Annotated in this window: 107 protein-coding genes (1 of these 107 cut by a window edge); 61 read left to right on the top strand and 46 right to left on the bottom strand. The window is 64.7% G+C overall.

Annotated features, from left to right (window positions below; translation table 11 throughout):
* Window positions 1-271 precede the first annotated feature (271 nt).
* Complete coding sequence (locus ABIB95_RS38060) at window positions 272-1117, bottom strand: SDR family NAD(P)-dependent oxidoreductase (protein WP_354247540.1); 846 nt, start codon at window positions 1115-1117, stop codon at window positions 272-274.
* Window positions 1118-1300: 183 nt separating this feature from the next.
* Between ABIB95_RS38060 and ABIB95_RS38065 the strand changes: the two genes are divergently transcribed.
* The 4 genes from ABIB95_RS38065 to ABIB95_RS38080 all read left to right on the top strand — a co-directional run bounded on the left by ABIB95_RS38065 (window position 1301) and on the right by ABIB95_RS38080 (window position 5753).
* The gene (locus tag ABIB95_RS38065; protein WP_247315642.1) at window positions 1301-2797 is read left to right on the top strand and encodes an aldehyde dehydrogenase family protein; all 1497 of its coding nucleotides are present in this window, start codon (window positions 1301-1303) and stop codon (window positions 2795-2797) included.
* A gap of 208 nt (window positions 2798-3005) precedes the next feature.
* Entirely contained in the window at window positions 3006-3869 is an 864-nt protein-coding gene (locus ABIB95_RS38070) for an outer membrane protein (protein ID WP_247315641.1), read from the top strand.
* 157 nt (window positions 3870-4026) lie between these two features.
* Window positions 4027-5154: an alkene reductase gene (locus ABIB95_RS38075; RefSeq protein WP_354247544.1), complete on the top strand. Its 1128-nt coding sequence runs from the start codon at window positions 4027-4029 to the stop codon at window positions 5152-5154.
* Window positions 5155-5246: 92 nt separating this feature from the next.
* On the top strand, window positions 5247-5753 hold the full coding sequence (locus ABIB95_RS38080) for a GFA family protein (protein ID WP_354176563.1): 507 nt from the start codon (window positions 5247-5249) through the stop codon (window positions 5751-5753).
* Here ABIB95_RS38080 and ABIB95_RS38085 read toward each other — a convergent pair.
* Window positions 5707-6138 carry a TfoX/Sxy family protein gene (locus ABIB95_RS38085; protein WP_354247547.1) on the bottom strand — a complete coding sequence of 144 codons (432 nt, stop codon included), beginning with the start codon at window positions 6136-6138 and terminating at the stop codon, window positions 5707-5709. The genes ABIB95_RS38080 and ABIB95_RS38085 overlap by 47 nt on opposite strands.
* A 151-nt stretch (window positions 6139-6289) precedes the next feature.
* Between ABIB95_RS38085 and ABIB95_RS38090 the strand changes: the two genes are divergently transcribed.
* A complete protein-coding gene (locus tag ABIB95_RS38090; protein WP_354247550.1) occupies window positions 6290-7951 on the top strand; it encodes a thiamine pyrophosphate-binding protein in 1662 nt (553 codons plus the stop codon).
* 226 nt (window positions 7952-8177) lie between these two features.
* Here the strand turns inward: ABIB95_RS38090 and ABIB95_RS38095 are convergent, their stop codons facing one another.
* A complete protein-coding gene (locus tag ABIB95_RS38095) occupies window positions 8178-9557 on the bottom strand; it encodes an LLM class flavin-dependent oxidoreductase (protein WP_354247553.1) in 1380 nt (459 codons plus the stop codon).
* Window positions 9558-9841: 284 nt separating this feature from the next.
* On the opposite strand from ABIB95_RS38095, the gene ABIB95_RS38100 reads away from it, so the two are divergent.
* The 6 genes from ABIB95_RS38100 (at window position 9842) to ABIB95_RS38125 (ending at window position 15597) form a co-directional block, all read left to right on the top strand.
* The gene (locus ABIB95_RS38100) at window positions 9842-11227 is read left to right on the top strand and encodes a M20 family metallopeptidase (protein ID WP_354247556.1); all 1386 of its coding nucleotides are present in this window, start codon (window positions 9842-9844) and stop codon (window positions 11225-11227) included.
* A 100-nt stretch (window positions 11228-11327) separates the two neighbouring features.
* Window positions 11328-12239: an amino acid ABC transporter substrate-binding protein gene (locus tag ABIB95_RS38105; RefSeq protein WP_063985668.1), complete on the top strand. Its 912-nt coding sequence runs from the start codon at window positions 11328-11330 to the stop codon at window positions 12237-12239.
* Between the two features lie 117 nt (window positions 12240-12356).
* Window positions 12357-13088: an amino acid ABC transporter permease gene (locus ABIB95_RS38110; protein ID WP_063985667.1), complete on the top strand. Its 732-nt coding sequence runs from the start codon at window positions 12357-12359 to the stop codon at window positions 13086-13088.
* Window positions 13089-13092: 4 nt separating this feature from the next.
* Entirely contained in the window at window positions 13093-13785 is a 693-nt protein-coding gene (locus ABIB95_RS38115; protein WP_063985666.1) for an amino acid ABC transporter permease, read from the top strand.
* A gap of 12 nt (window positions 13786-13797) precedes the next feature.
* The gene (locus ABIB95_RS38120) at window positions 13798-14529 is read left to right on the top strand and encodes an amino acid ABC transporter ATP-binding protein (protein WP_014491857.1); all 732 of its coding nucleotides are present in this window, start codon (window positions 13798-13800) and stop codon (window positions 14527-14529) included.
* A gap of 207 nt (window positions 14530-14736) precedes the next feature.
* Window positions 14737-15597: a D-amino-acid transaminase gene (locus ABIB95_RS38125; RefSeq protein WP_063985665.1), complete on the top strand. Its 861-nt coding sequence runs from the start codon at window positions 14737-14739 to the stop codon at window positions 15595-15597.
* 140 nt (window positions 15598-15737) lie between these two features.
* Here the strand turns inward: ABIB95_RS38125 and ABIB95_RS38130 are convergent, their stop codons facing one another.
* The 3 genes from ABIB95_RS38130 to ABIB95_RS38140 form a co-directional block, all read right to left on the bottom strand.
* Window positions 15738-16199: a carboxymuconolactone decarboxylase family protein gene (locus ABIB95_RS38130; protein ID WP_007615070.1), complete on the bottom strand. Its 462-nt coding sequence runs from the start codon at window positions 16197-16199 to the stop codon at window positions 15738-15740.
* Window positions 16200-16239: 40 nt separating this feature from the next.
* On the bottom strand, window positions 16240-17856 hold the full coding sequence (locus tag ABIB95_RS38135) for an MDR family MFS transporter (protein ID WP_354247559.1): 1617 nt from the start codon (window positions 17854-17856) through the stop codon (window positions 16240-16242).
* 116 nt (window positions 17857-17972) lie between these two features.
* Window positions 17973-19124, bottom strand: coding sequence for an HlyD family secretion protein (locus ABIB95_RS38140; RefSeq protein ID WP_354247561.1), 1152 nt, complete (start codon window positions 19122-19124; stop codon window positions 17973-17975).
* A gap of 141 nt (window positions 19125-19265) precedes the next feature.
* Here ABIB95_RS38140 and ABIB95_RS38145 point away from each other — a divergent pair, with 141 nt between their 5' ends.
* The gene (locus ABIB95_RS38145) at window positions 19266-20174 is read left to right on the top strand and encodes a LysR family transcriptional regulator (protein ID WP_166344818.1); all 909 of its coding nucleotides are present in this window, start codon (window positions 19266-19268) and stop codon (window positions 20172-20174) included.
* A 243-nt stretch (window positions 20175-20417) separates the two neighbouring features.
* Here the strand turns inward: ABIB95_RS38145 and iaaH are convergent, their stop codons facing one another.
* On the bottom strand, window positions 20418-21836 hold the full coding sequence (gene iaaH, locus ABIB95_RS38150; RefSeq protein WP_354247565.1) for an indoleacetamide hydrolase: 1419 nt from the start codon (window positions 21834-21836) through the stop codon (window positions 20418-20420).
* Window positions 21837-21912: 76 nt separating this feature from the next.
* The gene (locus ABIB95_RS38155) at window positions 21913-25362 is read right to left on the bottom strand and encodes an indolepyruvate ferredoxin oxidoreductase family protein (RefSeq protein ID WP_354247568.1); all 3450 of its coding nucleotides are present in this window, start codon (window positions 25360-25362) and stop codon (window positions 21913-21915) included.
* Window positions 25363-25514: 152 nt separating this feature from the next.
* Between ABIB95_RS38155 and ABIB95_RS38160 the strand changes: the two genes are divergently transcribed.
* Complete coding sequence (locus ABIB95_RS38160) at window positions 25515-25970, top strand: Lrp/AsnC family transcriptional regulator (protein WP_247315615.1); 456 nt, start codon at window positions 25515-25517, stop codon at window positions 25968-25970.
* A 123-nt stretch (window positions 25971-26093) separates the two neighbouring features.
* Here ABIB95_RS38160 and ABIB95_RS38165 read toward each other — a convergent pair whose 3' ends face one another.
* Genes ABIB95_RS38165 through ABIB95_RS38175 form a run of 3 tightly spaced genes read right to left on the bottom strand, consistent with a single transcriptional unit; the run spans window position 26094 to window position 29334 of the window.
* A complete protein-coding gene (locus tag ABIB95_RS38165) occupies window positions 26094-26879 on the bottom strand; it encodes a fumarylacetoacetate hydrolase family protein (RefSeq protein WP_354247571.1) in 786 nt (261 codons plus the stop codon).
* A gap of 15 nt (window positions 26880-26894) precedes the next feature.
* Window positions 26895-28262, bottom strand: coding sequence for an LLM class flavin-dependent oxidoreductase (locus tag ABIB95_RS38170; protein ID WP_354247574.1), 1368 nt, complete (start codon window positions 28260-28262; stop codon window positions 26895-26897).
* 19 nt (window positions 28263-28281) lie between these two features.
* Window positions 28282-29334, bottom strand: coding sequence for an Ldh family oxidoreductase (locus tag ABIB95_RS38175; RefSeq protein ID WP_354247577.1), 1053 nt, complete (start codon window positions 29332-29334; stop codon window positions 28282-28284).
* A 295-nt stretch (window positions 29335-29629) separates the two neighbouring features.
* Between ABIB95_RS38175 and ABIB95_RS38180 the strand changes: the two genes are divergently transcribed.
* Window positions 29630-33745: a bifunctional diguanylate cyclase/phosphodiesterase gene (locus tag ABIB95_RS38180; protein ID WP_354247580.1), complete on the top strand. Its 4116-nt coding sequence runs from the start codon at window positions 29630-29632 to the stop codon at window positions 33743-33745.
* Here the strand turns inward: ABIB95_RS38180 and ABIB95_RS38185 are convergent.
* From ABIB95_RS38185 to ABIB95_RS38205, 5 genes are all read right to left on the bottom strand, one after another.
* Complete coding sequence (locus tag ABIB95_RS38185) at window positions 33719-34060, bottom strand: hypothetical protein (protein WP_063985656.1); 342 nt, start codon at window positions 34058-34060, stop codon at window positions 33719-33721. The two genes, ABIB95_RS38180 and ABIB95_RS38185, sit on opposite strands and share 27 nt — an antisense overlap.
* A 223-nt stretch (window positions 34061-34283) precedes the next feature.
* Entirely contained in the window at window positions 34284-35276 is a 993-nt protein-coding gene (gene galE / locus ABIB95_RS38190) for a UDP-glucose 4-epimerase GalE (RefSeq protein WP_354247583.1), read from the bottom strand.
* Between the two features lie 19 nt (window positions 35277-35295).
* Window positions 35296-36102, bottom strand: coding sequence for a WecB/TagA/CpsF family glycosyltransferase (locus ABIB95_RS38195; RefSeq protein ID WP_071909478.1), 807 nt, complete (start codon window positions 36100-36102; stop codon window positions 35296-35298).
* Window positions 36095-38473 (bottom strand): exopolysaccharide transport family protein, encoded by a 2379-nt coding sequence (locus tag ABIB95_RS38200; protein ID WP_354247585.1) that lies wholly within the window; start codon window positions 38471-38473, stop codon window positions 36095-36097. The genes ABIB95_RS38195 and ABIB95_RS38200 overlap by 8 nt, the downstream gene beginning before the upstream one ends.
* Before the next feature lie 282 nt (window positions 38474-38755).
* The gene (locus ABIB95_RS38205) at window positions 38756-39556 is read right to left on the bottom strand and encodes a class I SAM-dependent methyltransferase (RefSeq protein WP_354247588.1); all 801 of its coding nucleotides are present in this window, start codon (window positions 39554-39556) and stop codon (window positions 38756-38758) included.
* A gap of 395 nt (window positions 39557-39951) precedes the next feature.
* Between ABIB95_RS38205 and ABIB95_RS38210 the strand changes: the two genes are divergently transcribed.
* Complete coding sequence (locus tag ABIB95_RS38210) at window positions 39952-40980, top strand: glycosyltransferase family 2 protein (RefSeq protein ID WP_354247591.1); 1029 nt, start codon at window positions 39952-39954, stop codon at window positions 40978-40980.
* Window positions 40981-40986: 6 nt separating this feature from the next.
* On the opposite strand, the gene ABIB95_RS38215 is transcribed toward ABIB95_RS38210, so the two are convergent.
* Window positions 40987-41973 carry a glycosyltransferase gene (locus ABIB95_RS38215; RefSeq protein WP_354247747.1) on the bottom strand — a complete coding sequence of 329 codons (987 nt, stop codon included), beginning with the start codon at window positions 41971-41973 and terminating at the stop codon, window positions 40987-40989.
* Between the two features lie 248 nt (window positions 41974-42221).
* Here ABIB95_RS38215 and ABIB95_RS38220 point away from each other — a divergent pair, with 248 nt between their 5' ends.
* The 3 genes from ABIB95_RS38220 (at window position 42222) to ABIB95_RS38230 (ending at window position 45952) form a co-directional block, all read left to right on the top strand.
* Entirely contained in the window at window positions 42222-43289 is a 1068-nt protein-coding gene (locus ABIB95_RS38220) for a glycosyltransferase (protein WP_247315594.1), read from the top strand.
* A gap of 50 nt (window positions 43290-43339) precedes the next feature.
* Window positions 43340-44692, top strand: coding sequence for an O-antigen ligase family protein (locus ABIB95_RS38225; protein WP_354247595.1), 1353 nt, complete (start codon window positions 43340-43342; stop codon window positions 44690-44692).
* 117 nt (window positions 44693-44809) lie between these two features.
* Window positions 44810-45952: a GNAT family N-acetyltransferase gene (locus ABIB95_RS38230; protein ID WP_354247597.1), complete on the top strand. Its 1143-nt coding sequence runs from the start codon at window positions 44810-44812 to the stop codon at window positions 45950-45952.
* A gap of 21 nt (window positions 45953-45973) precedes the next feature.
* On the opposite strand, the gene ABIB95_RS38235 is transcribed toward ABIB95_RS38230, so the two are convergent.
* Complete coding sequence (locus ABIB95_RS38235; RefSeq protein ID WP_063985649.1) at window positions 45974-46513, bottom strand: RBBP9/YdeN family alpha/beta hydrolase; 540 nt, start codon at window positions 46511-46513, stop codon at window positions 45974-45976.
* A gap of 122 nt (window positions 46514-46635) precedes the next feature.
* Here ABIB95_RS38235 and ABIB95_RS38240 point away from each other — a divergent pair, with 122 nt between their 5' ends.
* Entirely contained in the window at window positions 46636-47112 is a 477-nt protein-coding gene (locus tag ABIB95_RS38240) for an Lrp/AsnC family transcriptional regulator (protein WP_014491880.1), read from the top strand.
* A 113-nt stretch (window positions 47113-47225) separates the two neighbouring features.
* Window positions 47226-48110 (top strand): protein-L-isoaspartate O-methyltransferase family protein, encoded by an 885-nt coding sequence (locus ABIB95_RS38245; protein WP_354247602.1) that lies wholly within the window; start codon window positions 47226-47228, stop codon window positions 48108-48110.
* A 279-nt stretch (window positions 48111-48389) separates the two neighbouring features.
* On the opposite strand, the gene wrbA is transcribed toward ABIB95_RS38245, so the two are convergent.
* From wrbA to ABIB95_RS38260, 3 genes are all read right to left on the bottom strand, one after another.
* Window positions 48390-48989: an NAD(P)H:quinone oxidoreductase gene (wrbA, locus tag ABIB95_RS38250; protein ID WP_208084459.1), complete on the bottom strand. Its 600-nt coding sequence runs from the start codon at window positions 48987-48989 to the stop codon at window positions 48390-48392.
* 163 nt (window positions 48990-49152) lie between these two features.
* Window positions 49153-49851 carry a pirin family protein gene (locus ABIB95_RS38255; protein ID WP_354247605.1) on the bottom strand — a complete coding sequence of 233 codons (699 nt, stop codon included), beginning with the start codon at window positions 49849-49851 and terminating at the stop codon, window positions 49153-49155.
* A 50-nt stretch (window positions 49852-49901) separates the two neighbouring features.
* Complete coding sequence (locus tag ABIB95_RS38260; protein WP_028147961.1) at window positions 49902-50654, bottom strand: SDR family NAD(P)-dependent oxidoreductase; 753 nt, start codon at window positions 50652-50654, stop codon at window positions 49902-49904.
* Window positions 50655-50771: 117 nt separating this feature from the next.
* Here ABIB95_RS38260 and ABIB95_RS38265 point away from each other — a divergent pair, with 117 nt between their 5' ends.
* Window positions 50772-51707, top strand: a complete 936-nt coding sequence (locus ABIB95_RS38265) for a LysR family transcriptional regulator (protein WP_208084461.1) — start codon at window positions 50772-50774, stop codon at window positions 51705-51707.
* Between the two features lie 51 nt (window positions 51708-51758).
* Here the strand turns inward: ABIB95_RS38265 and ABIB95_RS38270 are convergent, their stop codons facing one another.
* A complete protein-coding gene (locus ABIB95_RS38270; protein ID WP_354247610.1) occupies window positions 51759-52016 on the bottom strand; it encodes a hypothetical protein in 258 nt (85 codons plus the stop codon).
* Between the two features lie 150 nt (window positions 52017-52166).
* On the opposite strand from ABIB95_RS38270, the gene ABIB95_RS38275 reads away from it, so the two are divergent.
* A complete protein-coding gene (locus tag ABIB95_RS38275; RefSeq protein WP_354247750.1) occupies window positions 52167-53153 on the top strand; it encodes a tripartite tricarboxylate transporter substrate binding protein in 987 nt (328 codons plus the stop codon).
* A 95-nt stretch (window positions 53154-53248) separates the two neighbouring features.
* The gene (locus ABIB95_RS38280) at window positions 53249-53602 is read left to right on the top strand and encodes a hypothetical protein (RefSeq protein WP_166083594.1); all 354 of its coding nucleotides are present in this window, start codon (window positions 53249-53251) and stop codon (window positions 53600-53602) included.
* A 137-nt stretch (window positions 53603-53739) separates the two neighbouring features.
* Here the strand turns inward: ABIB95_RS38280 and ABIB95_RS38285 are convergent, their stop codons facing one another.
* From ABIB95_RS38285 to ABIB95_RS38295, 3 genes are all read right to left on the bottom strand, one after another.
* A complete protein-coding gene (locus ABIB95_RS38285) occupies window positions 53740-54606 on the bottom strand; it encodes an adenylate/guanylate cyclase domain-containing protein (RefSeq protein ID WP_166344770.1) in 867 nt (288 codons plus the stop codon).
* Window positions 54607-54794: 188 nt separating this feature from the next.
* Window positions 54795-55262, bottom strand: a complete 468-nt coding sequence (locus tag ABIB95_RS38290) for a YbaK/EbsC family protein (protein ID WP_014491890.1) — start codon at window positions 55260-55262, stop codon at window positions 54795-54797.
* 41 nt (window positions 55263-55303) lie between these two features.
* The gene (locus ABIB95_RS38295; protein ID WP_354247614.1) at window positions 55304-56035 is read right to left on the bottom strand and encodes a haloacid dehalogenase type II; all 732 of its coding nucleotides are present in this window, start codon (window positions 56033-56035) and stop codon (window positions 55304-55306) included.
* Window positions 56036-56568: 533 nt separating this feature from the next.
* Here ABIB95_RS38295 and ABIB95_RS38300 point away from each other — a divergent pair.
* The 3 genes from ABIB95_RS38300 to ABIB95_RS38310 are packed head-to-tail and all read left to right on the top strand — an operon-like array spanning window position 56569 to window position 58364.
* Complete coding sequence (locus tag ABIB95_RS38300) at window positions 56569-57165, top strand: superoxide dismutase (RefSeq protein ID WP_028147969.1); 597 nt, start codon at window positions 56569-56571, stop codon at window positions 57163-57165.
* Window positions 57166-57169: 4 nt separating this feature from the next.
* Window positions 57170-57829, top strand: coding sequence for a 3-keto-alpha-glucoside-1,2-lyase-like domain-containing protein (locus tag ABIB95_RS38305; RefSeq protein ID WP_354247617.1), 660 nt, complete (start codon window positions 57170-57172; stop codon window positions 57827-57829).
* Window positions 57830-57866: 37 nt separating this feature from the next.
* Window positions 57867-58364 carry a GlcG/HbpS family heme-binding protein gene (locus ABIB95_RS38310; protein WP_354120833.1) on the top strand — a complete coding sequence of 166 codons (498 nt, stop codon included), beginning with the start codon at window positions 57867-57869 and terminating at the stop codon, window positions 58362-58364.
* 98 nt (window positions 58365-58462) lie between these two features.
* Here ABIB95_RS38310 and ABIB95_RS38315 read toward each other — a convergent pair whose 3' ends face one another.
* Window positions 58463-59347 carry an amidohydrolase family protein gene (locus ABIB95_RS38315; RefSeq protein WP_028147972.1) on the bottom strand — a complete coding sequence of 295 codons (885 nt, stop codon included), beginning with the start codon at window positions 59345-59347 and terminating at the stop codon, window positions 58463-58465.
* Window positions 59348-59676: 329 nt separating this feature from the next.
* Here ABIB95_RS38315 and ykgO point away from each other — a divergent pair, with 329 nt between their 5' ends.
* From ykgO to ABIB95_RS38330, 3 genes are all read left to right on the top strand, one after another.
* The gene (gene ykgO, locus ABIB95_RS38320; protein WP_006611362.1) at window positions 59677-59802 is read left to right on the top strand and encodes a type B 50S ribosomal protein L36; all 126 of its coding nucleotides are present in this window, start codon (window positions 59677-59679) and stop codon (window positions 59800-59802) included.
* A 107-nt stretch (window positions 59803-59909) separates the two neighbouring features.
* Window positions 59910-60566, top strand: a complete 657-nt coding sequence (locus ABIB95_RS38325) for a tetratricopeptide repeat protein (protein WP_094184308.1) — start codon at window positions 59910-59912, stop codon at window positions 60564-60566.
* 124 nt (window positions 60567-60690) lie between these two features.
* Entirely contained in the window at window positions 60691-60951 is a 261-nt protein-coding gene (locus ABIB95_RS38330; RefSeq protein ID WP_354120834.1) for a hypothetical protein, read from the top strand.
* Window positions 60952-60958: 7 nt separating this feature from the next.
* On the opposite strand, the gene ABIB95_RS38335 is transcribed toward ABIB95_RS38330, so the two are convergent.
* The gene (locus tag ABIB95_RS38335) at window positions 60959-61141 is read right to left on the bottom strand and encodes a hypothetical protein (RefSeq protein WP_063986707.1); all 183 of its coding nucleotides are present in this window, start codon (window positions 61139-61141) and stop codon (window positions 60959-60961) included.
* A 329-nt stretch (window positions 61142-61470) separates the two neighbouring features.
* Here ABIB95_RS38335 and ABIB95_RS38340 point away from each other — a divergent pair, with 329 nt between their 5' ends.
* Window positions 61471-62427 carry an alpha/beta fold hydrolase gene (locus ABIB95_RS38340; RefSeq protein ID WP_354247621.1) on the top strand — a complete coding sequence of 319 codons (957 nt, stop codon included), beginning with the start codon at window positions 61471-61473 and terminating at the stop codon, window positions 62425-62427.
* 118 nt (window positions 62428-62545) lie between these two features.
* Here the strand turns inward: ABIB95_RS38340 and cycA are convergent, their stop codons facing one another.
* Complete coding sequence (gene cycA, locus ABIB95_RS38345) at window positions 62546-62941, bottom strand: cytochrome c-550 CycA (RefSeq protein ID WP_014491900.1); 396 nt, start codon at window positions 62939-62941, stop codon at window positions 62546-62548.
* A 264-nt stretch (window positions 62942-63205) separates the two neighbouring features.
* Between cycA and ABIB95_RS38350 the strand changes: the two genes are divergently transcribed.
* Both ABIB95_RS38350 and ABIB95_RS38355 read left to right on the top strand, forming a co-directional pair.
* Entirely contained in the window at window positions 63206-64699 is a 1494-nt protein-coding gene (locus ABIB95_RS38350) for an FAD-linked oxidase C-terminal domain-containing protein (RefSeq protein WP_063985637.1), read from the top strand.
* A 26-nt stretch (window positions 64700-64725) separates the two neighbouring features.
* On the top strand, window positions 64726-65889 hold the full coding sequence (locus ABIB95_RS38355; protein ID WP_354247624.1) for an acyltransferase family protein: 1164 nt from the start codon (window positions 64726-64728) through the stop codon (window positions 65887-65889).
* A gap of 45 nt (window positions 65890-65934) precedes the next feature.
* Here the strand turns inward: ABIB95_RS38355 and ABIB95_RS38360 are convergent, their stop codons facing one another.
* A complete protein-coding gene (locus ABIB95_RS38360; RefSeq protein WP_354247627.1) occupies window positions 65935-66420 on the bottom strand; it encodes a putative quinol monooxygenase in 486 nt (161 codons plus the stop codon).
* Between the two features lie 221 nt (window positions 66421-66641).
* Between ABIB95_RS38360 and ABIB95_RS38365 the strand changes: the two genes are divergently transcribed.
* The 4 genes from ABIB95_RS38365 (at window position 66642) to ABIB95_RS38380 (ending at window position 71127) form a co-directional block, all read left to right on the top strand.
* Window positions 66642-67880 (top strand): FAD-binding protein, encoded by a 1239-nt coding sequence (locus tag ABIB95_RS38365; protein ID WP_354247629.1) that lies wholly within the window; start codon window positions 66642-66644, stop codon window positions 67878-67880.
* Window positions 67877-69199, top strand: a complete 1323-nt coding sequence (gene glcF / locus ABIB95_RS38370; protein WP_085403380.1) for a glycolate oxidase subunit GlcF — start codon at window positions 67877-67879, stop codon at window positions 69197-69199. The genes ABIB95_RS38365 and glcF overlap by 4 nt, the downstream gene beginning before the upstream one ends.
* A 68-nt stretch (window positions 69200-69267) precedes the next feature.
* Window positions 69268-69642: a histone gene (locus ABIB95_RS38375; protein WP_354247632.1), complete on the top strand. Its 375-nt coding sequence runs from the start codon at window positions 69268-69270 to the stop codon at window positions 69640-69642.
* 453 nt (window positions 69643-70095) lie between these two features.
* Window positions 70096-71127, top strand: a complete 1032-nt coding sequence (locus ABIB95_RS38380; protein WP_071909500.1) for a TorF family putative porin — start codon at window positions 70096-70098, stop codon at window positions 71125-71127.
* Window positions 71128-71383: 256 nt separating this feature from the next.
* Here the strand turns inward: ABIB95_RS38380 and ABIB95_RS38385 are convergent, their stop codons facing one another.
* A complete protein-coding gene (locus ABIB95_RS38385; protein ID WP_354176506.1) occupies window positions 71384-73147 on the bottom strand; it encodes an ABC transporter ATP-binding protein/permease in 1764 nt (587 codons plus the stop codon).
* A gap of 307 nt (window positions 73148-73454) precedes the next feature.
* Between ABIB95_RS38385 and ABIB95_RS38390 the strand changes: the two genes are divergently transcribed.
* Window positions 73455-75119, top strand: coding sequence for an L-lactate permease (locus ABIB95_RS38390; RefSeq protein ID WP_071909502.1), 1665 nt, complete (start codon window positions 73455-73457; stop codon window positions 75117-75119).
* A gap of 242 nt (window positions 75120-75361) precedes the next feature.
* The gene (locus tag ABIB95_RS38395; protein WP_247315545.1) at window positions 75362-75760 is read left to right on the top strand and encodes an META domain-containing protein; all 399 of its coding nucleotides are present in this window, start codon (window positions 75362-75364) and stop codon (window positions 75758-75760) included.
* A 147-nt stretch (window positions 75761-75907) separates the two neighbouring features.
* Here ABIB95_RS38395 and ABIB95_RS38400 read toward each other — a convergent pair whose 3' ends face one another.
* From ABIB95_RS38400 to ABIB95_RS38410, 3 genes are all read right to left on the bottom strand, one after another.
* On the bottom strand, window positions 75908-77119 hold the full coding sequence (locus tag ABIB95_RS38400) for a hypothetical protein (RefSeq protein ID WP_354247637.1): 1212 nt from the start codon (window positions 77117-77119) through the stop codon (window positions 75908-75910).
* A gap of 143 nt (window positions 77120-77262) precedes the next feature.
* On the bottom strand, window positions 77263-78894 hold the full coding sequence (gene groL, locus ABIB95_RS38405; RefSeq protein WP_354247640.1) for a chaperonin GroEL: 1632 nt from the start codon (window positions 78892-78894) through the stop codon (window positions 77263-77265).
* A gap of 108 nt (window positions 78895-79002) precedes the next feature.
* Complete coding sequence (locus tag ABIB95_RS38410) at window positions 79003-79299, bottom strand: co-chaperone GroES (RefSeq protein WP_014491914.1); 297 nt, start codon at window positions 79297-79299, stop codon at window positions 79003-79005.
* A gap of 329 nt (window positions 79300-79628) precedes the next feature.
* Here ABIB95_RS38410 and ABIB95_RS38415 point away from each other — a divergent pair, with 329 nt between their 5' ends.
* Window positions 79629-80150, top strand: coding sequence for a hypothetical protein (locus ABIB95_RS38415; protein ID WP_063985626.1), 522 nt, complete (start codon window positions 79629-79631; stop codon window positions 80148-80150).
* Window positions 80151-80340: 190 nt separating this feature from the next.
* On the opposite strand, the gene ABIB95_RS38420 is transcribed toward ABIB95_RS38415, so the two are convergent.
* Complete coding sequence (locus ABIB95_RS38420) at window positions 80341-81120, bottom strand: protein phosphatase CheZ (protein ID WP_354120843.1); 780 nt, start codon at window positions 81118-81120, stop codon at window positions 80341-80343.
* Between the two features lie 314 nt (window positions 81121-81434).
* Here ABIB95_RS38420 and ABIB95_RS38425 point away from each other — a divergent pair, with 314 nt between their 5' ends.
* Window positions 81435-82250 (top strand): L,D-transpeptidase, encoded by an 816-nt coding sequence (locus ABIB95_RS38425; RefSeq protein WP_085403376.1) that lies wholly within the window; start codon window positions 81435-81437, stop codon window positions 82248-82250.
* A gap of 73 nt (window positions 82251-82323) precedes the next feature.
* Here the strand turns inward: ABIB95_RS38425 and ABIB95_RS38430 are convergent, their stop codons facing one another.
* From ABIB95_RS38430 to ABIB95_RS38455, 6 genes are all read right to left on the bottom strand, one after another.
* Window positions 82324-83199 (bottom strand): DUF2076 domain-containing protein, encoded by an 876-nt coding sequence (locus tag ABIB95_RS38430; protein WP_063985623.1) that lies wholly within the window; start codon window positions 83197-83199, stop codon window positions 82324-82326.
* Between the two features lie 125 nt (window positions 83200-83324).
* Window positions 83325-84170 (bottom strand): ChbG/HpnK family deacetylase, encoded by an 846-nt coding sequence (locus ABIB95_RS38435; protein WP_354247644.1) that lies wholly within the window; start codon window positions 84168-84170, stop codon window positions 83325-83327.
* A complete protein-coding gene (locus ABIB95_RS38440) occupies window positions 84167-85213 on the bottom strand; it encodes a glycosyltransferase family 2 protein (RefSeq protein WP_354247647.1) in 1047 nt (348 codons plus the stop codon). Before ABIB95_RS38440 ends, ABIB95_RS38435 begins: the two co-directional genes overlap by 4 nt.
* Window positions 85214-85298: 85 nt before the next feature.
* Entirely contained in the window at window positions 85299-86276 is a 978-nt protein-coding gene (gene hisG, locus ABIB95_RS38445; protein ID WP_028153072.1) for an ATP phosphoribosyltransferase, read from the bottom strand.
* Window positions 86277-86279: 3 nt separating this feature from the next.
* Window positions 86280-87431 carry an ATP phosphoribosyltransferase regulatory subunit gene (locus tag ABIB95_RS38450; protein ID WP_354247650.1) on the bottom strand — a complete coding sequence of 384 codons (1152 nt, stop codon included), beginning with the start codon at window positions 87429-87431 and terminating at the stop codon, window positions 86280-86282.
* 185 nt (window positions 87432-87616) lie between these two features.
* On the bottom strand, window positions 87617-87835 hold the full coding sequence (locus ABIB95_RS38455) for a hypothetical protein (RefSeq protein WP_225048619.1): 219 nt from the start codon (window positions 87833-87835) through the stop codon (window positions 87617-87619).
* A 254-nt stretch (window positions 87836-88089) separates the two neighbouring features.
* Here ABIB95_RS38455 and ABIB95_RS38460 point away from each other — a divergent pair, with 254 nt between their 5' ends.
* Complete coding sequence (locus ABIB95_RS38460; protein WP_223153845.1) at window positions 88090-88542, top strand: hypothetical protein; 453 nt, start codon at window positions 88090-88092, stop codon at window positions 88540-88542.
* A 10-nt stretch (window positions 88543-88552) separates the two neighbouring features.
* The gene (locus ABIB95_RS38465; RefSeq protein WP_354247654.1) at window positions 88553-89563 is read left to right on the top strand and encodes a helix-turn-helix domain-containing protein; all 1011 of its coding nucleotides are present in this window, start codon (window positions 88553-88555) and stop codon (window positions 89561-89563) included.
* Between the two features lie 56 nt (window positions 89564-89619).
* Here the strand turns inward: ABIB95_RS38465 and ABIB95_RS38470 are convergent, their stop codons facing one another.
* The gene (locus ABIB95_RS38470; protein WP_354247657.1) at window positions 89620-90384 is read right to left on the bottom strand and encodes a 16S rRNA (uracil(1498)-N(3))-methyltransferase; all 765 of its coding nucleotides are present in this window, start codon (window positions 90382-90384) and stop codon (window positions 89620-89622) included.
* A 211-nt stretch (window positions 90385-90595) separates the two neighbouring features.
* Here ABIB95_RS38470 and ABIB95_RS38475 point away from each other — a divergent pair, with 211 nt between their 5' ends.
* A complete protein-coding gene (locus ABIB95_RS38475) occupies window positions 90596-91255 on the top strand; it encodes a hypothetical protein (RefSeq protein ID WP_063985617.1) in 660 nt (219 codons plus the stop codon).
* A complete protein-coding gene (gene ubiA, locus ABIB95_RS38480) occupies window positions 91252-92184 on the top strand; it encodes a 4-hydroxybenzoate octaprenyltransferase (protein ID WP_063985616.1) in 933 nt (310 codons plus the stop codon). The genes ABIB95_RS38475 and ubiA overlap by 4 nt, the downstream gene beginning before the upstream one ends.
* Before the next feature lie 113 nt (window positions 92185-92297).
* Here the strand turns inward: ubiA and ABIB95_RS38485 are convergent, their stop codons facing one another.
* The gene (locus ABIB95_RS38485; protein ID WP_063985615.1) at window positions 92298-92816 is read right to left on the bottom strand and encodes a DUF6101 family protein; all 519 of its coding nucleotides are present in this window, start codon (window positions 92814-92816) and stop codon (window positions 92298-92300) included.
* Between the two features lie 276 nt (window positions 92817-93092).
* On the opposite strand from ABIB95_RS38485, the gene ABIB95_RS38490 reads away from it, so the two are divergent.
* The 7 genes from ABIB95_RS38490 (at window position 93093) to ABIB95_RS38520 (ending at window position 99242) form a co-directional block, all read left to right on the top strand.
* Window positions 93093-94496 (top strand): TldD/PmbA family protein, encoded by a 1404-nt coding sequence (locus tag ABIB95_RS38490; RefSeq protein ID WP_354247660.1) that lies wholly within the window; start codon window positions 93093-93095, stop codon window positions 94494-94496.
* Window positions 94483-95301 carry a 3'(2'),5'-bisphosphate nucleotidase CysQ gene (locus ABIB95_RS38495; RefSeq protein ID WP_166344725.1) on the top strand — a complete coding sequence of 273 codons (819 nt, stop codon included), beginning with the start codon at window positions 94483-94485 and terminating at the stop codon, window positions 95299-95301. Before ABIB95_RS38490 ends, ABIB95_RS38495 begins: the two co-directional genes overlap by 14 nt.
* Before the next feature lie 60 nt (window positions 95302-95361).
* Window positions 95362-95604 (top strand): DUF4170 domain-containing protein, encoded by a 243-nt coding sequence (locus tag ABIB95_RS38500; RefSeq protein ID WP_014491932.1) that lies wholly within the window; start codon window positions 95362-95364, stop codon window positions 95602-95604.
* Entirely contained in the window at window positions 95601-96314 is a 714-nt protein-coding gene (locus ABIB95_RS38505; protein WP_166344723.1) for a lysophospholipid acyltransferase family protein, read from the top strand. The genes ABIB95_RS38500 and ABIB95_RS38505 overlap by 4 nt, the downstream gene beginning before the upstream one ends.
* Window positions 96277-97611, top strand: a complete 1335-nt coding sequence (locus tag ABIB95_RS38510) for a 3-deoxy-D-manno-octulosonic acid transferase (protein WP_354247665.1) — start codon at window positions 96277-96279, stop codon at window positions 97609-97611. The genes ABIB95_RS38505 and ABIB95_RS38510 overlap by 38 nt, the downstream gene beginning before the upstream one ends.
* On the top strand, window positions 97604-98620 hold the full coding sequence (gene lpxK / locus ABIB95_RS38515) for a tetraacyldisaccharide 4'-kinase (protein ID WP_354247668.1): 1017 nt from the start codon (window positions 97604-97606) through the stop codon (window positions 98618-98620). The genes ABIB95_RS38510 and lpxK overlap by 8 nt, the downstream gene beginning before the upstream one ends.
* A gap of 286 nt (window positions 98621-98906) precedes the next feature.
* Window positions 98907-99242, top strand: coding sequence for a GYD domain-containing protein (locus ABIB95_RS38520; protein ID WP_063985608.1), 336 nt, complete (start codon window positions 98907-98909; stop codon window positions 99240-99242).
* A gap of 383 nt (window positions 99243-99625) precedes the next feature.
* On the opposite strand, the gene ABIB95_RS38525 is transcribed toward ABIB95_RS38520, so the two are convergent.
* Window positions 99626-99823 carry a hypothetical protein gene (locus ABIB95_RS38525; RefSeq protein WP_223153847.1) on the bottom strand — a complete coding sequence of 66 codons (198 nt, stop codon included), beginning with the start codon at window positions 99821-99823 and terminating at the stop codon, window positions 99626-99628.
* A gap of 510 nt (window positions 99824-100333) precedes the next feature.
* Here ABIB95_RS38525 and ABIB95_RS38530 point away from each other — a divergent pair.
* Complete coding sequence (locus ABIB95_RS38530; RefSeq protein ID WP_354247671.1) at window positions 100334-100648, top strand: hypothetical protein; 315 nt, start codon at window positions 100334-100336, stop codon at window positions 100646-100648.
* Window positions 100649-100802: 154 nt separating this feature from the next.
* Here the strand turns inward: ABIB95_RS38530 and ABIB95_RS38535 are convergent, their stop codons facing one another.
* On the bottom strand, window positions 100803-101030 hold the full coding sequence (locus ABIB95_RS38535) for a DUF2093 domain-containing protein (RefSeq protein ID WP_014491939.1): 228 nt from the start codon (window positions 101028-101030) through the stop codon (window positions 100803-100805).
* A 194-nt stretch (window positions 101031-101224) separates the two neighbouring features.
* Between ABIB95_RS38535 and ABIB95_RS38540 the strand changes: the two genes are divergently transcribed.
* Window positions 101225-102049 (top strand): dienelactone hydrolase family protein, encoded by an 825-nt coding sequence (locus ABIB95_RS38540; RefSeq protein WP_354247674.1) that lies wholly within the window; start codon window positions 101225-101227, stop codon window positions 102047-102049.
* A gap of 225 nt (window positions 102050-102274) precedes the next feature.
* Window positions 102275-102424 carry a hypothetical protein gene (locus ABIB95_RS38545; RefSeq protein ID WP_008130160.1) on the top strand — a complete coding sequence of 50 codons (150 nt, stop codon included), beginning with the start codon at window positions 102275-102277 and terminating at the stop codon, window positions 102422-102424.
* A gap of 159 nt (window positions 102425-102583) precedes the next feature.
* On the opposite strand, the gene xseA is transcribed toward ABIB95_RS38545, so the two are convergent.
* Complete coding sequence (gene xseA, locus ABIB95_RS38550) at window positions 102584-104206, bottom strand: exodeoxyribonuclease VII large subunit (protein ID WP_354247753.1); 1623 nt, start codon at window positions 104204-104206, stop codon at window positions 102584-102586.
* A gap of 136 nt (window positions 104207-104342) precedes the next feature.
* Here xseA and ABIB95_RS38555 point away from each other — a divergent pair, with 136 nt between their 5' ends.
* From ABIB95_RS38555 to ABIB95_RS38580, 6 genes are all read left to right on the top strand, one after another.
* Window positions 104343-105353, top strand: a complete 1011-nt coding sequence (locus ABIB95_RS38555; RefSeq protein ID WP_354247676.1) for an alpha/beta hydrolase — start codon at window positions 104343-104345, stop codon at window positions 105351-105353.
* 256 nt (window positions 105354-105609) lie between these two features.
* Entirely contained in the window at window positions 105610-106203 is a 594-nt protein-coding gene (locus tag ABIB95_RS38560; protein WP_354247679.1) for an inner membrane-spanning protein YciB, read from the top strand.
* Window positions 106204-106214: 11 nt separating this feature from the next.
* Complete coding sequence (locus tag ABIB95_RS38565; RefSeq protein ID WP_354247682.1) at window positions 106215-106772, top strand: hypothetical protein; 558 nt, start codon at window positions 106215-106217, stop codon at window positions 106770-106772.
* A 4-nt stretch (window positions 106773-106776) separates the two neighbouring features.
* Window positions 106777-107079: a winged helix-turn-helix domain-containing protein gene (locus ABIB95_RS38570; RefSeq protein ID WP_028157942.1), complete on the top strand. Its 303-nt coding sequence runs from the start codon at window positions 106777-106779 to the stop codon at window positions 107077-107079.
* 285 nt (window positions 107080-107364) lie between these two features.
* Entirely contained in the window at window positions 107365-108648 is a 1284-nt protein-coding gene (gene purD / locus ABIB95_RS38575) for a phosphoribosylamine--glycine ligase (RefSeq protein ID WP_354247686.1), read from the top strand.
* Between the two features lie 215 nt (window positions 108649-108863).
* Complete coding sequence (locus tag ABIB95_RS38580; RefSeq protein ID WP_354247689.1) at window positions 108864-109769, top strand: alpha/beta fold hydrolase; 906 nt, start codon at window positions 108864-108866, stop codon at window positions 109767-109769.
* On the opposite strand, the gene ABIB95_RS38585 is transcribed toward ABIB95_RS38580, so the two are convergent.
* Entirely contained in the window at window positions 109766-110224 is a 459-nt protein-coding gene (locus tag ABIB95_RS38585) for a nucleoside deaminase (RefSeq protein WP_071909524.1), read from the bottom strand. The genes ABIB95_RS38580 and ABIB95_RS38585 overlap by 4 nt on opposite strands.
* Before the next feature lie 119 nt (window positions 110225-110343).
* Here ABIB95_RS38585 and ABIB95_RS38590 point away from each other — a divergent pair, with 119 nt between their 5' ends.
* Window positions 110344-111517, top strand: partial view of a pseudouridine synthase gene (locus tag ABIB95_RS38590; RefSeq protein WP_354247692.1) — the 5' portion only. It continues 953 nt past the right edge of the window; only the first 1174 of its 2127 coding nucleotides appear in the window; it begins with the start codon at window positions 110344-110346; its stop codon lies beyond the right edge, outside the window.

Genomic DNA, 111517 nt, shown 5'->3' on the forward strand with positions numbered 1-111517 from the left:
CGTCCGCTTGACCGCCATCGCTACCCTCCAAGGCTTTGCCCTAGGGAATCACAATTGACGAATTACGCAACAGGCCCCTTGCGGGAGAAGGTGGCTTCGCGCAGCGAAGCCGGGTGAGGGGTCTCTCTCCGCGAGTCTCGCTGACAGTTATACTCGGGGATAGATACCCCTCATCCGGCGCCATAGCCGATGCAAAGCATCGGCGTTCTTAAGAACGGCGGCCGAAGGCCGCCTACGCCACCTTCTCCCACAAGGGGAGAAGGGAAGGCGGTCACTCCCCCTTCACGAACTTCGCGAACGCGTCGGCATAGTCCGGGTGCCAGCGCGACAGCGGCGGGCGGTTCTCGACGATGTCTCCCGCCGCCCACAGCATCCGCTTCTCGTCGAGCGCGCGCGGCACGTCGTTGTCCGGGCAGAGGATGTAGAAGTCGCCGGCTTCCAGCCGCGCCAGCATGAAATCCACGGTCTGCTCAGCCGTCCAGGCCCCGGCCGGCTTCTCGGTGCGGCCCTTCGCGGTCAGGCCGGTGAAGACGAAGCCGGGGATCAGCAGATGCGCGGTGATGCGGCAGTCCTTCGTGTTGCGCAGCTCGTGTTGGAGCGCTTCCGTAAAAGCCTTCACGCCGGCCTTGGAGACGTTGTAGGCGGGATCGCCGGGCGGCGTGGTGATGCCCTGCTTCGAGCCGGTGTTGATGATCAGCCCGGCCTTGCCGCGCGCGATCATGCCGGGTGCGAAGATGCGCGAGCCGCTGATGATGCCCCACATGTTGACGCCGATGATCCGCTGCCAGTTGTCGGGCTCGCCGAACAGCGTGCTGCCGGGCTGGATGCCGGCATTGTTCATGAGGATGTCGGTGCCGCCGAAGCGCTCGCGCACGCCGCGTTCCAGTTCCGTCACGCTCTCGGCCTTGCTGACATCGACCGCGAACGTCATCACATGTGTGGCAGGCGTGACGGATGACAGTTTTGTTGCAGCTTCCGCCAGCCGCGCCTGATCCACATCTGCGATGCACACCTTCATGCCGGCGCGCGCGAAGGCCAGCGCGGTGGCCAATCCGATACCGGATGCGCCGCCCGTGATCACGGCGACATTGTCTTTGACGATGGCGGAATGTGGCATGGTTGGTCTCCGGGGAAGGGCTCGGTCGAGCTATAACATGGCACTCGCGCGACCCTGCACAAGTCGGCATGGGAGGTCTTCGTTCCACGCCGCCTTTACGCCTTTCCGGCGGCGCTGTATTCTATTCGACCTAACGATCCCGCCCAGATCGAACCAATCAATCATTTGACAGGGAGTGCAGCCATGGCTGTGTCGCAGGCTATTCCGATCACGCGCCATCCGTTCGCCAACGGGTCCTACAAGCAGATGCTGATCGACGGGAAGTGGGTCGATGCTGCCTCAGGCAAGCGCTTCGAGACCCACAACCCGGCCACCGGCGAATTGCTGGCGACGGTCGCCGAGGGCGACAAGGAAGACATCGACCGTGCAGTCGCCGCGGCTCGCCGTGCCTTCGAAGGCCCCTGGAGCAAAGTCAAACCGTTCGAGCGGCAGAACCTGCTGCTCAAGCTCGCCGACCTCGTCGAGAAGAATTTCGACGAATTGTCGCAGCTCGACACGCTCGACATGGGCGCGCCGCTCAGCCGCACCCGCGCCTATCGTCTGCGCGCCGTGGGCATGCTGCGCTATTACGCCGGCCAGACCACCGCGATCCACGGCGAGACCATCGAGAACTCGCTGCCCGGTGAAATCTTCTCCTACACCCTGAAGGAGCCGATCGGCGTCGTCGGCGCCATCATTCCCTGGAACGGCCCGCTGACCGCGACCATCTGGAAGATCGGCCCGGCCATCGCGACCGGCTGCACCGTGGTGCTGAAGCCCGCCGAAGAGGCGCCGCTCACCTCGCTGCGCATCGCCGAGCTCGCGATGGAGGCCGGCGTGCCGCCGGGCGTCATCAACGTCGTGCCCGGCTATGGCGAGACCGCGGGCGCTGCGCTTGCCTCGCATCATGATGTCGACAAGGTCGCCTTCACCGGCTCGCATGTCACGGGACAATCGATCATCCGCGCCTCGGCCGGCAACCTCAAGCGCGTCTCGCTCGAGCTCGGCGGCAAGTCGCCGGACATCGTGTTTGCCGATGCCGATCTCGATGCCGCCGTCCCCGGCGCCGCGATGGCGGTGTTCGCCAATTCCGGCCAGATCTGCAGCGCCGGCACGCGCCTGTTCGTCGAGCAGTCGGTCTACGAAGAGTTCGTCGGCCGCGTCGCCGAGTTCGGCAAGAAGCTGCAGGTCGGCAACGGCCTTGATCCCAATGTGCAGATCGGCCCGCTCGTGTCCGAGGAGCAACTCAAGCGCGTCACCGGCTATCTCGACATCGGCCAGAAGGAAGGCGCGCGTGCGCTCGCCGGCGGTGGCCGTGTCACCGAAGGCGCGCTGTCGAAGGGCTTCTTCGTCTCGCCGACGGTGTTCGCGGGCGTGCAGGACAACATGCGCATCGCGCAGGAGGAGATTTTTGGTCCCGTCATCTCCGCGATCGCGTTCAAGGACATGGACGAGCTGGTCAAGCGCGCCAACAACACCACCTTCGGCCTCGGCTCCGGCCTGTGGACGCGCGACGTCAGCAAGGCCCATGCGGTCGCGAAGAGCTTGCGCGCCGGCTCGGTGTGGGTGAATTGCTACCAGGCGATGGACCCGGCCGTGCCCTTCGGCGGCTACAAGATGAGCGGCTACGGCCGCGAATCCGGCAAGCAGCATGTCGAGGAATATCTCAACGTGAAGGCCGTCTGGATCAAGACGGCGTAGGGCGTTTCTGCTGCCGCGTCCGGGTTTCAGCGGCTGATCTTGCTTGCGGCGACGAGAGGCTGCTTGCGACGACCAGAAGTTGTTGCCCGGACGCTACAAGCGTTTCTGAAACGGCTGTTGTCCGCGATCTCGCAAGGATTGTTATCCCATTTCGAACGTCGGCCCGTTACTGCTGGTCAACGTCAATGCTCGGGTTGGGATATCGAGAATGCTTCGCTTCACTTCGATCATGCTTGTGGCTTTGGGCGTCGCCTCGGCGCAGCCCGCGGTTGCAGCCGATATCGCCGCGCGTGCGCCGCTCTACAAGGCGCCGCAATTGCCCGTCGCCTACAACTGGTCGGGCTTCTACGCCGGCGTGAATGTCGGATATGGCTGGAGCGATGATGCGATCAAGCTCGCGCCGCACGACCCGGTTTTCACCGCGGGTGTGCTCGACGTGGCCCTCGCGGGTGGCCTTGTCCCGCCGTCATTGGCAACAAGCCCGCGTGGTGTGCTGGGCGGCGTGCAGGCCGGCTACAATGTGCAGACGGGCTCCCTGGTATGGGGCGTCGAAGCCGATATCGCGGCCGCCGGCATCAAGGGCAGTGCGACGGTCTCCCGAACCCTGCCGGTCTTTCCGGACATCATGACCAGGCAAGAGCAGAAGGTCGACTGGTTGGGGACCGTGCGCGGCCGGATCGGTGCCACCGTTACACCCGACCTGATGCTCTACGCGACCGGCGGTCTTGCCTATGGACATGTCAAGGCGTCGACGTCGATCGTGGATCCCACGCTTGCGGCCGGCACGCCCTGCCTCAACGTGATCTGTGGCGCGGGGGCGTCGGAAAGCTGGCGCGCGGGCTGGGCCGTCGGCGGTGGCGGCGAGTACCGCTTTGCGTCGAACTGGAGCGTCAAGCTCGAATATCTCTATTATGATCTCGGCAGCGAGAAATACACTTTCTTCAATCCGCTGTTCCCGTTCACTCCGGGCCCTGCGCGTGGCTTTGACGCAACCGCGGATTTCACCGGCCACATCGCGCGGGTCGGCTTGAACTACAAGTTCGGCTCGGGCCCGGTCGTCGCGAAATACTGATCCGCCGTTCTGGACGGACAGCAAGCCCCGGGCCCGGCCCGGGGCTTTTTGCTTCTGCCGCATCTTTCGGCTGGCCAGCCATCCACCCAAGCGGCTTCCGGGCTGCCACGCTTTCTCATATGATCCCCGTCCTCTCATCGATCATTCCGGGGATCACATGAAATTCGAGGCGTTGTTCAAACCGTTGCAGGTTGGTCCGTACAAGCTGGCGCATCGCGTCGCGTTGGCGCCGCTGACGCGCATGCGCGCCGAGCGCGAGAGCTTCTCGCCGCGGCCGCTCAACGCCGAATATTACGGCCAGCGCGCCACACAAGGCGGCTTGATCATCGCTGAAGCGTCCCCCGTGCTCTCGCATGGCCGCGGCAACCCCGCGACGCCCGGCATCTATTCGGAGGCGCAGATCGCCGGCTGGCGCAAGGTGACGGATGCCGTGCACGCCAAGGGCGGCATCATTTTCCTCCAGCTCTGGCATGTCGGCCGCGTCTCGCATTCGTCCTTCCACGGCGGTGAGCCGCCGGTCTCGGCTTCGGCGATTGCGATCAAGGCCGAAGGCATGAAGGCGATGACCGCCGGCGGCAAGATTTCTGATTACGAGACCCCGCGCGCGCTGGAGACCGGCGAGGTCAAGGGCATCGTCGAGGCCTTCCGGCAGGGCGCCAAGAACGCGCTCGCCGCCGGCTTCGACGGCGTCGAGATCCACGGCGCCAACGGCTATCTGCTCGAGCAGTTCCTGCAGTCGCGCAGCAACCAGCGCACCGATCAATATGGTGGCGGAATCGAGAACCGCGCGCGGCTTCTGCTCGAAGTCACGCAGGCGGCGATCGACGTCTGGGGCGCGAACCGCGTCGGCGTGCGGCTGTCGCCCCACGGCATCGCCAATGATTCCGGTGAGCCCGATCCGATGCCGCTTTACACGCACGTTGTGAAAGCGATCGACAAGCTCGGCCTTGCCTATCTTCACTTCATCGAGCCGCGCTCCAGCGGCGCCGGCCGTGCCGACGTCCACTGGGAGAACGTGCCGTCGGCGATGGTACTGTTCCGCCCGCTCTACAGCGGCGTGCTGATGACAGCCGGCGGCTTCACCGGCGAGACCGCGAATGCGGCGATCGCCGACGGCCACGCCGACATCATCGCCTTCGGCCGCATCTTCATCTCCAACCCCGATTTGCCGCGCCGCCTTCGGCACGACTATCCGATCACGCCGTATAACCGTGCGACGTTCTACGGCGGCGAGGAGAAGGGGTATACGGATTACCCGGTGTATGACGAGCTCGCGACGGCGTAGTCTCCCTCAGTCATTCCGGGGCTCGCGACTTTGTCGCGCCCCGGAATGACGATCGTGTATTGTCGTCTTTGCGACGACGACGGAGAGAGACCATGGCCAAAGCTGCAGTCGCCGCAGGAACCGCCACCGGCCAATGCCTCTGCGGCAAGGTCACCTTCGAGATCGACGTCCCCGCGCGTTGGGCCTGGCATGATCATTCGGCCGCCAGCCGCCGCGCGCACGGCGCGGCCTATGCGACCTATGTCGGGAGCTGGAAGAAGCGCTTTCGCATCACCTCAGGGAAAACCGCGCTGGCCCGCTACGAGGACAAGGCCACCAGCACTGCGCGCAGCTTCTGCGCCCATTGCGGCACGCCGATCGCCTATGAGCGTCCGCGTGGGCCGCATATGGTCAACATCCCTCGCGCGCTGTTCAAGGAGCGTACCGGCCGCCAGCCGCTCTATCACATCGCGATCGAAGAGCTTCAGGAATGGGCCTATACCGGCGAGCCGCTGGTGCCGCTGAAGGGCTTTCCCGGCGTGGTCTGGCAGCGCTCGAAAAAGAAGAAGCGCGCTAGCGGCGAAGACCCTTTCGAGCTCGGTCGCGAGGAGGTGCTTTAGCCTTGGCGGCGACCTTGGTCTTGGCCGCAACAGCCTTCCGCGGCGCCGCTTTGCGTCCCGCGGTAGTCGCCGCCACGAAGTCGAGCCCGCGCTTGACCCAATTTTTCAGATCGGCATCGCTCTGATAGCCGTCCGGCGCGACGCGCACGAAGCCGGTCATGATGCGCCCGCGCATTTCCATCGGGCTGGTGTGCGGCTCCTGCAGCATGCGGGCATGCGCGTCCGGGCCGACACGGATCAGCATGCCGCCGCGCCCGCTTACGGTGCAGCACATGGTGTTGTTCACCATGAAGCAGAGGCCGCCCATCATCTTCTTTTCCGCGACGTCTCGCTGACCCGCCAGCAATTTGCGCACCCGCGCCGCGGTGTTCTCGTCATAGGCCATCGCGTCTCCCCGTGCAGGCTTACGCGCGAGCATGTTCCCAGCTTGCCCGCGCCGACGCAAGTCTGCCATGACGGCGCTTCCTTGCGTGCCTCGGCCAAGTTCGGCCATCATGCCTCACCTTGCGGCAGCGCCCGCGGGGCCTGGAGGAAACATGAAGAACAAGATTACCGGCCGCTCCGCTTTTCTCGCGCTGCTCAAGGACGAGGGCATCACCCATCTGTTCGGCAATCCCGGCACCACCGAGCTGCCGATCATGCATGCGCTGAAGGACCATCCTGATCTCACTTATGTGATGGCAATGCAGGAGAGCCTGGTGGTCGCGATCGCGGATGGCTACAGCCGCGCCTCCGGCAAGCTCGTCGCCTGCAACGTCCATGTCGCGCCGGGGCTCGGCAACGCGATGGGCTCGCTCTACAACGCCCAGTTCACGGGCACGCCGATGATCCTGACCGCCGGCCAGCAGGAGCAGGGCCACGGCCTGATGGAGCCGGTGCTCTATGGCCCGCTGGTGCGGATGGCTGAGCCGCTGGTGAAATGGGCGGTCGAGGTGACGCGGCTGGAAGATCTGCCGCGCATCGTCCGCCGCGCCGCCAAGGTCGCGATGACGCCGCCGACCGGGCCGGTGTTCATCTCGCTGCCGGGCGACATCCTCAACAGCGAGGCCGGCATCGATCTCGGCCGCTCCACCCGCATCGATGCTCGCGTAAAGCCGTCGGACGAGGCACTGAAGGCGTTTGCCGCGCGGCTGCTCAAGGCCGAACGTCCCGTCATCGTCACCATGGACGAGGTGGTCAAGAGCGATGCGCTGAAGGAGGCTGCCGAACTCGCCGAGCTGCTTGGTGCGGCCGCCTATCAGTCCTCGACGCCTTATGGCTCGCATTTCCTCTCGGAAAGCCCGAGCTTCGTCGGCACGCTGGCGCGCGTGCAGAAGGCCGCGCGCGACACGCTTGCGCCGTATGACCTTCTGATCGCACTCGGCGGCGATCCCCTGCGGATGTCAGTCTATAGCGAGGTCGATGCGCTGCCTGACGGACTCGGCATCGTGCAGATCGGCCTCGTCGATTGGGAGATCGCCAAGAACTACGGGGCTGAAATCGCGCTGAAGGCGGATCTGAAGGAAACGCTGCGGGCGCTGATCCCGGTGCTGAAGGAGATGGGCGGCGCTGCGCTGGCAAGCCGTGCAAAGCAGCGCCTCGCCGAACTCGCGCCCAAGAACTGGACCGCGCGGCGTGCCGCGCTGGTCGAGCAGATCGGCAAGAGCGCCGGCCGCAGCCCGATCGATCCGGATTTCCTGGTGCTGCAAATGGTCGAGGCCATGCCCGATCATGCGATCCTCGTCGACGAAGGGCTCACATCGAGCCGCCAGATCACGGCGCTGCGTCCGCACCGCGACCGCTTCGGCTATCATGGGCTTGCCTCCGGTGGCATCGGCTGGGGCCTGCCGGCCTCCGTCGGCGCCAGCATCGCCAATCCGGATCGCCCGGTGGTGTGCTTCTCCGGCGACGGCAGCGCGATGTATTCGATCCAGTCGCTGTGGACGGCGGCGCATCACAAGCTGCCGCTCAACGTCGTCATCGCCAACAATGGCGGCTACCGCATCATCAAGCAGCGCCTGCTCGCCTTCCATGGTGATGACAACTACGTCGGCATGGATTTTGTCGATCCGCCGGTGGATTTCGCAGGGATCGCGAAGGCGCTCGGCTGCGAGGCGATCAAGGTGAGTGATCCCCGTGAGCTGAAGGCGACGCTGTCGTCGGCGTTCAACCGCCCCGGAACGAAGCTGATCGAGGTGACGGTGGACGGGAAGGTGTAGGGGGTCGCTATCGCACTGGCACTTGCCGCGTTCTCAGCTGTCATCGCCCGACTTGATCGGGCGATCCAGTATTCCAGAGACGGCTGTGATTCCTCGATAGGCCGCGGCGTACTGGATGCCCCGGTCCCGGCTCCGCCAAGGCTACGCCGGGGCCACAAGGGTGCTCGGCCGCCGAAGCCATTTGGCGAAGGCGGCAAGCCGGGGCATGACAGCGTGGGTGTGGCAACTACCCCTTCTTCCCCACCCGATACCCCGCCGCCGGATGCGGTGCGTCGAGCCGCGCACGGCCGTCGCCGAACAGCTTCTCCCGCAGGGTGCCCTTTGCGTATTCCGGCTTGTAGCGGCCGCGCTTGGTCAGCTCCGGCACCAGCATGTCGGCGATGTCCTCGAAATCGCCGGGCGAGATCGCAAAGGCGACGTTGAGGCCGTCGACGTCAGTCTTCTCGAACCAATCCTCGATCTTGTCGGCGACGCTCTCGGGCGTGCCGACCACGACCGGGCCGGCGCCACCGATGCCGACATGCTCGATGACGTCGCGGACGGTCCAGACGCGGTCGGGGTCGCCGCGGGTGACGTTATCGAGTGCGCTGCGGCCGGCGTCGTTCTGGACGTGACGCACCTGCTGGTCGAGCTCGTAGCCGGAGAAGTCGATGCCGGTCCATCCCGACATCAGGGCCAGCGCGCCTTCCGGACTGATATGCGACCGGTAGTCGGCATACTTGGCCGTCGCTTCGGCTTCCGTGTTGCCGAGGATGATCGTCATCATGTTGAACATCAGGATCTCCGCCGGATTGCGGCCGAGCGCGGCGGCTTCCTGGCGGATCGCGGAGACGCGCGGCCCGATGATCTTGGCCGACGGTCCCGACATGAACACGCATTCGGCATGCTTCGCCGCGAACTGCCGGCCGCGCGGCGAGGTGCCGGCCTGATACAGCACCGGCGTCCGCTGCGGCGACGGCTCGCTGAGGTGGATGGTGTTGTTGATGCGGTAATTCGCGCTCTCATGATTGATGCGATGAACCTTGCTCGGATCGGTGAAGATGCCGCGCTTGCGGTCACGCAGCACCGCGTCGTCCTCCCAGCTCCCTTCCCAGAGCTTGTAGACCACCTCCATATATTCGTCGGCGATGTCGTAGCGATCGTCGTGTCCGGTCTGCTTGTCCTTGCCGGCGCCGCGCGCGGCGCTGTCGAGATAGCCGGTGACGACGTTCCAGCCGATCCGTCCCTCGGTGAGATGGTCGAGCGTCGACATCCGCCGCGCGAACGGGTAGGGCGGCTCGAAGGACAGATTGCTGGTGACGCCGAAGCCGAGATTCTGCGTCACCGCTGCCATCGCCGAGAGCAGCAGCAGCGGCTCGTTCGACGGCGTCTGCGCTGCGTTGCGCAAGGCCGCGTCAGGGCTGCTGCCATAGACGTCATAGACCCCGAGCACGTCGGCCAGGAACAACCCGTCGAAGCGGCCGCGTTCCAGCGTTTTGGCAAGGTCGATCCAGTAAGGCAGGCGGTTATATTCGGCGGTGCGATCGCGCGGATGGGTCCACAGCCCGGGTGATTGATGCGCGACGCAATTCATCGCAAAGGCGTTGAGCCTGATCTGCTTGGCCATGATGATCCCCCGGCGCCCTGTACCGAGCGCTCTTCGAATGATAAACGTGCGCCTCAACTTGGCGAAGTTCTTGCATATTCTTGGCCCTTGGCAAGGGCCAAGAATAGAAAGGCTTGCGCTTGGCAAGGCCAAAATCAGCGGCGCTCCCGCTCTTGGCAAGCCAATCTCAAGAGAGCAAGAACGAAATCGCAAGAGAACTACAAGAACTGTCCAAGTCCCCGCCACTTTCGAAGGCCAGCCTGTCTCGGGTAGGGTCCTTCGCCTCGAAGTCCGAAAAGCAAATCATGACCAGAGCCGACGCCATCTCCCGCGCCCGTGAGGATTTCAAATCCGGCGCGTTCCTCGCTGAACTCGACCGCCGTGTGGCCTTCAAGACCGAAAGCCAGAACCCGTCGCGCGGCGCCGAGCTGCGTTCCTATCTGGAACAGGAGATGATGCCCTCCTTTGCTGCGCTAGACTTTACCAGCCGCATCGTCGAATCCCCGAGCGGCAAGGCGCCGTTCCTGTTCGCCGAGCATCACGAGAGCGCGTCAGCGCCGACCGTGCTGATCTACGGCCATGGTGACGTCGTCGACGGCATGGAGGGGGAGTGGCGCGACGGCCGCGATCCCTGGCGCACAACGGTTGCGGGCACGCGGCTCTATGGCCGTGGCACCGCCGACAACAAGGGCCAGCACAGCATCAACATGGCGGCACTCCGCGCGGTGCGCGAGGCCCGCGGCGGCAAGCTCGGCTTCAACGCAAAATTCATCGTCGAAATGGGCGAGGAGATCGGCTCGCCCGATCTCGGCAAGGTCTGCGACCTCAATCGCGATACGCTCAAGGCCGATTTGTTCATGGCCTCCGACGGACCGCGCCTGTCGGCCGACCGGCCGACCTTGTTCCTGGGCTGTCGTGGCGGCATCCGCATTCATCTCGACGTCAATCTGCGCGATGGCGGCCATCATTCCGGCAATTGGGGCGGCGTGCTCGCCAACCCCGCGACCATTCTCGTCAACGCGATCTCGACGCTGGTCGACGGCCATGGCCGGCTTCAACTCGACGCGCTGAAGCCGCCGCGGCTCACCAACCAGATCCGCAGCTATCTCGCCGACGTGCAGGTGGTGCCGACCGAGGACGAGCCGGCGCTCGCGGAGAACTGGGGCGAGGAAGGGCTGTCGGCCGCCGAGCGGCTCTATGCCTGGAACACGCTCGAAGTGCTGGCGATGTCGTCCGGAAATATCGAGAAGCCCGCGAATGCCATCCCCGGCCACGCCAATGCCGTGCTGCAACTGCGTTTCGTGGTCGGCACCAAGGTCGACGGCCTGATCGATGCGGTCCGCGCGCATCTGGTGCAAAAGGGCTTTCCGATGGTCGAGGTGCGGGCCGCCCAGAGCTTTGCGGCGTCGCGCACCGATTTCGACAGCCCCTGGATCACGTGGGCGGCGGATTCGGTGAAGGAGACCACCGGCAAGGCGCCGGCCGTTTTGCCGAATTTCGGCGGCTCGCTGCCCAACGACGTGTTTTCCGAGATCCTGGGCCTGCCGACGATCTGGGTCCCGCACTCCTATCCCGGCTGCTCCCAGCATGCGCCCAATGAGCACATCCTGCTGCCATTGACCGAAGAGGCCTTGACGGTGATGGCCGGGCTGTTCTGGGATCTCGGGGAATTGCCCAAGCCACTCGGCTGAGCCATTAACCTGAGCCGCAATCCAGCCGAAAGTCACATTCTAATCCGGCCCAATCTGTGCTTGCATCCGGGCCGCATCATCCTGAAAGGGGAATAAAAAAGTGAGACATTTCCGTAGCATCGGCCTCGCGCTCGCCGCGACCTTCGCCGTCAGCCAGGCCGGGGCCCAGGAGCTGACCGGCACGCTGAAGAACATCAAGGACACCGGCGCCATCACGCTCGGCTTCCGCGATTCCTCGATCCCGTTCTCCTATCTCGACGACAACCAGAAGCCCGTCGGGTTCGCGATGGACATCTGCTACAAGATCGTCGACGCCGTGAAGAAGGAGCTCAAGCTCGACAAGCTCGAGGTCAAGCTCAATCCGGTGACCTCGGCGACCCGTATTCCGCTGATGGCCAACGGCACGATCGACCTCGAATGCGGCTCGACCACCAACAATGCCGACCGCCAGAAGCAGGTGGCCTTCACCAACACGCACTATCTGACTGCCAGCCGCTACGTCTTCAAGAAGTCGAGCGGCCTGAAGTCGATCGACGATCTCAAGGGCAAGACGGTGGTCTCCACCGCCGGCACCACCAACATCAAGCAGCTCACGGAGGCCAATGTCGCGAAGAGCCTGGGTGCCAATATCATCCCGGCCAAAGACCATGCCGAGGCCTTCCTGATGGTCGAGACCGACCGCGCGGTCGCCTTCGTGATGGACGACGTTCTGCTCGCGAGCCTCGTTGCCGGCTCGAAGACGCCGGACGACTATGTCATCTCCAAGGACGCGTTCTCCAAGCCTGAGCCCTACGGCATCATGCTGCGCAAGGACGACGCGCCGTTCAAGAAGGTGGTCGATGCAGCAACCGCTGCGCTCTACACCTCCGGCGAGGGCCTGAAAATCTACGATAAGTGGTTCACGGCCAAGATCCCGCCGAAGGGCCTCAACCTCAACACCCCGATCTCGGCCGAGCTGAAGAACGAGTTCGCGAAACCTTCGGACTCGCCGAACCCGGACGACTACAAGTAAGATATAACCTCGGTCTCCGGATCGGGATCATGTCCGGCCACTCTTGACACCAGGGTGGCCGGACATTTGCATAGGCGCCTGCGACTTCCATGATTGGCGCGTTCGCGCGGGGGACACGTGAACTACCACTGGAACTGGGGAATCTTCTTCGAGCCGAACCCGATGGGGACCGGCACCTATCTCGATATGCTGCTGTCGGGACTGGTGTTGACCCTCAAGACGGCGGCGCTCGCCTGGATCATCGCGCTGATCTTCGGCTCGCTCGTCGGCGTCATGCGCACGCTGCCGTCCAAGGGCGCCTACTGGTTCGGCTTCTGCTGGGTCGAGTTCTTCCGCAACATGCCGCTGCTGGTGCAGCTGTTTCTGTGGTTCTTCGTGCTGCCGGAATTGCTGCCGAAGGCCGCCGGCCTCTGGCTGAAGCAGCTGCCGAACGCGCCGTTCTGGACGGCCGCGATCGGCATCGGCTTCTTCATGTCGGCCCGCGTCGCGATACAATTGCAGGCCGGTATCGGCTCGCTGCCGCGCGGCCAAAAAATGGCGGCGACCGCGCTCGGGCTGACCACCGTGCAAGGCTATCGCTACGTGCTGCTGCCGATGGCGTTCCGCATCATCCTGCCGCCGCTGACCTCCGAGTTCCTCAACACCATCAAGAACACGGCTGTCGCCATCACGATCGGCCTGATCGAGTTGACTGGTCAGGCGCGCTCGATGCAGGAATTCTCGTTCCAGGTGTTCGAGGCTTTCACGGCCGCGACCTTGCTCTATCTCCTTGTCAACGCCATTGTCGTGACGGCGATGCGCTTCCTCGAGCGCTGGGTCGCGATCCCCGGCTACATCACGGGGAAATAGCACCATGTTCAGCAATCTCGATTTCGAGGTCATCCGCCGCTCGCTGCCCTATCTGTTCTACGAGGGCATGACCTTCACGGTGACGCTGACGGCGCTCGCCGCCTTCGGCGGCCTGATCTTCGGCACGGCGATCGCCCTGATGCGGCTGTCCGGCTACAAGACACTCGGGCGCATCGCGGGTGTCTATGTCGACTTCATGCGCTCGCTGCCGCTGGTGCTGGTGATCTTCTGGTTCTATTTCCTGGTGCCCTATATCGGGCAGTGGGTGACCGGCGCCTCGCGTCCGATCAGCGTCGGCGCGTTCGCATCCTCGCTCATCACCTTCATCATGTTCGAGGCGGCGTACTTCTCCGAGATCATGCGCGCCGGGATCCAGTCGATCTCGCGCGGCCAGCCGGCCGCCGCCAACGCGCTCGGCCTGACTTACGCGCAGACCATGCGCTACGTCGTGCTGCCGCAGGCGTTCCGCAACATGCTGCCGGTGTTGCTGACGCAGACCATCGTGCTGTTCCAGGACACCTCGCTGGTCTATGTGCTGTCGATCCCGGACTTCCTCGGCGCGGCCAGCAAGGTCGCGCAGCGCGATGGCCGTCTGGTCGAGATGTATCTGTTTGCCGCCGTCGTCTACTTCACCATTTCCTGCATCGCGTCTTTCGGCGTTCGCCGCCTCCAGTCGCGCATCGCCATCATTCGATAGAGCGCATCGGTCATGATCGAAATCAGCCACGTCAACAAATGGTACACCCCGACCTTCCAGGTGCTGACCGACTGCACCACCAGCGTGACCAAGGGCGAGGTCGTCGTGGTCTGCGGCCCCTCGGGCTCGGGCAAGTCGACGCTGATCAAATGCGTCAATGCGCTGGAGCCGTTCCAGGAGGGCGACATCAGCGTGGACGGCACCAAGGTCAATGACCCCAAGACCAATCTGCCGAAACTGCGTTCGCGCGTCGGCATGGTGTTCCAGCACTTCGAGCTGTTCCCGCATCTGAAGATCATCGACAATCTCTGCCTCGCGCAGCAGAAGGTGCTAGGACGGTCGTCCGACACGGCTGTGGCAAAGGGTATGCAGCTCCTGGACCGCGTCGGCTTGAAGGAGCAGGCGCAGAAATTTCCGGCGCAGCTCTCCGGCGGCCAGCAGCAGCGCGTCGCGATCGCCCGCGCGCTTGCCATGGACCCGATCGTCATGCTGTTCGATGAGCCGACCTCGGCGCTCGACCCCGAGATGGTGAGCGAGGTGCTCGACGTCATGGTCGATCTCGCCCGCGAAGGCATGACCATGATGGTCGTCACCCACGAGATGGGCTTTGCCCGCAAGGTCGCCAACCGCGTCATCTTCATGGACCGCGGCGAGATCGTCGAGGACGCGGCGAAGGAGGACTTCTTCGGCAAGCCGCGCAGCGACCGCGCGCAGAAGTTCCTGTCGAAGATTTTGTCGCATTAACCTCTGCTGTCATTCCGGGGCGCGCCTCTTGGCGCGGGCCCGGAATCCATAACCACCGGCCGGGGTTATGGATTCTCTGATGCGCAATTGCGCATCAAAGCTCGTCGCTTCGCGCCGCCCCGGAATGACGGGTTGAGGGTTTCGTGGCCCCAACAAATCCCGTATACGGGCAGGCAAATCCCCCTTTCCCTCCCCAGGAGACCTGCCTTGGACTCGATCGCCTACGTCAACGGCTCATTCGTCCCGCTCTCGGACGCCAAAATCTCGGTGCTTGATCGCGGCTTCCTGTTCGCCGACGGCATCTACGAGGTCTCGGCGGTGCTCGACGGCAAGCTGGTCGACAACGCTTCGCACCTGACGCGCCTGGAGCGCTCGGTCGGCGAGATCAAGCTGAAGTTGCCGGAGACGGTCGAGCGCATCACCGAGCTCCAGAAGGAGCTGATCGCGCGCAACAAGGTCGAGAACGGCCTCGTCTATCTGCAGGTCACGCGCGGCGCCGACAAGGGCCGCGACTTCGCCTTCCCAAAGGGCGACGTCAAGTCGAGCCTGGTGATGTTCACCTCCGAGAAGGACATCATCAACGCCGCCTCGGCCAAGACCGGCATCAACGTGATCACGGTGCCCGACATCCGCTGGGAGCGGCGCGATATTAAGAGCGTGGCACTGCTCGCGCAGGTTCTGGCGAAGCAGGCTGCGGCCGAAGCCGGCGCCGGCGAGGCCTGGATGCTGGAAGACGGCTACGTCACCGAGGGCGGTTCGTCCTCGGCGTTCATCCTGACCAAGGACGACGTCATCGTGACCCGCAAGAACTCCAACGCGATCCTGCCGGGCTGCACCCGCAAGGCCGTGGTGGCGCTCGCCGAAGAGCGTCAGCTCCGCGTCGAGGAACGTTCCTTCACGGTCGCCGAGGCGCTCGCCGCCAAGGAAGCCTTCGCCACCTCGGCGTCGCTGTTCGTCCAGCCGGTGGTTGCGATCGACGGCAAGAAGGTCGCCGACGGCAAGCCCGGCCCGATGGCCACGCGGCTGCGGGAGATTTATATCGAGTTCGCCAAGGCGACGGCGGTCTGAGCCACACGCTCAGCTATCGTAGGGTGGGCAAAGCGAAGCGTGCCCACCATTCCTTCAGCGGAGGCGTCAGAAGACGTGGGCACGGCGCAAGTGCGCCTTTGCCCACCCTACGAGATTTGCGCGCGAGGCGGCGTTGCGGCCTACGCCACCGACGCCTTCACCTTCACCGGATGCACCGCGCGGAACGCGATCGCGATCCGGTTCCAGGCATTGATGGCCCCGATAAGCATCGTCAGGTTCACCGTCTCCGCGTCGGAGAATTGCGCGCGGACCTGCTCGTAGACGTCGTCCGGCGCGTGGGTCTCGGAGATCAGCGTCACTGATTCCGTCCAGGCCAGCGCGGCACGCTCGCGATCGGTATAGAGCGGGGATTCGCGCCAGGCGTTGAGCAGATAGATGCGCTGTTCGGTCTCGCCGCGCTTGCGGGCGTCCTCGGTGTGCATGTTGATGCAGAAAGCGCAGCCGTTGATCTGCGACGCCCGGATCTTGACGAGCTCGATCAGCGATTTCTCGAGTCCCGTCGATTGGATCTGCTCCTCTAGCGCCATCAGCGCCTTCATCGTGTCGGGGGCGGCCTGGTAGAAGTTCATGCGGGGCTTCATGGTCGTTCTCCTTTGCTTGAGTTAGTCTCTTGGGTTGATCTCAGTGAGCTCCACCGGCCGAGGTCTGGCCGGGTTTCTTCAGGAAGAATACGGCGATCAGGGCCACGATCAGTGCCATGCCGAGCAGATAGAAGGTGTCGCTGAAGGCGAAGATGTAAGCCTGCTTCTGCACGGTATGGCCGATCGCGACATAGGCGCGATGCGCGGCGTCGGCGCGGTCGAGCACGCCGTGATTGATGAAATACTGGGTGAGCTGCTCCAGCCGCGTCCGCGTCGCCTGCTCGAACACCGAGACCGACTGCGTCAGCACGTTGGAGTGATATTGCTCGCGCTTGGTCAGCAACGTCTGAAGCAGCGCGATGCCGACGGCGCCGCCGAGATTACGCATCATGTTGAACAGGCCCGAGGCCGAGCCCGCATTCTCCGCTTCGATGCCGGCGGTCGCCACAGCCGACAACGGGGCCATCACGAGCGCCTGGCCGATCGCACGGACGACATTGGGCCACAACAGCTGGTCGGCAGCGTAATCGTTGGTCATATAAATGTTCAGGAAGTTCGAGGCCGCGAACAGGACGAAGCCGGCGCCGATGATGATCCGCGCGTCGAACTTCTTCATCAGGCGCGGCACCAGCGGGATCAGCACGAGTTGCGGCAGTCCGGTCCAGGCCAGCACCATGCCGATCTGCTCGGCATTGTAGCCCTGGATGCGCGCCAGATACTGCGGCAGGATGAACACCGAACCGTAGAGCGCGACACCGAGCAGGAAGTTCGCGAGCATGCCGAAGCCGAAATTGCGGCGCACCAGCAGGCGCAGATTGAGCAGCGGCTTCTTCGCCGTGAGCTCGATGATCAGGAAGGCGGTCAGCGCGGTGGCGGCGATGACCGACAGCTTGACGATGAAGGGTGAGCCGAACCAATCGTCCTTGTTGCCCTCTTCCAGCACGGTCTGAAGCGCCGACAGGCCGATCGCCATGGTGATGATGCCGGCCCAGTCGCCCTCGCGCAGCAGCGCAAGCTTCATGGGCTTGGCGTCGAGCGCGTACCAGAGCATGCCGACCATGATCGCGCCGGGCACGAGGTTGACGTAGAAGATGTATTGCCAGCCGAAATTCTCGGTGAGATAGCCGCCGATGGTCGGGCCGATCGCCGGTGCGAACGTCGCCGACAGCGCGAACAGCGCAAGGCCGACGGGCTGCTTGGCGCGAGGCAATAGCGTGATGATGAGCGTGAAGGCCATCGGGATCAGCACGCCGCCGGTGAAACCCTGCACCGCGCGCAGCACGATCATTTGCGGCAGGTCCTGCGCCAGCGCGCAGGCCGCGGACAGAACCAGGAACAGGATCGCATTGGTGAGCAGATAGATGCGGATCGAGAACACCTGCGCGAGCCAGCCGGAGAGCGGGATCACCACGATCTCGGCGATCAGATAAGAGGTCGAGATCCAGCCGCCATCGTCGATACCGGCGCCGATCGCGCCCTGGATGTCGGCGAGCGAAGCGTTGACGATCTGGATGTTCAGCACCGCCATGAAGGCGCCGAGGGTCGCGCCGATCACCGCGATCCAGGTTTTTGCGGAAACCGCCGGCGTGGCGGGCGCAGCAGGGGCTGGAATGCTGGCAGCGGAGGCGGTGTCGGCGGTCGGTTGGAGCGTGCTCATGGAAGCCTCGTCTCGGTCACGGAGACAGGATGCATTAGGCGGTTGGTTTCGATAATCGAGGAAGCGTGGGAAGGATCATCCGGCAGGATTTGATAATCCTGCCGGCGTTCCCGGCTTCAGCCGCCGTTCGGGCGGACTGCGTTGTCGGCGAGTCGCTTGGCCGTCTCGCGCTCGGTCAGCACCGTCGCCTTGGTGTCGATGGTCGGCACTGCCGACATGCCGGGCCTGAGTAGGCCGGTCAGGCTGTGGTCGTCGAGCACGATCTTCACCGGCACGCGTTGCACGATCTTGGTGAAATTTCCGGTGGCGTTATCGGGCGGCAGCAGCGCGAATTCAAGTCCGCTGGCCGGCGAAAGGCTGTCGACGTGACCGCGCAGCGTGCGATTGCGAAAACTGTCGACGTGCAGCTCGACCGGCTGGCCCGCACGCACATGCGTGAGCTGCGTCTCCTTGAAGTTCGCAACGACATAGACCGCATCGAGCGGCACCACCGCCATCAATTGCGTGCCGGCCTGCACATACTGGCCGACGCGTAATGAGCGTGCGCCGACCGTGCCGTCCACCGGTGCGGTGATCTCGGTGTAGGACAGGTTCAGCCCTGCCTGCTGTGCGACCGCGCGGGCGCGGTCGAGCTGCGCCGTGGCCTGGGCGCGCTGGGTGGTGAGCACGTCGACCTTGCGCTGTGCGGCCACCAGGCCTGACTTGGCGTGCTGCAATTGCGCGTTGCTGGCGCGCAGCGCCGCGTCGGTCTGCTGCGCACGCTGGATCGTGCCGGAGCCCGACTTCATCAGGTCGTCGTAGCGGGCGCGTTCTTCCTGGGCGAATTTCAGATTGGCGTCGGCCGCGGCCACGTCGGCCGTGCTCTGCTCGATGATCGGCTGCTGCAGCTCGAGCTGGGCGTCGATGTTGCGCACCGAGGCTTCGCCGGCGGCGACGTCGGCGCGGGCCTGGTCGAGCGCGGCTTTGAAGTCGCGGTCGTCGATCTTGGCGAGGAGCTGGCCGGCCCGGACCTTCTCGTTGTCGCCAACCAGCACCTTCGCGATGTAGCCGGAAACCTTGGGGGCGATGATGGTGGAATCCGCCTTCACATAGGCGTCGTCGGTGGATTCGAGGTAACGGCCGGTGCTCAGGTAGTTGTAGCCGAAGTCGCCGGCCGCGGCGATTCCGAGGGCCAGTGCCAAGCCGATGGCCGCCCGCTTGATCGCCTGCCGGGATGGACGAAAGCTGATTTTCTGATTGGTTTCAGTAGCATAAGAAGCGTTCGACATGGCATCCTCGGAATTCCCAACCGCCCCGGTCCGAACGGTGCGCCGTTGATGCCGCCAACATGCGCTGTCTTCCCGCTTGTGATAATCACGGAAGAAATGGAAGCATTATCCACCCATAGCGGATAATCCGGAGCCAGACCGATGGACCGCTTCACCAGTCTCACCGCCTTCGTCCGGGTGGTCGAAAATGGCGGCTTTTCCGCCGCCGCCCGCCGGCTCAACATGTCCACGACCATGGTGAGCAACCACGTGCAGGCGCTGGAGGACCGGCTCGGGGTTCGGCTCCTGAACCGCACTACGCGAAAAGTGAGCCTCACCGAAATCGGCAAGGCCTATTACGACCGCTCGACGCAGATCCTCGCCGATCTGGAACAAGCCGATGACATCGCCGGCGCGCTGCAATCGACGCCGCGCGGCACGCTGCGCATTCACACCGCCACCCACATGGTGCCGTTCGTCGCGCCCGTGATGGCCGAATTCCTCGCGACCTATCCGGAGGTCAAGGTCGATCTGCGCATGGGCGAGACCCATGTCGACCTGATCGAGGAGGGCTTTGACCTCGCGTTGCGCATGATCGCGCCGCCGGACTCCAGCCTGATCGTGCGGAGCCTGGCGACCTGGCGGCACGTGCTGTGCTGCTCGCACGGCTATATCGAGGCGCATGGCCGCGTGCAGACGCTCGAAGAGCTTGCCGGCCACAATTGCGTGCGCCACATCAACTATCCCTTCGACGAGTGGCGCTTCTTCGATCGTAAGGGCACGCCGGCGTCGGTGCGCGTCTCCGGCAATCTCGTCACCAACAGCGGCGAAGCGCTCCGTGAGGCGGCGCTACAGGGCGCCGGCATCAGTCTTGCGGCCGGCTTTCTGGTGGGGGATGACCTTGATGCGGGCCGGCTGGTGCGCCTCCTGCCGGAGTACCGGCCGGTCGAGATGTCGATGAACGCGGTCTATCCGCATCGGCATCATCTGTCGGCGAAGGTCAGGACCTTCATCGACATGCTCGTCCAGCACAGCGCCGAGCAGCAGAAGCTGATCAATCCGTATGCGTGAGACGTGGTCGTTCCTCATCCTGAGGAGCGCGGAACGCGCGTCTCGAAGGATGAAGGCCCCGCCGGTGGCCTCGTCCTTTGAGACGCTTGCTTCGCAAGCTCCTCAGGGTGAGGAGATAGATATATGTTCGCCTCAAGCGGCAGAGCCGTAGGGTGGGCAAAGGCGCGAAGCGCCGTGCCCACCATCCATCAATGATAGCGAAAGGTGGTGGGCACGCTTCGCTTTGCCCACCCTACGAGAGCGTCAACGCGGTGCGGGCAGTCGTCCAAACACACCGTCGAGCGCCATGCCGATCGCAAGCAGCCGACGATCGCTTCCCAGAGGGCCGTCCAGTTCAAGGCCTACAGGCAATTTGCTCGTCGCGCCAAGCGCGATCGGAATCTGGATGCCGGGAATGCCGGCATTGCTGCCGGGATCGGTGTTCTGGATGATCAGGCCGAAATTCTCGAGACTGCTGGCGTCCGGGTTGGAGGCAATTGCAACGCGCGGCGTGGTCGGGAAGGCGACGGCGTCGAGCTTGTTGGCGGCAAACATATTGCTGTAGAGCGCCTGAAGCGCGGGGCGGGCGGTCTTGATTGCGGCGTCATAGATCGGCCTCGCGTCGAACAGCACGTTGTCGGGGCCGGGCAGTTTTCGCGGGATCACCATGCCATCATAGATGCCTTTCACGTCGGCGCTGGAGATCTTCTCAGCCAGCGCCTCGATGCTGAGGCCGGTCCCGGTGTGCTTGAGATAGGCGACCATGTCGTCATAGGCCTCATACAGCGCGACGGGAAAGCTGACCTGGCCGTTGAGCTCGGCGAGCTCAGGCATCTCGATCTCGACGACCGTGACGCCCTGCGCCTTCGCTTTTGCGATCGCCGCGTGGAACGCGGCTTCCGTATCGGTGTCGAGATTGGTCAGCATCGCCTTCGCGATGCCGATCCGCACCTGCTTCAGATCAGCCGGCGCAACCTCGTCGCCGCCGGCGATCACGCGATCGAGCAGCGCGACATCCGCCATCGTCGCGGCCATGGGCCCCGCGGTGTCGCGGGTGTGCGAGATCGGCGCAATACCCTCTTGCGGATAGCGCCCGACCGTCGGGCGCAACGCGGCGCATCCGTTCAGCGCGGCGGGGACACGGACCGATCCGCCGGTGTCGGTTCCGAGCCCGCCCGTGACGATTCGCGCGCCGAGCGCGGCGCCCGTGCCGGACGAGGAGCCGCCGGCGATCAGCGTGCGGTCATAGGCGTTGCGCACGCCGAACTCCGCGCCGGTCTTGAACGCGGTGTTGTAGCCGGAGATGCCGAAGGCGAGCTCATGCATGCTGGTCTTGCCGATGATGACGGCGCCTGCGGCCCGCAGCTTCGCGACTACGGGCGCGTCGGCCTCCGGAACGTAGCCCTTCAGTGCCGGTGTGCCTGCGCTACAGGGCAGTCCCGCGACCTCGATGTTGTCCTTGATCACGATGGGCACGCCGCCGAGCGGCTTTGTCCTGTCGCCCGTCGCGTCGAATGCGGCAGCGGCTTTCAGGGCGCCGGCCTCGTCCAGCGTGACGAAGGCATTGAGCTCGGCATGGGCTTTGGCGCGGCTCAGTGCTTCCGTCGTGAGTGCGGTGCTCGTGACTTTTCCGGCGCGCAGGTCGGCGACGGCCTGACTCAGAGTCAACTGGTCGAAATCCATGATGCGTCATCCGATTGCAGGGGCGCCAACAGGGGGCCACCTAAAGTCCGGAGGCTGAGGCCTCACTGGTGCTGCGTCAACCGTGGGCGTGCATCTTTTGCGTTACCGACGTCGTCAAATTCGTGAGCAGCCGCTCGACCTCGGGCTTCACCTTGGCGATCGCGGTGTCCTTCACTGGTCCGTAGCCGCGGATCTCCATCGGCGCTTTTGCGACGGCGACGAGGTTGGGTAGGTGCGCTGCGTCGAGCTGGCCGAGCATGCGTTCGATCAGGCCTTCATACCAGGCGATCAATTCCCGTTCAGTGCGCCGCTCATCCGTGTAGCCGAACGGATCGAACGGCGTTCCGCGCAATCCCTTCAACCGCGCCAGCATCGCGAGCGGCATCTGGATCCACTGGCCGAAAGCGCGCTTGCGCGGACGGCCGCGTGCGTCAGGTTTTGACGGCAGGAACGGTGGCGCAAGGTGATATTGGACGCGAAAACCATCCTCGAACTCGCGCTTCAGCTCGCCGAGGAAGCCGCTCTGCATGTGCAGACGCGCCACCTCGTACTCGTCCTTGTAGGCCATCAGCTTGAACAGGGAGCGCGCGACCGCCTCGGTCAGCACCTCACTGCTCAGAGCGGCTTCGGCGCTGCGGACCTTTGCGATGATCGCCCGATAGCGTATCGCATAGGCGGCGTCCTGATAGGCGGTGAGGAAATCGGCGCGCCGGGCGATGAGCTGGTCGAGCGTCTCGGCTTCGGGCGCCTCGTCCGACTTCGGCAAAAACTCCGGATCGGCCGCGGCGATCCGGCCCCAAGCAAGGGCCTGCTTGTTGCGTTCGACCGCGACGCCGTTGAGCTCGATCGCGCGCAGCAGCGCTTGCAGCGAGACCGGCACAAGCCCGCGCTGCCAGGCAAAGCCGAGCATGATGATGTTGGCATAGACGGCATCGCCGAGCAGCCGCTCGGCGAGCGCGTTGGCGTTGATGGTGTCGAGATTGTCGTTGCCAATGACTTGTCGGATCGCGCGAAGACGGGCAGGCGAGGCGAGATCGGCGTCGCGGAAGCGGACGACGTCGCCGGTCGGCATCTCCGCGGTGTTGACCGCGCCGCGCATGCCGCGGCGATAGGTGCCGGACGCCTTAGGTGAGGAGCTGACGACGAGGTCGCACCCGATCAGCGCGTCGGCCGCGCCCTGGTCGATGCGGACCTGGTGCAGCGCGTCCGGACTTGACGCAAGGCGGATGAAGCTCAGCACGGGACCAAATTTCTGTGCAAAGCCCGTGAAATCCAGCACGGAGACGCCACGCCGCTCCAGATGCGCGGCCATGCCGATCAGCGCGCCGACCGTGATCACGCCGGTGCCGCCGACGCCGGTCACGAGCAAATCGTAGGGACGGTCGAGCGTGGCGGGAGCAGGCAGGGGAAGCGTAGCCGCGCGACCGACTACGTCGATCTCGCTCGCACTCTTCTTCCGGCGCGTCGCGCCTTCGACGGTGACAAAGCTCGGGCAGAAGCCGTTGAGGCAGGAAAAATCCTTGTTGCAGGACGAGAGGTTGATCTGGCGCTTGCGACCGAACGGCGTCTCCCTTGGCTCGACACTGAGGCAGTTGGACTCGACCGAGCAGTCGCCGCAGCCTTCGCAGACGAGATCGTTGATATAGGCAAAGCGCTTTGGGTCGGCCATCTGTCCGCGTTTGCGCCGGCGACGCTTCTCGGTGGCGCAGGTCTGCTGATAGATCAGGACGGAGACGCCGGAAATGTCTCGCAGCTCGCGCTGCACGGCGTCCATCTCCTCGCGCGGATGGATGGTCACGCCGATCGGCAGGTCTGCCGGCAAGAACTGCGCGGGATCGTCCGACACCAGCGCGATGCGCCCGACGCCTTCGGCGCGAACGCTGTGGGCGATGGCGTGCACGCTGATGGGACCGTCGACTGGCTGGCCGCCGGTCATCGCCACCGCATCGTTGAACAGGATCTTGTAGGTGATGTTGGCCCTGGCGGCGATCGCCTGCCGGATCGCCATCGAGCCGGAGTGGTAGTAGGTGCCTTCGCCGAGGTTCTGGAACACGTGCTTGTGGCCGGTGAAGCGTGACGACGCCGCCCAGTTGACGCCTTCGCCGCCCATCTGGATCAGCGAGGAGGTCTCGCGGTCCATCCAACTCGCCATGAAATGGCAGCCGATGCCGGCCAGTGCCTTGGAGCCTTCCGGCACCTTCGTCGACGTGTTGTGCGGACATCCGGAGCAGAAATACGGCGTGCGCGTCGCACCGCTGACGTTGATCGTGCGCGCGGCCTCGGGCATCAAGCCGGCCGCGCGTGCGGCGAGATTGAGGCCTGGGAACATCGGATCGAGCCGGCGTGCGAGCACGCCAGCAAGCGCACGCGGCGACAATTCGCCGATCCATGAGATCAGCCGCGCCCCTCGCTCGTCGTGCTTGCCGACCATGCGCTCGGGCTTTGAGCCTGGATAGTCGTAAAAATATTCCTTGAACTGGCTCTCGATGATGCCGCGCTTTTCCTCGACCACGAGGATCTCGCGCTTGCCCTTCACGAAGTCCATCGCGTCATGCAGCGCCAGCGGCCAGACCATGCCGACCTTGTAGACGTCGATCCCGATGTTGCGGCAGGCCGCTTCATCGAGGCCCATCAGCCGCAGGGCCTCCATCAGGTCGAGATGCGCCTTGCCCGTCGTGACAATGCCGTAAGTGGCATTGGGAATATCGTAGATGTGGCGATCGATCGGATTGGCTTTTGCAAAGGCGTAAACCGCGTGCTTCTTCGCCTCCAGCCGCTCCTCGATCTGGGGGCCCGGCAGGTCGGGCCAGCGATAGTGCAGTCCGCCCGGCGGCGGCGTGAAGTCAGGCGTCTGGAAGGCGCGCGGCGGGCGCAGCGCGACGGATGCACCTGACTCGACAATCTCCGAGATCGCCTTGAAGCCGACCCACATGCCGGAAAAGCGGCTCAGCGCGTAGCCATATTCGCCGAATTCGAGATATTCGCTGACGCTTGCGGGGTGCAGCGTCGGCATGAACCAGCTCATGAAGGCGACATCGGACTGGTGCGGCATCGAGGAGGACACGCAGCCATGGTCGTCGCCGGCGACGACCAGCACGCCGCCACGCGGCGAGGAGCCGTAGGCGTTGCCGTGCTTGAGGGCATCGCCGGAGCGATCGACGCCTGGGCCCTTGCCGTACCAAAGTCCGAACACGCCATCGACTTCGCGATCTGCCTGCGTTTCGACCTGCTGCGAGCCGAGCACCGCGGTTGCCGCGAGGTCCTCGTTCACCGCAGGGAGAAATTCGATGCGATCCCGCTTGAGCCGCTCCTGGATGCGCCAGAGCTCGAGATCGACGCCGCCGAGCGGCGAGCCGCGATAGCCGGAGATGAAGCCGGCGGTGTTCAGCCCGGCGGCGCGGTCGCGCCGCGCCTGGTCGAGCGCAATGCGGACGATGGCCTGCGTGCCCGTGAGGAAGACGCGGCCCTCCTCGCGGTCGTAGCGGTCTGAGAGCTCGTAGCTGTCGAGTGATGGAACGGCGTCCATGGCGGACCTCGTGCGGCATCCTGCCTGATGACGGAAGGGTATGCCGGGCAGGCTGGTAGGTCTTGCCTATTCGCCCTGTCTTGATCGATAATTCGGTAAAATTTTGCAGAGGATGGCAGAATTCGGTAGAAGTTACCGAATCGGGGGCTTCCATGATTGAAGAGCAGGACGCGCGGATTCTCGCCCATCTCCAGACGGACGGCCGCGCCACCAACCAGCAGCTCGCCGACGAGGTCGGCATGTCCACCTCGGCGTGCTGGCGCCGGGTGCGTGCGCTGGAGGAGGCCGGCGTCATCCAGGGCTATGCCGCGCTGATCGCGCGCGAGCAGGCGGGCTTTGCGATGTCGGCCATCCTGCATGTCTCGCTGGAGCGGCACGATGCCAAATTCGTCGACGAGTTCGTCGCGCGGGTGACCACGCGGCGCGAAGTGCTGGAGTGTTTCGCCACCACGGGCGACGCTGACTATCATTTGCGCGTCGTCGTGCAGGACATGGTGGCCTACAACAGATTCCTCGACGAGTTCATGTTCCGCATTCCCGGCATCCGCTACGTCCGCAGCAATGTGGTGCTGAAGGAGATCAAGACGAGTGTGGCGCTGCCGTTTTGATTGCGCGGGAAGTACCGCGGTGCCGTAGGGTGGGCAAAGGCGCGCTTGCGCCGTGCCCACCATCTCGCCTCCATTACGAATGCGGTGGGCACGCTTCGCTTTGCCCACCCTACGGCACCTCTACTACCGCTGCTCCCGCACAAACCTGTTCCGCAACGTCCCCACGCCGGTGATGTCGATCTCCACCACGTCGCCGTGCCCGATGTCAGGCGAGGCGCCGTCCGTGCCCATCCAGATCACGTCGCCGGGCCACAGCGTGAAGTACTTCGTCAGTTCGACCAGGAACGGCACCACGCCGAAGATCATGTCGTTGGTGTAGAAGCGGTTGGTCTCCCTGCCGTTGACCCGGACGACGGTTTCCATTTTCGCCAGATTGGCCTCGGTTTCGATCCACGGGCCCATCGGCTTGAACGTGTCGGCGTTCTTCGAGCGCCACAGGCTGCGGTCGGCCTTCTGCCAGCTGCGTTCGCTGACGTCGTTGCCGATGGTATAGCCGAACACGCAATCCATCGCATTCTGCCTGGTGAGATGCTTCACCTTCTTGCCGATCACGACGACGAGCTCGCCTTCATAGTGGATCTTGTCCGTCGCAAAGGACGGGATCACGACGTCCTCGTCATGCGCGATCAGCGCGTTCTGGGCGCGGTAGCCGATCTCGGGTCTATCAGGGACGGCCGGCACCTCGCCGCGCTTGTCGGCGGCTTCCTTCAGGTGCTTCAGATAATTCAAGCCGACGCAATAGAAGGTGCGCGGGATCAGCGGCAGCTCGATCCGAACCTGCGCCAGCGGATGCGTGCGCGAGGTGCGCTGCCATTCGCCAAAGGGATCGCCGTCGACCGCGATCACCTGGTCGCCCTCGACAATTCCCCAGGAGGTCTTGTCCGAGACAGTGAATTTCAGCCAGCGCATGCTCTGTCCTCGTTGTTATTCCGCGGCATCGCGCGGCAGCACCTTCCAGGCGCCGGCCGTGGGCCGCTTCAGCCCGAGATTTTCGCGGAGTGTCTTGCCCCGATACTCCTTCTGGAACAAGCCGCGCCGTTGCAGCTCCGGCACGACGTGTTGCACGAAGTCCGCATAGGAGCCGGGCACATAGGTCGCGGCGATGACAAAGCCGTCGCAGCCACGCTCGACGAACATCTCTTCCAGCCTGTCCGCGATCTCCTTGGGACCGCCGACCATGGCGTCGTGGACCTGGCCGCGGCCGGAGAAGGTGACGAAGTCGCGCGCGCTCGGATTGCTCTTGCCGGAATTCTTCAGCACGCCGTCGCGGAGGCCCAGAATGCCCTGCATGCTCTTCAGATCGTCCGTCGTCAACGGCTCGTCGAGGTCTTTGGAGGCGAAATCGTAATTGAGCGCTTCGGCAAGCAGCGACAGCGCGTCGATCTCGAGCGGCAGCTTGTTGATCAGCGCCATCTTGTCCTCAGCCTCGGCCTTGGTCGCGGCGCAGACCGGCGTCGTCAAATTGCAAAGGCGCATCTGATCGGGATCGCGGCCAGCCTTGGCTGCCTCGTTTCGAACGGCGGCGTAACCTTCCTTGGCACCAGCGAGATTGCGCGCGGCCGTGAAGATCACCTCGCCCCAATGGCCGGCAAAGCGCTGGCCGCGGCCGGATGCGCCGGCCTGGATGATGACGGGATGGCCCTGGTCCGAGCGCGGTACCGTGAAGGGACCACGGGACTTGAAGGCCGCCCCCTTGTGATCGAGCCGCTTCACCTTGGCCGGATCGGCAAAACGGCCGCTCTTCTTGTCCATGATGAGCGCGCCGTCTTCCCAGGTGTCCCAATGCCCGAGCACGACCTCCATGAATTCGTCGGCGCGGTCGTAGCGCGAATCATGTTCGGGATGGGAATCGCGGCCCATGTTGAGCGCTTCGCCGTCATTGAGCGAGGTCACGACGTTCCAGCCCGCGCGCCCGCCGGACATCAAATCGAGGGTTGCGAAGCGGCGCGCGACGTCGAACGGTTCGTAATAGGTCGTCGAGCAAGTGGCGCCGAGGCCGAGCTTGTCGGTGACCATGCCCATCGTGGTCAGCACGATCAGCGGATCCATCTTCACGCAGCGGATGCCGTATTCGACGGTGTGGGCATGATCGTTGCCGTAACGATCGGGCATCGCCAGCCGATCGTCGAAGAACGCCATGTGGAATTTGCCGGCTTCGAGGATCTTGGCGATCGCTTGATAATAGTCCGCCGACATCGAATCGTCGCGCGAGTCCGGATGCCGCCACGAGCTCGGCAAATTCGTGCAGTTCTGCGCCTGGAGGAAGCCGACCAGTACCATCTGCCGCGTCATACTGTTCTCCCAAATTCCGTCAGGCCAGATCGAGGACGGTATCGAGCCGGTACTCGCGCGCCAGCGCGCGCAGCTTTTCCCAGGTCGCATCCTCGATCTCGATGCCGTCGCGCAAGCGTTGCTGCTCGCGCAACCCCTCGATCTCGCCGGGATAGTACACGCCCTTGCTCCCTTCGGAGGGTGGCGTCGATTTCAGATAGCGCGCGAATTCGGCGACCTCGCGCTTGAAATCCTTCAGCGGACGGAACGCGGCGACGTTGAACACGGCCATGAAGCAGCCGTCATTGTGACGTCCGGTCGGTTCGACGCCGAAGCCGAGACCGGTCAGCAGGCCGCACAGCACCTCGACCATCGCGGCGAGGCCGCTGCCCTTGTAGCCCTCGGTGCCGCCGAGCGGCAGCAGCGCGCCGCCCTTGCGATATTGCGTGGGGTCGGTGGTGTGCCGTCCCTCGGCATCGATGATCCACCCCGTCGGAATCTCCTCGCCGCGGGCGACCGCGAGCTGGATCTTGCCGGCCGCAACCGCCGAGGTCGCCATGTCCAGATAGAACGGCGCATCGAGATCGGACGGCACCGCGATCGAGATCGGGTTGGTGCCGAGCCGCGCTTCCTTGCCGCCGAACGGCGCCACATGCTTCGGTGAGCGGCCGGAATCCGCTGTCGCAATCCCGATCATGCCTTCGCGCATCGCCATCAGAGGATAGGCGGCGAGGCGGCCGACATGGCTTTGCCGGAACACGGTGCAGGCGGCGACGTTCACCGTCTTCGCCTTCTCGATCGTCAGCGCCATCGCCTTGGCGTTGACGTGGAAGCCGAACCCCCACTGGCCGTCGATCACCGTCGTGGTCGGCGATTCCTGGACGATGGTCCATTTGGCGCCGGGCACGATGTGGCCAGCCTTGATGCGGTCGATGTAGGTCGGAACCGCGATCACGCCGTGGGAGTCGTGACCTGCGAGGTTGGCGTTGACGCAGCCCGTGGCCACCGCGTCGGCCTCGTCGTCGGAAGCTCCGGCGGCACGGAGCAGCGCGGCGCTGATGAGCGTGAGGCGGTCGGTCTTGACGACGGGCATGGCGTTCCCTCGGCATTGTGCCCTTAACGGGCTGCTTGTTGGGAGCCATCGTCTCAAAGCGTGGGAGCGATATCAATCTCCCGTAAACCAATACAGGGCTGCAAAATCGTAAAGAGAGCGCGCCTTTCGTCGAAGAATCCTCCCGTGCGGCGGCATTCCCGACAGTTTGGCGCCGGCCGTTCGCAGCTCGTTCACTTTGATCGAGGGTTTGCAGCGCGCAATAACGACCACTTAGGCCGTCGCCGTTCATAAAGCACCCGGGAGAATTAGGCAGAAATGCCCGGGAGCTGAGACCGTGCAGACGACCCTCGCGCGCACCTTTGCAGCGTTGAGTGCCATCAACGAAGCGATCCTCTACGCGAAATCGCCGGACGAGCTGTACCAGAAGGTCTGCGACGCCGGGTTTTCGAGCGGAGACTTTTTGGCCGTTGCCGTGTTTCTGGTGGGGCCGGATGGCCGGCGGCTGTGCTTTGCGGCCGGTTGCGGCGATGACGTTGCGCGGCTGCGTTCGCTCGAGATCACGACCGACTCCGGCACGCCCGAGGGAGCGGGTGTCGGCGGCGAAGCCTTTCGCAATCAGAAGCTGAGCATCAGCAACGACTACCTGAATGATCCTCGCTCGCTGGCGTGGCGCGAGGGCGCAGCCAAGGCCCACATCGGCGCGGCGGCTGCGCTGCCGTTGCTCTGCAGCGGTAAGAGCGTCGGAGTGCTGTATGTGACCCGCAGGGAAGCCGGCTCGCTGAACGAGCAGATGGTGTCGCTGTTCGAGCGCATGTCGGCCAATATCTCCTATGCGCTGGACAATTTCGCGCGCGAGACCGCGCGGCAGACCAGCGAGCTCGCGACGCGGCGGCTGAACCGCATGTTTGGCGCGCTCAGCGCGACCAACGAAGCCATCCTGCGTGCGAAGACCGAACGGGAATTGTATCAGCTCGTGTGCGACGCCTCGGTGCACGGCGGCAAGTCGCTGGCGACCTTCGTTCTCCTGAAGGAGCAGGACTCGCATTGGTTGAAGCCTGTCGCCGGCACCGGCGAGAATCTGGAGATCGTGGCCCGGACCCACTACTCCGTCGACCCAGAGAATCCCTATGGCCGCGGCATTTCCGGCGAGGTGTTTCGAACGCAGAAGCCCCAAGTCGAACGCGATCTCGCGCGTCGCACCAGGGGAACGCCGTGGGAGCAGGCCAATCTCAACACGGGTGTTGCCGCCTGCATCGCGGCTCCCCTGATCCGGAACGGCCAGAGCATCGGCGTCATCCTGTCCTTCCTCAGCCAGTCCTGGGCGAAGGACGAGGGGGTCGTCGCACTCATGCTGCGCATCGCCGAGAATGTCTGCTTCGCGATCGACAATTTCGACCGTGAAGCCGAGAAGGCACGGATCGCCGAGGAGGAAGACCGCCTGGCGCGCATGTACGCGGCGCTGAGCGCGACCAATGAGGCGATCCTGCGCGCACGCTCGCGGGCCGAGCTGTTCGACCTCGTTTGCGAAGCGACGGCGAAAGGCGCCAAGTTCACCTCGGCCAACATCGCGCTCGTCGATCACGATGCCGAGCTGCTTCGCGTCGTTGCTTGCTACGGGCCGAACGCGGATATGGTCCGAAATTTCAAATTCTCCACGTCCGACCAGGTGCCTGAAGGCCGAGGGCTGACGGGAACCGCTTTCCGCACGCGCCAGCCTTGCATCAGCAATGATGTGCAGTCCGACGACCGGATCGCGCCCTGGGCGGCCAACGCTCGTCGGAACGGCATCGGATCCTCCGCGGCGCTGCCGTTGTTCAATGGTGACAGGGTCGAAGGCGTCTTCCTCTTCAACTCGCCGGAACGCGGCACGTTCACGCCAGAATTCGTCGAGCTGCTGCAACGGCTCCAGGCCAATGTCGCCTTCGCGCTCGAGAACTTCGATCGCGCCGACGAGAAGGCGAAGGCCGAGATGCAGCGCAACCGTCTTCGGGGCATGTTGGAGGCGCTGAGCGCGACCAACGAAGCGATCATGCGCGTGAAATCCCGCGCCGAGTTGTTCGAAGCCGTGTGCGAGGCCGCCGTGCTCGGCGGAACGTTCTCATCTGCCACCATCGCCTTGGTCGATCCGACGGCGCGCTATCTCGATATCGTCGTCACCAAGGGCGAGTGTCGCAGTCACGTCGAGAACTGGCGTTTCGCGACGTCCGCCGATGAGCCCGAAGGACGGGGGCTCGCCGGCACCGCATTTCGCACCAAGGCACCCTGCGTCGCGAACGAGCTCCTCACGGACGTTCGTGCGACGCACTGGCGTCGAATCGCGCGGGATCAAGGGACGAAATCCGGCGGCTGCTTCCCGCTGCTGAAGAACGGCACCGATGCCGTCGGCGTCCTTCTGTTCCTTTCGCCGGACGAAGGCACCTTCACGCCTGACCTCATCCAGTTGCTGGGGCGGCTCGCGGAGAACGTCTCTTTTGCGCTCGACAATTTCGCCCGGGCCGAGGAGCGGTCACGGGCCGAGGCGCAGAAGGAGCGCCTGACGCGCATGTTCGCCGCGCTGAGCGCCACCAATGAGGCGATCGTGCGGGCCAAGTCGCGCGCCGAGCTGTTCGAGCTGGTGTGTCAGGCCGCGTCCACCGGCGGCAAGTTTACCTCGACGACCATTGCGCTCGCCAAGGCCGACAGCGACCAGCTCGCGATCGTCGCGGCCGCAGGGCCGTCCGCCGAGACCACGAGGAACGTTCGTCTCTCCATCGACGCCGACCGGCCCGAGGGGCGCGGCATGAGCGGCACCGCGTTCCGCACCCGGCAGCCCTGTGTCAGCAACGACTATGTCAACGACAGCCGTGTGAGCGCCTTCCACGCCGTCCTGCAAGGCGACGGCGCGCGCTCCGGCGCGGCGTTCCCGCTGATCACGCACGATCAGCCCGTCGGCGTCATGATCTACATGTCGACCGAGCAGGAGACTTTCACGGCCGAGTTCGTTGAGCTGTTGCAGCGCCTCGCCGACAACGTCTCCTTCGCGATGGAGAATTTCGATCGCGCCGACGAGAAGAATGAGGCCGACGAGCGGATCGAATACCTCGCCTCGCATGACAGCCTGACCGACCTGCCGAACCGCGAGACCTTCAACGGACTGTTGCGGGAGGCGATCGACGAAGCTCAGCGCCACGATCACCGTTTCGCGGTGTTGTTCATCGATCTCGACCGCTTCAAGGTCATCAACGATTCGCTCGGCCATGAGGCTGGCGATCTGCTCCTGCTCGAAGTGGGGAGCCGGCTGCGCGGCGCGCTGCGGGAAACGGACGTGGTCGCACGCCTCGGCGGCGACGAGTTCGTGGTGATCCTCGACCAGTGCGGTGAGATCGACGATGTCCAGCGCATCGCGACCGGGCTGCTCGTGGCGCTCGCCGAGCCCATGGAGCTGGCCGGCCACGAGTGCCACACCACGGCCTCGATCGGCATCGCGATGTATCCGGCCAACGGCTCCGACGTTCAGACGCTGACCAAGAACGCCGACATGGCGATGTATCTCGCCAAGGAAGACGGCAAGAACGGCTACCGCTTCTTCTCCAAGGAGGTGAAGACGCAGTCGATCGAGCGGCTGTCGCTCGAGAGCGCGTTGCGCCGGGCGCTGGAGCGCGAGCAGTTCTCGCTGAACTACCAGCCCAAGGTGGACATGGAGACCGGCCAGATCACCGGCGTGGAAGCGCTGCTGCGCTGGACGCACCCGGATCTCGGCAGCATCTCGCCGGCGCAGTTCATTCCGCTTGCGGAAGAGACCGGGCTGATCGTGCCGATCGGCCGCTGGGTGGTGAAGGAGGCTTGCGCGCAGGCCATGGCCTGGCAGCGTCGTGGCCTGTTGCCGGTGTCGATGGCGGTCAACCTGTCGCCGCGGCAGTTTGTCGACGAACATCTGTTGCAGGACGTCGACGAGGCGCTGGCGGCCTCCGGCATGTCGCCGGTGCTGCTCCAGCTCGAGGTCACCGAGAGCATGATGATGCGCAATGTCGGTCGCGCGCTGAAGGTGCTCGACGCCATCCAGAGCCGCGGCATCCGCCTCGCCATCGACGATTTCGGCACCGGCTATTCGTCGATGTCGCTGATGAAGCATTTTCCGATCGACACCATCAAGATCGACCGCTCCTTCGTGCGCGACCTGCCGCAGGATTCGGAGGACCAGGCGATCGCGCAGGCGATCATCAGCATGGGCAAGGCGCTCGGCATGACCGTGGTCGCCGAAGGTGTCGAGAACGCCGAGCAGGAGGCGTTCCTGCGCGCCCATGGCTGCGACGAGATGCAGGGCTTCCTCATCTCCAAGCCGGTGCCGGCGCGGCAGATGGCCGAGCTGCTGCGGCCGATCGAGCTGCCTGTCGCGCCGCCGCTCCAGCCGGAGTCTGACCTCGCTGCGACCGAAGCCGCGGCGTTACGGCTGAAACGCGCTGTCATCTGACGGCTGCGGGTGCAGCTCGCGGACGTTGTCTTGCTTGATGTCCGCTTTGCGCGGAAAATCATCCGGCCAGGGCTGCGAGGTTTGCTCGGCGAACAGCTCAAGGAGGGCATGCGCACCTTCGGCAAAGCTCGAGCCGTCGCCGAGGCCCAGCTCACAACACCACACCTGTCGCATCGGCTCGTGCGCGTCGACCACCGCCATCGCCGGTCCCCACCACCAGGCCGGGGCGGGCGAGCGTTCGTCCTCCGGCACGGCGTGCCATAGGACGAGCTCGTCCATCACGCGCTCGAATTGCAGGCTTGCGGCCTGATGCATTCGCTCCGTGCTCCCTGGGCCGCGCCTGAAAGCAGGCCGATGCCCGGACTCGATCGTGGCCTTCGCTGTGAAGAACAGGCTCGCGCTATTGGCGGAGCCTCACATGCCGCTTCCATTGGCGGCCATAAGAGCAACATGCGGCGGTCGGGACATGCGCCGCCGCCGGCTGTGATCATCTCTTTAGCCGCTCGGGGGCCCGACCGGCAAGCCGTAATACGGGTGTCTAGCGCGTCCTGAGCGGATGCGCTGTCTGGTGCCAGGCCCAGGCAGTCCGGATCACCGTCTTTAGATCGGAATGGCGCGGCACGAAGTTCAGCACGTTTCGCGCGGCGGAGGCATCGGCGACCAGATAAGTGGGATCGCCGGCGCGACGCGGCTTCATGGTGTGCGGCACCTCGCGCCCGGTCTCCTGCCTGATGGCGTTCAGGATCTCACGGACCGAAAAGCCGGAGCCGGTGCCCAGATTGAAGCTGCCGCCGGCATGTCCCGTTTCCAGGAGCTTCAGTGCAGCGACATGCGCCGCAGCGAGGTCGGTGACGTGGATGTAGTCGCGGATCGCGGTGCCGTCGGGCGTGTCGTAATCGTCGCCGAACACGGCGAAGTCGACATGGCCCTGGAGCGCCATCATGGCGCGCGGAATGAGATGCGTTTCGTTGTCACGCAATTCGCCGATGCCGCCGGCCGGGTCGGCGCCGCTGGCGTTGAAATAGCGCAGGCAGAACGCGCCGAAGCCATAGGCTGCGCGATAATCGGCGAGCATGCGCTCGATCATCCATTTCGACGCGCCGTAGGGATTGATCGGTGCGCAGGGGAAGTCCTCCGGCAGCTCCTTGGAATCGGCGTTACCGTAGACGGCGCCGGTCGAGGAGAACACGATGCGCTGGCAGCCTGCGTTGCGCATCGCCTGCAGCAGCGACAGCGTGCCCTGGACGTTGTTGATGTAGTATTTCTGCGGGTCGGTCATGGACTCGCCGACGAGGCTTGCCGCCGCGAAATGCATCACCGCCGTGACCTTGTGGTCGGCGAAGGCGCGCGCCAGCGCGGTGCCGTCGAGCAGGTCGCCCGTCACCAGCGGACCCGCGACGAAGCTGCGATGACCTGTCGAGAGATTGTCATAAACGACGGGCTGATAGCCGGCGGCAGACAGTGCGCGGCAGGCATGCGAGCCAATATAGCCCGCGCCCCCGGTGACGAGGACGGTCGGTCGGTCGGTCATGTCGTCTTCTACTCTTCTCTCAGCGATTGGAAGGCCGTTTGCGGCTGAAGAGAAGATAGAGCGCGCGAGGGTTGGTGGTCAAATAGCGCCAGAGCAGGCGGCGCGGCTCGAGCCATGTGCGCCAGGCCCATTCGAGTCCGATCTTCTGCATCCATTGCGGCGCGCGGGACCGGCTGCCCGATAAAAAGTTGAACAAGCCGCCGGATGTCTTGATAACGCCAACATTGGTCAGCAGCGGCGTGTATTGCTCGACGAATGCCTGCTCATTGGGCACGCCGAGCGCGACCCAGAGATAATCCGGGGCGAGCGCGTTGATCTCCTCGACTTTCGCGCGCAGGGCGTCGCCGCGCAGATAGCCGTGGCTGTACCCGACGATCTTGAGGTTTGGATATAGCTGCTGGACATTCGCGACCGCCGCGGCGTTCTCTTCCTCGCTGGCACCGAACATGTAGAAGGTGCGGCCGACGGCTTCGGCCTTGCGCGCGACCACGTGGAACAAATCGGTGGTGGCGACGCGCTCCGGCAGTGGAAACCAGGATTGCAGCTTTGACGCCGCGACCAGCGGCTGGCCATCGGCGTTGATGAGGTCGGCGCCGCGGAACAGGCGTTCGGTTTCCGGTTCGGTTGAGCAGCGCGCCAACACCTCGCCATTGGCCGAGGTCAGGTGCAGCGGACGGCCGATGCGATTGTCGGGATCGGTCGCCTCGATCATGAAATCGGCAGTCGCTTCCAGGTCGAGCGCGGCCATGCGAAGGCCGCCGATAGTGATCCGCGGCACGTCGGCGGTTGCGGCCCGGCCGTCCAGATTGACGCGGCGCTCAAGCATATTGTCTGCCTCGCTGGCGCGCTTGAGTTGCGGGGGTGAGCTCGTCGAGCACGACGCCGACGAGCTTGCGCTCGGCGCGGCCGAGCGTGTTCAGGATTTCTTCCAGGCCGTCGTTGATGTCGAGGCTGGTCGGCAGCACCGCCACCAGCGCGTCGGCGTCGTCGAGCAGCTTGCGGCTGGCCGCACCAAGCGGCGTCACGGGGCCGTCGAGGATCACGAGATCGTAGCCGCCGGCGGCGCGCGCCTGCTCGATGGCCTTGCGCATGGCTTCAGTCGCCTTGCCGGCATCGCCGTCGGCGGCCGGCAGCACCGAGATGCCGTTGACCGTCTTGATCTCGCGCGAGGCCTTGCTGCCGATCGAGAGCCAGCCGAGTCGGCTCGGCTCGCTCTTGCCGGGGCGGCTCACCTTGTTGGAGAGCGGGTGTGCCTGATGGTCGGCATCGATCATCAGCACGCGGGCGCCGTCGCGCGCGGCCGCGAGTGCGAAATTCAGCGCGGTCACGCTGCGCCCGGTGGTCTCGCCCGCGCCGACGAGCGCGATGACCGGCATGGCCTTGCCGCCGGCACGCCGGGCCACAGCAGTGCGCATGTCGCGCCAGGCGTTGAGCAGCGTCGTCAGCGGAAAGCCGGGGCGCAGCGTCGGCCAGCCAAGCCGGGTCAGATCGACACCGCCGCCGGTGGCGAGGATGGCGCCGAGCGTGTGAATGACGTCGGCCTCCTGGAGGCGCGCGATCAGCGGCTTTCCGATCAGCGTATTTTCGTCCATCTCCGGCTGCAGCGATGGCGCGGCGAGCTCCGGTAGAGATTGCGCAATTTCCGGAGCTCGCGGAGCCGGCTGCGGCTGGGCTACCTCCGGTGTCCGTGAAACCTCCGGCGCGCGCGGAGGCCGCGGTGCCGGCGTGCGCTCACGACGGGCCGGTGTGGGCGCTGCCGGCGCGGTCGCACCGGCGGACAGCAGCTCGGCCGCGACGAACCAGCTTGCAGCAGCGAGCGCGCCGAAGATGAAGCCGATCATGGCGAACATGCTCATCGCCGGCGGGAACGAGCGCCGCTGCGGCACGGTGGCTTCGCCGATGACGCGGGCCGCCGAGGTGTTCAGGGTCTCCTGCTCCTCGGTCTCGCGCGAGCGCTTGAGGAAGGACTGATAGACGTCGCGGCTGGCATCGGCCTCGCGTTCGAGCTCGCGCAGGCGCACGGCGGCCTGGCTGAGCTGAACGCTCTGCCGCTTCTGCGCTTCCAGCGCCCGGTTGAGCGAGGCTTCAAAGTCGCGGGCGCGCGTCAGATCGTTCTTGGCGGACTGCGCGAAGCGATCGATCTCTTCGTTGATGGTGCGCTTGAGATCCTCGACCTGCTTCTCGGTCTGGCGCAGCGCCGGATGCCGCGGGCCGAGCTCGCCGGCCTGCTCCGCATATTTCTTGCGCGCGTCGGCATATTGCGCGCGCAGGTTCGCGATGGTCGGCGATTGCAGCGCTTCCGAATTCGCGCCGGCATCGGCAGCGGTGCGCCGGCTCGCCTCGATCTGGTCGAGCCGCGCCTGTGCGTCCATCGTCGCCGCGCGGGCCGCGGAAAGCCGCTGGTTGCTGGCGGAGAGCTGTTGGTCGCTGATCAGCGCGTCCTGGGTGCCGACGAAATTGTTCTGGGCCTTATAGGTGGCGAGCGCGGTCTCGGCGCTGCGCAGCCGCTCGCGCAGCTCCTTGAGGCGGCCGGAGAGATCGTTGGTGGCGCGTCGCGCGGCCGAAGCCTGCGAGTTGCGGGATTCGGCGAGGTAGGCATTTGTCAGCGTGTTGGCGAGCATCGCCGCTTTCGCCGGATCGGTCGACCAGACCTCGATGTCGACGATGAAGCTCTTCTCGGTCTTGCGGACCGTGATGTGCCTGTTCAGCGCGTCGAGCGCCGCGAGCTGCACTTCCTTCGTCTCCGCGGCGGAGGGCGCGCGGGGCTGAAGGCCGATCAGGCCGAGCAGCGACGACATCAGGCTCCTGGCATCACCGCCGCCGCCGAATTCGGGATCCTTGTCCAGATTGGCCTGCTGGATCACCTGGAGCAGCACGCTGTTCGAGGTAATCAGGCGCGCCTGGCTCTCCACCACCATGGCCATGCCGGAGACGTCCTGCGCGCGCGGCGTGAGCTCGCGATCGACGAGCTGAAGCTCGCGCGGGTCGACATAGAGCTGGGCGGTGGCGGTGTAGCGGGGCGTCACGCTCTTGCCCGCGGTGACGGCAAGCGTCGCACCGAGGAGCGCGGCAGCGGCAATCGCGATCTTCCGCCGCCAGAGCAGATTGACGAGCTCCAGCACGTTGAAACCGGTCTGAGGCCTCTGCTGCGGTGCCTCCGGTCCGGCCCGATCTATCGGCTGGTTGTAGTCAAGCATAGTCCCCAGCTTTCATTCCAACGACCGCGGGCTGAGGGGTTACTCTTCGCTTTACGCCACGCACCCGGGATATAGGTGCCCAATCAACGCAACAGGGAAAATTAACCATACTCATTGAGGGACTATTCACCGAAATGGCAAACAAAGCGTTTAAGCGCATGCCACTCTTCGACGCGTCGCGATGACGCTGAGGTCCCCAAGGAATTAACGGTTCGTTACCGCGCGCAGCGATGCCGCAAGGCTTCGCTCGTCCTGCGATGGACCGCGCGCGTGTCATGATTGTCAGCTCTTCCGCAGGATGACGTGGTAATCGCCGCGGCGAACGTCGATCCTGCCCGGCAGCACGGCGTTCATCACGGCGGCGCCGGCATCGACCAGAGCGGCGAACAGCGGCTTGCGCCGGCGCATCTCGGGATAGCGCGGACTCTCGACCTCGCGGCGGTAGATCATCTCGAGGCCGTTGGCCGCGGCGAATGCTTCGAGCCGCGGCAGCGTCACCAGCGGATGGAAGAAGGTCGGGAACGGCGGCTCGCCGGGCAGGCCGGCATCCTTGATGCCGCGGATATTCCGGTAGAACCAGATATGAAACCAATGCGGCGAGTATTTGGTGACGACGCCCGACAGCGAGCGCGGATTGGGTGCGCCGATCAGGATCATTCCACCGGGCTTGAGTGCGTCGCGGAAATTCAGGAGCGCGGCATCGACATGGGGCAGATGCTCGATCACGTTGTAGCAGATCACCAGATCGAAGGTTTCGCGTCCAAAGCTGTAAGTCTGCACGTCGCCTAGGATCGCCTCGTCCGCGTAAGTGTTGTTGCGGACCTGGTCCTCGTCGATATCGACGACGGTGACCTTGCTGCGGTTGAGCAGCTCCGGTGGCAGGACACTGCACGAGCCGCCGCCGGCTTCGTAGGTGGCGAGCTGGCCCTGCGGCAGTTCGCGGCGCAGCACGTCGTGGACGGCGAGCAGGCTGTCGCGGGCTTCGCCGGGGACCAGATCGTGCAGCGCCTGGGTGCGTGCACTGGCCGCCGGGATTTGGATCGCCGTGGCTGTCGCGAAATCGATCGAGGCTGGCTTGTTCATTTTTTCTGACCGCGCTTGTTCGACTCAAATTTACAGGAAAAATCTCGCATGCCCGAAGAGCAAATCCGGTGCCGCGCCGCTTCACCGGTCGCGGTGCTTACGGTCGGGTTAATGCGGGCAGGCGTTAACTACGGCATTGTCCATGTTGGGTGTTGTCCGCGTGATGGACTGCGAATTGCACTATTACGTATGCAGGGATTTGCAGGAGAAACGCGCAAAAGCAGTTAAGCGTATGGAGGGCCGGAGATCGGCGGCGTTGCGCCGTCGCGAGCCTCGGGCCCGCCGTTCATTTTGGGGCTGATATGTCCCGCGGCGATGTGCCGTCGCAGGACAGCGCCGATTCCTGCGCGATTGACGCAGGGCTTTTTCAATACATATCGGACATCTAGGATGCCATGACGCTGATCCCGACAGACCTTTCCGCCAGCCGGATCTTGGATGCCGTTCGCGATCCCAACCGGGAGATCGCGGCGAGCTCCCGCGTCATCGACCTGTCGGTCGGCATCGTCGTCTGTATTCCCTGCTTCCGTCGCCCGCACCATCTGCGGCTGACACTGGACTCGCTCGTGAGCCAGCGCACGCCGCGCTCCTTCGCGGTGGTCATGGTCGAGAACGACGCGGCGGGGCGCGAAAGCGCGCCGGTTGCCGCGGAGTATCTGGCCGACGGCCGGCTCCAGGGCGTTTGCCTGGTCGAGAAGCGGCAGGGCAATTGCCAGGCGATCAACGCCGCTTTCGAGACCGCCCAGGCGCTGTTTCCCGCCGCGACCCGCTTCCTGATGATCGACGACGACGAGATCGCTTCGCCCGACTGGCTCGAGCTGATGGTTCGCACCGCGGAGGCGACCGGCGCCGACGTGGTCGGCGGGCCGGTGCTGCCGGTCTTCGACGACGACAGCAAGCCCTGGCTCGCACATCATCCCGCCTTCTGCCCCGCCTATGATTACAGCGGCGCGGTGCCGCTGATCTATGGCTGTGGCAACTGCCTGATCACGCGCGCGGCGTTCGAGCGGTTCGATCGTCCCGCCTTCGACCTGCGCTTCAATTTCCTCGGCGGCGGCGACTGCGATTTCTTCGTGCGGTGCCGCGATGCCGGCATGATCTTCCACTGGACGGCAGAGGCGGTCATCACGGAGACCGTGCCGCAAAGCCGCACCAGCCTCGGCTGGATCGCCAAGCGCGGCCTGCGTATTGGCGCTATCAATTATCGCGTGCAGTACAAGGCCGCACCAAGCGCGCCCGCGCGGGCGCGAGTGTTCGCGCAAATGCTCGGACGGCTGCCGCTGTCGCTGGTGCGCTCGGCCCGTCTGCTCGCGACATCGAAGGCCGTCGTCGCCATGCATCCCGCGCTGGTCGCGCTTGGCTCCATGCTCGCAGCGTTCGGCTTCGCACCGAAGCCTTACGAAGCCTCGAAAATCGTGTCGTGACGCGGGTTAGATGCCCAAACGGGCGAGGGCGACCCTGACCGCGGCGCGGGGCAGCGATTTGAGCGAGCGCCGGCCGACCATCCCGAGATAAGCCAAGGCGTCGCGATATCGGCCGAAGCGGACCGCCTGCATCGCCGAATAGGTGACGAGATGGACCTCGGCGGCCTGGCGCAGCCCGGCCGCCGTACCCTCGGGCAGTCTCGCCAGGATCAGCCCATCGTCGAACACCCGCGCGATCGCAGGGAAGAAGTCCTTCGGCGTCCGCACGGCCGCATTCATGGTGTTGGCGGTGTGCAGGCGATAGTCGAGCAGAAGCTTTGGTGCGAACTCGAACTCGCCGATGGCGGCGAGGCGGCACCAGCAATGCCAGTCCTCGCAATATCTGAGGGAAGGGTCGAAGCCGCCGATGGCGCGGAAGGCCTCCGCACGTGCGAGCGCGATGCCGCCATTGACGATGAAATTGCCGGCCGCGAGCCGCGCCAGCACGTCGCCGGACGGCTTGCGGCGTCCCTTCAGCAGGCCCCGCCGGCCGATCTGCCGTCCCTCGCTGTCGATCGTGTTGTAGTCGCCGTAGACGAGAACCGCGCGCGGAGCATTGCGGGCCGCCGCCAGCAGCGCCGCGACCGCACCGGGGCGCAGGCGGTCGTCGGCATCGAGGAAGAGCAGCCATTCGCCGCTCGCATATCGTGCGCCGAGATTGCGCGCGGCGGATACGCCGGCGGAGTCGTTGGTCATCAGGCGCAGCCGCGGGTCACGAATGGCGCGGACAATGGCCGTGGTGGTGTCGCTCGAGCCGTCGTCGACGACGATCACTTCGGTGATCTCGCCTTGCGCCAGTGCGCTGGCGAGGGTTTCGCCGATATAGGCCGCAACGTTCTTGGCGGGAATGACGACGGACACCGATGTGGTCGAGCCGGCCGGCAGCGGGAGACGCGGCGCCGGAACGACGCGCGAGGTAGCCGGCAAATCGAGAACATCTTCGGCGGTGATCAGAGCCACGGCTCGCCTTTAAGGGTCTGTTAACCAGGGCGCATCTGCCGACTGGCATTGCGATCAATCGCAACATTGGCCCGCCGCGAATGATACTCGCATTACGGCCAAATCGTTGTCGCGAAGGCCTGCGTGTTTCTGGTTTCGTAGATTAGCGTTAAGCCGCGGGCATTAAGCCTGTCGCAAATTTGGAAGAGTGCGACAGCCGGTCCCATGCGAGAATGCGGACCTGTTTGCCGCGGATGGATCTCGTGCCCGCAAAGACGTTCGAACACGACCCCGATGCCATGGTCCTCAACCTCTTCTACGAGGACAAGGATGATCGCTGGTTTCCCGGCGACCGGCATCTGCGGCGCATGGCGCGCCGGATGCTGCTCGGCGAGCCGCGCATGAGCGGGCAGCTTCGCGTGTTCCTCAATCTCTGCGCAGGGCTCGACCGGCTCGGCATCCGCTACCGCGTCAACGACTACGGCTACATCGCGCAGCATCCCGACGAGCTTGCCTGCATCATCGGTCGCACCTTCCTGCTCGACAAGTTCGCGTGGAAGAATCCGATCCTGCTCGGCGTCGCCGCCCACAATCATCCGCTGGACGATCCTGATCTGTTCAAGCGGCTGCCGGTGAAGAAGGTCGTGGTGCCCGGCCCTTGGTATGTCGACATGTACCGGCCGTACTGGCCCGACACGGAGGCCTGGCCGATCGGCATCGACACGGATCTCTGGGCGCCGTCGGCGCCGTCGCAAAAGACCGTCGACGTCCTGATCTACGACAAGGTCCATTGGGACCGCGAGCGCTACGCGCCGGAGCTGATCGAGCCGGTCCGCGCCCGCCTCCTCAAGGAGGGCCGCTCGTTCACGGAATTGCGCTACGGCAGCTACAAGGAAGAAGACTATCAGGCCGCGCTGGCGCGCTCGCGCGCGATGATCTTCCTGTGCCAGAACGAGAGCCAGGGCATCGCCTATCAGCAGGCTCTGTCCTGCGGCGTGCCGGTGTTCGCATGGGATCCCGGCGGCCCGTGGCGCGACCCGGATTATTATCCGCACCGCGTCCAGTTCGCACCGGTGTCGTCAGTGCCGTATTGGGACGACCGCTGCGGTGCCAAGTTCATCGACATCGCGGGGTTCGAGGCGGGCTGGGACAGTTTCTGGGCCGGGTGCACCGCTGATGCGTTCGATCCGCGCGGCTTCGTGCTCGACAATCTCACGCTGGAGCAGCGGGCGCTGCAATATTACGAGATCGCGCGCAGCATCGTGCGCCCGCAGGCGGCAACGCAGGCCTCGGGCCTATTGGTTGACGGATGCTTAACAAGGATGGGCTAGACCCAAAGCGTCCCCGGCTTCACCACCTGCCTTGAGCCATGGATCGAAGCATGGATCGCAGCGCCGCTGACATGACCGACGTGGAGACCCGAACGCTGGGCCGCGTCCTGCACGATGGGCTCGCGGGGCTGAATGCCGCGCAGGCGGCGCGCTGCCTCGTCGCGGTTGCGGCGCTGCTGCTGGTGCTGATCACGCTCGATCCGTTTCCTGACCTTCGCAACGAGGATGTGACCACGGTCGTCGGCGGGCGCATGGCGCTCACCTATATCTCCTGGGGTCTGCTGGCTGCGGTCGCGATGTTGTTCGTCGCCGCCACCGATGCGCCAGCGCTGAAGAGCCTGGTGACGCCGCTGCATCTTTGCCTGGTCGGCTGGCTGTTGATCAACATCGTCTTTTCCGAGAGCCGCGGCGTTTCGATCCAGCGCTTCGTGCTGGCTGTCAGCGTGACGTCGCTCGCCATGCTGTTGCCATTGCTGCCGCCGACACAGCGGACTTTCAACCTGTGCCTTGGCGGCGCCGCGCTCGTGCTGCTGGTGCTGTGCTATCTCGGCGTCTTCCTCGCGCCGCAATATTCGATGCACACCGCGCTCGATCTCACCGAGCCGCAGCTTGCCGGCGATTGGCGCGGCAGCTTCGGCCACAAGAACATCGCTTCGCCGGTGATGACCATCCTGGTCTATGTCGGCATTTATCTCTGCGGCGTCGGGTCGTTCGTGATGGGTCCCGCGATCGCCGCGCTGGCCGGCATCTTCCTGATCTTCACCGGCGGCAAGACGTCGACGGTGCTGTGCCTTGCGATCTACGCGCTCGCCTCGCTGGTCTATGTCACGCCAGGCCTGTGGCTGAAGCGGCTCATCTGCTTCGTGCCGCTGATCGTGATGAACCTGCTGACGGTCGGCAGCGTCTTGAGCCCGGCGCTCGGGACGCTGACGCGGCTGCTTCCGCTCGATCCCACTTTCACCGGCCGTTCCGCCATCTGGGAATTCGCGCTCGCGGCCGTCGCCGAGAAGCCGATCATCGGTCACGGCTATGCGGCGTTCTGGGACGACGTGACCGCGCGGCAGACCGCTCAGGGGTCCGAATGGGCGACGTCGGCGGCGCACAGCCATAACAGCTATCTCGACCTCGCGGTCACCATCGGCCTGCCGGGGCTGTTGCTCGTGATCCTCGTCTTCGTGCTCGCACCGCTCGGCAATTTCCAGTCAGCCCAGGCTCACAACCGTAGTCGCGCGCTGGCAAAACTGTTCCTCACCATATGGCTGTTTGGCCTGTATTACGGCGCCACCGAGACCTTCCTGCTCGAACGGCAGAATCCGATCTGGTTCATGTTCGCGCTTGCAGTGGCTGGCCTGCATTTCCTCGCCAGGTTCCAATGCGTCGAACAGACGGAACCGGAGCGCTGACAGCTTGTCGCAGCCGAAGCGATAGTGATGTTGGCTTAACGATAAGCCGTTACGTCACTTGTGGTCTGCGACAAACATAATCTATCTGGAAACATTCAGTAATCGCATGTCCCGCGGATGACGTTTCTCAGCGTCGAGCAACCAGATGGTCTTGTGTCCAGCACGTCGGGAATCGCTGTCGATTTCGTGCGTGACTGGCGGCAGGCCGCATCGCGCCTGAGCGCTGGGCATCGCACCGCATTCCAGCACGGTTACTGGCTTGGCGCATGGTACGAGGCGTTTCACGACTTTGCGCCGCTGATCGCATTGATCTCCGATGCCGCGACCGGCAAGGACATCGCGGTGGTGCCGATGATCAGCCACATCAGGCGCGGCATCCGCATCGTCGAATTCGCCGACCTCGGCGTCTCCGACAACAACGCGCCGATCCTGGCGCTCGATGCCGCGTTGGACGCTGCGGCGACGGATGCGATCGGCAAGGCGCTGGTCGACGCGTTGCGCGCCTTGCCCGACCGCTTCGATCTACTGCGGCTGAAGAAGATGCCGGCCCATGTCGGTGGCAAGCCGAACCCGCTGGTGTCGCTCGGACGGATCGGATCCTGCTCGCTCAACGGCAACCTCGTGCTGACAGGCGACGACTATGAAGCCTATCGGGCCTCGATCAAGCGCATGCAGATGCCGCGCTGCTGGCGGGTCTTCAGCCGTCATGCCGGCGCGCGGCTCGAGATCGCCGCGGATGTCGCGCGTGCGCGCGAGTTGCTGGACGTGATGGATGTCCAGCAGCAGGCCCGCATGCGAAAGCTCGGCTCGCGCTTCGTCCTCAACGACGACGCTCATGCCCGGTTCTATCGCGAGGTCGCCCGTCAGGGTGTCGCGGAAGGCTATGCCGTCATCTCGGCGCTGGTCTGCGACGAGGCCGTCGTCGCCACCACGTTCGGCGTCAGGTTTGGTGCGAGCTATTTCCTCCTGCGCATCAGCAACGCCGGCGATTCATGGTCGAACTGCTCGCCGGGGCTGCTCGTCACCGAGCGTACCATGGCGGCGCTGCATGCAGAGGGCGTGCGCCGTTTCGATCTGAGCATCGGCAACCAGGACTACAAGCGCCGCTTCGGCGCCGAGAAGGTCGCGTTGACCGATGTCAGCATCGCGCTGTCCTGGCGCGGCGCTTCCTATGCATGGCGCGACCATGCCGCGCAGAACCTGCGTCGCTATCCCAGGCTCGCCGCCTTCGCCAGCCGGGCGATACGCAAGATGCGGTGACGGAGGCCGTCCGTACGCGCGTCATCTCGAAAGGCCGGCACTGAAGGCGTCCAGCAGCGCGCGACCCTGCGGCCAGTCGCCGAGCCCGCTCGACGCATTGATGTGGCCAAGGGCGCCCAGCACGATCAGACCGGACTTCCAGGCACGCGCCCGCTGCTGCGTCTTATCGAGCCTGCCAAAGGGATCGTCGGTGCTGGCGATGATGAGCGAGGGGAAGCGCAGCGTGCGGTCCGGCACCGGCTTGAACGCAGCCGCCTCCGCGGGAAAATTGGCGCCATCGGGATCGGGCACCGCGACCAGAAAAGCACCCGCGATCGTGGATGGGAAGCGCGTGGCCCAGTGCGCCACCAGCAGGCAAGCGAGGCTGTGTGCGACCAGCACCGGCGGCTTCGCGCAGCGCCCGACCGCCTGCTCCAGGGATTGCTCCCAATCGGCGAGCTCCGGCCGGTCCCAGCTCGCCGGCTGAAACCGCGTGAAACGTGTATCGTTGCGCTCCCAGAGTGTCTGCCAATGAGTTTCTGCGGAGCCGCCGAGGCCGGGCAAGGTGATGATGTCGTGCATGATCGTCCCGTGATATCTGAGATGCACGTACAGTGTGGCCGGTCTTGGTGCTGCGTCACATGGCAAGTCATCGGCGAAAGAGATCATCTGCCGATGATCTCAAGGTGGAATGGAGAATTGTCTTGGATCGCTTCGGAAGCATTGACACCAAGGATCTGAAGATCCTGGAGGCATTGCAGGCCAATGCGCGCGTGCCGCTGTCCGAGCTCGGCCGTTCCGTCGGGCTGTCTCAGCCGGCCATCTCCGAGCGCGTGAAGCGGCTCGAGGAAGCCGGGATTATCGAAGGCTACGGCGCCCGCATCAATCCGCGCGCGCTAGGGCTCGGCCTGATGGCGCTGGTCCGCCTGCGCACCTCGCATGAGCACATCAAGACCTGCCTCAAACGGTTCAGCGAGATTCCGCACATCGTCGAAGTCCATCGCGTGACCGGCGATGATTGCTTCGTGCTCAAGGTGCTGGTTCCGGCGCCGGAAGATCTGGAGACGATCGTGGATCGTATCGCCGGCTTCGGCGCTGTGACGACCTCGCTCGTGCTGCGGAGCGAGCCGGCGCGACCGATCGGTAAAGACCTCATCAGGAAGAAGACCGAACGCGGTTGAGGCGTGGCCCGCGCGATCGACACGTCACCGGGCTGTCACAAAGCCTTCGATTGCGCCGAGTTTCGATGATCGCGCGCGTTGTGCTATCGTCGTCTCCGCTTTCCGGAGGCGACATGGAAGATCGTTCGGCGAAATATCGCGCATTCTATGCGCAGTTGATCTGCGCTGCGGCCAAGACGACAGATCCCCGTATCGAGCAGGCCTTTCGCACGGTCAGGCGCGAACCCTTCGCCGGACCCGGACCGTGGTCGATCTCCGTCGGTGGCCATCCCTATGTCGTGACGCCCGACGATGACCCCGCCTTCCTCTATCAAAACACGCTTCTGGCGCTGGACCCGGCGCGCGGCCTCAATATCGGGATGCCGGGCGCGCACGCCTATTGGCTCAGCGGCTGCGGCGTGCGGGAAGGCGAGACGGTGATCCAGATCGGTGCCGGCAGCGGCTACTACACCGCCATTCTCGCCGAGCTCACGGGACCTTCGGGCCGTGTCCATGCCTATGAGATCGACGAACGCCTGGCGGCACTCGCGTGCGAAAATCTGAAGGACATCCCGCATGTCGAGCTGGAAGATCGCTCGGGCATCGCGTCCGATTTACCGGGCGCGGATGTGATCTATGTCTGTGCGGGCGCGGCACAGCCGGCCACGCAATGGCTCGATGCACTGCGGCCCGGCGGCCGGCTGGTGTTTCCGTTGGCGCCGGAGGGGATGCTCGGTGGCATGTTGATGATCACGCGCCCGGACGAGGGCGCGGTCTGGCCGGCGAAATTCCTGAGTCGAGCCCAGTTCATCGGCTGCGCGGGACTGCAGGACGCGGATGCCGGCCGGCGATTGGCCGAGGCGTTCGCGAAAGGATGGGAGGGCGTGCAGTCGCTGCGCAGAGAGGGCGCTCCGGACGAGACGTGCTGGTTTGCCGGTGAGGGCTGGTGGCTTTCGACGGCTGCGGCGCTCGTCCCGACGGTTTCTATCAAGCCCCACGCCGACCTCACGCAGGCGTGACGGACCGCTCGCGCCTTACGATTTCGCGCACCCGGCGCAATGCAACCGGCCGCGCGAGGCGCGGAACAGGCTGCGGCAATACCAGCGCCGCGCCAATGCTTGCGCAGGCCTGCGGATCATTTGCGCGATCAACAAGAGTTCGAAAGCCATTCGTATCGCTTTTGGTCAAATATCCCGACCACGTAGATGGGGCGGCGTTCCCGAATGAGAACGCCGCCCCCGTCGCATCAGCCATGCAGTCGTTCGTGCGCAAAGCCTAACTGCGCTCAGCCATGAAGCTCAGCCATGAAGTTTCTTGGCGGTCTCCGCGATCTGGCGGCCCTGGTAGCGTGCGCCGGCGAGCTCGTTGGCGCTGGGCTGGCGGCTACCGTCGCCGCCGGTGATCGTGGTGGCGCCGTAGGGGGCGCCGCCGGTGACCTCGTCGAGCTTCATCTGACCGGCAAAGCCATAGTTCAGACCGACCACGACCATGCCGAAATGCAGCAAATTGGTGATGATCGAGAACAGCGTCGTCTCCTGGCCGCCATGCTGGGTCGCGCTCGCGGTGAAGGCGCCGCCGACCTTGCCGTGCAGAGCGCCCTTGGCCCAGAGTCCACCGGCCTGGTCCAAAAAGTTCGCCATCTGCGAGGCCATGCGGCCGAAACGGGTGCCGGTGCCGACGATGATTGCGTCGTAATTGACGAGGTCCTCAATCTTGGCGACGGGTGCTGCCTGATCGACCTTGTAATAGGACGCCTTGGCGACTTCGGCCGGCACCAGCTCGGGCACGCGCTTGATGTCGACGGTGGCGCCGGCCTCGCGCGCGCCTTCGGCAACAGCGTTGGCCATCGCTTCGATGTGGCCATAGGCGGAATAATAGAGGACGAGAACTTTGGTCATGGTGGTCTCCGTTGGGATCGATGTTGAATGTTGTTGGGGGTCGTCATGCCCGGGCAGAAGCGCGAAGCGCGTCTTCGCGCTAGATGTCCCGGGCATCCACGTTCTTGTGCGCCCATGGAGGGGCGTGGATGGCCGGGACAAGCCCGGCCATGACGGATAGCGCTTAAGCCGCGTCGACGAGCACGAGCTCGGAATCTTCCAGAGCCGTGATCTTCAGCCTGTCCTCGTCGCGGATCGCGGCGCCGTCGCGGGCGTTGACGCGCACGCCGTTGATTTCGACCGCGCCTGCCGCCGGCACGAGATAAAGGTGGCGCGACTTCTGAGCTGAATACTCAGCCGTTTCGCCGGCCTTCAGTGTGGTCGCCAGCACCCGCGCATCGGCGCGGATCGGCAAGGCGTCCTTGTCGTTCTCGTCGCCGCTGGCGATGGTGACGAGCTTGCCGGTGCGGTCCGCCTTCGGAAACGGCTTCGAGCCCCAGGTCGGCTGGCCGCCACGCGCGGTCGGTTCGATCCAGATCTGGAAGATCCGGGTCTTGGTCCGCTCGAGATTGTATTCGGAGTGGCGAACACCGCTGCCGGCGCTCATCACCTGCACGTCGCCCGCTTCGGTGCGGCCCTCGTTGCCGAGGCTGTCCTGATGGGTGATCGCGCCCTCGCGGACATAGGTGATGATTTCCATGTTGGCGTGAGGATGGGCGGGAAAGCCGGTGTTCGGCGCGATCTCGTCGTCGTTCCACACCCGCAGGGCGCCGTGACCCATGTTGTTCGGGTCGTAGTGACTGGCGAAGGAGAAATGGTGCTTGGCCTTGAGCCAGCCGTGATCGGCGCCGCCGAGCTTTGCGAAAGGTCTGAGTTCGATCATCTGCGTAATTCCTTTGTGTGATCCTTTGGGTTGAACGGGTGGCACCTGGATCAGGCGCCGAACCCGCCGTCGACATTGAGCACCGTGCCGGTGACGAAGGAGGCTTCCGGGCTTGCGAGGAAAACGACACCGGCGGCGACTTCCTCGGGGCGGCCGAAGCGCTGCAGCGCGTGCTGCTTGCGCTGCGTCTCGGCGAACTCGCCGCCGTCCTTCGGGTTCATGTCGGTGTCGATCGAGCCGGGCTGCACCACGTTCACGGTGATGCCGCGCGGGCCGAGGTCGCGTGCCGCGCCCTTGGTGTAGCCGACGACGGCTGCCTTGGTGGCGACGTAGTCGGCAAGCCCCGGGAACGAGGCGCGGTCGGCGAGCATGGAGCCGACGGTGACGATGCGGCCGCCTTCGCCCATCAATTGCGAGGCAGCGCGGATCGCCGCGATCACGCCGTGTACGTTGATGGAATCCTGCCGCTCGAGTGCGGCCGTGTCAGCCTTCGCATCGTCGATCGCGCCGCCGGCGGCAACGCCGGCATTGTTGACGAGGATGTCGAGATGGCCGAATTCCCTGGCGACGTCATTGACGAGCTGCGTCACGTCCTTGGCCGAGGCCTGGTCTGCCTTGAAAGCGCGGGCCTTGACGCCGCGGGCCTTCAGTTCGGTGACGACCGCTTCGGCCTTTTCGGGCGAGGCGACATAGCTGATGGCGACATCCGCGCCTTCATCGGCGAGAGCGCGGGCCGAGGCCGCGCCGATGCCGCGCGAGCCGCCGGTGACGAGGGCAACCTTGCCTGAGAGCTTCTTGGTCATTGGATTTCTCCATTCCTGAATGTCTGATGACCCTTGGATAAGCCTCCGTCTGTGGTATAGAAATAGAAACTGTTGAAACGCATTGTTTCCTGAAATACCCCAATTGGACCGGCGCACATGGCAAAACTCCCCGATTTCGAGGCGCTCGCGATTTTCGCAAAAGTCGTGGAATTACGGTCGTTTGCAGGGGCCGCGAGCGAGCTCGCGATGTCCAAGGCAACGGTGTCCAAGGCGGTCACGCGGCTGGAGGAACGACTCGGTGCCCGGCTGTTCAACCGCACCTCGCGGCGGCTGGCGCTGACCGATGCCGGGCACAAGCTCGCCGAACGCGCCACGCGCCTGCTCGTCGACGGCGAGGCGGCCGAGAACGAGGCGCTGGCGCAATCGGTGGCGCCGCGCGGCCTGGTCCGGCTCGCCGTGCCCATGACGTTCGGGATCAAGGCGGTGGCGCCGCTGCTGCCGGAGTTCTTCGAAACCTATCCGGAGGTCTCGGTCGATCTGCATCTGAGCGATGCGACCATCGATCTGATCGGCGAGGGCTTTGACATGGCGGTGCGGATCGCGCGGCTGCCGGACTCTTCGCTGATCGCGCGGCGGCTCTTCACCATGCCGCGCTTCACGGTGGCCGCGCCGTCCTACCTCAAGAAACATGGCCGGCCGACGCATCCGATGCATCTCGCCGAACACAAATGCTTCAGCTACGCCTATCTCTCCACGCCCAATGTCTGGAACTACACCAATTCGGCAGGCGAGCAGGCCAGCGTCCGTCCGGGCGGACAGCTTCGCGTCAACAACGGTGAGGCGGTGATGCCGGCGCTGATCGCCGGCCTCGGCATCGCCGAGCTGCCCGAGTTCATCGTCGGCGAGGCGATTTCGTCCGGCGAAGTCGAGGTGATCCTGAAAGACTGGAAGCAGGCCGAAGGCGCCGTGCATCTGGTGACGCCACCCGGCGGCCCGCGCCCCGCACGCGTGGAAGCGCTCGGCGATTTTCTCGCGGCGAAGCTGCCGGGCACGTGCAAGCGGCGCCCCCGCGGGAAAGCAAAGACGTCGTAGAGCAAGCGGCCTCAACAATTCGTCATTGTGTCTCGCAATGACGGAGCCTGACTACGACACCTTCACGCCGTTGATTGCGACAATGCGCAAGGCAGGCTTCAGCGTCCCTTCCAGCTGCGTCTTCAATTCGTGCACGCGTGGGTCCGTCGAGCGTGCCGCGCAGGCGGCGTATTGATGGACCGATTGCGCCAAGGCGCGCCGCGCTTCCGGCGTTCGCGTCAATTCGGGCTTTGAAAGCCGCAAGACGATCGCTGCGAGATTCACCAGCATCTCGTCCAGGGCGACGTCGATGGTCGCAAGATTCCGCATCACCCACTCCCTCAAGAGGGCAACAGCGGGTTCAGGGAAGCGTTCCGGGTCGGGCCGAACATGGTCAATACTTCGTAAACGCCTTGTTCTTGCCGCTCGGCCGGTTAGGCTGCCAGCGAAACAAAGATAATCGGGGGCGAGGGGACCATGATGGATCGACGCGATCTCTTGCGCGCTGCGGCGGCATTGCCGTTGTTGCGGGCTGCTTTGCCTGACAAGGCCTTCGCGCAAACCTATCCGGTGCGCAACATCACCATGATCGTGCCGTTTCCAGCCGGCGGTCAGGCTGATCTTGCCGCGCGTCCCGTCGCGATGGCATTGGAGCGGATCCTCGGCAAGCCCGTCATCGTCGACAACCGCGCCGGTGGCGCCGGCGGATCGGTCGGCAATGCCGCGGCGGCGCGCGCAGAGCCCGACGGCTACACGCTGCTGATGACGCTGTCCTCGCTCGCGGTGCTTCCCGAGGCCGACCGTCTGTTCGACCGACCCGTTGCCTACGAAGTCTCGCAGTTCATGCCGATCGCGCGCGTGCTGGCCGATCCCACGCTGCTCGCGGTGCCGGCCTCGGCGCCGTGGAAGACGGCGCAGGATTTTGTCGAGGATGCGAAGAAGCGGCCGGGCCAGATCACTTACGGCTCGTCCGGTCCTTACGGGACGCTGCATGTCGCGATGGAGATGTTCGCGAGCAGCGCCGACATCAAATTGCTGCATGTTCCGTTCCGCGGCGCGGGCCCCGCGCTGACCGCGCTGCTCAGCGGCACCGTGCAGGCGATAGCAGCCGCGCCCGGCACGCTGAAGCCGCAGGTCGACGACGGCAAGCTACGCGTGCTCGGCAATTGCGGCGCACAGCGCATCGCGAGCTTCCCCGACGTTCCGACCTTTCAGGAGCTCGGCTACAAGGACGTCGAGATGTACATCTGGGCCGGGCTCTTTGCACAGAGTGCTCTTCCTGCGCCGGTCGCGAGCCGCCTGCGCGAAGCGATGGCGCAGGTGATGACGAGCCCGGATGTGCTCAGGAGCTTCGAGGCCTCGGGCAGTCTGGCCGCCTATCAGGACGCGCCGGCATTCTCGCAATTCGTGGCGACGGACAGCGCGCGGCTGATCGCGGCGGTGAAGAAGATCGGCAAGGTGGAATAGGTTCCCGCCGCATTTTCACATTTTTTTGTTGGTTCAGAACCTGACCGCGTCTCATTGATTGAAGACAAATCAAGGAAAGCGAGAAGGATCGGGATATGCGAACAGAGCGGATTGCGCTGGGTCTGGCGCTTGCAGTCAGCGGCATCGTCGCGCAGGGCGCGGCGTCAGCCCAGGACTATCGCGGCACAATGGAACAGCAGATGGCGTGTACGCCGGATGTCTGGCGCCTTTGCAGCGACCAGATTCCGGACACGAACCGCATTGTGACCTGCCTGCAGCAGAACACGCCGCAGCTTTCGAGCGCATGCCGGGCGGTGTTCCAGTCGAACAACCAGGCCCAGCCGCAGCAGCCGGTCCCGCGCGGCCGGTCTGTGCCGCCGCCGCGCTACAACAATGCGCCGCCGCCTGTCGCCGCGCCACCACGTCCCTATGATGATGACAACGACTAGAGCATGATCCGGAAAAGTGTGATGCGATTTTCCGAAAAGGTCATGCTCAAGTCATGACCTGAAGCGCGATGACGATTCATCGCAACCTCATCGCGTCCTCTTCGCACCTTGGGCGCGAAGATGCGGTCGCGACCGTCTCACTCCCGACTCGTTTGGCGCTCCCGCTTGCTGTTCGGCTCGGGTCGCTGCCGGAGCGCTGTCCGCAGGAGGGCACCGAAGAGCAATGCTGCGACTGGCCAATGGAACCAGATCTTGTGCATGCCGGTGAAAACGTTGATCAGAATCAGAAAGCCCGAAACCGTGAGGGCCACTGCAACCGGGCGGGGCAGCTTCGCCAGCCAATCCGAGACGAAGCCCATCCAGGTGGATGGCTCGTGCCTGCTGTCAATCCATCGCGCGCCAGTTTCCGAATCTGCAACTGCCCGCCCCTGCGGAGGGAGGCTTTCGTCAACCGGGAAGCTCCGTCGCCCAGCGCTTTGGCCGCTCATGGCCACGCGATAGCTGGTCATGGGAGCAACGTTCTTCATTGGTCGCTGGCCGAGACAGTCGAAGCCAACGGACAATTTGTTGTGCACCTGATCGTAGACGGAGCTTGAGATCACGACGCCGCCGGGTTCGGCGAGCTCTTGCAGCCGTGACGCGATATTGACCCCGTCGCCATAGATGTCGGACCCGTCCACCATCACATCGCCGAGGTTGATGCCGATGCGAAACCGCATCGGGTTCGCGTGAGGTGGGTCCGAATCCTGGTTGGAAATTTCCTGCTGAATTTCGACCGCGCATTGCACGGCCTCGACGACGCTGGCGAACTCGGCGATCACAGCATCGCCCCAAGTATTCACGATCCGGCCGTCATGACGCTCCACCAGTCCCGCAAAGGCAGTGCGGTAGCGGCGCAGCGTCTCCAACGTTCCGGTCTCGTCTGCCTCCATGAGGCGAGAATAGCCCTGCACATCAGCGCACAGGACGGTGGTCAATCGTCGTTTCACCTTGTCGTCGGTCATGGTCCATATGGTAGCCTCCCTGACCGGCAATTGCATCAGGCATCGCATCTGGCCCCATCGCGGCTCAACGATCGGTCGTCCTGTCCCGAAACCGTCATAACCGGGCAACGAATGCAGTCAGCCTGGTGCCAAAACCGACCTGAGGCCGTCCTCCGCGCCACGATTCAAGCGTACAGGCCGGAGCCGCCTTAAGGCCTGTGCTCGCAGACATCGACCCATTCGGCCGCGGTGAGCTCCGCCATCCGCTCGGGCGTGATGCGCACGGCGCTGTGGGTCGAGCCCGCGGCCGGCACCACCACGTCGAACGCCTTCAGCGATACATCGCAATAAATCGGCAGCGGCGACTTCAGCCCGAACGGGCAGACGCCGCCGACCTCGTGGCCGGTGATCTCGGCAACCTCCTCCAGCCCCAGCATCTTCGGCTTGCCGCCGAACGCAGCCTTGACCTTCTTGTTGTCCATGCGCGAGGTGCCGGCGGCAACGATCAGGATCACACGCTCGCCGATGCGCAACGACAGGGTCTTGGCGATCCGGCCGGGCTCGACGCCATAGGCTTCGGCGGCCAGCGGCACCGTGGCCGAGCTGATCGGGGATTCGATGACGGAGATGTCGGGGGCTTTCTCGGCGAAGAAGGCGCGAACGGATTGAAGGCTCATTCCAAACAGCTCATTCCAGACTCATGGGCGGGCGGCAATGCTTAGGCGATCGTTGGCAGTTCCGAGAGCGCGCGGACACGATGATCCGGCGCGAACCCAAGCTCGTCCATCTGGGTCCGGATCGCCTTGTACATCGTCAGCGGTGCCACGAGTTCGTTCTCGACGCAAGCCAGCGCCATCGCCTCGGGCGTCACGCGTTCGATCCAGGCGACGTTCAGCCCGAACGACTTCGCGCCGGCGACATCCCAGGGATTGGACGAGACGAACAGAACCTCATCCGGCCTGGTGCCGAACGTCTCGCCGATCAGCGTGTAGGCCTCTGGAGATGGCTTGAAGACCTTCTTCGCATCCACGCTGATGGTGGCATCGAGCAGACGGTCGAGCCCGGAATTGCGCACGAGCGCATTCAGCATGTCCGGACTGCCATTCGAGAGGATGGCGAGCTTTCGCGGCTTCAGCGCGGCAAGCGCGGCGGCTGCATCGGGGTAGAGATCGAGATCCAGGTATTTCTCGATCACTCGCTCGAACGCTTCGCCTTCGTAGGCGAGCCCGAGCAGGCGCAGCGTATAGGCGAGCGAGTCGCGCGTGACGGTCGCAAAATCCTGGTAGCGCCGCATCAGCGAGCGCAACCAGGTGTATTCGAGCTGCTTGATACGCCAGACCTGGGTGATGATCTCGCCATAGCCCGGAAACGCATCCTCGGTGATCTCTGCGACCGACTGGATGTCGTACAGCGTTCCGTAAGCGTCGAAGACGACGGCCTTGATGCTCATGGCTCGCTCCTTTGGGACTTTGCGGTGGCGCACGGACAATACCGAAACGGCCCGGTACTCGACAAGGTCGGAACCTTCTTCAAACAATCGTCACCCCGTCGACCTCGCGCAGCAGATTGACACTGCCGCCGGCAGGCGTTTAATTCAGGGTACGGGGATTTGCGATCTCCCCGCGAGGCGACATGCCCAAGTATCGCGTCCTGGTCACCAAGGACGCCGCATGTCTTCTTTCATCTCGATCTCATCAGAGAAATTGTCCCGTCAATTGGTGCCGCCAGCGCGCCGACCCTCGTCGATGTCCGTATCGACAAGGACCGCGCGGTCTATTTGCGCACTCGACAAGACGGCGAGCACCAAGAGCTAGCGAGCACACGGGGCGAGTCGGGGACGACGATGACGTGGAGGACTCCATGACGACGAATACCGACCGCCGAGACTTCATCAGGGGCGTGGGGGCCGCCGCGGCATCGACCGCAATACTCGCGGGGACGCAAGCCCTTGCGCAAGCCAATCAGCCAACAGGAGCCAGGCCAATGACATACCAGCCCAAGCCGATGCCGTTCGATCCGAAATCCATTGCCGGCATCTCGGAGAAGGTGCTCGTCAGCCACTACGAGAACAACTATGTCGGTGCCGTAAAGCGACTCAACGCAATCGGAACGCAACTCGCCGAGCTCGACTTCGCGAAAGCTCCGAACTTCGTCATCAACGGCCTGAAGCGCGAGGAACTCGTCGCGTCAAACTCGATGATCCTCCACGAAATCTATTTCGACGGGCTCGGCGGTGCCGGCAAGCCGAGCACACCACTTGCCGACGCGATCGCGCGCGATTTCGGCAGCATGGAGCGGTGGCGCGCGGAGTTCTCCGCCATGGGCAAGGCCGAAGGCGGCGGCTCCGGCTGGGTGATTCTTTCTTACTCGCCGCGCGACAAGCGGCTGGTCAATCAGTGGGCCGCCGACCACACGACGACGCTGGCCGGCGGACGCCCAGTACTGGTGCTCGACATGTATGAGCACGCCTATCACATGGATTATGGCGCCGCGGCCGCGAAATATGTCGACATCTATATGGAAGCGATCAAATGGGACAACGCTGCAACACTGTACGATCAATACAGGCGGGAAGCTTAGAGTCGTGCAAAAAACGAGCGTAGCGCTCTTGGGGGCGGCGTTGTTCCTATTGTTGGTGGAAGGAAACGCGATGGCAGAAACTGTAAATTTTGACAACGCAGCAACCGGCGCAGCGCCCGAAGGCTGGACGCTGACGATGACGGGTCGTGGCCAGCCCAAATGGACGGTCGAGGTGGAGTCTACGGCGCCAAGCAAGCCGAACGTCCTGAAACAATCCGGTCAGGCGACGTTTCCAGTGGCGCTCAGGAGCGGCACCAGCATCCTAGACGGGTTCGTCGAGGTCAAGTTCAAGGCGATCGCAGGCTCCGAGGATCGTGCGGCCGGTATTGTCTGGCGCGCAAAGGATGCCGACAATTACTATGTCGTGCGGGCCAACGCGCTTGAAGACAATGTTGTGCTCTACAAGACGATCAAGGGTGTTCGCAGCGCGCTCGATATCGTCGGCCGGAAAGGCGGCTATGGCGTCAAGGTATCGGTGCCATCAGGTCAATGGCATTCCCTACGTTGCGAATTCGCGGGAAAGCGATTCAAGGTAACGTATAACGGCAAGCCGATGTTCGAGGTCGAGGATGAATCGATCAGGGACGCCGGCATGATCGGCTTGTGGACCAAGGCCGACAGTGTCACCGTATTCGACGACCTGACATACGGTGCGCTGAACTAGGTTAAAGTCGGCGTCGACCGCTCACGTCGGAGAAACCATGCTCGCTCGAACCCAGCTTGCGGCCACCGTCCTGTTGATGCTCGCGCACCCGGCAATGGCGCAGGAGCCGCTCGCGACCTATAAATCCCTGAGTCCCGAGCTGGCGCTTGATCTGGCCCGGGCATCGCTTGGCGATTGCCGATCACGCGGGTACCAGGTCGCCGTCGCGGTCGTCGATCGCTTCGGGGGGACACAGGTGATCCTTCGTGACAGGTTCGCAGGTGCTCACACCGTTTCAACGGCCTCGGGCAAGGCGTGGACCGCAGCAACATTCCGTACCAGCACCACCGAACTGAATGCCGTCAGCCAACCTGGCATGATGCAGGCCGGTATCCGCAATCTCCCCGGCACGGTCATTATAGGTGGCGGATTGATTGTCGAAGCGGGCGGTTCGCTGGTCGGAGCCGTCGGTGTGTCTGGGGCGCCCGGCGGTGATGCTGACGAAGCCTGCGCCAGGGCCGGAATCGACGCCATACGCGACAAGCTGGAGTTTTAGGGCCGCCTTGCCCGCCTCAGCGAGGCCTTGAGCGCCTGGGCGTGAGGGCTTCGGCAACCGGTCGAAGCCCTCAATGCGCCGTGGCGATGAGTACGCGGCTAGATCCCCAGCAGCCTGCGCGCGTTGGCCTTCAGCACCTTCGGCCGGATCTCGTCGCGGATCTCGATCTTGGCGAAGTCCGACAGCCAGCGGTCCGGCGTGATCACCGGCCAGTCCGAGCCGAACAGCATCTTGTCCTGAAGGATCGAGTTGATGTAGCGCACCAGGATCGGCGGGAAATACTTTGGCGACCAGCCCGAGAGGTCGATGTAGACGTTCGGCTTGTGGGTCGCGACCGACAGCGCTTCCTCCTGCCAGGGGAAGGAGGGATGGGCGAGGATGATCTTGAGGTCGGGGAAATCTGCCGCGACGTCGTCCATGTACATCGGGTTGGAATATTTCAGCCGCATGCCCATGCCGCCGGGCATGCCCGAGCCGACGCCGGTCTGGCCGGTGTGGAACAGCGCGATCGCGCCGCCATTGTTGATCTCTTCGTAGAGCGGATAGGCCATGCGGTCGTTGGCGTAGAAGCCCTGCATGGTCGGATGGAATTTGAAGCCGCGGACGCCGTATTCCTCGATCAGCTTGCGCGCCTCGCGCACACCGAGCTTGCCCTTGTGCGGGTCGATCGAGACGAAGGGGATGAGGACGTCGAGATGGTCGGAGGCGATCTCCAGCATCTCCTCATTTTTGTAGCGGCGGAAGCCGGTCTCGCGCTCGGCATCGACCGGAAAGATCACCGCGGCGATATTCTTGGAGCGGTAGTAGGCCGCGGTCTCCGGCACGGTCGGCGGATGCTTGTGCGGGGACTTGAAATAGTCCGCCATCTGCGCCTGGAAATCGTCATAGCCGTCGTCGGGATGGGTGCCGCAGGGCTCCTCGGCGTGGGTGTGGATGTCGATGGCGACGACATCGTCGATGTTGGGCAGCTTCAGCTTCGGCATTGGTTTCCTCCCGACGGGTTGACGAATTGATTATATGATATAACGAATTTGGCAAGGCACGTCGTCGAAGCGAAGCCCCATGTCGACAAATGCGTAGATCGGGCCGATCCGGCCGTTTCTACTTGCTTTCCACTTTGCATGGAGTTGTTTTCCAGAATTTGCTGGTCCGGAACCGGGCAGTTAACATTGACATCCGGTCCTCCCATGCCTTAAGAACCGCCCCGTCCCGGGCGGCCGGTCCGCCAGCGGGAAAGATCTCATTTTGCCACATTCGCGCGTGCCGAAACGGTAGTGCCGAACACGGCCTTTCGAACGTTCAGGATTCTGCCATGAAGGTCCGTAACTCGTTGAAGTCGCTGCGCGGTCGCCATCGCGCCAACCGCCTGGTCCGCCGCAAGGGCCGGGTCTATGTGATCAATAAGGTGCAGCGCCGCTTCAAGGCTCGCCAGGGCTGATATTGCCCTCGCGGTCGCCTCACGCGCGCCCCGCAACACCACGGCTCACACGAGTTTGACGCCGCCTTTGCTTTGCAAGGGCGGCTTTACGCGTTTAGACTTTGCGCATGGCAGTGAGATTCCTGGCAGTGAGCTTCCCTTTCGCGCGCACCCTGTGTCTGGCCCTTGTGCTGGGCGCCACTGGCCTTACGCCAGCCCTGGCGCAGAAAGAGCTGCCTGCCCCTCCCGGCAAGGAACAGAAGAAGCTGCCGGAGGCGCCGGCCAAGCTGCCCAAGGTCGACCGCAGCAAGAATCTCGATTTCCTGTTCGGCGCGCTGAAGGCCGCGCCGGACGAGGCCAGCGCCAAGCATGTGGAGGCACGGATCTGGGCGATCTGGATCCAGACCCCGAGCGACACCGCGTCCTTGCTGATGGCGCGGGCCAAGACCGCGGTCGACGCGCAGAAGATCGACATCGCGATCAAGCTGCTGGATTCGGTCATCAAGCTCAGGCCCGACTACATCGAGGCCTGGAACCGGCGCGCCACGCTCTATTACATGCAGAATGACTACGGCCGCTCGCTTGCCGACATCCGCGAGGTGCTGATCCGGGAGCCTCGCCATTTCGGCGCGCTCGCAGGCCTCGGCATGATCATGCAGGAGGTCGGTGACGAGAAACGTGCGCTCGAGGCCTACCGCAAGGCGCTGGCCGTCAATCCGCACCTCGAGAAGATCCCCGAGCAGGTCAAGGCGCTGACCGAGAAGGTCGAAGGCCGCGACATCTAGCGGACAAGTTGATCATTTCCCGAGTGATTGCGGCGTGCGCGGATTAACCACGATCACACGTGCGGCGTTCTCAGGGGTATTGTTGAAGCGCGCGCAGGCCTACCTGCATGGCAGGAGCACGGCCATGAAGCGTTTGATCTTTGCAGGTGTATTGCTGCTCGCGTCGGGCTCGATGAGCCTCGCCGACGGCTTGTTCTGGGTGGTCGGCAATCGCGCCACCGGCAAATGCAACATCGTAACCAGCAATCCCGTGATCATCGGCGACATCTGGTTCGGCGACGGTCCCTACAAATCCAGGGCCGATGCCAAGCTTGCCCGTTCGACGATCCGCGCCTGCCCTGCGGTCACACCCGACGAGGAAAAGGACGAGGACGGAACGAACTAGCCTGCACTTAGTGCAGGACGCTACCGGCGCGCTCGACAAGGCCGTGATCGGCGGCCGCGGCGTAAGCCTTTGCAAGCTCCGTCTCGAGATGCTCGTTGATCAGAAGCAGTGCCCGCACTGCACCGCGCAGGTCACCGTTGCAGCTCGCCACGATCTCGTCGATCGCAGTGTCTTTGGATCTGAAGCTCATCGACATTCTCCGGTTTAAATCAGGACACATCCTGCCGGCCTTTCCCGCATCCCCTTGGAGTTTGCGAGGAGGATCGGCGCCCACCCGCGCCTAGATGGCGGAACCGACCGTGGCGATTATATGGAAGCCGCGATGACGACTGCATGAAGCTGGCCCGAGGCTTGCGCGCTGCGGGGAATGCCATTGATTTTATTGCCTTTTTTCATGCTTGAATTATGCACATATCCACAGCCCCGGCATTTCAAGTGGAGCGCCGGGTTCCACGAAGCGAAACTGCCGCCCGCTAGTCTCGTAACTGCCAGGTGCCCTGGACCGTCCGGATTCTCTCCATGATCGTGATGTCAGTCGTGACCGCGCTGGTGCTGCTGGCGCTGGCCACGCAGGCCGGCGTCCTCGCCGTGCAACGCGCCTTTCCGCCTCAGGGCCGGATGGTCGAGGTCGACGGCGCTGTGCTTCACGTCGTCGATATCGGTCCGCGTGGTTCCGGCGTGCCGATCGTGATGCTGCACGGCGCGAGCTCCAATCTCGAAGCGATGCGGCGTCCGCTCGGCGACCTCCTGGCGAAAGACCATCGCGTCATTTTGATCGACCGTCCCGGTCACGGCTGGAGCACGCGGATGCGGCGGCGGGATTCGACGCCAGAGATCCAGGCCCGGATGATTGACGAGGCGCTTCGTAAGCTCGGGATCGATCGCGCGGTCTTCGTCGTGCATTCCTGGAGCGGTGCGCTCGGCGCGCGCATCGCGCTCGATCATCCCGGCCGCGTCGCCGGTCTCGTCATGCTGGCGCCGGTGACCCATCCCTGGCGCGGCGGCGTCGGCCGCTACAACGAGATCGTCGCAACGCCGGTGATCGGCCCGCTGCTCGCCTACACGATCACGCTGCCGATGGGGTATTTCGTTGCCGAGGCCGGCGCGCGCAGCGTCTTCCTGCCGCAAATCATGCCGGATGGTTTCGTGCAGGACTCCGCGACGCCGCTATTGCTGCGCCCGCGCGAGTTCATCGCCAATGCCTATGATTTGGTGACGCTGAAGGAAGCGGTGACGGCGCAGGCTGCGCGTTACGGCGAGATCAAGGCGCCGGTCACGATCATCGCCGGCGAGCCCGACAAGACGGTGAAGACCGCCATCCACGCGCGTCCCTTCGCCGCGATGGTGCCGGGTGCAAAGCTGATCGTGCTGCCCGATCTCGGCCACATGGTGCAGAACGCTGTGCCGGATCTGGTGAAGACGGAGATCGAGACGATGATCGGGAAAATCGTCCCGGCGCAGGCGGCCGCCGATTAAAGCGTTTTCGAGCGAAGTGGATACCGGTTCGCGTGAAGAAAACGCGTCAAAACAAGAAGCCCGAGCTTCGGTTCTGACTCAATCAGAACCGAAGCTCGGGCGACCGCCGTTCACGCGCTTACTGCTTGATTTTCCCGTCCTTGTCGAACTGCGCGACGAAGGCCCAGAGATTGTTGATCTCGTTCTCGTTCTTGATGCCCGCGAACGCCATCTTGGTGCCGGGGATCTTGGCCTTGGGGTCCTTGATGTATTCCTTGAACGTGGCTTCGTCCCAGGTGATGCCGGAATTCTTGTTCGCATCCGAATAATTGTAGTCCGGCGCGGTGCCGGACTTGCGGCCGTTGAGGCCGTTGAGCTCGGGGCCGACCTTGTTCTTGGCGCCTTCGCCGATGGCGTGGCAGGCCAGGCATTTGTTGAACGACGATTTGCCGGCCGCAACATCCTGCGCCATCGCGGCGGGTGCGGTGGCAGTCACGGTGAGGATCATCAGTGCGCCAAAAGTCAGTTTTGTCATCGGGTGCTCTTCGTCTCTTCCCTGGTGGGTCTAGGCTGGTCGGTCTTGCCTGGTCGGCAAACGACGGACCCGCCGGTTTTGGCAGGCCCGCCCGGCTTGGACAAGCCGCGAAACCATGACAGGTTTCATGCTGTCCTACTTGTCCCAGAGCGAACTCGCCGAAGATGGCCGTTCCGACTTTCGGATGGCCTACCCAAACAGGCGCGGACGTGGTTGATTTGCCGCGACAATTTGATCGTGGGCTACGAGTCGGAAGGATATGTGATGGCCATCATGATGCCCGCGAGCGACCAGACCGTGCTGGCGCGCCGCGCTGAGATCGTGGCTGCATTGCGCGCAATCGTGCCCGGCGAGGGCGTGATCGACAGCGCCTCCGAGATGCGGGCCTACGAATCCGACGGGCTGACGGCCTATCGGCAACCGCCGATGGTCGTGGTGCTGCCCGATACGACCGAGCAGGTCTCGCTCGTCCTGAAATATTGTGCCGGGCAGGGGATCAAGGTGGTTCCGCGCGGCTCCGGCACTTCGCTGTCCGGGGGCGCGCTGCCGCTGGAAGATGGCGTGCTGCTCGGCCTCGGCAAGTTCAAGCGGATCCGCGAGATCGATTTCGACAACCGCGTCGTCGTCACCGAGCCGGGCGTCACCAATCTCGCCATCAGCCAGGCGGTCGCGCATGCCGGCTTCTATTATGCCCCCGATCCGTCCTCGCAGATCGCCTGCTCGATCGGCGGCAATGTCGCGGAGAATTCCGGCGGCGTGCACTGCCTGAAATACGGCATGACCACCAACAACGTGCTCGGTTGCGAGATTGTCCTGATGAGCGGCGAGATCCTGCGCATCGGCGGCAAGTCGGCGGAGAACACCGGCTACGACCTGATGGGCGTCATCACCGGCTCGGAAGGTCTGCTCGGGGTCATCACCGAGATCACGGTGCGCATCCTGCAAAAGCCGGAGACGGCGCGGGCGCTGATGGTCGGCTTCGCGCAGGTCGAGGCCGCCGGCGAATGCGTGGCGCGCATCATCGGCGCCGGCATCATTCCCGGCGGCATGGAGATGATGGACAAGCCGGCGATCCACGCCGCGGAGGCCTTCGTTCATGCCGGCTATCCGCTCGACGTCGAAGCGCTGCTCATCATCGAGCTCGACGGTCCCAAGATCGAGGTCGACGAGCTGATCACGCGCGTCGAGACCATCGCGAATGCCTGCGGCTCGACCACCTGCCAGATCTCGACCTCCGAGGCCGAACGCAATTTGTTCTGGGCCGGCCGCAAAGCGGCGTTTCCGGCCGTGGGCCGCATCTCGCCCGATTATCTCTGCATGGACGGCACGATCCCGCGCGGCGCGCTGCCGAAGGCGCTCGCCCGCATCCGGGAGCTCTCGGAGAAGTACCAGCTCGGCTGCGCCAACGTGTTCCACGCCGGCGACGGCAATCTGCATCCGCTGATCCTCTACGATGCCAACAAGCCCGGCGAGATCGAGCGCGCCGAGGCCTTCGGCGCCGACATCCTGCGCGCCTGCGTCGAGTTCGGCGGGGTGCTCACCGGCGAGCACGGCGTCGGCATCGAGAAGCGCGACCTGATGCCGGAGATGTTCACCGAGATCGACCTCAACCAGCAGCAGCGCCTGAAATGCGCTTTTGACGCGCAGGGCCTGCTCAATCCCGGAAAGGTGTTTCCGACCCTGCATCGCTGCGCCGAGCTCGGCCGCATGCATGTGCACGCCGGGAAGGTGGCTTTTCCGGACATTCCGCGGTTCTGACGGTCGATACCCGGCATGGCGGCGACATGGCGGACGTTCGGATCAGTGTGACGAAAGAAGCGCCGGGCAGGCCGCTGGCGAAGTCGCGCCTGCTGTTCATCGACAACATCCGCTGGTCGATGATCATTCTCGTGCTGAGCATGCACGCAGCCGACACCTACAGTCCGTTCGGCAATTGGTACTATGTCGACCGGCGGGAGACCGGCTTCGGCACGGCCCTCTTCTTCGGCATCTATCAGAGCTTCCTCCAGGCCTTCTTCATGGCCGCGCTATTCTTCATCGCCGGCTATTTCGCCGTCGGCGCCTTCGATCGGAAAGGACTTTCGAAATTTGCGCGTGATCGGCTGATCAGGCTCGGCTTGCCGACTTTGCTCTACATGTTGGTGATCGGCCCGCTGACGCAGTATTTTCTGTCATGGACTTGGGGCAAGGGCGGTTTCGGCCATCAATGGCTGACCCATCTGATGGACGGCGAATGGCTTTCCGAGACGGGACCGATGTGGTTTTGCGCGGTGCTGCTGCTGGTCTCGCTCCTCTATGGCCTGATCCGCCAGACTGGATGGCGGGAGCCCAAGGTTGCGCTGTGCGGCACGGGGATTGTTCTGTTCGTTGCGGCCATGGCGGCACTCACCTTCGCCGTTCGCATTGCCATCCACGCCGATACCTCCGTGCTCAACGTTCACCCCGGCGATCTCCCGCAATACGCTCTCATGTTCGCAGCCGGCGCCGTCGGCTATCGCGGCAATTGGATGCTTGGGCTTGCCGCGCGCTCCTGTCTCCGCTGGGGACTGCTCGCGCTGTCGCTCTCTGTGCCGCTGTTTGCAGCGCTCGTGCTGTTCGGGGGAGGCCTGCAGGGTGACACCGCGCTCTATGCAGGCGGCTTCAACGTCGTCAGTGCCGGGAAGTGCCTGTGGGAGGCGCTGGTCTGCGTCGGCATGGGTCTCTTGATGCTGGCCGTCTACCGCCGCTATTTCGACGCGCAAGGGCCGGTCGCCAAATGGCTCTCGGACAACGCCTTCGGCGTCTACCTGATCCATCCGCCGATCCTGGTCGGCTTTGCCCTGCTTCTGCACGCACTGCCGCTCTTCGCACTCACGAAGGCGCTCCTGCTGACCATGTTGGCCGCGATCGGCAGCTTGGCCGTCTCGGCATTGATCCTGCGCAGATCGCCGCTGCGCGCGATCATATAGTCGTATGCCGCGGTCCGGATCGAACCGCGGCATACGAGCTGGCGTTTACATGAGCGCGTATTGAGCCCGTTCGCGCTTCGCCAGCAGTGGCAGGGCTTCGCCGGCGATCCAGGTCTTGAAATGTGCGCTCTCCTGATGCGCCTTGAAAGCCGCCTCGTCGCGGAACAGCTCGTAGAACAGGAACTGGGCCGGATTGTCCTTGGCGCGCGAGATCAGGAACAGCTTGACGCCGTCCTCGCGCTGCGCCTCCGGCAGGAAGCGGTCGAGGATCGTGGCGACCTTGTCGGCCTCGCCCGGCTTTGCCTCCCATTGCGCGACGACGAGCAGGCCGCCGCCGTCGACGGCGTCGCTGAGGGATTTCTGCGTGGCATAGTGGTTCATGGTCGTTGCTCCTTGCTGCTGGGCTTGAGATGACGCCGCCGCCCATGGCGAGAGATAGATCGCCAGGACGGCTCCGAAGGCCCGGATCACCGACCTGCGGCTGAACGCTTCGTGGACGCGCGGCACCAGCCGCTGATGTGTCGATCGCATGCTTGTCTCCATCGGTTGGCCTCGATCGCGATCGGCGCCAGCTTGTAGCGAGGGCCTGCCGGCTTTGGTTCGCCGCTGATCGAAGTGTCGATGTCGTGAACGCTTCGATCATGATCGAAGCGTTGTGGTCGCCCGTGCAGGATCCCCGACTGCACCGGCGCTGATCGCCGGCGTCACGCCGCATTTGATTTTGGCGGCGAATTTCGCTACCGCCTTTTCCCGTGGATACGCTCAGGGTCAGAGACGCCAAAGACGTCGAAGAGGTGGTGCGCGCGGCGATTGCCAACGAGCAGCCGCTCGAGATCATCGGTCATGGCAGCAAGCGCAGCATTGGCCACACAATGGCGACCAACGCCGTGCTCGACCTCTCCGCGCTGAATGCCGTCACCTCCTACGAACCCAACGAGCTGATCGTCACGCTCCAGGCCGGCGCCCCGCTGGCCGATGTGCTGTCGCTGATCGATGCCAAGAACCAGCAATTCGCCTTCGAGCCGATGAACACCGCGCCGCTGCTCGGCACGCCCGCGTTGGGTACCATCGGCGGCATGATCGCGGCCGGTCTCGCCGGTCCGCGGCGGATCAAGGCGGGCGGGGCGCGCGATCACCTGCTCGGGGCGCACGCCGTCTCCGGTTTCGGCGACAGCTTCAAGACCGGCGGCAAGGTGGTGAAGAACGTCACCGGCTACGACCTCTGCAAGCTGCTGGCGGGGTCCTGGGGCACGCTGTCGGTGATGACCGAGGTGACGCTCAAGGTGATGCCGAAGCCCGAAGCGGAGCGGACGCTGCTGCTGCGCGGGCTCGACGATGCCGTCGCCAACAAGGCGATGACCGCGGCGCTCGGCTCGCCCTTCGACGTCTCCGCCGCCGCGCATCTGCCGAAATCGGCCTTCCGGGCGAAGACCGACGGGCTGGGCGACATCGCCAGCCAGGGCGAAGCGCTAACCGTGCTGCGGCTCGAGGGCATCACGGCGTCCGCCGCGCACCGCGCCGGCTCGCTGCGCGAATTGCTGGCGCCGTTCGGAACCGCGACGCTGGTCGAGGATGTGGCGTCCGCCGCATTGTGGGCCACGATCCGCGACGTCCTGCCGTTCGCGGCCGGCGGTGCAGTTGGGGCCTGGCCGGTGTGGCGGATCGTCTGTCCGCCGGCTTCCGGCGCGGCGCTCGGGACCCAACTGGCGCGCGAGACCGGCGGCGACATCATCTACGATTGGGGCGGCGGCCTGATCTGGGCCGCACTGCCGCCGAAGGCCGATGCGCATGCCCCGGCCGTGCGCCAGCGCGCGGATGCGGTCGGCGGGCACGCCACGCTGATCCGGGCGGCCGAGGACGTCAGGCGCGGTGTGGACGTATTCCATCCGCAGGCGCCCGGCGTCGCCGCGCTGAGCGATCGGGTCCGCGCCAGTTTCGATCCGAAAACCATTCTCAACCGGGGGCGGCTGACGCGGGGCGCTGCGGCATGAAGACCGAATTCTCACTGGCGCAGCTCGCCGACCCCGACATCGCGGAAGCCGACAAGATCCTGCGCGCCTGCGTCCATTGCGGCTTCTGCACTGCAACCTGTCCGACCTATGTGCTGCTCGGCGACGAGCTCGATAGCCCGCGCGGCCGCATCTACCTGATCAAGGAGATGCTGGAGAAGGACCAGACCCCGACGGCCGAGGTGGTCAAGCATGTCGACCGCTGCCTGTCGTGTCTGTCCTGCATGACGACCTGCCCTTCGGGGGTGAACTACATGCACCTCGTCGACCAGGCCCGGGTCAGGATCGAACAGCGCTATCAGCGGCCGCTGACCGAGCGGCTGTTGCGCCAGGTGCTGGCCTTTGTCCTGCCGAATCCGCAGCTCTTCCGCACCAGCATGTGGCTGGCGCGCCTCGCCCGTCCGCTTGCCGTATTCCTGCCGACGCCGCGGCCGTCGGCGACGCCCGGCCTGATCCAGCGCCTCAAGGCGATGCTGGCGCTGGCGCCGAACCGTCTGCCGTCGCCCGGCCCGCTCCCCGGCAGCGTATTCGCGGCACTCGGCAAGAAGCGCGGCCGGGTCGCGCTGCTGCAAGGCTGTGCCCAGCAGGTGCTGGCGCCGCGCATCAACCAGGCCGCCATCAGCCTCCTCACCCGCCACGGCATCGAGGTTGTCCTGGTCCGGGACGAGCAGTGCTGCGGCGCGCTGACCCATCATCTGGGCAACGACCAGGATGCTTTGGCGCGGGCCCGCGCCAACGTCGCGGCGTGGCGAAAGGAAGCGGCCGGCGAGGGGCTCGACGCCATCCTGGTAACGGCCTCCGGCTGCGGCACGGTGATCAAGGACTACGGCTACCTGCTGCGCGAGGACACGGCGTTCGCCGCCGATGCGGCGCAGGTGTCCACGCTCGCCAAGGACATCACCGAATTCGTCGCCGGCCTCGAGCTCGCGACCACTACGCGACAGGACAACATCGTCGTCGCCTATCACTCCGCGTGTTCGTTGCAGCACGGGCAGAAAATCACGGGCCTTCCGAAAGAATTGCTTTCCAAGAATGGATTCGTGGTGAAAGATGTGCCGGAGAGCCATTTGTGTTGCGGCTCGGCGGGGACCTACAACATTCTCCAGCCCGAGCTTGCGGGCCGGTTGCGCGACCGCAAGGTCGCCAACATCGCAAGCGTCAAGCCGGACATGATTGCCGCGGGCAATATCGGCTGCATGGTGCAGATTGCCAGTGGCACGTCAGTTCCGGTCGTACACACGATTGAGCTTCTCGATTGGGCTACGGGCGGGTCGCGGCCGGCATTGAATGCCTCGAGCTAGCCTTCGTCCGGAGGTGACGGCTGAAGACGCCCGATCGACCATTGTTCGGCGGCAACAGGAGGACCACGATGGCGAAAGCGAAGAAGAAAAAAAGCAAGAAGGCCAAAAAGGCCAAGAAGGCTGTAGCGGCGAAGAAGACCGCGAAGAGGGCAGCCAAGAAGTCCGCGAAAAAGTCTGCCAAGAAGGCTGTGAAGAAATCTGCCAGGAAGGCCGCCCCGAAGAAGGCCGCCAAGAAGGCTGCGAAGAAGTCGGCCAAGAAGGCTGCCAAGCCGGCTGTGCCGAAGAAGGCCGCAAAGAGAGCGGCACCGAAGAAGGCGAAGGCAGCTCCTGCGCCGAAGCCGTCAGCGCCGGTGGCAGCTCCGGCTCCGGAGCCCGCCGCCGAGACAAGCTGGGCGATGCCTTCGTCTTCTGCGGAGCCGACGCCGGCCGAGGAGCAGGGTTAGGCCCCAAGGTTAGCGCCCAAGGTTAGGGTCCAAGTCAGGTCCAAGGTGAGGGCAAAGGCTGGGTCCGTCCCGACGACAACGACCGACAACAGGAAGGCCGCGGCGGTGACGCTGCGGCCTTTTTGCATGGTCACAATGGTCGCGGTCGGGTTGTCGTTTCTCGCGTCAGTCCGATTCGTGGCACAGGCACCACTGCACCGGCGGCTCCCGTATTAATCCGGGCGGCTCTGTGCACTTTGGAATGCAAATAATGTGATCGAGAAGCAACACAGGCGGACAACCTTCTGTGGAATCGTCAGAACGCCCAAAAAGTCGGCAGATGCCCGTGATTTTTGCTTCACGGTTCGCATCCTCCCAGCCAGATTGTCGCGGTAACGAAATTTTGCAGTCAGGTCGTACGGCCCGGGGGGCTTCCGGGAAACCGACTGGGTGGAACTGGTGATGGGGATTGAAATGAAAAAAGTGGCTTTGTTGGCAACGGCGCTGGCAATGGTGACGGGTTCGGCTTTCGCGGCAGACATGCCGGTCAAGGCTCTGAAGGCCCCGCCGCCGCCCGCCTTTGACCCCTGGGATGTCGCCTTCGGCGCCGGCATCATGAGCGATTACATCTTCCGCGGCGTTACTCAGTCGAACCACAATCCGTCGGTCGCCGCCTATTTCGAGCCGCGCTACAACGTCAACAAGGACCTCCAGCTCTACGTCGGTGCGTCCGCGGAGAGCATCTCGTTCCCGAACCGCGCCGCGGCTGAAGTCGACATCTACGGCGGTATCCGCCCGACCTTCGGCATGTTCGCTTTCGACTTCGGTATCTGGGGCTACCTCTATCCGGGCGGAAGCTGCTTCGGTTCGCAGGGCACCCTCGCCCAGGGCAATTGCGGCACCGGCCTCGACAATTCGCAGGGCGCGATCGGCCTGCCGATCAACGGCAACTTCGCCAAGAAGGACGCAAGCTTCTACGAAGTCTATGCCAAGCTGAATCTCAACATCAACGATCAGTGGGTCGTTGGCTTCAACGAGTACTATTCGCCGAACTTCCTGAACCTCGGCGCCTGGGGCAACTACGCCTCGATCACCGCCAAGTGGACCGCGCCGAGCACCACGTTCGGTGCCAGCGGCGTCGGCATGTATGTGTCGGGTGAATTCGGCCGTCAGTGGCTCGGCACGTCCGACATCTTCTACGGCATTGCCGGCGACCCGCTGTATTCCAACGGCATCAAGGAGCCGAGCTACAACACCTGGAACGTCGGCGTCGGCTTCACCTACAAGGTGTTCACGCTCGATCTGCGCTACTACGACACCGACCTCTCGAAGGGTAACTGCAACGCCTTCACCAGCGACTTTTCGGCCACCAACTCCAGCCCCGGTTTCGTGACGCCCATCAATGGCGGCGCGAACGCGGCCACGGCGTTCGGCTCCAACTGGTGCAGCGCGGCCGGCGTCGCCAAGCTCTCGGTCGACCTGACGGCGATGACCAACCTGAAGTAAGTTTCTTCCCGAGACGACCTAACGAGGGCGGCAGAGCAATCTGCCGCCCTTTTGCTTTGGACTTGGGGGCGTCTGTGAGAGCGCCCGGCCTGCTTGGTTCAAGACGCGCCGCAAGGCGGCGCGCCTCACCATGAGGGTCCAGGATCTTGCCGCGAGGACAGCCATCATCCTGAGGAGCCCGCCGGAGTCGGGCGTCTCGAAGGATGGCTGCAACGAAGGTCCTATCGAGGCTAGCCTCAGGCTTGGTTGTGCCACCTCAGCTCGCCGCGGTCGGCTCCGCCTGGGCCGGCTCGCCGTCCTTGCCGAGAACGTGGATCTCGCCATCCTTCACCAACGCCACCTTGCGGGTGTGGAAGGCGTCGAGGGTCGAGCGGTGGCCGATCGAGACGATGGTGGCCTGCGGCAGCTTCTCCGCCAGCAGCCGGTACAGCCGGGCTTCCGATGGTTCGTCCAGCGACGCCGTGGCCTCGTCGAGGAACAGATAATCCGGCACGTGCAGCAGGGCGCGCGCGAGCCCCAGGCGCTGCTGCTCGCCGAGCGAGAGCGTCCTGTTCCAATGACCGTCCTCGTCGAGTCGCTCGGCCAGCTTCGGCATGCCGACCGCAATGAGTGCGTCCCGGATTTTCTCCGGTGCGACGGCGCCATGTTCTGCCGGGTAGATGACCGCGTCGCCTAGCGGGCCGATCGGGAAGTAGGGGCGCTGCGGTAGCATCATCAGCTTCGATTTCCCGGGTATGGCGATGGTGCCGGTGCCGAACGGCCAGACGCCGGCGATGGCCCGGAAAAGCGTCGACTTGCCGGAGCCCGACGGCCCGGTCACCAAGACCCGCTCCGCCGGTTGGATCGTGAAGGCATCGGCTGCGACCAGAGGCGCACCGTTCGGTAGCTTCACGAGCAGCTGCTTGAGCGCGATCGCCGTCGTGCTGCCGGATGGTGCAAGGCCGATGGTCGGCTCATGCGTCGGCGGGTGTGCGGCCGAGGCCACCGACATCTCGAAGCCGTCGAGACGGGCGACGATCGCGCGCCATTCCGCCAGCGCCCGGTAGGCCACCACGAAGAACGACAGCGCACCCTGGACGCTCGAGAAGGCCGATGCCGTCTGCATCATGTCGCCGAGCTGGATCTTCTTGGCGAAGAAGGCTGGCGCCACCAGCACGTAGGGAAAGATCACGGCAGCCTGCTGATAGCTCGCCGTGAACGCGGTGAGGCGCTTGGTCCGGCTCATGATGGCGTACCAGTTGCCGATCACGAAGCCAAAGCGACGGAAGAGACCGCCGCGTTCGGCACCCTCGCCCTTGAGCAGCGCGATCTGCTCGGAATTCTCGCGGACGCGGACGAGGTTGAAGCGGAAGTCGGCCTCATAGCGCTGTTGCTCGAAATTGAGATTGACCAGCGGGGCGCCGATCCAGTGCGTCAACGCGGTGCCGAAGATCGCGTAGATCAGCGCGCCCCAGCACAGGTAGCCGGGGATCATGAGATCGGTGCCGAACAGGTGCAGCGGCGCGGCGTTGGACAGGCCCCAGAGGATGATCACGAAGGAGAACAGCGTCACGATCGACGAGAGCAGGCCCAGTCCGATCGTCAGGGTCTGCTCGACGAAGTTCTTGACGTCGTCGGTGATGCGCTGGTCCGGGTTGTCGGCCGCATCGCCCTTGAGCTGCATGCGGTAATGCGTCGAGCCGTCGAGCCATTCGCGGAGATAGTGTTGGGTGAGCCACTGCCGCCAGCGGATCTGGAGCCACTGGTTCAGGTACAGCTTGTAGACCGCCAGCGCGATCGCCGTGAAGGCGAGGCCGATGAAGATCCAGATCTGCGTGACGAAGGCGTCCCAGTCGCTGTTCTGGAGCGCGCTGTAGAACCGGTTCTGCCACTGGTTCACCAGCACGTCGATCGCGACCAGCGCCAGCTCGATCGCGATCACGGCGGCGAGCAGGCCGCGGCCGACCCACTTGTCCTCCGATCGGAAATAGGGGGCGGCGATTCGCCAGACGATCGCGAGCGTGGCGCTGATGTTCTTCACAGAGCTCTGTCTCCTGAGGGGATGTGCACAACGCCCATAGGCCAAATGGCTGTGGCAACGGCAGAAAGCGCTTAGACTAAAGTCGCAAGTTCAGCAATTTGCGTTGGCTTGTCGCAGCTTGCAACCCTAGCATGGGTACAACGGCGCGGGGTGGGGGCCTCCGGGACTTCGCGGGCTTGTGAGCGGACGGGAACCGCCGCACTCGCGAGGAATTCGCGTCCAGCTCGGGGGTTATCGCTTCCAGCGTCAAGCAGGTTCGGCTGTCCACGCGGGCCGCCTGCCGCAACAGGCGTGGGGGAGGAAGACCATGTGGAATCAAGTCTATGACCCGCTGCACAGTCCGGTGCTGTCGACGATCGCCGCGGCGGTGCCTGTCGTCACGCTGCTGATCCTGATCGCGAGCGGTCGCGTCCAGGCCCACATCGCGGCGATCATCGCCGTGATCGTGGCCAACCTGATCACGATCTTCGTGTTCACCATGCCGGCGAACATGTCGATCCGCGCCTCGATCCTCGGCATCGTGACCGGCTTCTTCCCGATCGGCTGGATCGTTCTCAACGTCATCTTCCTCTACCAGGTGACGGTGACCACCGGGCGCTTCGAGTTGCTCAAGCGCGCGGTCGGCGGCGTCACCGAGGACCGGCGGCTGCAATTGCTGCTGATCGCGTTCTCCTTCGGCGCCTTCTTCGAGGGAGCCTCGGGCTTCGGCACGCCGGTCGCCATCACGGGCGCCGTGCTGATCGGGCTCGGCTTCTCGCCGCTCGCGGCCTCCGGCCTGTCGCTGATCGCCAATACCGCGCCGGTCGCTTTTGGCGCGCTGGGCACGCCGATCCAGGGTCTTGCCTCGGTCACCGGGCTTGATCCCTACATCCTCGGCGCGATGGTCGGACGGCAGTTGCCGATCTTCTCTCTGATCGTGCCGTTCTGGGTGGTGTGGGCGTTTGCGGGTTGGAAGGGCATGAAGGACGTCTGGCCGGCGATCCTCGTCACCGGCGTGTCGTTCGCGGTCCCGCAATTCGTGATCTCGAACTTCATCAATCCCTGGATCGTCGACATCGGGGCGTCGCTGATCTCGATGGGCGCGCTGATCCTGTTCCTGAAGGTGTGGCAACCCAGGCAGCTCTGGTTGTCGCCGGCGCTGCGCGGGAACGATGAATCGGCCTCCACCATGGCCGCGGCCAAGCCGCTCGACAAGACGCCGCTGACGCAGAGCGAGCTGTTCAGCGCGCTGCTGCCGTGGATCATCGTCTGCATCGTGATGCTGGTCTGGGGCAATGGCGGCTTCAAGACCTGGGCGAACTCGATCTTCACCTGGAACTATCCCGTTCCCGAACTGCATCAGATGATCAACAAGATGCCGCCGGTCGCGCCAGGGCCGACAAAAGAGAGCGCGGTGTTCGGCTTCACCTACCTGTCCTTCACCGGCACGGGCATGCTGATCGCCGCGATCATCTCAGGCTTCCTGATGGGTGTCGGTCCCGGCAGGCTGCTGATCCAATACGGCCGCACCATCAGGCTCTGCGCGATCTCGCTGATCACGATCTCGGCGATGCTCGCAATCGGCACGCTGACGCGGCTCTCCGGCGTCGACGCAACGCTCGGCCTCGCCTTTGCCGCAACCGGCGTGCTCTATCCCTTCTTCGGAACGCTGCTCGGCTGGTTGGGCGTGGCGCTGACGGGATCGGACACCGCTTCCAACGTGCTGTTCGGCAATCTGCAGAAGATTACGTCCGAGCAGCTCGGCCTGTCGCCGATCCTGATGGCCGCGGCGAACTCGTCCGGCGGCGTGATGGGCAAGATGATCGACGCGCAATCGATCGTCGTCGCCTCCACTGCCACCAACTGGTACGGCCATGAGGGCACGATCCTGCGCTTCGTGTTCTGGCACTCGATCGTGCTGGCCTCCCTGGTCGGCCTGTTCGTGACGTTGCAGGCCTATGTCTGGCCGTTCACGGCGATGGTGCTGAAGTAGCAGGCCACGCCTCGCTTCAACGCAAATCCCCGCAGGGCTTCGCCGCCTTGCGGGGATTTTTGCATCTAAAGCATGATCCGGAAAAGTGCGAAGCGGTTTTCCGAAAAGATCACGCTCAAACAACAACCTGAAGCGCGATGACGATTCGTCCCAATCTCATCGCGCTTTAGCGTCCGCGAACCTTCTCAACGGCGCCGCCGTCTTATAGAAGGTGCCGCAAATCAGGTCGGTCGAGAGGTCTTATGGTTTCGCTCAAGCAGATGGCGTGTTTGGCGGTTGCAATGCTCGCGATGTCCACGCTCGCGCGTGCAGAGGACGGTTTTCCGTTCGGTACCGAAATGACGCTGGAGGCCCTGCCGCAGCCGGGCTCGAAGCGGATTCCGAACATCGAGATCGGCGACAATGGCGAAGTCGTGCTGGAGCTCTGGTGCAAGGGCGGCAAGGGCCAGTTCTCGGTCGCCGGCAACACGGTGATCTTCATGCCCGGCCAGATCCAGGATCGTTCCTGCCCGCCGGCCAGAGCGCAGGCCGACGACGAGCTCGTCGCGGCGCTGGGCAGCGTCGAGACCTGGAAGCGCCAGGGCGACGTGCTGACGCTGATCGGTCCCAAGCCGCTGCGCTTTCGCACGACGGGGAATTAGTTCTCGTGTCCCGGACGCGCTGCAGCGTGCAACGCTGCTGCGCAGAGCCGGGACCCAGTTATCTATCCTCGATCTCGCGTGCGGCCTCTGGGCCCCGGCTCAGCAGCGCATCACTGACGTGCTGCGCTGCGTCCGGGGCACGAGAGCTTACTTCCACACCGACTTGTCGGCGTCCCAGCGCTGGCCCTTCAGCTCTTTCACGAGCGCTTCGATCGAGCCGTTATCGTCGGGCTGATCGCCTTCCTCGTCGGCCGAAGCGTCATCCGAGAGATTGAGCTTGGCGCCGCTGCTCTCATCGGCGGTCGTGGTCGAGGGGCTGCCGATCCAAAGCATCAGTTTGTCGGTCGTGCCGGGCTTGTCGGGCGAGATGAGGCCTGCAACCTCGATCGTGTCGGTGAGCTCGAGTGCCGGAAAATCCTGGTTCGGCCGCTTGAAGACGAGCTTGAGCTTGCCGGTGGCCGGGTTGAAGCTGTGCGAGACCTGCTTTGCCGCAAGCGTCCGGCTCATCACGCCGGCGACGGCTGAGGCGAGCTTGTCCCGGCTGATCTTGTCGCCGTCGCGCCAATCGGCCGCGGGAAAGCGGATGGTGCGGTCCATCTCGGTCATGCCCGCGGTCCAGCCCGCCGCGGTGACGCCGGGCATCGCCTTGAACTTCGCCAACAGCGCGCCGGCGCGTTCCGGATCGACCGACATGTTGATGGTCTGCTCGCCGGCGCGCAGCGCGTCGCAGCCGACGGTCAGGCTCGCCAGCGTCACCTCGACGTCCTGGCCCTTCAGGCTCTTCAGGAACTCGGTCGCCGCATCCAGCTTGACCTTGACCGCGATCGCTTCCGGCGAGACGTCGGTGAAATCCTTCGGCTGCGGCGTGATGCCGTCGTCTGAGGTCTGGTTGTCCTGAAATTCCTTCTCGCTGAGATCGGAATTGTCGGGCGAGGTGACCTCGGTCACGGCCTGGCCGATCGCGATCTGGCCGCGGAACTCGAACGTGTCGCCGGACTGTTTGCGCAGCAGCTTGACGGTGACGGGCGCCTTCTCGCCGAGGCTCTGCGTCGTGCCCGTCAGGTTCTGGCCCGCGACCTGGAGATTGACGACGAAGCGGTCCTTGCGGTCGGAATTCTTTGCGACGGGATAGCAGACGTCGAGCACGGCCGCCGTCACCGTCTTGCCCTGCCGCGTCTCCTTCAGGATCACGTCGGCATTGCCGTCCATCAGCCCGTCGATCGAGGTGAAATAGCGGGTCTCCGTCCCGCCCGGCGCCGTGGCCTTCGGCGACAGCTTCATCTGGGCCGATGCGACATCGGGCGAGACGGCAAGCAGGGCCGCCAAAAGGGCTGTCGAACAAACCAGAAGCGCACGCATCAATGAATCCTCGCGCAATCGAATCGGCGCGCCACCGTAGTGGGTTTTGGCCGCCGGTTGAATTGGAAAGCAGAAGGGGCAGGGTCGGCAAAAAAGAAGGCCGCCCGGAGGCGGCCTTCGCAACATTGTAACGGAACGGAGGCTTAGAAGCCGCCCATGCCGCCGCCGCCCGGCATGGCGGCCGGAGCTTCCTTCTTCGGCGTTTCGGCGACCATGGCCTCGGTGGTCACCAGCAGGCCGGCCACGGACGAGGCGTCCTGCAGCGCGGTGCGGACCACCTTGGCGGGATCGATGATGCCCTTCTCGACCATGTCGACATAGTCCTCGTTCTGGGCGTCGAAGCCGAAGGTCTCGGACTTGTTCTCCAGGATCTTGCCGACCACGATCGAGCCTTCCACGCCCGCGTTCTCGGAGATCTGGCGGATCGGGGCTTCCAGCGCCTTCAGCACGATGTTGATGCCGGCCTGGACGTCGGCATTGGCGTTGGTGAGACGGCCCACCGCCTTCTTGGCCCGCAGCAGCGCGACGCCGCCGCCGGGGACGATGCCTTCCTGCACCGCGGCGCGGGTGGCGTTGAGCGCGTCCTCGACGCGGTCCTTCTTCTCCTTGACCTCGATCTCGGTCGCGCCGCCGACGCGGATCACCGCGACGCCGCCGGCGAGCTTGGCGAGGCGCTCCTGGAGCTTCTCACGGTCGTAGTCCGAGGTGGTCTCCTCGATCTGGGCCTTGATCTGGCCGACGCGGGCCTCGATCTCCGGCTTCTTGCCGGCGCCCTTGACGATCGTGGTGTTCTCCTTGTCGATCACGACCTTGCCGGCGCGACCGAGCATCTTCACCGTGACGTTCTCGAGCTTCATGCCGAGGTCCTCGGAGATGAGCTGGCCGCCGGTGAGGATCGCGAGGTCCTCGAGCATGGCCTTACGGCGGTCGCCGAAGCCCGGCGCCTTGACGGCGGCGACCTTCAGGCCGCCACGCAGGCGGTTGACGACCAGGGTGGCCAGCGCCTCGCCCTCGACGTCCTCGGCGATGATGACGAGCGGCTTGCCCGACTGCACCACGGCTTCCAGCACCGGCAGCATGGCCTGCAGGCCGGAGAGCTTCTTCTCGTGCAGGAGGATGTAGGCGTCCTCGAGCTCGGCGGTCATCTTCTCGGGGTTGGTGACGAAGTAGGGCGACAGATAGCCGCGGTCGAACTTCATGCCCTCGACGATGTCTACCTCGGTGTCGAGCGACTTGTTCTCTTCGACGGTGATGACGCCCTCGTTGCCGACCTTCTGCATCGCCTGGGCGATCATCTTGCCGATGGCGGCATCGCCGTTGGCCGAGATGGTACCGACCTGGGCGACCTCGGAGGAGGCGGCGACCGGCTTGGCGCGCTTCTCGATGTCCTTGATGACAGCCGTAACCGCGATGTCGATGCCGCGCTTGAGGTCCATCGGGTTCATGCCGGCGGCAACCGCCTTGGCGCCTTCGCGCACGATGGCCTGGGCCAGCACGGTCGCGGTGGTGGTGCCGTCGCCGGCGGTGTCGTTGGTCTTGGAGGCGACTTCGCGCAGCATCTGCGCGCCCATGTTCTCGAACTTGTCCTCGAGCTCGATCTCCTTGGCGACGGTGACGCCGTCCTTGGTGATGCGGGGTGCGCCGAAGCTCTTCTCGATGACGACGTTGCGGCCCTTCGGACCGAGCGTCACCTTGACGGCGTTGGCGAGAATATCGACGCCGCGCAGCATGCGTTCGCGCGCGTCTCCGGAAAACTTGACGTCTTTGGCAGCCATTTCTTCAATCCCTCGTGTTTCGTGACGTGTCTGCCGCTTGCGGAATGACCGAATGCCCGGATCGCGCGATCCGGGCATGACATTCAGCGGCTGTTCAGGCTGACGGCCTTAGGCCATGACACCCATGATGTCCGACTCCTTCATGATCAGGAGCTCTTCGTTGTCGATCTTGACCTCGGTGCCCGACCACTTGCCGAACAGCACGCGGTCGCCGACCTTGAGGTCGATCGGGATCAGCTTGCCGGCCTCGTCACGGCCGCCGGGGCCGACGGCGACGACCTCGCCCTGGGACGGCTTTTCCTTGGCGGTGTCCGGAATGATGATGCCGCCCTTGGTCTTTTCCTCGGCGTCGATACGTTTGACCACGACACGGTCATGCAGCGGACGAAATTTGGATTTAGCCATGACGTTTCCCTTTGGAGGCTCGCTTCGGAAGGAATGGAAGTGGGTAGGGGCGGCGTCCGTCCACCCTCTTGCCGAGGATCGAACGGCGCGCTTAGCAATCGGGCTTTCCGAGTGCTAATAGTGCGCCCGGAAATATGGCTTGGCCGCGATCCTGTCAAGCAAGGGTGGTTAAGCGATTGGTGAGGCGGATATAGGATCGTGTCTATAGAAACATATTGGTCGCGCTGGCGTATAAAGGACGTCATTGCTCCGACAGCGGTTTTGCGCTTGGCTGCAGGAGGGATGCGGTCTGGGTCTCATTTGGGGGACGGTTTGCTCGGGGGAATGTCATGATCAGGTCAGCTCACGCACGCACGGTTGCCAATCTGGCGGCCGCCTCTTGCCTGGCGCTGCTGCTTGGCGCCTGCGGCGGCGGCATGAGCCTGCCGTCCTTCTCGTCGTCTTCGCCGCCGCCCGAGGCTGAGCCCGGCACCGGCCCGGAAATGCCGGCGAGCATCCGCGCCGACGAGATCGTCGGCCGCTGGGGTCTCGCCTCGTTCCAGAACCCGGCCGACCGTGCCCGCACCGAGGCCGCGGCCCGGGCGCAGTGCAAGAATCCCTACGTGATCACCGCCGGTTCCTCCGGCGGCGTGATCATGCATCTCGCCGACCAGGCGACGCCGCAGGAGCTGCGGCTGAAGGGCTCGCCCAGCGGCAAGAACTACATCGGGCCGGCGGGGCCCACCCCCGGCGAGCAGGACCGCGAGATCGTCTCCTTCGACGGCCGCGTCCTGATCACCCGCTTCATCGACAAGGACGCCGCCACCCGCTACGGCAACATGGTCTACGTCCGCTGCGCGCCGAGGGCGTAGTCTCTCTTTCGTCATGCCCCGGCTTGACCGGGGCATCCAGTACGCCGCGGCCTCTCGGCTCAATCACCGCCGCCTCTGGAATACTGGATCGCCCGGTCAAGGCCGGACGATGACAGTGGAGGGGATGGCCCCACAAACAAAAACGCCGGCTCAGCGCCGGCGTTTTGTTTTTCCGTAATGTCGCGCCCGATCAGTCGAACAGCGCGTCGATGTCGTCCTGCGAGGCGTGGCCGACGTCGCCGGCGAGCTTGGGGCCGTTGAGGAGCTTTTCGTCGTCGCTGCGGGTGTCGGCCGGCGCGGGCACATGAGCCTTGATCGCGTCGACGCCGCCCCAGATCTCCATCATCGCATTGATGTGCTGCTCGATGAACTTCATCGTGGTCATGACCTTGCTGATGCGCTGGCCGGTCAGGTCCTGGAAGTTGCAGGCTTCGAAGATCGAGATGACGCGTTCCTGGATGTCGTCGGCGAGCCGCTTCTGCTGATCGGCCGATTGCACCTTGGACATCGCGCTGGCCGCCTGGTCGATCGATTCGGCGGCTTCGAGGATCTGCTGGGTCGCCTGCTCGGTGCCGCCGACGACCGCGCCGAGCTCGCCATTGACCTTGGCCATTTCGCCGCCGTCGAAGCTCTTGCCGTGCAGCGTCGCGATCTCGCGCTTGGTGCGATCGATGGCGTCGTGGATGAGGTCGAGCTCGACCTTCAGCTTCTCGCACTGCTCGATCTGCGCCCGGTAGGTATCGAGCATGGTACGAGCTTCAGAGAGCTCGTGGGCGGTGGAGGCGTCGATCGCCGCCATGGCCGCGCTGCCGGACAAGGGCACGGTGCCCTTCGCCATCTGTGCGCGGATCGCACGCAGCTCCGCCATGATCTCGCTATGCATCGGCGCAGCCTCCTCAATCATTTCGGGGCTGGGCATCTCGCCGACAATAGCCTCCTCGACACGAAAACGTTTGCGGTGAATAGCCATCAGGAACTCCCCCCACCTCACTCACGCGTCTTTGTAGACAGAAGCAATTTAACACGAGGTTCACAGCGGGAACTGTTGCGCGGCCGCACGCGACGGCGCGAAAAGAAGCGATTAACCATGGGCCTGCGGCGTTCATGGAAAATAAACGCTGATCGCCAAATTGCACCCTCGCTCGCGACGTGGTGAATCGAAACGGCTGATACGTTTACCAAACAAAACGGCTTTTGCTCTTTATTGACCACGTCGCGGTCGCCGGTCAGCCATCGGCTCTGCACGACGCATGGGATCTAGACGAAACAGTACAGAGTACGTCGATGTTCAAGAAAATGTCTGTCGCGCTGCTCGGCAGCGCTTGCACCTTCATTGCCGGCGCGAACAGCGCCAGCGCCTTCGACAATAGTGTGCCGAACGATCCGCCCGCGGTGCTCTACCAGCCGCAGGTGCAGCCGGCGCCGGTGCGCGTCGCCTCCAATGCGAATATGGGCGGCGGCTTCATCGAGTTCCTGTTCGGTGACGGTCCCGGCCGCGGCCCGGCCTACGCGCCGCAGCAGCCGGTTTATCAGCAGCAGCCCGGCTATTACGACCAGCGCCGCCTGCCACCGATGGGCGAGCCGCAGATGCAGGGTGGATATCAGCAAGGCGCAGGTCTCCAGCAGGAGGCGGTCGATCCGCGCCAGCGTCCGTTCGATCCGAGATTCGAGAAGCAATCCGTCGACTATAGCGGCAAGGAAACTGCCGGCACCATCGTGGTCGATACGCCGAACAAGTTCCTCTATCTGGTCGAGGGCAACGGCCGGGCGATGCGCTACGGCATCGGCGTCGGCCGTCCCGGCTTCACCTGGTCTGGTGTGAAGTCGATCACGGCCAAGCGCGAATGGCCGGACTGGACGCCGCCGGCGGAAATGATCGCGCGCCGGCCCGACCTGCCGCGGCACATGGAAGGCGGCCCGGAAAACCCGCTCGGCGCGCGCGCGATGTATCTGGGCTCGACGCTCTACCGCATCCACGGCTCCAACGAGCCCTGGACCATCGGCACCAACGTCTCCTCAGGCTGCATCCGCATGCGCAACGAGGACGTCATCGACCTCTATGGCCGCGTCAATGTCGGCACCAAGGTCGTGGTGATGTGAGCGCCTGACGTTCGACATGAAAACGGCCGCCTTCCGGGCGGCCGTTTTTGTTTGTCGCGCTGATCGGGCAGCCTCACGCGTAGTCGCTGCCGCCATCGTCTCCGCCGCCGAAATCGCTGTCGTCGTCGGCTACGTCCATATTGCCGTTGTCGTGGTCGTTGTCGTCGTAGTTCTGATCGTTGTTGTTGTTGTCCCGGTCGTTCGACGCCTGGTCGGTGAAGCCCTGGCGGGAACCGTCGTCGCGGTCGCGGTTGGAGCCGATGTCGTTGAGACCGGCATCGCGCGCGAGCGAGCCGCCGGACTGGTCGCTGCCGCCCCAGGGACTTCCACCAGCGCTGCGGTCGCCGAGCGCGTTGGTGTCGCCGAAGGCCTGCTGGTGCGATCCGCCCATCATGCCGCGGATGCTGGAGAGCAGCAGCGAGCCGCCGACGACGCCGGCCGCGGCTGCCGCCGCGGTGCCGAGGAACGAGCCGCCGCCGCCGCCCATCGGCGGAGCGCCATAGCCCTGACCCGGAGCTTGACCGGGACCTTGACCTGGGCCTTGGCCGTAGGCCTGTCCATAAGGAGGCGGCGCGCCGTAACCGGGCTGCGTCTGCGGCATCGCCTGACCGGTGTTCCAGACCGGCCGCGCGTCACGCGGCGGCACGTTCGGAACCGAGCCGCGCGAGGGGCCTCCGCCGAACAGCGAGTCGCGCATGGTATCGAGGAAGCCGCCGGACTGCGCCTGCTCGGGCGCATGGGCCGCTTCCAGCTCCTGGATGCGGTTATGAGCACGCTTCAGCGCTTCGTCCTGCAATAGCGTGGTCTGCACCAGTGCGTAAACCGCGCCGGGCGCCTTGCGCAGCCCGTCGGAGATCGCGGCGATCGCGTCGGGATCCCGCGGTGCATTTTCCAGTTTCGAAAGCCGGTCGAAAAGCTCGTCGACGAGCTGGCGTTCCTGCGGCGTCATGATCAGTCTCCCTCGCTCAAACCAAGCGCGAGGCAGATGTAGGGTTCCATTGTGGCCCCAACAGTGCCGGCCGGATTAAATTTCGGTATGCGACAAGCTGCCCCGCGGCTTGCTTTCCGCCGGTTTCACCCCAGCGTGACGCCGCTGTCGGCGAGCAGGCGCGCAAACGCATCGCCCGAGAGATAAGCGTGCTCGCGTTCGCGGACGTCGGTCATCGGATCGAGGCCGGTGAGGACATCGTCGACGAAGCCGGGGTGGCACATCACGAGGCCGCCATCGGGGAGGCCTTCCAGAAACTGTCGCATCAACGCGCCGAAATCGGCCTCGCGCGTAAAATCATAGGCGCCGGCGAAGCCGGGATTGAAGCTGAGGCCGGCGCTGGCGGCGCGGCGGCGGAATTGCGCGCTCAGGATATCGAGCACCATGGCTTTTGGTGAGGCCAGCCGCTGCACAAGCGGCAGGTCGCGCCCGCCCTGGCGGACCCAGGCTTTCGGCGCGGCTTCGCTGACCGCATCGACAAAGCCGTCACGCACCTGCGGATAGAGCTGCACATGCTGGTGGCCGTCGACGAAGTCGGGCGCGCGCCCGAATGCTTCCGCGAACGCCGCCAGCTGCGCCTTGACCTCATTGCGAAAGAATTCGCGGTCGAGCCGGCGCGCAAGGCCCGCGCGCAGCAGCTTCGGGAACGGCATGAACATGTCGCCGTCCAGCGGTCGGAAATGCATGGTGAGCGGCCGGAACGGCGCCGACAATGTCACGTGCAAGCCGATCGCGCAGCGCGGGCTCGCTTTCGCCGCCGTCTGGAGCGCCTCGATCTCGCCGCGCTCGATCGCCGGTCCCACCATCATCACCGAGGTGGCATTGAGACGGCCGCGTTCGATCAGGTCGCGGATGGCCCGATTGACGCCCGGGCTGATGCCGTAATCGTCGGCGCAGAGCCAGATCCGCCGCAGGCCCGCGGCCGCGCTCATTCGGCGGCCGTCCTCTTCGAGGCGTCGTCGGCCTTCCCGGTCTCGATATGCTTTTCGCTGTGCTCGGCGACGAAGTAGATCGGGCGCGCCTTCAGCTCGGACAGGATCTTGCCGATATATTCGCCGACGATGCCGATCATGATGAGCTGCACGCCGCCGATGGTCATCAGGCCGATCACGAGCGAGGGATAGCCGGGCACCTGCTTGCCCGTGGTCCAGACTTCCCAGAGGATCGAGAGGCCGAACAGGAAGGCGCCGCCGGCGAGGATGACGCCGAGCAGGCTGGCGAAGCGCAGCGGTGCCACCGAGAACGAGGTCACCCCTTCGATCGAAAGACCGAGCAGGCGCGCGGCGCTGAAGGTCGTCACGCCATGGGTGCGCGGCGCGGGCTCGTAATCGACGCGGATCTGGCGGAAGCCGATCCAGCTCGCGAGGCCCTTGAAGAAGCGGTTGCGCTCCGGCAGCTGCCTGAGCGCTGCGACCGCGCGCGGCGACAGCAGGCGGAAGTCGCCGGCGTCTTCGGGGATCTTCTGGCGCGCGCCCCAATTGATCAGCGAATAGAACCCGCGCACGGCGACGCGGCGCAGGAAGGGCTCGTTGTCGCGATGCGCCTTGGCGGTATAGACGACGTCATAGCCGTCCTCGATCCAGTGCCGCACCAGCTGCTCGACCAGGGCCGGCGGATGCTGACCGTCGCCGTCCATGAACATCACGGCGCCGAGCCGGGCATGGTCGAGGCCGGCCATCAGCGCGGCTTCCTTGCCGAAATTGCGCGACAGCGACACCACCTGAACGTCGACCGCGTCGGCCGGCAGCGACCGGGCGATCGAGAGCGTCGCGTCCGCGCTGCCGTCGTCGACATAGACGACTTCGCAACGCAAGCGATAGCGCTGCTGCAAGGTCTTGGCGAGATCGCAGATGCGCTGGTGCAGGGCGGCGAGGCCCGCCGCCTCGTTGTAGAGGGGGACGACAATCGACAACCCCTTCGCGGCGGCACTGGCCGCGGTGGTCGTCATGCCGGAAACGTCAGAGCCCAGCGTCATTGATCAAGGTTCCAGAGGCGTCCATGGTTCTTAACAGCATATGGTAGCTGCCGTTTGCTGTCGCTACGCTGAACGGACCTGAGGCTCACTGCCGCAGGAATGCCTCGAGCTTGGCGAACAGCGGGTTCTCCCGGTCGAACACATAGTCGAGCGAAACCACCGAGACGGTCTCGGCGCCATGCTCGCGCAGGAAGCTCGCCAGCGCATAGAGCTGACCCGGCGGACAGTGCAGCGTCAGCATGCCCGACGAGGTCGGCCCGCCGAACGGGGCCTCGACGCCGAAGCGCTCGTGGGCTTCGCCGAGCAGGGCGGCGTCGCATTGCTGGAAGCGGGTGCGGACCTCGCGGTATTTGTTGGCCCGCGCCCTTGCTGCGATGTGATCGAGGATGACGCGCGCGGTCTCCCGCGCCTGCGGCGACCAGTCGGCATCCCTAGAGGCGACCAGATTGGCCTGGCTGCGCAGGATCACGCCGTCGTCGAGCACCCGCAAGCCATTGGCGGCGAGCGTCGCACCGGTCGTGGTGATGTCGACGATCAGCTCGGCGCTGCCGGCCGCCGGCGCGCCTTCGGTCGCGCCCGCGCTTTCGACGATGCGGTAATCGGTGATGCCGTGGCTCTGGAAGAAGGTGCGGGTGAGGTTGATGAACTTGGTCGCGACCCGCATCCGCATGTGATGCTGCTCGCGGAAGCCGGTGGTGACGTCGTCGAGGTCGGCCATGGTGCGGACGTCGATCCACGCCTGCGGCACCGCGACGACGACGTCGGCATAGCCGAAGCCGAGCCCGTCGATCAGGGACACGCGCTTGTCGGCATCCGCGATGTTCTCGCGCACCAGGTCTTCGCCGGTGACGCCGAGATGCGCAAAGCCGCGCGACAGTTGCGATGCGATCTCGCTCGCCGAGAGATAGGCGACCTCGACATTGTCGAGGCCTGCGAGCGTGCCGCGATAGTCGCGCGCGCCGCCTGCCTTCGACAGCTTGAGCCCGGCGCGGGCAAAGAACGCCTCGGTGTTTTCCTGCAGGCGGCCCTTGGAGGGAACGGCCAGGACGAATGGCGCGCTCATGACTTAAGCTCCCACCTTGCGGCCGATCCGGGTCAGCGCGTCGACCCAGACCGAGAAGCCGACCGCGGGGATCGGTTCGGCCGATCCGAGCTGGGTCATCAGCCCGTCATAGCGGCCGCCGGCGACCAGCGGCTCGGCGCCGTTGCCCCTGTGATGCAGCTCGAATTCGAAGCCGGTGTAATAGTCGAGGCCGCGTCCGAACGCGGTCGAAAAGCGCGTTTGCTTCACGTCGATGCCGCGCGCGGCCATGAAGCCGACCCGGCTTTCGAACTGGTCGACGGCAGCGCTGAGGTCGAGCTTCGCGTCCGTGGTGAGCGCGCGGAGCTCGGCGACGGCATCGTCGGGATTGCCTGCGATCGACAGGAAGCGCTTGAGCACGGCGATCGCCTCGCGCGGGAGCGCGCCGCCCTTCAGCGTCGACTGCTCGAGGAAACGGTCGGCGATCTCGGCCGTGGTGCGGCCCCCGACATTGGTGGTGCCGGCGATCGACATCAGATCCGTGACGAAGGCGAGCGCCGCCTTGCGATCGGAGCCGGCGAGCGCGGCCAGCACACCCTCATATTCGCTGCGGGTCGCGGTGGTCGCGGCCGCCAGCTTCTCCAGATCTTTTTCCAGGCTGATCTTGCGGTTGAAATCCTTGACCAGGCGGCGGCGCCAGACCGGGTAGAGGTCGAGCGCATCGAGCAGGGCGTTGAACAGCGCCACGTCGCCGGTGCGAATCTCGACATCGCGGACACCGAAGGCTGCGGTCGCTTCCAGCGCCAGCGCCAGCATCTCGGCGTCGGCCGCGGCGCGGTCCTGGCGGCCGAACGATTCGATGCCGGCCTGCAGAAATTCGCTGGCCCGGCCGCTGCGGTAGCGGAACACCGGGCCGAGATAGCTGAACCCGGCCGGCTGGCCGGCGCGGCTCGAGGTGAGGTAGTCGCGGGCGACGGGAATGGTCAGGTCCGGGCGCAGGCAGAGCTCCTCGCCGGACAGGTCCGTCGTCAGATACAGGCTCTTGCGGATGTCCTCGCCGGAGAGGTCCAGGAACGGCTCGGCCGGTTGCAGGATCGCGGGCTCCGACCTGACATAGCCGGCCTGCGCGAACGACAAGAGCAGCGTATCCGCCCAGGCGGCGGAGCCGGCAGCATTTGAGGTGGCAGTCGCGGTCATAACAGGGGTCCATCGTCCCGGTGGAACCGGGCAGGGCGAAAGAAGGGAGGCGAATTGGCGCAGGCCTTAGCATGGCGCGAAAGCGGTTTCGACCTCCAAAGGATCAATCGCTTAACGGCTTTGGAGGCGGGACGCAGCGATCTGTCAGAAGGTATTCTAGGTATTTTAATACCAGGGCTTGGTTTTCACTCAGTCTGGCCAGGGAGATCTCTGGGCGCATCGCCAAGCGATGCATCGGTCGAGGCGAAGGCAAGCCCTGCGGTTTCGGACGCGGCGTGATCTGCGAGCTCCTCGGCAAGCTCGAGAATTCTCTGCCTCCTGCTCGGGTCCCTTATGCCGAGAAATGCCTTGATGAGCCCTAGCTCCTCGCGTCGCCGCCTGTCCGATGCAACATCGTCGTCCATGGCCATGTCGTCCTGCGCGACAGCCTCATTGCCCGTCGCTGATTCCTGTCCGCGCATGCGACTCAATGCAGCAACCGCAAGCTCAACGTCACATTGAGAAATTGAGGAGGACAGGCAAGTCGTCGCATACTCATATTGGGTATGGCGGATGATCCGTTTGCTGCTGCCTTCGTTTACAATGTGAATATTGGTTTCGATTCATGCGCAATGCATCAGATGTTATCCGGACGGTCTCGCGACACACGCTGGCCTATATGTTGTTTTCGATCAGCGAGCTGTTCCGGCACTACGACGAATTCGATCCGCTGGACCTATTGATCGTTCATGCGATTCTCAACGCGAACGTCATCAATGTGATGAACGATCCGTCGCTGGACGAGAGATTCTCCAGCATTCACGCGGTCGAGCCGGATGCGATCAAGCAAGGGGTGTCCCGCGCGGCGCTCTCTCGCTTCCTCAGCCTGCCGCTCGAGACGGTTCGCCGTCGCGTGACGGGACTTAAGAGACGAAAGATTCTCGCCGAAACCAAGGCCGGGCTCATCGTGACCGAGCAGAACGCATTCAGGTTTGGAAACAATCACGAACTGCAGAAGACTAATATGCTGCTGCTCACAAAACTGCTTCGCGATCTCAAGCGCGCCGGCATCAACGGGCCGGATGATCTGCGTGCCCCCAAGGGCGCTGCATCGACAAGGAAGGCGAAGTAAGCGGCAGGATATGGATCAAAGCCTTCTCGATACTGCTCGCGATGGAACGCAAGGAACAGCATTAGACGGCTTGCTGTCGTTTCAGGGCCTCAAGCCATCCGCGGCTCTCGAGCTCCGATCGTACGACATCGATCATTTCGGAGAGAGTGAGAGATATGCCGGCGCGTCCAGCATGCCGCTGTCGGCGGGGGCGACTGCAATCAAGCGTGCCCAGCTCAGCCTGCCGGTCCTGACGCTGTCTCTGGTGAAGACCTTCCCGCGGATCATCCGCGGTTATGATCTGGCGCACGCCATCGCGGTGGCGGTGCCGATGGACCATGTGACCTCCACCCGCATCAACGGGCAATCAATTGGCCGCTCCATACTCGTTCTCAAGGGGAGATCCGATTGCCTGGTCTATGAGCCGGCGGGGCGTTTGTGGGCTGTCGCCTATTTCAGCCTGCCCGAGCGCGAACCCTGGTCTCAGCTGGATGACGGCTATCAATTGCTGAGCCCGGCATCGGACCTACTTGCCTCCCTGCATGGCTCGATTTCCACGACGCTTGAAACCGCGGCACATGATCCAGACTTCCTGAACGAGCCGACGTCGCGAACGGCGGTCGAACAATCCCTGTTCGTCGCAATGGATGCTGCCATTCGGTCCAACGTGAATCGCGGGCCCATGCACTCCACGACGGACAGCTATCAACGGATCGTCGCAGAGATGGAACGATTGATCCGCCACGATCTTGCGATCTGGCACAAGACGACCGAACTGGCAGAGCGGGTGGGCGTGTCCGTTCGGACCCTCCAGAGTGCGACGCAGGCCATCTGCGGCATGAGCCCTCATCGCTACAGCCGGGTCTTGCGCCTCTGGTCGGTACGAAAGCAGCTGCGCACCGGCCCGGCTCGTCGCAGTGTGAAGGCCTGCGCAATCGGCCATGGCTTCTGGCATCTGAGCGAGTTCGCAGCGAGCTACAGGGCGGCTTTCGGAGAGCTGCCGTCCGAGACCCTGCATCGATCGAAGCGAGAGATCATCTAAAGCGCGAACCTGTCGAGCCGCCCCGCGCGAATCGACGTTAGGTTCGCCTGGCTAGGTTAGGTGCCATTCCAGTCGCCCAGCACCGCCTGCACCAGCGCCAGCGCCGCCACCGCGGCCGTGTCGGCCCGCATGATCCGGGGGCCGAGGGCCAGCCGCAGGATCTTGGGCTGCCGTAGCAGTAGCGCCCGCTCTTCTTCGGCAAAGCCGCCTTCGGGGCCGATCAGCACGTCGATGCCAACGCTGCCTTGGTCATGGCCGGCTTCGCGCGCGTCTTGCAGGCTCTGAATGGGGTTTTGGACCTCCGCCGCCTCATCGCAGAAGATGAGCAGTCGGTCGGCAGGGCGCTGACTGAGATACCGGTCCAGCGGCACCGGCTCGGCCACCGTGGCGATGCTGAGGATGCCGCATTGCTCGGCGGCCTCGACGACATTGGCGCGCATCCGCTCGGTGTTGACCCGGGAGGCCTGGGTGAAGCGGGTCAGGACCGGCTGAAGCGTGGCAGCGCCCATTTCGATGGCCTTCTGGACCATGTAGTCCAGCCGGGCATGCTTGAGCGGGGCAAAGACGTAGGTGAGGTCGGCGAGCCGGTCCTGGGGCCGGGCCTGCTGGAGGATGACGAGGCCGTCCGGCCGCTTGCGGCCTTCGATCGCGGCCTGCCACTCGCCGTCGCGGCCGTTGAACGCCAAAACCTCGGCCCCGGCGGTAAGCCGCAGCACATTGCCGAGATAATTGCTCTGGTCGCGGTCGAGCGGAACCCTGGCGTCCTGGGCAAGGGGGACATCGACAAACAGGCGGGGGGCACGAAAATCGTGGGAGGGCATCGTTCAAAGGTCCAATTTGCCGCCGTTATTAACCGAAAGCCGCCATTTCGGGGGTAAATATTGCCAAATCGGTGCGTCGGCGCGCCGCGCTCTTGCCCTATTCGACGGGTTGTTAAGGGCCGGCGGGAATCGTAAAATCGCGAGCACGCTGGTTGCGCTTCAATTGGGAAGACGCCAAGCCCCGTAAGCTCCTGCCGGAGAGACTGCCTTGATGATCCGTCATTTGATGGTTCCGATCACTGCCGCCATGGTCACCTTGGGCGCCGCGGGTGCCCACGCGCAGGGCTTCCCTGCGCCGCTGCCTGGCCAAGCCCCAACCAGTTCCGCGTTTCCGCCCGTGAACGGCTCGGCGCCGAGCGCTTCGGTCGGTGCAGCGCCCCAAGGATCGTTTCCCGTGAACGGCGCCGCGCCCGTCGGTGGCGCAGGTGCCTTCAGCGCCGCCCCGCCGACGCAAGGCGGTCCCGGCGAGGACTGCATGAAAACCTTCATGCCGCTGCGCGAGGAAGCCGAGAAGCGCGGCAAGCTGATCAAGGCCGCGAGCGATCGTCACGCCTCGCCGGACGAAGCCTGCAAGCTGATTCGCAATTTCAGCCAGGCTGAGACCAAGATGATCAAGTACATCGAGGTCAACGCTTCGAAGTGCGGGATTCCGGCGCAGGTCAGCGCGCAGATGAAGGACGGCCACAAGAACACCGAGGCCATGGCGACGAAGGTCTGCAACGTCGCGCAGCAGATGCAGAACCAGCCGCGCGGTCCGGCCGGTCCGTCGCTGAGCGAGGTGCTGGGCTCGGGCTCGGCGCCTGAAGCCAATGCCGGCAAGAAGGGCGGCAGCACCTTCGATACGCTCAACGGCAACGTCCTCACCCGATGAGTGATACATCCGCCCGCGTTGCCGATTCCACCGGCAACTGGGTCGATACGCTTGCGCCGCAATGGGCGCGGCCTTATTTGCGCTTGTCCCGCTTCGATCGTCCGATCGGCTCCTGGCTCCTGTTGATGCCGTGCTGGTGGTCGGCGGCGCTCGCGGCGGGCATGGCGCATGATGTCCGCGGCCTGCCCCTCACCATCGTGCTGTTCTTCATCGGCGCCTTCGTCATGCGCGGAGCAGGCTGCACCTGGAACGACATCACCGACCGGGATCTCGACGACAAGGTCGAGCGCACCCGCTCGCGGCCGCTGCCGTCGGGCCAGGTGACGACCAAGCAGGCGCTGGCCTTCATGGTCGCGCAGGCGCTGACCGGTCTCGTGGTGCTGCTGCAATTCAACCGCTTCGCAGTCCTGACCGGCATCGCCTCGCTTTTGATCGTCGCGATCTATCCCTTCATGAAGCGCATCACCTGGTGGCCGCAGATCGTGCTCGGCCTCGCCTTCTCCTGGGGCGCGCTGATGGGATTTGCCGTCACCTTCGGGCGCATCGAATTGACCGCGCTGGTGCTCTATGCCGGATCGATTTCGTGGGTGATCGGCTATGACACGATCTATGCGCACCAGGACGCCGAGGACGACGCGCTGATCGGCATCAAATCCACCGCGCGGCTGTTCGGCGCGCACACGCACCAGGCGCTGATCCTGTTCTACGGGCTTGCGGTGATGCTGATCGGCGTCGCGCTGGCCTCAGGCGATGCGCGCTGGCCGGCCTGGCTCGGGCTTGCGGCGTTCGCCGTGCATCTGGCCTCGCAGATCGTGCGGCTGGATATCAGCGACCCCTTGCTCTGCAAGCGCCTGTTCTTCTCGAACAAGTATGCGGGCTTCCTGCTGTTTGCGGGATTGCTGGTCGACGCGGTGATGCGGGCGGCGTAGCCCGTAGGGTGGGCAAAGGCGCTCTTGCGCCGTGCCCGCCATCTTCCCGGGATTGAGATAAAAAAGGTGGGCACGCTTTCGCTTTGCCCACCCTACGGCACTGTGCGTGCCGTTCAATTCCTTGCGATGATCTCGCGTTCGCCCTGATGAACCGACAGCTCGCGCGTCATGGCGGTGCGCCGGCGCATCAGGAATTTCGGACGGCGGGCGCGGATCGCGTTGGCGCGACGACGGCGCGGCGTCGGCTTGCGGGCACCTTCGTCGAGCTGCGGAAGCGCAAACAGCTCGCTCCAGATCGCCCAGGCCTCGGCGAGCTCGTCGCCATCGTTGCTGACCAGCAGCGGAACGGACAGCGAGGGATCGCGATGCACGAGGACGAGGGTCTGCGCCTCGTCATTGCCGCGCAACGCAACGCCGATGAAGTCGCTGACGCGGACGTTGATCGCCATCTGCATGCCGCGGACGGCACGGCGCAGCACGACACGCTCGCGATGAAGCTCGATCTGCCTGGTGTATCCGTCGGCGCGCGGATCGTGCGCATCGAAGCGGACCGGAAGGGAAAGAGGGTCGAGCCGCAAGCTGCGGCCCGACCCGGCGGGAGCGATCCCGCTTGTTGCTGTTTGACGCCTCACGGCTTTAGTTCTCCCCGCCGGGATTATGTTCCCGGTCGATGCGAGGACCTTAGCGCGCGCCGTTCCGAAACCACTTAAAAAGGCTGGTTAATCCAGCGTCACCGCCGCTCATGATTGACAAGACCTTGGCACGCATGATTGACGAGACGTTGCGCTAGACTTGCGAATCTGAGCTTTTTGCGGGCTGAAAACGCTTGAAGTCCGTACCAATTGGGCACATCTGGTGTTCAGGGCCGGTATCGCCCCGAAACCTCCCGCCGCAACAGGATTTCGTTTGTGAACCCTTCACCAAGCTCGACGCTTTCGCCCCAGGATTCGTCCAAAGCCAATCGCGACCTGTTCGATCAGACCGCGCTCTCCGATCTCGCGCAGCGGCTGGTCGAGGCGGCCAAGCGCGCCGGTGCGGATGCGGCCGATGCCGTCGCCGTGCGCGGCGTCTCGCAGGGCGTCGAGGTGCGTGACGGGCGCGTCGAGGAATCCGAACGCTCCGAGGGCGACGATGTCGGCCTGCGCGTGCTGGTCGGCCAGCGCCAGGCGGTGGTCTCGACCAACGACGTCAGCGGCGATGCCGTGACCAAGCTTGCCGAGCGCGCGGTTGCGATGGCGCGCGTCGCGCCCGACGACAAATATGTCGGCCTGGCCGATCCCGCGCTGCTGGCGCGCGACTTCCTCGATCTCGATCTGCTCGATCCCGACGTGCCCGCGACCTCCGAGCTCGAGCGCCGCGCGCTCGAAGCCGAGGCTGCCGCGCTCGCCGTGAAGGGGGTGACCAAGTCCGGCGGCGCCTCCGCCTCCGCCGGCATGGGCGGCATGGTGCTCGTCACCAGCACCGGCTTTCATGGTTCTTATTTGCGTTCCAGCCAGGGCATTTCAGCGACCGCGATATCGGGCGAAGGCACCGGCATGGAGCGTGATTACGACTTCACCTCGGCGCCGCACGGCGCCGATCTCCTGTCGCCGGAAATCGTCGGCCGTTCCGCCGGCGAGCGTACCGTGGCGCGTTCCAATCCGCGCAAGGTCGAGACCTGCAAGGTGCCGGTCGTGTTCGATCCGCGCGTTGCGGGCTCGCTGGTTGGCCACGTCGTCGGTGCCATCAACGGCGCCTCGATCGCACGCAAGACCAGCTTCCTGAAGGACAAGCTCGGCCAGCAGCTGTTCGCCAGGAACATCCGCATCATCGACGATCCCCTGCGCAAGCGCGGCCTGCGCTCGCAGACGTTCGATGCCGAAGGCGTCGCGGTGAAGAAGATCGCGCTGGTCGACGAGGGCGTGCTGACGACCTGGCTGCTCGACTGCGCGACCGCGCGCGAGCTCGGCCTCACCACCACCGGCCACGCCCATCGCGGCGTCTCGTCCTCGCCGTCGCCCGGGCCGTACAATCTGCATCTCGAACCGGGCACGCCGACCCCGGCCGAGCTGATCGCCGACATCAAGCAGGGCTTCTACGTCACCGACCTGATCGGCTCCGGCGTCAACGGCGTCACCGGCGATTACAGCCGCGGCGCCTCCGGCTTCTGGATCGAGAATGGCGAGCTGACCTATCCCGTCAGCGAAGTCACGATCGCGGGCCATCTGTTCGAGATCTTCAAGTCGATGCAGCCGGCGAACAATCTCGAGTTCCGCTACGGCATCAATGCGCCGACGGTGCGCATCGAGGGTTTGACGCTTGGCGGACGCTGACGCGCATGCAACTGACGAAACCATCCTGACGCGCGACGCGGCGCTGCTGCAGGACGCGGTGCGGGAGGCAGGCAGCCTCGCGCAGTCGATGTTCCGCACCGAATTGAGGACGTGGACCAAGGGCGCGTCCTCGCCGGTGTCGGAAGCCGACATTGCCGTCAACGATTTGCTCGAAGCGCGCCTGCGCTCGGCGACGCCCGATTATGGCTGGCTGTCCGAGGAGAGCGCCGACGACGAGGTGCGGCTGTCGCGGCGGCGGACTTGGGTGGTCGATCCCATCGACGGCACCCGCAATTATCTCGGCGGTCATGACGAATGGTGCGTCAGCGTCGCGCTGGTCGAGGATGCCTCGCCGGTGCTGGCTGCGGTGTTCGCGCCCGCAACCGACGAGTTCTTCTTCGCGGCCCGCGGGCAGGGCACGACGCTCAACGGCAAAGCCGTGCGGGCGGCGTCCGGATCCGCGCTCGACTTCTCCCGCGTCGCCGGCCCGAAGCCGATGGTCGAACGGCTCAATACTGCTGGCGGCGACATCAAGCTGCATCCGCGAATCGGTTCGCTCGCGCTGCGCCTGTGCCGGGTCGCCGATGGCGTGCTGGATGCGGCTTTTGCCGGGGGCAACAGCCATGATTGGGACCTTGCGGCGGCCGATTTGATCGTGCAGGAAGCGGATGGTAGGATGAGCGACCTCTCCGGAGATCCCATCCTCTATAACCGCCGGGAAGTCACGCACGGGGTGCTGGTGGCAGCGGGTCGCGATCGTCATGCGGGCATCGTCGCGCATTTTCGAAATCGGCCCTTGCCCTGAGCGCGTCCGCCGTGCTTCTCGAACACTGCTTTGCCGGGCAGCCCGTTAGGAACAGAACCCATGCCAGATAGTGCCCCGCAACAATTGCTGCATCTCGTCATCGGCGGCGAACTGCTCGATCTCGAGCACAACACCTTCAAGAACCTCGACGACGTCGAGATCGTCGGCCTCTATCCGAACTATGCGTCCGCCCACGTCGCCTGGCGCGCCAAGGCGCAGAGCACGGTCGACAACGCCCAGATGCGCTACTTCATCGTCCATCTCCATCGGCTGCTCGACCCGAATCAAGAACCGGCACGTTGAAAAAACTGCTTCGCAATACGCTGCGAAGCAGCTGGCTTCAGCGTGCCGTCGGGGTTCTGGCGGCCGAATATCTGCGTCTGGTCTGGCGGACCAACAAGTTCACGTTCGATCCGCCTGACGTCTATGACATCGTCGAGCCGCAGATCCCCGCGATCTTCGCCTTCTGGCACGGCCAGCATTTCCTCACGCCTTTCATCAAGACCAAGGAGTCCTACCGGGCCAAGGTCCTGATCTCGCGGCATCGCGACGGCGAGTTCAACGCGATCGCCGTCGAGCGGCTCGGCATCGGCCTGATCCGTGGTTCCGGTGACCACGGCGGCGCCTTCCACCGCAAGGGCGGGGTGGGCGCGTTCAGGGAAATGGTGCACACGCTCCAGGACGGTTGTAATGTCGCGCTGACCGCCGATGTCCCGAAGCGCTCGCGCGTGGCCGGGCTCGGCATCATCATGCTGGCACGGGAATCGGGGCGGCCGATCATGCCTTTCGCGATGGCGACCAGCCGCTTCATCCGGCTCAAGAACTGGGACCGCACCACCATCAACCTGCCGTTCGGGCGGGGCGCATTGGTCGGCATCAAGGAAATCCACGTGCCGCCGGATGCCGACGCCGCCACCATGGAAGCGCTGCGGCTGGAGCTGGAAGAGACCTTGAACGAGGCAACCCGCCGCGCCTATGCGCAACTCGGCCGTCCGGGGCCCCAAGATGGCTAACTCGCTGCCGATAACGCTGCGGATGTACCGGCGCCTGGCCTCGGGCCTGGTGCCGCTTGCGCCGGCGCTGATCAAGCGGCGGCTGAAGCAGGGCAAGGAGGATCCCGCCCGCGTCGGCGAGCGGCGAGGCCTGTCCCGGGACGTGCGTCCGCACGGCCCCCTGGTCTGGATTCACGGCGCCAGCGTCGGCGAGGTGCTTGCCGCAGCCGCGCTGATCGAGCGCCTGCGCGACCTCAATCTGCGCATCCTGCTCACCTCGGGCACCGTCACCTCCGCCGCCGTCGTCGCAAAGCGCTTTCCGCCCGACGTCATCCATCAATACGTGCCGTATGATTCCCCGCGCTATGTCGCGCGCTTCCTCGATCACTGGAAGCCGTCGCTGGCGCTGTTCATCGAATCCGATTTGTGGCCGAATCTGATCCTGGCGGGCGCCGCGCGCCGCCTGCCGATGGTGCTGATCAACGGGCGGATGTCACCGCGCTCCTTCCCGCGCTGGCGGCGGATGTACGGCACCATCTCGGCGCTGCTGTCGCGGTTCGACATCTGCCTGGCGCAATCGAAGACCGATGCTGAACGTTTCTCCGCGCTCGGCGGTCGCGACGTGGTCACCACGGGCAATCTCAAGCTCGACGTGGCCGCGCCGCCGGCCGATCCCGCCAAGCTCGAGCGGCTGATGGCGATGACGCGCGGCCGCCCGATCATCGTCGCGGCCTCGACCCATCCGGGCGAGGACGAGATGCTGGTCGCGGCGCATCGCAGTCTCGTCGGTTTCTTCCCGCAGCTTCTGACCGTGATCGTGCCGCGGCATCCGGATCGCGGCACCTCGATCGCGGGCCTGATCACGGCGTCGGGCCTGAAGCCGGCGTTGCGCTCGCGCGAGGAATTGCCGACGGCCGCGACCGACGTCTATGTCGCCGACACCATGGGCGAGCTCGGCCTGTTCTACCGCCTCTCGCCGGTCGTGTTCATGGGCGGATCGCTGATCCGTCATGGCGGCCAGAATCCGATCGAGGCAATCAAGCTCGGCGCTGCGATCGTCCATGGTCCGCACGTCTTCAACTTCGCCGATGTCTACGAGGCGCTTGATAGCAGCGGTGGCGCGCGCCAGGCCGACACACAGGAGGCGCTGGTCAAGCAGCTCGGCCAGCTGCTAGCCGATCCCACGGTGCGCGACGGGATGCAGCGCGCCGGCGCAGGCGTGGTCGAGGATCTCGGCGGTGCACTCAATCGCACCATGACTGCGCTCGAGCCCTATCTCCTGCAGCTCACCATCGAGATGGGGGCCGCCAATGCGTGAGCCGGCCTTCTGGTACCGGCCGCGTTCCTTCAAGTCTCATGCGTTACGGCCGTTGGGCTTGCTCTATGGCGCGATCACCGAACGGCGCATGCTGCGCCAGGGCTTTGACGCCGGCATCCCCGTGATCTGCGTCGGCAACTACCATGTCGGCGGCGCCGGCAAGACGCCGACCGTGCTCGCACTGACGAAGCTGTTGCGCGAGCTCGGCGAGACGCCGGTGGTGCTCAGCCGCGGTTATGGCGGGCGCCTCAAGGGTCCGGTCATGGTCGACCGCGAGCGCCACACCGCTTCCGACGTCGGCGACGAGCCGCTGATGATGGTGCGCGACGTTCCTGTCGTGGTCGCGCACGACCGTCTCGAAGGCGTCGCGCTCGCGAAGTCGCGGGGCGCGACCGTGATCCTGATGGACGACGGCTTCCAGAATCCGCACCTGCTGAAGGACGCCTCCCTGATCGTGATCGACAGCGAGCGCGGCCTCGGCAACGGCAAGGTGTTTCCGGCCGGTCCCTTGCGTGCGCCGCTGAAGGCGCAGCTCGCGCGCACCGATGCGCTGGTGTTGATCGGCAATGGCCATGCCGCCAACGATGTCGCGGCGGAGCTTGCGAAGCGCGACAAGCCGGAGCTGCGCGCGCGCCTGAAGCCGGATGCGGCCTCGGTCGCGCAACTCCTCGGCAAACGAGTCTTTGCGTTCGCCGGCATCGGCGATCCCGCGCGTTTCTTCCGCAGCTTGCGCGCCTGCGGCATCGAGGTCGCGCGCACGCGCCCCTTCGCCGATCACCACATGTTTTCGCAGAACGAGATCGCGGCGCTCGCAGCGGAGGCGCAGCGCGAGCAACTCACGCTGGTGACGACGGAAAAGGATCTTGCGCGCCTGCGCGGCCGCGAAGGCGTCCCCGACGGCATCGTGCCGTTCGCGGTGCAGCTCGAATTCGATGATCCGGCAGCGCTCCGGCAATTGATCAGCGATCATCTCTACAAGGCGCGCGAGCGGCGGTTCGGCAGGCGATGATGTCTTGATGATTTCCTGGCGTGGGCAAAGCGCTCCGCCGTAGCCCAACACCGCGCGCCTTGCGATATGCGACATGTCGCGGCGGATGAATTGTCTTCCGCACATTCGGGAGTTGATGTAGCCTTGCAGGAGAGCCGTCACCGGGACGTGCCGAACTCCCGGCAATCATCGGCGGCGTTTATGCCCACGGCGGGCAACGTACCTTCATCATTTCAGATGCGAGACCGTTACGATCAGTTCGGAACGGCCGGAGAGTTATTGCCAAAAGCTCAGAGGAGAACATGCCATGCATTTTTGCCTCACTGGACAATATACACCACGCGCTCTCAACGCCATTTTGGAAAACCCCACGATCAATCGCCAGGAGGCGGCGACAAAACTCATTGAAGCGGCCGGCGGCAAGCTGATTTCGATGTACAGCGTTGCTGCCGACGGTCCGGGCGTTTTGGTGATTTTCGATGTGCCTGATCCGAGCACGGCTCCGGCCATCTCCGGTCTGACCGTCACGGTGGGCACCCTGCAGAACGTGAAACTGACCCGGCTGTTCACGCAGGACGAGATCAAGCAGGTCCGCCAGAACGCGGCGAAGCTGCGCTCTTCGTATAGTCCGCCCGGAGGCTGACATCCGGATCTCACGCGATGCCGCCGCAATGGTATCAGGCGGCGGCAACGCTTACCTCACAGCAAAAAGCAGGTCTGCGCGCTGAGGCGAGGCGAAAGCCCTCCGGCGTCCATCGACGGACGATGCGGGAGGGCGCGTGCTGTGTCCGGCGCCACAGGTCCGACTGAACGTGCTTGCCAGCGGACCCGTTAAGGGCGTGCAAGCCCGGCTCAGCGGTCAGTCCCCTCACCAGGCTCCAACAGCCATCATTCCGATGATGGTCAGGCACGAGACGCAGGCCACCATGACAGTATAGCATTCGGGTGTATTCATCGCTTGCTCCCAAACTGCCGCCAATTGCTTGGTCACTGCTACACGGGAGAGTTCGCCGGTCTCGGGCCGCTTCAATGCGGCACGCCGCGACCGGTCTTGCGTTGTGCGTCCGTCCTCTCATCGTCACCCTGATCCGCAAGATGATGATGCGCTTCGGAAGCTTCAGAGCGTTGAGCTATGATCAGAAGCTGTTTCCGCATTTCAGCGAGGCGGGCGCGGCAATATTCACGATAGAGCATGTCTAGTATGGTGGGCATGATCACCCCCATCGTTGACTTTCGACTTACAAAGTATCCACCGCGAATTTTCGAGGTGATCGTAGCCCGTCAGATGGCTCTTCCGATGTGAGCCCGTTCACAGACTGCGCCAATTCCAAAGCTCAATGGCCGTTTGGTTGACTTGATGGTCTGTGCGACAAAGGAGCAGGGCTAATTACCTAACGCGCACTCTAGCAGCGCTCTGTTTCACCAGAACTTCGTCAAACAACTTAAGGGCGCCGAACCGCAGCGAAAAATCCAACCACAGCGCGAAGTGACTTACCACGGAGTGCAAGCGCGATTCGATGCAACGCGAATCGGCGCGACGGAGAACATTTCGGCGGCGAGGCGCGCAGTCCAGGTACGCGCGAACATCGTCTCCATCCTCATGTTGCGCGAAAGGCTGTGCCGCTCGTGCGGCGCCGGCAGGAGAGTTACACTTTGCTCACCCTGTAGCAGCCGGCCATTCAGGCAACATTCATCGCTAGACGCCTATCGGTTCCAGACGATCAGGAGAATCCGATGAAACTGCCATCCGCAGCCGTCGCTGCCAGTCTTGTGTGTCTGATCATTGCGCCCGTGTTTGCGCAGACGGCGCCGACGACGGCTCCCGCTGCCCCAACCGGCACGGTGCCAGTCCCCGCGACCAAGCGCGTCACGTGTCTTGCGACGACGCAGAGCCTGAAGGGACAGGACAAGCGCGACCAGATGCAGCTCTGCATGGCGCAGGCACGGGTCGATTGCCTGAAGCAGGCGATCGATCAGAAAGTGGTCGGTGAGACCAGGAAGACTTTCATCAAGACCTGTGTGGGCGCGGATGGTCCCGAGCCGCAATAGCCGCGCGATGCCACGAACTCGGTCTTGTTGGGCGGGCAAGACGACTTGTCCGCCGAAGCTGAGCGAGCGAAGGCGGAAGCGTGCCTACATTGTTCGTTGCGGTCGTGAAGAGATGGCGGGCACGGCGCGAGGCGCCTTTGCCCACCCTACGCGATCACGGCTGCGGCTTCAGCGCGCCGGGGAAATGCCGCTGCAGCACGGCGGCGGGGGTGGCGTAGGCCTCTTGCAGATCCACGCTCCAGTACTTCAATTCGTCGAGCGGAATCCGCGTGTCGGTGATCGCGCAACGGACGAAGGTCCCCGGCGAGATCACGCGGAAATCGCCGTCGAGATATTGCACCTGCGCTTCGCCATGGCCCGAGGGGCCGAACTTGTTCAGCACGGTCGAAAGTCTCCGTGGAAGGCCTCTCCGTGGAAAACCCTGGAGGGCACGATGTGTTGGACGGGATTTAGCATAGATAGGGTGGCTTGTCCGCCCGGTAAACCCACCGGTTTGTGATGTTTTGCCGCCGTTTCCGCATGATAGTGCTTCGCGCGAGGGATGGCCGGTTCCGGCATCTTCCACGGCAGAATCCGATGCGCCTTCGACTGACCGCCCTGTTCCTTATGTCGCTGATGTCGGCCGCGCACGCCGCGCCGGCGCCGCAGCAGGTCGACATTCCCCTGTCGTCCGGAATCCTGCATGGGCAGCTCTACAAGCCCGAAGGCGAGGGGCCGTTTCCGACCGTGATCGCGCTGCACGGCTGCGGCGGCCTTGGCAATCATTCAGAATCGGTGCTGCCGCGCTATCGCGACTGGGCGCTGCAATTGCTGAAGGCCGGCAACGCCGTGCTGCTGCCCGACAGCTACGGCTCGCGCGAGCTCGGGCCGCAATGCCGCGTCAAGGAGATGCACATCAAGGCGCGGCGCGAGCGCGTCGCCGATATCGCGGCCTCGCGCGCCTGGCTGATGAAGCAGAGTTGGGTCGCGCGCGACCGCGTCAGCCTGATCGGCTGGGCCAACGGCGCCAGCGCACTGCTCTGGGCGGTGCGTCCGCAGAGCGCCGCGCGCGACGCGGGGCCGGATTTTCGCGCGGCGATCGCGTTCTATCCGGATTGCCGGATCTCCGCCGGCCTCGGCTGGAGCGCGCGGGTGCCGACCCTGGTGCTGATCGGCGCCAATGATGACGTCTCGTCGCCGCCGGCCTGCCGCCAGATGGTCGACGGCGCCCGCGGCCGCAGCGCGCTCACGCGCATCGTGGTCTATCCCGGCGCCTATCACGATTTCGACCGCGCCAATACGCCGCTGCACGCAGCTGCCGGCACCACCGACGCCGCCGCGCCCGAGCACGGCCATCTCGGCACGGACGCAGAGGCGCGCGCGGAGTCGCAGAAGGAAGTCGCGGAGTGGCTGGCGCGGTGAGGGCGGTCCTGTAGCCCGGATGGAGCGGGCTTGTCCCGCCGTAGCTCGATAGAGCGAAGGCGGAAGCGGGGTCGCCCGAGGAACAACGTCAGGCGGACAGCCCCGCATCGACCACCGCCCTGCACGGAGTATGGCCGACCGTGAATCTACGTATCGCGTGTCGCGGCGGTTTCAGCAGGTGACGGCGCCTTAGTTCGACCACGATGTCGATTAAACGCAGTCCTCATGCGCAATCGCTTCGTCCTGTTCTCATCCGCACTGATCGTCTTCACCGTCGCGATCTTCCTGTTCGAAGCCCACGCCGGCGCGCCGATGATCGCGCCGGAACATTGCGGCTTCTGGACCACGATCGACGCGGGATTGTCCTGCCGGTAGGCGGGCTACGAGCTGTTTCCACACCCTTGCTGTCATCGCCCGGCTTGACCGGGCGATCCAGTACTCCGAGACGTCAGCGATTGATCGAGAGGCCGCGGCGTACTGGATTCCCCGCTTTCGCGGGGAATGACAGCGGGGGCGGGGCAACGCTGTCGCGTCTCAAAACAAATTGCCCTGATCCACCGGCTTGGCCATGCGCTTCGGCGCAGGTTTTACGTCTTGCGTGGCCGGCTTTGCCTGCGACGGCGCGCGCTTTGCGGCAGGCGCCGGGCGATCCGCATCCGCCGTCGCACCGACACGGCCGTCCGCAAACTCGATCTCGACGCGAGCGCCGGGACCAATCGCGTCGGCCGCATGCAGGGGATGGCCGGCTTCATCCCGCACCAAGGCAAAACCGCGCGCGAGCACGCCGCGATACGACAACGCCGAGAGCAGCTTGCCGCTGTTCTCGATGCGGGCATCCAGCCGCTGCAACAGCGTGACAAGCGCGCGGCCCGCGCGTTCGGCCAGACGATGCGTGCGCTCGCGCTGGCGTGCGATTGCGTTGCGCTGCGCCTGCGCATTCGAAAGTTTCGAGGCGCGCAAGCGCACCTCCAGCCCGGCGAAACGGTCGCGCCGTTGCCGCAGCAGCGAGCGCGCGGACAGGCCGAGCCGCTCGCCGCATACGGTGAGGCGGTGATCAGCCTGCGAAATCTGCCCGTGCAGCACCCGCAGCGTCAGCTTTGCGCTCGCCGCGGTAAACCGGCGGAAATGCGCGTGCGTGTTGGCCTTGAGGCCGCGGGGTAGCGAGGCGCCCGCCGAATCCAGCCGCTGCCGCGGGATCGCGAGCAGATCGCCTGCCGCGGGCAGGGCGCGCGCGGCGGCGCGCAGCTCGCTGCGGCGGCTCTCATGGGCACGCTGCCAATAGGCGCGGGTGCGCCGTGCGAGATCGGCGACCTCGACGAAGAGATCGCTGCGCACCGGCACCGCCATCTCGGCCGCCGCCGTCGGCGTCGGCGCGCGCTTGTCGGCGACGAAGTCGATCAGCGTGATGTCGGTCTCGTGCCCGACCGCCGAGATCAGCGGGATCATGCTCTCGGCTGCTGCCCGCACCACGATCTCCTCGTTGAACGACCAGAGGTCCTCCAGCGAGCCGCCGCCGCGTGCCACGATCAGCACATCGGGCCGCGGAATCTTGCCGCCCTCGGGCAGCGCGTTGAAGCCGCGGATCGCGGCTGCGACCTGCTCGGCCGAGCCTTCACCCTGCACCTTGACCGGCCACACCAGCACGTGGCGGGGAAAGCGGTCCTCGAGCCGATGCAGGATGTCACGGATGACGGCGCCGGTCGGCGAGGTCACCACGCCGATCACCTCCGGCAGCCAGGGCAGCAACTGCTTGCGCGCCTCGTCGAACAGGCCCTCGGCGGCGAGCTTCTTCTTGCGCTCCTCCATCAGCGCCATCAACGCGCCGATGCCGGCCGGCTCCAGCGCCTCGATCACGATCTGGTACTTGGAGGAGCCCGGATAGGTGGTGAGCTTGCCGGTGGCGATGACCTCGAGCCCTTCCTGGGGCTTGAAGCGCATCCGCCCGTGCACGCCCTTCCAGATCACCGCCTCGATCTTGGCGCTCTCGTCCTTGAGCGCGAAATAGCAGTGGCCGGAGGAGTGGGCGCCGCGGAAACCGGAGATCTCGCCGCGGACCCGGACATGGCCAAAGGCGTCCTCCACCGTCCGCTTCAGGGACTGCGAGAGCTCGGAGACGGTGAATTCGGGGGCGTTGAGCAGTGGTTCCGCAGGCGGCATCGGCAAACGATTCGGCATTTTGGGGTCAGACCCGACGTTAAGGATTTTCGCGGCGCGGCGCCAATCCGGGGATTGATATGAAGAGTACTCTGTAATATAGAGTTCTCTATTGATGATCAGTTCGAGGGAGTTTGCGATGGCGATGCGGCTGCTGCGGGGTTCTCTAAGCCTGTTGAAATGGGGCCTGTGCGCGGTTGGCGCTGTCGCGCTGTTGCTCACCGCCCTGATCGCGACGCCGCTGGAGCGGCCTGCCGAGATGCGCTCTGTCTCGGACTCCGCCAAGGGGATCGACTGGTCCACCCTCCCGCCGCTGGAGCGCTTCCAGGCCCGCGACGGCACCTGGCTTGGCTTCCGGCACTACGCGCCGAAGGGGACGGCCACCGACCGCGGCGCCATCTTCATCCATGGATCGTCCGGTTCCTCCGGCACCGTCAATCATGCCCTGACGGCGGCATTCGCCGCGCACGGCGTCGAAACCTGGGCACTCGATACGCGCGGCCATGGCGCCTCCGGGACGCGCGGTGATATCGGCTATGTCGGCCAGCTCGAGGACGATCTGGTCGACTTCGTCGCCCATGTCCGTAAGGCCGCGCCCGATTTGCCGCTGACCTTGATCGGTCATTCCGCCGGCGCCGGCTTCTCGTTGCGTGTTGCCGCGACGCCGATCATGCAGGACCTGTTCGTCCGCACTGTCCTGATCGCGCCCTATCTCGGCTACGACGCGCCGACCAACAAACCGCACGCCGGCGGTTGGGCCAATGCTGACCTTCCGCGCTACTTCGGGCTGGCGGCGCTGCGCAAGCTCGGCATCGAGTGCTGTGCGCAGCTTCCGGTGCTCGCCTTCGCCGTGCCGGCGAATTCGGCCAAGTACCTCACCTCCACCTATTCCGACCGCCTGATGCGCAACTTTGCGACACGCGGCTACCGGCTCGATCTGCCCGGGGTGACACACCCGATGACGATTTTCGGCGGCGCCGACGATGAGATGATGATCTCGGACAAATATGCCGAGACCGTCCAGGCGGTGAAGCCGTCGGTCGACGTCAAGATGATCGACGGCGTCAATCACATGGGCATGGTCACCAACCCGAAGGCGGTCAATGCAATCGCCGAGGACGTGGCAACGCGCGGGAGCGGGCAGTCATGATGCGACGAGTTGTTGGCAAGGCAATCGCATATGGGAGCGGCTTCCCAGCGGCCATCCTTCGAGACGCCCGCCTGCGGCGGGCCCTCAGGATGAGGGCGGAGTTTGCGGCAGTCGCTTCACCGGGTACTGGTGCAGCTGAGCCTCATCCTGAGGAGACCGCGAAGCGGTCGTCTCGAAGGACGAGGCGCTTGCTCGGGCGTAGCCATGTCGTCATATGCGATTGCCCTGCTGTTGCTGGCAAGCTGTGGAGACAGCCATGAAAAACCTGTTCGAAGCCGGAAAACTGCTGCTTCTCGACATGGCGGCGACGCTGTTCTTTCTCGCCCTTTACCTGCTGACCCACAATGTGACCCTGTCGGTCGTGCTTGGCATGGTGCTGGGCGTGTCCCAGATCGGCTGGCAAGTCGCGCGCCGCAAGCCGATCGACACCATGCAGTGGATGAGCCTGTTTCTGGTGCTCGGCGCCGGCACCGTCACGCTGATCACCAACGATCCGCGCTTCGTGATGATCAAGCCGAGCGTGATCTACATCGTCGTCGGCGTTGTGATGCTGAAGCGGGGATGGATGAATCGTTATCTGCCGCCGATTGCAATCGAGCTGGTGCCGGATATCGCAATCATTGTCGGCTACGCCTGGTCGGGCCTGATGTTCTTCTCCGCGGCGTTGAACGTGATCGTGGCTCTCAATTTCGATGTCGGGACCTGGTCGGCTGCCATGTCGATCTATGGCATCGTCAGCAAGGCCTTGATGTTCCTGATCGGCTACACGGCCATGCGCACCATTGGCGTTGCGCGTAAACGACGTCTTGCCGGCGACCGCCCGCGCGATGTTGCGCCGATGCCGGGTTGATGGGGGCCGCCATGATCGACAGCAAGCAGGCGGCTGAGGCGCTCGCCGACATCGACGACATGGTTCATCGCGTTCGGCGATCGCGGGTCTACGACATCGCAAGCCAGATGATGATCCTTTGGGGCGCCCTGGTGTTCGCCGCGAATATCGCCACCTGGCTCTGGCCGCGTGAAGGCTACCCCATCTGGCTCGCCGTTTATGTCCTCGGCCTTGCTGGATCGTTTGCCATCAGCGCGTCCAAACAGGCCAGCACGGGCGTACGCAGCAGCTTCGACCGGCGGATGTTCGTTGCCTTCCTGCTGTGCATCGCCTTTGGCTATTTCTGCTCGCTGGTCCTCGGACATTTCTCGCCACGGCAGCAGGGCGCATTCTGGACGATCTATTTCATGCTGTTCTATGCGCTTGCGGGGCTATGGCTCGCCTACGCCTTCGTCGCAATTGCGGCGTGCATCACGGTGTTGACCCTGGTCGGCTATTATTTCGTGGCCGGCGACGCTTTCGTGCCGTGGATGGCAGTCGTCAATGGCGCCGGCCTGATCGGCGGCGGCCTCTGGATGCGGCGGAGCTAGCGTGATGGCCGAGCTCGACGACATCATCCACCAGCCGCTGCGGCTCAAGATCATGGCCGCACTGAATTCGCTGCCGGCAACCGCCGCGGGCCTCGAATTTTCCCGGCTCAAGAAGCTCACCGGCGCCACCGACGGCAATCTCGGCGCGCATATCGAGACCCTGGCCAAGGCCGGCTACGTCTCCGTGGACAAAGCCTTTGTCGGCAAGAAGCCGCAGACGACCGTGACTGCCACCGCCGCTGGCCGCGGCGCTTTCGCGCGGCATGTCGCGACCTTGCAGGAGATCATTGCGGGGAAGCAGGTTTAGCGGCGATTGTCATTCCGGCGCGCCCTGCCTCACCCTCTCCCCTTGTGGGAGAGGGTGGCTTCGCGAAGCGAAGCCGGGTGAGGGGTCTCTATCCTCACGAACGGTCGTGCGAGTGGAGAGAACCCCTCATCCGGCGCTTCGCGCCACCTTCTCCCACAAGGGGAGAAGGGAAACAGCGAAGCGCGCGCGCCCCGGAATGACGGGGAGTTCGGGGCGTTTCCCCTTGAGACCCGCGCCGATTCGTGCGACCTCCGCCCCCAGCAAACCCCTTATTCTGAGCCCTCGATGCACATTCTCCTGCTCGGTTCCGGCGGTCGCGAACATGCCCTGGCGTGGAAAATCGCAGCCTCCCCCCTGGTGACCAAATTCTGGTGCGCGCCCGGCAATGCCGGCATCGCGCGGGAGGCGGAATGCGTGGCGCTCGATGTCGCCGACCATGCCGCCGTGATCGACTTCTGCAAGACGAATGCGGTCGAGCTCGTGGTGGTCGGCCCGGAGACGCCGCTGGCCGCCGGCATCGTCGACGACCTCACCGCCGCCGGCATCAAGGCGTTCGGGCCGAGCGGGGTGGCGGCGCAGCTCGAAAGCTCCAAGGGCTTTACCAAGGCGCTCTGCACCGAATTCGGCATTCCGACCGGCGCCTACAAGCGCTTCACCAACGCCAATGATGCGCGTGCCTATGTCCAGAGCCAGGGTGTGCCGATCGTGGTCAAGGCCGACGGACTTGCCGCCGGCAAGGGCGTTGTGGTCGCCAAGACCGTGCGCGAGGCCGAGGACGCCATCGCCATGATGTTCGAGGGCGCCTTTGGCGATGCCGGCGCCGAGGTCGTGATCGAGGAATTTCTGCCGGGCCGCGAGATCAGCTTCTTCGCGCTGTGCGACGGCGAGACCGCCATCCCTCTCGCTTCCGCGCAGGACCACAAGCGGGTGTTCGACCACGACGTCGGCCCGAACACCGGCGGCATGGGCGCCTATTCGCCGACGCCGCTGGTCACGCCCGCGATCCACGACGCGATCATGGCAAAGATCATTTTGCCGACGGTTGCCGGCATGAAGCAGCGCGGCACGCCGTTCCGCGGCATCCTTTACGCCGGGATCATGCTGACCACCCATGGCCCAAAGCTGTTCGAGTTCAACGTTCGCTTCGGCGATCCCGAGTGTCAGGTGCTGATGCTGCGGATGATATCCGACATCGTGCCGGCGTTCCTCGCCTCCTGCGACGGGGAGCTTAAGCACTTCGACCTGCGCTGGCATCCGGACTCCGCGCTCACCGTGGTGATGGCGGCGAAGGGCTATCCCGGCGACTATCAGAAGGGCACGCGCATCGAAGGGCTCGATGACGCCGCCAAGGTCGAGACCGCCGAGATCTTTCATGCGGGCACGGTTGAGAAGGACGGCGCGATCCTCGCCAATGGCGGCCGCGTGCTCAATGTCTGCGCGCTCGGCAAGACCGTGACGGAAGCGCAGGCGCGTGCCTATCAGGCCGTCGACCGCATCAACTGGCCGGAAGGCTTCTGCCGCCGCGACATCGGCTGGCAGGCGGTGGAAGCCGAGAAGGCCCGGGGCTGACAGGCTTTTTTCCGGAATACGCGCATGGTGGCATCACGATTGCCGCGTGCCTCCGCCCCGCCACATCGACATTCCAAAATTGCGCAATCGCCTGTTGGGGTTAGCAACCCTCACAGGTGACCACCGTGCTACTGTGCATGGGGTTGTTTTCGACATTTTTGTTCGAGGCGGCCCGGGACTGACCAGACAGGACTGACCAGATAAGGATGCCGAAGATGTCCGATCTCGCCGACCTCTATCCGGGCTTTGGCTCCGAGTGGGTCAACACCTCCTTCGGCCGCATCTTCGCCCGCGTCGGCGGCAAGGGGCCGCCGCTGCTGTTGCTGCACGGCTTCTCCGAGACCAACGTGATGTGGCACCGCGTGGCGCCGCAGCTCGCCGACAAGTTCACGCTGATCATCGCCGATCTGCCGGGCTATGGCTGGTCCGACATGCCCGAGAGCGATGCGCAGCACATCCCCTACAGCAAGCGCGCGATGGCGAAGGCCATGGTCGAGGCGATGGAGCAGCTCGGCCACGTCCACTTCGCGCTCGCCGGCCACGACCGCGGCGGCCGGGTGTCGTATCGGCTCGCGCTCGACCATCCCGGCCGGCTGTCGAAGCTCGCCGTGCTCGATATCCTGCCGACCTATAATTACTGGGAGCGGATGAACCGCGCCTACGCGCTGAAGATCTATCACTGGACCTTCCTCGCCCAGCCCGCGCCACTGCCGGAGACGCTAATTTCAGGCAATGGCGAGTTCTTCCTGCGCTTCAAGATGGCAAGCCAGACCAAGTCGAAGACGCTGGACGCGATCGACCTGCGTGCACTCGAACATTACATCGCCCCGTTCCGCGATCCCGCCCGCGTGCATGCGATGTGCGAGGACTACCGCGCCGGCGCCTATTTCGATTACGACCTCGACAAGGTCGATTTCGAGGCCGGCAAGAAGATCACGGTGCCGATGCTGGCCCTCTGGGGTGGCGCAGGCATCGCCCAGGCCGCCGCAACGCCGCTCGATACGTGGAAGCAATGGGCGACCAACGTCGACGGCATGCCGGTGGACTCCGGCCATTTCCTCACCGAGGAGAACCCGGACGTCACCGCAAAGGCGCTGCGCGAGTTTTTCTCGGCGCCTTAACGCCGCTCGCGAAAGAAGTCCTTGAGCAGCCGCGCCGCCTCGCTCTCGCCGACCCCGGAATAGACATCCGGCGCATGATGGCAGGTCGGCGAAGCGAAGAACCGCACGCCGGACTCGACCGCGCCGCCCTTGGGATCGGCGGCGCCGTAATAGAGCCGCCTGACCCTTGCAAAGGAGATCGCGCCCGCACACATGGTGCAGGGCTCCAGCGTCACGTAGAGGTCGCAGTCGACCAGGCGCTCGCTGCCGATCTTTTTGGCGGCCTCGCGCAGCGCAATGATCTCGGCATGGGCGGTCGGGTCGTAATCGGTCAGCGTCCGGTTCGCCGCGGTGGCGATGACCTCGTAATTTCGGACCACGACGCATCCGATCGGAACTTCGCCCGCCTTTCCGGCATTTTCGGCCGTTTTGAGCGCCAAATCCATGAAAGAGGGGGCTTTCAAGCCTCGTATCATCGCCAGAAACCTGCTAGTAGCTCCGCCTTCAGCAAGAGTGAATACCGGATTTGCCTGAGCATGCGGCTCGAAACGAGCGCGCACAATGCTTTCTGGCCACCCCCTAAGTGAGATTATTCATGCCTCGCGACAGCGACAAAGACAACGATTCCCGCGGCCGGCGTGATCGAGGCCCGGCAAGGGGAGGCCCGCCCAAGGGCCGGTCCGGCAAGCCGCGCGGCCCTGAGAAGAAATTCGCCAAGCGCGGCCCTGAGGGGGGCGACAGCCGCCCGCCCCGCGGTGACCGCGACAGCCGTCCGTTCCGCCGCCGCGAGGAGGGCGATGCCCCGCGCCGCGATTTCAGCGACCGTCCGAAATTCAAGCGCGACGACCGTGGTGGTGAGGAGCGCGGCGAGCGCAGTTTCAAGCCGCGCGGCGACCGCCCGTTCTCCGATCGCGGCGCGCGCGATGGCGAGAAGCGGCCGTTCAAGCCGCGCGGTGATCGCCCGTCCTATGGCCGTGACGACCGTCCGCCGCGCAGCCGGGATCGCGACGATTCCCGTCCCGCCGGCCGGTTCGGTGACAAGAAGTTCGGCGACAAGCGGCCCTACGCGCCGCGTGGCGACCGCCCGGAACGCAAGTTCGACGGCGAGCGGAAGTTTTCGCGCGGCGCACCGGATCGCGAACGCGACCGTGGGGATCGCAGCGATCGCCCGCGTGACTTCGGCGACCGCCCGCGCGATCGTGGCGAGCGCAGCGATTCGAAGCCTTGGCAGAAGCGCGACGCGGGTCCGCGTGGCGATCGTCCGCCGCGTAAGGACTTCAGCAAGGGTCCGCGCAAGGATTTCGGCGGCCGTGACCGCAGCGAAGACAAGCCCTGGCAGAAGCGCGACGATCGGCAGGGTGGCGGCGATGACCGTCCGCGTTTCTCGCGTTCGCGCGACGATCGCGCGTCCGGCGATCGTCCGTTCCGCGAGCGGCCCAAGTTCGATCGGCCCAAATTTGATCGCCCGCGCGACGACCGTCCGAAATTCGATCGGCCTCGTCGTGATGGTGATGGCGAACGCGGCGATCGTCCCAAATTCAATCGTCCGCGCGAGCGCTCCGAGGGCCGCTCCGACTGGCACGAGCATCCGCGCAACGAAGGCCGCTTCGGCGACCGTCCGCGCCGTGAAAACGAGGATGAGAGCAGGATCTTCGAGAAGCGCCCCGCCTTCGGTGGCCGCGGCGCCTATCGTGACCGTGATCGGGATTTCGAGGGCCGTCCGCGCCGTGACGAAGCACCGAAGCCGAAGAAGGCCGGCGAGCGTATCG

This window comes from Bradyrhizobium sp. LA2.1, assembly GCF_040547725.1.
GTDB lineage: Bacteria > Pseudomonadota > Alphaproteobacteria > Rhizobiales > Xanthobacteraceae > Bradyrhizobium > Bradyrhizobium barranii.

What these genes read in the sequence shown, in the direction of transcription:
- ABIB95_RS38060 (WP_354247540.1), bottom strand. Translation starts at nt 1,117, where the DNA reads ATGCCACATTCCGCCATCGTCAAAGACAATGTCGCCGTGATCACGGGC.
- ABIB95_RS38065 (WP_247315642.1), top strand. Translation starts at nt 1,301, where the DNA reads ATGGCTGTGTCGCAGGCTATTCCGATCACGCGCCATCCGTTCGCCAAC.
- ABIB95_RS38070 (WP_247315641.1), top strand. Translation starts at nt 3,006, where the DNA reads ATGCTTCGCTTCACTTCGATCATGCTTGTGGCTTTGGGCGTCGCCTCG.
- ABIB95_RS38075 (WP_354247544.1), top strand. Translation starts at nt 4,027, where the DNA reads ATGAAATTCGAGGCGTTGTTCAAACCGTTGCAGGTTGGTCCGTACAAG.
- ABIB95_RS38080 (WP_354176563.1), top strand. Translation starts at nt 5,247, where the DNA reads ATGGCCAAAGCTGCAGTCGCCGCAGGAACCGCCACCGGCCAATGCCTC.
- ABIB95_RS38085 (WP_354247547.1), bottom strand. Translation starts at nt 6,138, where the DNA reads ATGGCCTATGACGAGAACACCGCGGCGCGGGTGCGCAAATTGCTGGCG.
- ABIB95_RS38090 (WP_354247550.1), top strand. Translation starts at nt 6,290, where the DNA reads ATGAAGAACAAGATTACCGGCCGCTCCGCTTTTCTCGCGCTGCTCAAG.
- ABIB95_RS38095 (WP_354247553.1), bottom strand. Translation starts at nt 9,557, where the DNA reads ATGGCCAAGCAGATCAGGCTCAACGCCTTTGCGATGAATTGCGTCGCG.
- ABIB95_RS38100 (WP_354247556.1), top strand. Translation starts at nt 9,842, where the DNA reads ATGACCAGAGCCGACGCCATCTCCCGCGCCCGTGAGGATTTCAAATCC.
- ABIB95_RS38115 (WP_063985666.1), top strand. Translation starts at nt 13,093, where the DNA reads ATGTTCAGCAATCTCGATTTCGAGGTCATCCGCCGCTCGCTGCCCTAT.
- ABIB95_RS38120 (WP_014491857.1), top strand. Translation starts at nt 13,798, where the DNA reads ATGATCGAAATCAGCCACGTCAACAAATGGTACACCCCGACCTTCCAG.
- ABIB95_RS38130 (WP_007615070.1), bottom strand. Translation starts at nt 16,199, where the DNA reads ATGAAGCCCCGCATGAACTTCTACCAGGCCGCCCCCGACACGATGAAG.
- ABIB95_RS38135 (WP_354247559.1), bottom strand. Translation starts at nt 17,856, where the DNA reads ATGAGCACGCTCCAACCGACCGCCGACACCGCCTCCGCTGCCAGCATT.
- ABIB95_RS38140 (WP_354247561.1), bottom strand. Translation starts at nt 19,124, where the DNA reads ATGTCGAACGCTTCTTATGCTACTGAAACCAATCAGAAAATCAGCTTT.
- ABIB95_RS38145 (WP_166344818.1), top strand. Translation starts at nt 19,266, where the DNA reads ATGGACCGCTTCACCAGTCTCACCGCCTTCGTCCGGGTGGTCGAAAAT.
- iaaH (WP_354247565.1), bottom strand. Translation starts at nt 21,836, where the DNA reads ATGGATTTCGACCAGTTGACTCTGAGTCAGGCCGTCGCCGACCTGCGC.
- ABIB95_RS38155 (WP_354247568.1), bottom strand. Translation starts at nt 25,362, where the DNA reads ATGGACGCCGTTCCATCACTCGACAGCTACGAGCTCTCAGACCGCTAC.
- ABIB95_RS38160 (WP_247315615.1), top strand. Translation starts at nt 25,515, where the DNA reads ATGATTGAAGAGCAGGACGCGCGGATTCTCGCCCATCTCCAGACGGAC.
- ABIB95_RS38165 (WP_354247571.1), bottom strand. Translation starts at nt 26,879, where the DNA reads ATGCGCTGGCTGAAATTCACTGTCTCGGACAAGACCTCCTGGGGAATT.
- ABIB95_RS38170 (WP_354247574.1), bottom strand. Translation starts at nt 28,262, where the DNA reads ATGACGCGGCAGATGGTACTGGTCGGCTTCCTCCAGGCGCAGAACTGC.
- ABIB95_RS38175 (WP_354247577.1), bottom strand. Translation starts at nt 29,334, where the DNA reads ATGCCCGTCGTCAAGACCGACCGCCTCACGCTCATCAGCGCCGCGCTG.
- ABIB95_RS38185 (WP_063985656.1), bottom strand. Translation starts at nt 34,060, where the DNA reads ATGCATCAGGCCGCAAGCCTGCAATTCGAGCGCGTGATGGACGAGCTC.
- galE (WP_354247583.1), bottom strand. Translation starts at nt 35,276, where the DNA reads ATGACCGACCGACCGACCGTCCTCGTCACCGGGGGCGCGGGCTATATT.
- ABIB95_RS38195 (WP_071909478.1), bottom strand. Translation starts at nt 36,102, where the DNA reads ATGCTTGAGCGCCGCGTCAATCTGGACGGCCGGGCCGCAACCGCCGAC.
- ABIB95_RS38200 (WP_354247585.1), bottom strand. Translation starts at nt 38,473, where the DNA reads ATGCTTGACTACAACCAGCCGATAGATCGGGCCGGACCGGAGGCACCG.
- ABIB95_RS38205 (WP_354247588.1), bottom strand. Translation starts at nt 39,556, where the DNA reads ATGAACAAGCCAGCCTCGATCGATTTCGCGACAGCCACGGCGATCCAA.
- ABIB95_RS38210 (WP_354247591.1), top strand. Translation starts at nt 39,952, where the DNA reads ATGACGCTGATCCCGACAGACCTTTCCGCCAGCCGGATCTTGGATGCC.
- ABIB95_RS38225 (WP_354247595.1), top strand. Translation starts at nt 43,340, where the DNA reads ATGGATCGCAGCGCCGCTGACATGACCGACGTGGAGACCCGAACGCTG.
- ABIB95_RS38230 (WP_354247597.1), top strand. Translation starts at nt 44,810, where the DNA reads ATGACGTTTCTCAGCGTCGAGCAACCAGATGGTCTTGTGTCCAGCACG.
- ABIB95_RS38235 (WP_063985649.1), bottom strand. Translation starts at nt 46,513, where the DNA reads ATGCACGACATCATCACCTTGCCCGGCCTCGGCGGCTCCGCAGAAACT.
- ABIB95_RS38245 (WP_354247602.1), top strand. Translation starts at nt 47,226, where the DNA reads ATGGAAGATCGTTCGGCGAAATATCGCGCATTCTATGCGCAGTTGATC.
- wrbA (WP_208084459.1), bottom strand. Translation starts at nt 48,989, where the DNA reads ATGACCAAAGTTCTCGTCCTCTATTATTCCGCCTATGGCCACATCGAA.
- ABIB95_RS38255 (WP_354247605.1), bottom strand. Translation starts at nt 49,851, where the DNA reads ATGATCGAACTCAGACCTTTCGCAAAGCTCGGCGGCGCCGATCACGGC.
- ABIB95_RS38260 (WP_028147961.1), bottom strand. Translation starts at nt 50,654, where the DNA reads ATGACCAAGAAGCTCTCAGGCAAGGTTGCCCTCGTCACCGGCGGCTCG.
- ABIB95_RS38265 (WP_208084461.1), top strand. Translation starts at nt 50,772, where the DNA reads ATGGCAAAACTCCCCGATTTCGAGGCGCTCGCGATTTTCGCAAAAGTC.
- ABIB95_RS38270 (WP_354247610.1), bottom strand. Translation starts at nt 52,016, where the DNA reads ATGCGGAATCTTGCGACCATCGACGTCGCCCTGGACGAGATGCTGGTG.
- ABIB95_RS38275 (WP_354247750.1), top strand. Translation starts at nt 52,167, where the DNA reads ATGGATCGACGCGATCTCTTGCGCGCTGCGGCGGCATTGCCGTTGTTG.
- ABIB95_RS38280 (WP_166083594.1), top strand. Translation starts at nt 53,249, where the DNA reads ATGCGAACAGAGCGGATTGCGCTGGGTCTGGCGCTTGCAGTCAGCGGC.
- ABIB95_RS38285 (WP_166344770.1), bottom strand. Translation starts at nt 54,606, where the DNA reads ATGACCGACGACAAGGTGAAACGACGATTGACCACCGTCCTGTGCGCT.
- ABIB95_RS38290 (WP_014491890.1), bottom strand. Translation starts at nt 55,262, where the DNA reads ATGAGCCTTCAATCCGTTCGCGCCTTCTTCGCCGAGAAAGCCCCCGAC.
- ABIB95_RS38295 (WP_354247614.1), bottom strand. Translation starts at nt 56,035, where the DNA reads ATGAGCATCAAGGCCGTCGTCTTCGACGCTTACGGAACGCTGTACGAC.
- ABIB95_RS38300 (WP_028147969.1), top strand. Translation starts at nt 56,569, where the DNA reads ATGACATACCAGCCCAAGCCGATGCCGTTCGATCCGAAATCCATTGCC.
- ABIB95_RS38310 (WP_354120833.1), top strand. Translation starts at nt 57,867, where the DNA reads ATGCTCGCTCGAACCCAGCTTGCGGCCACCGTCCTGTTGATGCTCGCG.
- ABIB95_RS38315 (WP_028147972.1), bottom strand. Translation starts at nt 59,347, where the DNA reads ATGCCGAAGCTGAAGCTGCCCAACATCGACGATGTCGTCGCCATCGAC.
- ykgO (WP_006611362.1), top strand. Translation starts at nt 59,677, where the DNA reads ATGAAGGTCCGTAACTCGTTGAAGTCGCTGCGCGGTCGCCATCGCGCC.
- ABIB95_RS38325 (WP_094184308.1), top strand. Translation starts at nt 59,910, where the DNA reads ATGGCAGTGAGATTCCTGGCAGTGAGCTTCCCTTTCGCGCGCACCCTG.
- ABIB95_RS38330 (WP_354120834.1), top strand. Translation starts at nt 60,691, where the DNA reads ATGAAGCGTTTGATCTTTGCAGGTGTATTGCTGCTCGCGTCGGGCTCG.
- ABIB95_RS38335 (WP_063986707.1), bottom strand. Translation starts at nt 61,141, where the DNA reads ATGAGCTTCAGATCCAAAGACACTGCGATCGACGAGATCGTGGCGAGC.
- ABIB95_RS38340 (WP_354247621.1), top strand. Translation starts at nt 61,471, where the DNA reads ATGATCGTGATGTCAGTCGTGACCGCGCTGGTGCTGCTGGCGCTGGCC.
- cycA (WP_014491900.1), bottom strand. Translation starts at nt 62,941, where the DNA reads ATGACAAAACTGACTTTTGGCGCACTGATGATCCTCACCGTGACTGCC.
- ABIB95_RS38350 (WP_063985637.1), top strand. Translation starts at nt 63,206, where the DNA reads ATGGCCATCATGATGCCCGCGAGCGACCAGACCGTGCTGGCGCGCCGC.
- ABIB95_RS38355 (WP_354247624.1), top strand. Translation starts at nt 64,726, where the DNA reads ATGGCGGACGTTCGGATCAGTGTGACGAAAGAAGCGCCGGGCAGGCCG.
- ABIB95_RS38360 (WP_354247627.1), bottom strand. Translation starts at nt 66,420, where the DNA reads ATGCGATCGACACATCAGCGGCTGGTGCCGCGCGTCCACGAAGCGTTC.
- glcF (WP_085403380.1), top strand. Translation starts at nt 67,877, where the DNA reads ATGAAGACCGAATTCTCACTGGCGCAGCTCGCCGACCCCGACATCGCG.
- ABIB95_RS38375 (WP_354247632.1), top strand. Translation starts at nt 69,268, where the DNA reads ATGGCGAAAGCGAAGAAGAAAAAAAGCAAGAAGGCCAAAAAGGCCAAG.
- ABIB95_RS38380 (WP_071909500.1), top strand. Translation starts at nt 70,096, where the DNA reads ATGAAAAAAGTGGCTTTGTTGGCAACGGCGCTGGCAATGGTGACGGGT.
- ABIB95_RS38390 (WP_071909502.1), top strand. Translation starts at nt 73,455, where the DNA reads ATGTGGAATCAAGTCTATGACCCGCTGCACAGTCCGGTGCTGTCGACG.
- ABIB95_RS38395 (WP_247315545.1), top strand. Translation starts at nt 75,362, where the DNA reads ATGGTTTCGCTCAAGCAGATGGCGTGTTTGGCGGTTGCAATGCTCGCG.
- ABIB95_RS38400 (WP_354247637.1), bottom strand. Translation starts at nt 77,119, where the DNA reads ATGCGTGCGCTTCTGGTTTGTTCGACAGCCCTTTTGGCGGCCCTGCTT.
- groL (WP_354247640.1), bottom strand. Translation starts at nt 78,894, where the DNA reads ATGGCTGCCAAAGACGTCAAGTTTTCCGGAGACGCGCGCGAACGCATG.
- ABIB95_RS38410 (WP_014491914.1), bottom strand. Translation starts at nt 79,299, where the DNA reads ATGGCTAAATCCAAATTTCGTCCGCTGCATGACCGTGTCGTGGTCAAA.
- ABIB95_RS38415 (WP_063985626.1), top strand. Translation starts at nt 79,629, where the DNA reads ATGATCAGGTCAGCTCACGCACGCACGGTTGCCAATCTGGCGGCCGCC.
- ABIB95_RS38420 (WP_354120843.1), bottom strand. Translation starts at nt 81,120, where the DNA reads ATGGCTATTCACCGCAAACGTTTTCGTGTCGAGGAGGCTATTGTCGGC.
- ABIB95_RS38425 (WP_085403376.1), top strand. Translation starts at nt 81,435, where the DNA reads ATGTTCAAGAAAATGTCTGTCGCGCTGCTCGGCAGCGCTTGCACCTTC.
- ABIB95_RS38430 (WP_063985623.1), bottom strand. Translation starts at nt 83,199, where the DNA reads ATGACGCCGCAGGAACGCCAGCTCGTCGACGAGCTTTTCGACCGGCTT.
- ABIB95_RS38435 (WP_354247644.1), bottom strand. Translation starts at nt 84,170, where the DNA reads ATGAGCGCGGCCGCGGGCCTGCGGCGGATCTGGCTCTGCGCCGACGAT.
- ABIB95_RS38440 (WP_354247647.1), bottom strand. Translation starts at nt 85,213, where the DNA reads ATGACGCTGGGCTCTGACGTTTCCGGCATGACGACCACCGCGGCCAGT.
- hisG (WP_028153072.1), bottom strand. Translation starts at nt 86,276, where the DNA reads ATGAGCGCGCCATTCGTCCTGGCCGTTCCCTCCAAGGGCCGCCTGCAG.
- ABIB95_RS38450 (WP_354247650.1), bottom strand. Translation starts at nt 87,431, where the DNA reads ATGACCGCGACTGCCACCTCAAATGCTGCCGGCTCCGCCGCCTGGGCG.
- ABIB95_RS38455 (WP_225048619.1), bottom strand. Translation starts at nt 87,835, where the DNA reads ATGGACGACGATGTTGCATCGGACAGGCGGCGACGCGAGGAGCTAGGG.
- ABIB95_RS38460 (WP_223153845.1), top strand. Translation starts at nt 88,090, where the DNA reads ATGTTGTTTTCGATCAGCGAGCTGTTCCGGCACTACGACGAATTCGAT.
- ABIB95_RS38465 (WP_354247654.1), top strand. Translation starts at nt 88,553, where the DNA reads ATGGATCAAAGCCTTCTCGATACTGCTCGCGATGGAACGCAAGGAACA.
- ABIB95_RS38470 (WP_354247657.1), bottom strand. Translation starts at nt 90,384, where the DNA reads ATGCCCTCCCACGATTTTCGTGCCCCCCGCCTGTTTGTCGATGTCCCC.
- ABIB95_RS38475 (WP_063985617.1), top strand. Translation starts at nt 90,596, where the DNA reads ATGATCCGTCATTTGATGGTTCCGATCACTGCCGCCATGGTCACCTTG.
- ubiA (WP_063985616.1), top strand. Translation starts at nt 91,252, where the DNA reads ATGAGTGATACATCCGCCCGCGTTGCCGATTCCACCGGCAACTGGGTC.
- ABIB95_RS38500 (WP_014491932.1), top strand. Translation starts at nt 95,362, where the DNA reads ATGCCAGATAGTGCCCCGCAACAATTGCTGCATCTCGTCATCGGCGGC.
- ABIB95_RS38510 (WP_354247665.1), top strand. Translation starts at nt 96,277, where the DNA reads ATGCGCAACTCGGCCGTCCGGGGCCCCAAGATGGCTAACTCGCTGCCG.
- lpxK (WP_354247668.1), top strand. Translation starts at nt 97,604, where the DNA reads ATGCGTGAGCCGGCCTTCTGGTACCGGCCGCGTTCCTTCAAGTCTCAT.
- ABIB95_RS38520 (WP_063985608.1), top strand. Translation starts at nt 98,907, where the DNA reads ATGCATTTTTGCCTCACTGGACAATATACACCACGCGCTCTCAACGCC.
- ABIB95_RS38525 (WP_223153847.1), bottom strand. Translation starts at nt 99,823, where the DNA reads ATGGGGGTGATCATGCCCACCATACTAGACATGCTCTATCGTGAATAT.
- ABIB95_RS38530 (WP_354247671.1), top strand. Translation starts at nt 100,334, where the DNA reads ATGAAACTGCCATCCGCAGCCGTCGCTGCCAGTCTTGTGTGTCTGATC.
- ABIB95_RS38540 (WP_354247674.1), top strand. Translation starts at nt 101,225, where the DNA reads ATGCGCCTTCGACTGACCGCCCTGTTCCTTATGTCGCTGATGTCGGCC.
- ABIB95_RS38545 (WP_008130160.1), top strand. Translation starts at nt 102,275, where the DNA reads ATGCGCAATCGCTTCGTCCTGTTCTCATCCGCACTGATCGTCTTCACC.
- xseA (WP_354247753.1), bottom strand. Translation starts at nt 104,206, where the DNA reads ATGCCGCCTGCGGAACCACTGCTCAACGCCCCCGAATTCACCGTCTCC.
- ABIB95_RS38555 (WP_354247676.1), top strand. Translation starts at nt 104,343, where the DNA reads ATGGCGATGCGGCTGCTGCGGGGTTCTCTAAGCCTGTTGAAATGGGGC.
- ABIB95_RS38560 (WP_354247679.1), top strand. Translation starts at nt 105,610, where the DNA reads ATGAAAAACCTGTTCGAAGCCGGAAAACTGCTGCTTCTCGACATGGCG.
- ABIB95_RS38565 (WP_354247682.1), top strand. Translation starts at nt 106,215, where the DNA reads ATGATCGACAGCAAGCAGGCGGCTGAGGCGCTCGCCGACATCGACGAC.
- ABIB95_RS38570 (WP_028157942.1), top strand. Translation starts at nt 106,777, where the DNA reads ATGGCCGAGCTCGACGACATCATCCACCAGCCGCTGCGGCTCAAGATC.
- purD (WP_354247686.1), top strand. Translation starts at nt 107,365, where the DNA reads ATGCACATTCTCCTGCTCGGTTCCGGCGGTCGCGAACATGCCCTGGCG.
- ABIB95_RS38580 (WP_354247689.1), top strand. Translation starts at nt 108,864, where the DNA reads ATGTCCGATCTCGCCGACCTCTATCCGGGCTTTGGCTCCGAGTGGGTC.
- ABIB95_RS38585 (WP_071909524.1), bottom strand. Translation starts at nt 110,224, where the DNA reads ATGATACGAGGCTTGAAAGCCCCCTCTTTCATGGATTTGGCGCTCAAA.